The organism is Mycobacterium sp. NGS11 (assembly GCF_059813315.1).
This window is the reverse complement of the sequence record NZ_JCALEJ010000001.1, coordinates 169,450-281,501: the sequence shown is the minus strand read 5'-3', so window position 1 is coordinate 281,501 and position 112,052 is coordinate 169,450. Positions and strand designations below refer to the sequence as shown.

The 112,052-nt window shown below is 65.7% G+C and carries 111 protein-coding genes, 1 tRNA gene and 1 pseudogene (2 of these 113 only partly in view); 49 read left to right on the top strand and 64 right to left on the bottom strand.

The window, feature by feature from the left end:
* Positions 1-251: the end of a TetR family transcriptional regulator gene (locus AC5Y4T_RS01415; protein WP_499951672.1), read on the top strand. It extends 295 nt beyond the left edge of the window; only the last 251 of its 546 coding nucleotides appear in the window; its start codon lies beyond the left edge, outside the window; it ends in the stop codon at positions 249-251.
* 15 nt (positions 252-266) lie between these two features.
* Here AC5Y4T_RS01415 and AC5Y4T_RS01410 read toward each other — a convergent pair whose 3' ends face one another.
* From AC5Y4T_RS01410 to AC5Y4T_RS01385, 6 genes are all read right to left on the bottom strand, one after another.
* On the bottom strand, positions 267-1,808 hold the full coding sequence (locus AC5Y4T_RS01410; RefSeq protein WP_499951670.1) for a flavin-containing monooxygenase: 1,542 nt from the start codon (positions 1,806-1,808) through the stop codon (positions 267-269).
* Between the two features lie 139 nt (positions 1,809-1,947).
* The gene (locus AC5Y4T_RS01405; RefSeq protein WP_499920092.1) at positions 1,948-2,685 is read right to left on the bottom strand and encodes a TetR/AcrR family transcriptional regulator; all 738 of its coding nucleotides are present in this window, start codon (positions 2,683-2,685) and stop codon (positions 1,948-1,950) included.
* Positions 2,686-2,746: 61 nt separating this feature from the next.
* On the bottom strand, positions 2,747-4,912 hold the full coding sequence (nrdE, locus tag AC5Y4T_RS01400) for a class 1b ribonucleoside-diphosphate reductase subunit alpha (RefSeq protein ID WP_499920091.1): 2,166 nt from the start codon (positions 4,910-4,912) through the stop codon (positions 2,747-2,749).
* Positions 4,882-5,328: a class Ib ribonucleoside-diphosphate reductase assembly flavoprotein NrdI gene (gene nrdI / locus AC5Y4T_RS01395; protein ID WP_499951669.1), complete on the bottom strand. Its 447-nt coding sequence runs from the start codon at positions 5,326-5,328 to the stop codon at positions 4,882-4,884. The genes nrdE and nrdI overlap by 31 nt, the downstream gene beginning before the upstream one ends.
* Positions 5,329-5,354: 26 nt before the next feature.
* Positions 5,355-5,594, bottom strand: a complete 240-nt coding sequence (locus tag AC5Y4T_RS01390) for a redoxin NrdH (RefSeq protein ID WP_067124347.1) — start codon at positions 5,592-5,594, stop codon at positions 5,355-5,357.
* Positions 5,595-6,098: 504 nt separating this feature from the next.
* The gene (locus AC5Y4T_RS01385) at positions 6,099-6,653 is read right to left on the bottom strand and encodes an NAD(P)H-dependent oxidoreductase (RefSeq protein WP_499920090.1); all 555 of its coding nucleotides are present in this window, start codon (positions 6,651-6,653) and stop codon (positions 6,099-6,101) included.
* Between the two features lie 91 nt (positions 6,654-6,744).
* On the opposite strand from AC5Y4T_RS01385, the gene AC5Y4T_RS01380 reads away from it, so the two are divergent.
* A complete protein-coding gene (locus AC5Y4T_RS01380) occupies positions 6,745-7,353 on the top strand; it encodes a TetR/AcrR family transcriptional regulator (RefSeq protein WP_499920089.1) in 609 nt (202 codons plus the stop codon).
* Entirely contained in the window at positions 7,350-8,393 is a 1,044-nt protein-coding gene (locus AC5Y4T_RS01375) for a DNA polymerase IV (RefSeq protein WP_499920088.1), read from the top strand. Before AC5Y4T_RS01380 ends, AC5Y4T_RS01375 begins: the two co-directional genes overlap by 4 nt.
* On the opposite strand, the gene AC5Y4T_RS01370 is transcribed toward AC5Y4T_RS01375, so the two are convergent.
* A complete protein-coding gene (locus tag AC5Y4T_RS01370; protein ID WP_499920087.1) occupies positions 8,328-9,260 on the bottom strand; it encodes an SDR family oxidoreductase in 933 nt (310 codons plus the stop codon). The genes AC5Y4T_RS01375 and AC5Y4T_RS01370 overlap by 66 nt on opposite strands.
* A 30-nt stretch (positions 9,261-9,290) precedes the next feature.
* Complete coding sequence (locus AC5Y4T_RS01365) at positions 9,291-9,926, bottom strand: TetR/AcrR family transcriptional regulator (RefSeq protein WP_499920086.1); 636 nt, start codon at positions 9,924-9,926, stop codon at positions 9,291-9,293.
* 112 nt (positions 9,927-10,038) lie between these two features.
* Between AC5Y4T_RS01365 and AC5Y4T_RS01360 the strand changes: the two genes are divergently transcribed.
* Positions 10,039-11,520 carry a cytochrome P450 gene (locus AC5Y4T_RS01360; protein WP_499920085.1) on the top strand — a complete coding sequence of 494 codons (1,482 nt, stop codon included), beginning with the start codon at positions 10,039-10,041 and terminating at the stop codon, positions 11,518-11,520.
* A gap of 106 nt (positions 11,521-11,626) precedes the next feature.
* Here the strand turns inward: AC5Y4T_RS01360 and AC5Y4T_RS01355 are convergent, their stop codons facing one another.
* The 3 genes from AC5Y4T_RS01355 to AC5Y4T_RS01345 all read right to left on the bottom strand — a co-directional run bounded on the left by AC5Y4T_RS01355 (position 11,627) and on the right by AC5Y4T_RS01345 (position 15,431).
* Positions 11,627-12,619 carry an anti-sigma factor RsbA family regulatory protein gene (locus tag AC5Y4T_RS01355; RefSeq protein WP_499920084.1) on the bottom strand — a complete coding sequence of 331 codons (993 nt, stop codon included), beginning with the start codon at positions 12,617-12,619 and terminating at the stop codon, positions 11,627-11,629.
* A gap of 138 nt (positions 12,620-12,757) precedes the next feature.
* Positions 12,758-14,215, bottom strand: a complete 1,458-nt coding sequence (locus AC5Y4T_RS01350; RefSeq protein WP_499920083.1) for a FadR/GntR family transcriptional regulator — start codon at positions 14,213-14,215, stop codon at positions 12,758-12,760.
* A gap of 22 nt (positions 14,216-14,237) precedes the next feature.
* Positions 14,238-15,431: a thiolase family protein gene (locus AC5Y4T_RS01345; protein ID WP_499920082.1), complete on the bottom strand. Its 1,194-nt coding sequence runs from the start codon at positions 15,429-15,431 to the stop codon at positions 14,238-14,240.
* Positions 15,432-15,484: 53 nt separating this feature from the next.
* On the opposite strand from AC5Y4T_RS01345, the gene AC5Y4T_RS01340 reads away from it, so the two are divergent.
* Entirely contained in the window at positions 15,485-15,820 is a 336-nt protein-coding gene (locus AC5Y4T_RS01340) for a Zn-ribbon domain-containing OB-fold protein (RefSeq protein WP_499920081.1), read from the top strand.
* 11 nt (positions 15,821-15,831) lie between these two features.
* On the opposite strand, the gene AC5Y4T_RS01335 is transcribed toward AC5Y4T_RS01340, so the two are convergent.
* Both AC5Y4T_RS01335 and AC5Y4T_RS01330 read right to left on the bottom strand, forming a co-directional pair.
* Positions 15,832-17,997 carry an acyl-CoA dehydrogenase family protein gene (locus AC5Y4T_RS01335; RefSeq protein ID WP_499951667.1) on the bottom strand — a complete coding sequence of 722 codons (2,166 nt, stop codon included), beginning with the start codon at positions 17,995-17,997 and terminating at the stop codon, positions 15,832-15,834.
* Between the two features lie 173 nt (positions 17,998-18,170).
* Entirely contained in the window at positions 18,171-18,938 is a 768-nt protein-coding gene (locus AC5Y4T_RS01330; RefSeq protein ID WP_067354384.1) for an SDR family NAD(P)-dependent oxidoreductase, read from the bottom strand.
* 111 nt (positions 18,939-19,049) lie between these two features.
* Here AC5Y4T_RS01330 and AC5Y4T_RS01325 point away from each other — a divergent pair, with 111 nt between their 5' ends.
* The 5 genes from AC5Y4T_RS01325 to AC5Y4T_RS01305 all read left to right on the top strand — a co-directional run bounded on the left by AC5Y4T_RS01325 (position 19,050) and on the right by AC5Y4T_RS01305 (position 25,735).
* The gene (locus AC5Y4T_RS01325) at positions 19,050-20,591 is read left to right on the top strand and encodes an ATP-dependent DNA ligase (RefSeq protein WP_499920079.1); all 1,542 of its coding nucleotides are present in this window, start codon (positions 19,050-19,052) and stop codon (positions 20,589-20,591) included.
* 53 nt (positions 20,592-20,644) lie between these two features.
* A complete protein-coding gene (locus tag AC5Y4T_RS01320; RefSeq protein WP_499920078.1) occupies positions 20,645-22,924 on the top strand; it encodes a carbon starvation CstA family protein in 2,280 nt (759 codons plus the stop codon).
* 142 nt (positions 22,925-23,066) lie between these two features.
* A complete protein-coding gene (locus AC5Y4T_RS01315; RefSeq protein ID WP_499920077.1) occupies positions 23,067-23,360 on the top strand; it encodes a hypothetical protein in 294 nt (97 codons plus the stop codon).
* A gap of 181 nt (positions 23,361-23,541) precedes the next feature.
* Positions 23,542-25,059, top strand: coding sequence for an Hsp70 family protein (locus AC5Y4T_RS01310; RefSeq protein WP_499920076.1), 1,518 nt, complete (start codon positions 23,542-23,544; stop codon positions 25,057-25,059).
* A 13-nt stretch (positions 25,060-25,072) separates the two neighbouring features.
* Entirely contained in the window at positions 25,073-25,735 is a 663-nt protein-coding gene (locus AC5Y4T_RS01305) for a nitroreductase family protein (protein WP_499920075.1), read from the top strand.
* Positions 25,736-25,745: 10 nt separating this feature from the next.
* On the opposite strand, the gene AC5Y4T_RS01300 is transcribed toward AC5Y4T_RS01305, so the two are convergent.
* Entirely contained in the window at positions 25,746-26,702 is a 957-nt protein-coding gene (locus tag AC5Y4T_RS01300) for an LLM class F420-dependent oxidoreductase (RefSeq protein WP_499920074.1), read from the bottom strand.
* 489 nt (positions 26,703-27,191) lie between these two features.
* Between AC5Y4T_RS01300 and AC5Y4T_RS01295 the strand changes: the two genes are divergently transcribed.
* Positions 27,192-27,974, top strand: coding sequence for an enoyl-CoA hydratase/isomerase family protein (locus AC5Y4T_RS01295; RefSeq protein ID WP_499951664.1), 783 nt, complete (start codon positions 27,192-27,194; stop codon positions 27,972-27,974).
* 101 nt (positions 27,975-28,075) lie between these two features.
* Complete coding sequence (locus AC5Y4T_RS01290; protein ID WP_499920072.1) at positions 28,076-29,371, top strand: acyl-CoA dehydrogenase family protein; 1,296 nt, start codon at positions 28,076-28,078, stop codon at positions 29,369-29,371.
* Positions 29,372-29,385: 14 nt separating this feature from the next.
* On the opposite strand, the gene AC5Y4T_RS01285 is transcribed toward AC5Y4T_RS01290, so the two are convergent.
* On the bottom strand, positions 29,386-30,033 hold the full coding sequence (locus AC5Y4T_RS01285) for an MspA family porin (protein WP_499920225.1): 648 nt from the start codon (positions 30,031-30,033) through the stop codon (positions 29,386-29,388).
* 252 nt (positions 30,034-30,285) lie between these two features.
* On the opposite strand from AC5Y4T_RS01285, the gene AC5Y4T_RS01280 reads away from it, so the two are divergent.
* Positions 30,286-30,495 carry a hypothetical protein gene (locus AC5Y4T_RS01280; protein ID WP_499920071.1) on the top strand — a complete coding sequence of 70 codons (210 nt, stop codon included), beginning with the start codon at positions 30,286-30,288 and terminating at the stop codon, positions 30,493-30,495.
* Positions 30,496-30,508: 13 nt separating this feature from the next.
* Here AC5Y4T_RS01280 and AC5Y4T_RS01275 read toward each other — a convergent pair whose 3' ends face one another.
* From AC5Y4T_RS01275 to AC5Y4T_RS01265, 3 genes are all read right to left on the bottom strand, one after another.
* Positions 30,509-31,468: a phosphotransferase family protein gene (locus tag AC5Y4T_RS01275; RefSeq protein ID WP_499951662.1), complete on the bottom strand. Its 960-nt coding sequence runs from the start codon at positions 31,466-31,468 to the stop codon at positions 30,509-30,511.
* Positions 31,469-32,266: an SDR family NAD(P)-dependent oxidoreductase gene (locus AC5Y4T_RS01270; RefSeq protein ID WP_499920069.1), complete on the bottom strand. Its 798-nt coding sequence runs from the start codon at positions 32,264-32,266 to the stop codon at positions 31,469-31,471.
* Between the two features lie 103 nt (positions 32,267-32,369).
* On the bottom strand, positions 32,370-32,813 hold the full coding sequence (locus AC5Y4T_RS01265; RefSeq protein WP_499920068.1) for a DoxX family protein: 444 nt from the start codon (positions 32,811-32,813) through the stop codon (positions 32,370-32,372).
* 105 nt (positions 32,814-32,918) lie between these two features.
* Here AC5Y4T_RS01265 and AC5Y4T_RS01260 point away from each other — a divergent pair, with 105 nt between their 5' ends.
* The 6 genes from AC5Y4T_RS01260 to AC5Y4T_RS01235 all read left to right on the top strand — a co-directional run bounded on the left by AC5Y4T_RS01260 (position 32,919) and on the right by AC5Y4T_RS01235 (position 41,885).
* Positions 32,919-33,242, top strand: a complete 324-nt coding sequence (locus tag AC5Y4T_RS01260) for a DMT family transporter (RefSeq protein ID WP_499920067.1) — start codon at positions 32,919-32,921, stop codon at positions 33,240-33,242.
* Positions 33,243-33,351: 109 nt separating this feature from the next.
* Entirely contained in the window at positions 33,352-34,776 is a 1,425-nt protein-coding gene (locus AC5Y4T_RS01255) for a hypothetical protein (RefSeq protein ID WP_499920224.1), read from the top strand.
* Positions 34,777-34,899: 123 nt separating this feature from the next.
* Complete coding sequence (locus tag AC5Y4T_RS01250; protein ID WP_499920066.1) at positions 34,900-35,325, top strand: hypothetical protein; 426 nt, start codon at positions 34,900-34,902, stop codon at positions 35,323-35,325.
* 206 nt (positions 35,326-35,531) lie between these two features.
* Complete coding sequence (locus AC5Y4T_RS01245; protein ID WP_499920065.1) at positions 35,532-35,975, top strand: MmpS family transport accessory protein; 444 nt, start codon at positions 35,532-35,534, stop codon at positions 35,973-35,975.
* Positions 35,972-38,800, top strand: a complete 2,829-nt coding sequence (locus AC5Y4T_RS01240; protein WP_499920064.1) for an MMPL/RND family transporter — start codon at positions 35,972-35,974, stop codon at positions 38,798-38,800. Before AC5Y4T_RS01245 ends, AC5Y4T_RS01240 begins: the two co-directional genes overlap by 4 nt.
* A gap of 262 nt (positions 38,801-39,062) precedes the next feature.
* Positions 39,063-41,885: a DUF2232 domain-containing protein gene (locus AC5Y4T_RS01235; RefSeq protein ID WP_499920223.1), complete on the top strand. Its 2,823-nt coding sequence runs from the start codon at positions 39,063-39,065 to the stop codon at positions 41,883-41,885.
* A 12-nt stretch (positions 41,886-41,897) separates the two neighbouring features.
* Here AC5Y4T_RS01235 and eno read toward each other — a convergent pair whose 3' ends face one another.
* Entirely contained in the window at positions 41,898-43,181 is a 1,284-nt protein-coding gene (gene eno / locus AC5Y4T_RS01230) for a phosphopyruvate hydratase (RefSeq protein ID WP_499920063.1), read from the bottom strand.
* A 126-nt stretch (positions 43,182-43,307) separates the two neighbouring features.
* Here eno and AC5Y4T_RS01225 point away from each other — a divergent pair, with 126 nt between their 5' ends.
* Positions 43,308-43,499, top strand: coding sequence for a ferredoxin (locus AC5Y4T_RS01225; RefSeq protein ID WP_499920062.1), 192 nt, complete (start codon positions 43,308-43,310; stop codon positions 43,497-43,499).
* Positions 43,500-43,533: 34 nt separating this feature from the next.
* Here AC5Y4T_RS01225 and AC5Y4T_RS01220 read toward each other — a convergent pair whose 3' ends face one another.
* The 10 genes from AC5Y4T_RS01220 to AC5Y4T_RS01175 all read right to left on the bottom strand — a co-directional run bounded on the left by AC5Y4T_RS01220 (position 43,534) and on the right by AC5Y4T_RS01175 (position 51,831).
* Positions 43,534-44,085: a carboxymuconolactone decarboxylase family protein gene (locus AC5Y4T_RS01220; protein WP_499920061.1), complete on the bottom strand. Its 552-nt coding sequence runs from the start codon at positions 44,083-44,085 to the stop codon at positions 43,534-43,536.
* Between the two features lies 1 nt (position 44,086).
* A complete protein-coding gene (locus tag AC5Y4T_RS01215; protein WP_499920060.1) occupies positions 44,087-44,932 on the bottom strand; it encodes a TauD/TfdA dioxygenase family protein in 846 nt (281 codons plus the stop codon).
* A 14-nt stretch (positions 44,933-44,946) separates the two neighbouring features.
* On the bottom strand, positions 44,947-45,285 hold the full coding sequence (locus AC5Y4T_RS01210) for a hypothetical protein (protein ID WP_499920059.1): 339 nt from the start codon (positions 45,283-45,285) through the stop codon (positions 44,947-44,949).
* Positions 45,282-46,544 carry an aromatic ring-hydroxylating oxygenase subunit alpha gene (locus AC5Y4T_RS01205; protein WP_499920058.1) on the bottom strand — a complete coding sequence of 421 codons (1,263 nt, stop codon included), beginning with the start codon at positions 46,542-46,544 and terminating at the stop codon, positions 45,282-45,284. Before AC5Y4T_RS01205 ends, AC5Y4T_RS01210 begins: the two co-directional genes overlap by 4 nt.
* Positions 46,545-46,557: 13 nt before the next feature.
* A complete protein-coding gene (locus AC5Y4T_RS01200; protein ID WP_499920057.1) occupies positions 46,558-47,301 on the bottom strand; it encodes an SDR family NAD(P)-dependent oxidoreductase in 744 nt (247 codons plus the stop codon).
* A 32-nt stretch (positions 47,302-47,333) separates the two neighbouring features.
* On the bottom strand, positions 47,334-48,428 hold the full coding sequence (locus AC5Y4T_RS01195) for a 2Fe-2S iron-sulfur cluster-binding protein (protein ID WP_499948511.1): 1,095 nt from the start codon (positions 48,426-48,428) through the stop codon (positions 47,334-47,336).
* A gap of 93 nt (positions 48,429-48,521) precedes the next feature.
* A complete protein-coding gene (locus AC5Y4T_RS01190; protein WP_499920055.1) occupies positions 48,522-48,974 on the bottom strand; it encodes a MarR family winged helix-turn-helix transcriptional regulator in 453 nt (150 codons plus the stop codon).
* Positions 48,975-48,986: 12 nt separating this feature from the next.
* Positions 48,987-50,234, bottom strand: coding sequence for a metal-dependent hydrolase family protein (locus tag AC5Y4T_RS01185; protein ID WP_499948512.1), 1,248 nt, complete (start codon positions 50,232-50,234; stop codon positions 48,987-48,989).
* The gene (locus AC5Y4T_RS01180; protein WP_499920053.1) at positions 50,231-50,566 is read right to left on the bottom strand and encodes a hypothetical protein; all 336 of its coding nucleotides are present in this window, start codon (positions 50,564-50,566) and stop codon (positions 50,231-50,233) included. The genes AC5Y4T_RS01185 and AC5Y4T_RS01180 overlap by 4 nt, the downstream gene beginning before the upstream one ends.
* On the bottom strand, positions 50,563-51,831 hold the full coding sequence (locus AC5Y4T_RS01175; protein WP_499951660.1) for an aromatic ring-hydroxylating oxygenase subunit alpha: 1,269 nt from the start codon (positions 51,829-51,831) through the stop codon (positions 50,563-50,565). The genes AC5Y4T_RS01180 and AC5Y4T_RS01175 overlap by 4 nt, the downstream gene beginning before the upstream one ends.
* A 187-nt stretch (positions 51,832-52,018) precedes the next feature.
* Here AC5Y4T_RS01175 and AC5Y4T_RS01170 point away from each other — a divergent pair, with 187 nt between their 5' ends.
* Positions 52,019-53,464 carry an aldehyde dehydrogenase gene (locus tag AC5Y4T_RS01170; protein ID WP_499951657.1) on the top strand — a complete coding sequence of 482 codons (1,446 nt, stop codon included), beginning with the start codon at positions 52,019-52,021 and terminating at the stop codon, positions 53,462-53,464.
* A gap of 4 nt (positions 53,465-53,468) precedes the next feature.
* Here the strand turns inward: AC5Y4T_RS01170 and AC5Y4T_RS01165 are convergent, their stop codons facing one another.
* Entirely contained in the window at positions 53,469-53,663 is a 195-nt protein-coding gene (locus AC5Y4T_RS01165) for a long chain fatty acid-CoA synthetase Faa4p (protein WP_499951982.1), read from the bottom strand.
* Positions 53,664-54,191: 528 nt separating this feature from the next.
* Here AC5Y4T_RS01165 and AC5Y4T_RS01160 point away from each other — a divergent pair.
* Positions 54,192-54,407 carry a hypothetical protein gene (locus AC5Y4T_RS01160; protein ID WP_499920241.1) on the top strand — a complete coding sequence of 72 codons (216 nt, stop codon included), beginning with the start codon at positions 54,192-54,194 and terminating at the stop codon, positions 54,405-54,407.
* Here the strand turns inward: AC5Y4T_RS01160 and AC5Y4T_RS01155 are convergent.
* The 7 genes from AC5Y4T_RS01155 to AC5Y4T_RS01125 all read right to left on the bottom strand — a co-directional run bounded on the left by AC5Y4T_RS01155 (position 54,404) and on the right by AC5Y4T_RS01125 (position 62,311).
* Positions 54,404-56,524, bottom strand: a complete 2,121-nt coding sequence (locus AC5Y4T_RS01155; RefSeq protein WP_499951655.1) for a hypothetical protein — start codon at positions 56,522-56,524, stop codon at positions 54,404-54,406. The two genes, AC5Y4T_RS01160 and AC5Y4T_RS01155, sit on opposite strands and share 4 nt — an antisense overlap.
* Before the next feature lie 160 nt (positions 56,525-56,684).
* Positions 56,685-57,902: an NAD(P)/FAD-dependent oxidoreductase gene (locus AC5Y4T_RS01150; RefSeq protein WP_499951654.1), complete on the bottom strand. Its 1,218-nt coding sequence runs from the start codon at positions 57,900-57,902 to the stop codon at positions 56,685-56,687.
* Positions 57,903-57,906: 4 nt separating this feature from the next.
* Positions 57,907-58,098, bottom strand: coding sequence for a ferredoxin (locus AC5Y4T_RS01145; RefSeq protein WP_067134163.1), 192 nt, complete (start codon positions 58,096-58,098; stop codon positions 57,907-57,909).
* Complete coding sequence (locus tag AC5Y4T_RS01140) at positions 58,095-59,009, bottom strand: metal-dependent hydrolase (RefSeq protein WP_499920048.1); 915 nt, start codon at positions 59,007-59,009, stop codon at positions 58,095-58,097. The genes AC5Y4T_RS01145 and AC5Y4T_RS01140 overlap by 4 nt, the downstream gene beginning before the upstream one ends.
* A 334-nt stretch (positions 59,010-59,343) precedes the next feature.
* Positions 59,344-60,237: an NAD(P)H-binding protein gene (locus AC5Y4T_RS01135; protein WP_499951652.1), complete on the bottom strand. Its 894-nt coding sequence runs from the start codon at positions 60,235-60,237 to the stop codon at positions 59,344-59,346.
* A 117-nt stretch (positions 60,238-60,354) separates the two neighbouring features.
* On the bottom strand, positions 60,355-61,419 hold the full coding sequence (locus tag AC5Y4T_RS01130) for a S1C family serine protease (protein ID WP_499951650.1): 1,065 nt from the start codon (positions 61,417-61,419) through the stop codon (positions 60,355-60,357).
* A gap of 382 nt (positions 61,420-61,801) precedes the next feature.
* Positions 61,802-62,311 (bottom strand): hypothetical protein, encoded by a 510-nt coding sequence (locus AC5Y4T_RS01125; RefSeq protein WP_499951647.1) that lies wholly within the window; start codon positions 62,309-62,311, stop codon positions 61,802-61,804.
* A 459-nt stretch (positions 62,312-62,770) separates the two neighbouring features.
* Here AC5Y4T_RS01125 and AC5Y4T_RS01120 point away from each other — a divergent pair, with 459 nt between their 5' ends.
* Positions 62,771-62,920, top strand: a complete 150-nt coding sequence (locus AC5Y4T_RS01120; protein WP_499951646.1) for a hypothetical protein — start codon at positions 62,771-62,773, stop codon at positions 62,918-62,920.
* Positions 62,921-62,937: 17 nt separating this feature from the next.
* Here the strand turns inward: AC5Y4T_RS01120 and AC5Y4T_RS01115 are convergent, their stop codons facing one another.
* Complete coding sequence (locus tag AC5Y4T_RS01115) at positions 62,938-63,180, bottom strand: hypothetical protein (RefSeq protein WP_499951644.1); 243 nt, start codon at positions 63,178-63,180, stop codon at positions 62,938-62,940.
* A 450-nt stretch (positions 63,181-63,630) separates the two neighbouring features.
* On the opposite strand from AC5Y4T_RS01115, the gene AC5Y4T_RS01110 reads away from it, so the two are divergent.
* Entirely contained in the window at positions 63,631-63,789 is a 159-nt protein-coding gene (locus tag AC5Y4T_RS01110; protein ID WP_499951642.1) for a hypothetical protein, read from the top strand.
* A gap of 549 nt (positions 63,790-64,338) precedes the next feature.
* Here AC5Y4T_RS01110 and AC5Y4T_RS01105 read toward each other — a convergent pair.
* Positions 64,339-65,289, bottom strand: a complete 951-nt coding sequence (locus tag AC5Y4T_RS01105; protein WP_499951640.1) for a helix-turn-helix transcriptional regulator — start codon at positions 65,287-65,289, stop codon at positions 64,339-64,341.
* 175 nt (positions 65,290-65,464) lie between these two features.
* Between AC5Y4T_RS01105 and AC5Y4T_RS01100 the strand changes: the two genes are divergently transcribed.
* Both AC5Y4T_RS01100 and AC5Y4T_RS01095 read left to right on the top strand, forming a co-directional pair.
* Positions 65,465-66,187 carry a GAF and ANTAR domain-containing protein gene (locus tag AC5Y4T_RS01100; protein ID WP_499951637.1) on the top strand — a complete coding sequence of 241 codons (723 nt, stop codon included), beginning with the start codon at positions 65,465-65,467 and terminating at the stop codon, positions 66,185-66,187.
* A gap of 118 nt (positions 66,188-66,305) precedes the next feature.
* Entirely contained in the window at positions 66,306-67,409 is a 1,104-nt protein-coding gene (locus AC5Y4T_RS01095; RefSeq protein WP_499948523.1) for a glutamate--cysteine ligase, read from the top strand.
* A gap of 21 nt (positions 67,410-67,430) precedes the next feature.
* Here the strand turns inward: AC5Y4T_RS01095 and AC5Y4T_RS01090 are convergent, their stop codons facing one another.
* From AC5Y4T_RS01090 to pgm, 6 genes are all read right to left on the bottom strand, one after another.
* Complete coding sequence (locus AC5Y4T_RS01090) at positions 67,431-68,672, bottom strand: MFS transporter (protein WP_499948524.1); 1,242 nt, start codon at positions 68,670-68,672, stop codon at positions 67,431-67,433.
* On the bottom strand, positions 68,669-69,187 hold the full coding sequence (locus AC5Y4T_RS01085; protein ID WP_499948525.1) for a hypothetical protein: 519 nt from the start codon (positions 69,185-69,187) through the stop codon (positions 68,669-68,671). Before AC5Y4T_RS01085 ends, AC5Y4T_RS01090 begins: the two co-directional genes overlap by 4 nt.
* A gap of 1 nt (position 69,188) precedes the next feature.
* Positions 69,189-70,553: a molybdopterin-dependent oxidoreductase gene (locus AC5Y4T_RS01080; RefSeq protein WP_499948526.1), complete on the bottom strand. Its 1,365-nt coding sequence runs from the start codon at positions 70,551-70,553 to the stop codon at positions 69,189-69,191.
* 380 nt (positions 70,554-70,933) lie between these two features.
* Positions 70,934-71,006 (bottom strand) — tRNA-Ala (locus tag AC5Y4T_RS01075).
* Between the two features lie 43 nt (positions 71,007-71,049).
* Positions 71,050-72,270 carry an MFS transporter gene (locus AC5Y4T_RS01070; protein ID WP_499948819.1) on the bottom strand — a complete coding sequence of 407 codons (1,221 nt, stop codon included), beginning with the start codon at positions 72,268-72,270 and terminating at the stop codon, positions 71,050-71,052.
* A 53-nt stretch (positions 72,271-72,323) separates the two neighbouring features.
* Positions 72,324-73,955 carry a phosphoglucomutase (alpha-D-glucose-1,6-bisphosphate-dependent) gene (pgm, locus tag AC5Y4T_RS01065; RefSeq protein ID WP_499951635.1) on the bottom strand — a complete coding sequence of 544 codons (1,632 nt, stop codon included), beginning with the start codon at positions 73,953-73,955 and terminating at the stop codon, positions 72,324-72,326.
* A gap of 101 nt (positions 73,956-74,056) precedes the next feature.
* Between pgm and crcB (AC5Y4T_RS01060) the strand changes: the two genes are divergently transcribed.
* Positions 74,057-74,455 carry a fluoride efflux transporter CrcB gene (gene crcB, locus AC5Y4T_RS01060; RefSeq protein WP_499951634.1) on the top strand — a complete coding sequence of 133 codons (399 nt, stop codon included), beginning with the start codon at positions 74,057-74,059 and terminating at the stop codon, positions 74,453-74,455.
* A complete protein-coding gene (gene crcB, locus AC5Y4T_RS01055) occupies positions 74,452-74,832 on the top strand; it encodes a fluoride efflux transporter CrcB (RefSeq protein ID WP_499951633.1) in 381 nt (126 codons plus the stop codon). Before crcB (AC5Y4T_RS01060) ends, crcB (AC5Y4T_RS01055) begins: the two co-directional genes overlap by 4 nt.
* Before the next feature lie 14 nt (positions 74,833-74,846).
* Here crcB (AC5Y4T_RS01055) and AC5Y4T_RS01050 read toward each other — a convergent pair whose 3' ends face one another.
* The 3 genes from AC5Y4T_RS01050 to AC5Y4T_RS01040 are packed head-to-tail and all read right to left on the bottom strand — an operon-like array spanning position 74,847 to position 76,821.
* Entirely contained in the window at positions 74,847-75,473 is a 627-nt protein-coding gene (locus tag AC5Y4T_RS01050) for a GNAT family N-acetyltransferase (RefSeq protein ID WP_499951630.1), read from the bottom strand.
* Positions 75,474-75,513: 40 nt separating this feature from the next.
* Complete coding sequence (locus tag AC5Y4T_RS01045; RefSeq protein WP_499951627.1) at positions 75,514-75,870, bottom strand: DUF488 domain-containing protein; 357 nt, start codon at positions 75,868-75,870, stop codon at positions 75,514-75,516.
* A gap of 27 nt (positions 75,871-75,897) precedes the next feature.
* Positions 75,898-76,821, bottom strand: a complete 924-nt coding sequence (locus tag AC5Y4T_RS01040) for an HpcH/HpaI aldolase/citrate lyase family protein (RefSeq protein ID WP_499920030.1) — start codon at positions 76,819-76,821, stop codon at positions 75,898-75,900.
* A 314-nt stretch (positions 76,822-77,135) separates the two neighbouring features.
* Here AC5Y4T_RS01040 and AC5Y4T_RS01035 point away from each other — a divergent pair, with 314 nt between their 5' ends.
* The 3 genes from AC5Y4T_RS01035 (at position 77,136) to AC5Y4T_RS01025 (ending at position 79,738) form a co-directional block, all read left to right on the top strand.
* Entirely contained in the window at positions 77,136-77,417 is a 282-nt protein-coding gene (locus AC5Y4T_RS01035) for a WGxxGxxG family protein (protein WP_499920029.1), read from the top strand.
* A 234-nt stretch (positions 77,418-77,651) separates the two neighbouring features.
* Positions 77,652-78,221, top strand: coding sequence for a hemerythrin domain-containing protein (locus tag AC5Y4T_RS01030; protein WP_499951624.1), 570 nt, complete (start codon positions 77,652-77,654; stop codon positions 78,219-78,221).
* Between the two features lie 41 nt (positions 78,222-78,262).
* On the top strand, positions 78,263-79,738 hold the full coding sequence (locus tag AC5Y4T_RS01025) for a protein adenylyltransferase SelO (protein WP_499951620.1): 1,476 nt from the start codon (positions 78,263-78,265) through the stop codon (positions 79,736-79,738).
* Positions 79,739-79,740: 2 nt separating this feature from the next.
* Here the strand turns inward: AC5Y4T_RS01025 and AC5Y4T_RS01020 are convergent, their stop codons facing one another.
* The 4 genes from AC5Y4T_RS01020 to AC5Y4T_RS01005 form a co-directional block, all read right to left on the bottom strand.
* On the bottom strand, positions 79,741-80,568 hold the full coding sequence (locus AC5Y4T_RS01020; RefSeq protein ID WP_499951618.1) for an LLM class F420-dependent oxidoreductase: 828 nt from the start codon (positions 80,566-80,568) through the stop codon (positions 79,741-79,743).
* Between the two features lie 75 nt (positions 80,569-80,643).
* Entirely contained in the window at positions 80,644-81,054 is a 411-nt protein-coding gene (locus tag AC5Y4T_RS01015; RefSeq protein ID WP_499951616.1) for a DUF4267 domain-containing protein, read from the bottom strand.
* Positions 81,055-81,113: 59 nt separating this feature from the next.
* Complete coding sequence (locus AC5Y4T_RS01010; protein WP_499951614.1) at positions 81,114-81,386, bottom strand: hypothetical protein; 273 nt, start codon at positions 81,384-81,386, stop codon at positions 81,114-81,116.
* Positions 81,387-81,397: 11 nt separating this feature from the next.
* Positions 81,398-81,994, bottom strand: a complete 597-nt coding sequence (locus tag AC5Y4T_RS01005; protein ID WP_499920023.1) for a TetR/AcrR family transcriptional regulator — start codon at positions 81,992-81,994, stop codon at positions 81,398-81,400.
* A gap of 98 nt (positions 81,995-82,092) precedes the next feature.
* Between AC5Y4T_RS01005 and AC5Y4T_RS01000 the strand changes: the two genes are divergently transcribed.
* Positions 82,093-83,097: an oxygenase MpaB family protein gene (locus tag AC5Y4T_RS01000; RefSeq protein WP_499951611.1), complete on the top strand. Its 1,005-nt coding sequence runs from the start codon at positions 82,093-82,095 to the stop codon at positions 83,095-83,097.
* 39 nt (positions 83,098-83,136) lie between these two features.
* Here the strand turns inward: AC5Y4T_RS01000 and AC5Y4T_RS00995 are convergent, their stop codons facing one another.
* Positions 83,137-83,538 carry a DUF732 domain-containing protein gene (locus tag AC5Y4T_RS00995; RefSeq protein ID WP_499951610.1) on the bottom strand — a complete coding sequence of 134 codons (402 nt, stop codon included), beginning with the start codon at positions 83,536-83,538 and terminating at the stop codon, positions 83,137-83,139.
* 173 nt (positions 83,539-83,711) lie between these two features.
* On the opposite strand from AC5Y4T_RS00995, the gene AC5Y4T_RS00990 reads away from it, so the two are divergent.
* The 3 genes from AC5Y4T_RS00990 (at position 83,712) to AC5Y4T_RS00980 (ending at position 87,841) form a co-directional block, all read left to right on the top strand.
* On the top strand, positions 83,712-85,169 hold the full coding sequence (locus AC5Y4T_RS00990) for a phospholipase D-like domain-containing protein (RefSeq protein WP_499951609.1): 1,458 nt from the start codon (positions 83,712-83,714) through the stop codon (positions 85,167-85,169).
* A 79-nt stretch (positions 85,170-85,248) separates the two neighbouring features.
* Positions 85,249-86,112 carry a phytanoyl-CoA dioxygenase family protein gene (locus AC5Y4T_RS00985; protein WP_499948540.1) on the top strand — a complete coding sequence of 288 codons (864 nt, stop codon included), beginning with the start codon at positions 85,249-85,251 and terminating at the stop codon, positions 86,110-86,112.
* Positions 86,113-86,278: 166 nt separating this feature from the next.
* Complete coding sequence (locus AC5Y4T_RS00980; protein WP_499951978.1) at positions 86,279-87,841, top strand: LCP family protein; 1,563 nt, start codon at positions 86,279-86,281, stop codon at positions 87,839-87,841.
* Between the two features lie 60 nt (positions 87,842-87,901).
* On the opposite strand, the gene AC5Y4T_RS00975 is transcribed toward AC5Y4T_RS00980, so the two are convergent.
* Entirely contained in the window at positions 87,902-89,422 is a 1,521-nt protein-coding gene (locus AC5Y4T_RS00975; protein ID WP_499951608.1) for a serine hydrolase domain-containing protein, read from the bottom strand.
* 218 nt (positions 89,423-89,640) lie between these two features.
* On the opposite strand from AC5Y4T_RS00975, the gene AC5Y4T_RS00970 reads away from it, so the two are divergent.
* Positions 89,641-90,303 carry a M15 family metallopeptidase gene (locus AC5Y4T_RS00970; RefSeq protein WP_499951975.1) on the top strand — a complete coding sequence of 221 codons (663 nt, stop codon included), beginning with the start codon at positions 89,641-89,643 and terminating at the stop codon, positions 90,301-90,303.
* A 27-nt stretch (positions 90,304-90,330) separates the two neighbouring features.
* Positions 90,331-90,837 (top strand): DUF2505 domain-containing protein, encoded by a 507-nt coding sequence (locus tag AC5Y4T_RS00965; RefSeq protein ID WP_499920018.1) that lies wholly within the window; start codon positions 90,331-90,333, stop codon positions 90,835-90,837.
* Between the two features lie 117 nt (positions 90,838-90,954).
* On the opposite strand, the gene AC5Y4T_RS00960 is transcribed toward AC5Y4T_RS00965, so the two are convergent.
* The 4 genes from AC5Y4T_RS00960 to AC5Y4T_RS00945 all read right to left on the bottom strand — a co-directional run bounded on the left by AC5Y4T_RS00960 (position 90,955) and on the right by AC5Y4T_RS00945 (position 94,051).
* Positions 90,955-91,290 (bottom strand): Imm63 family immunity protein, encoded by a 336-nt coding sequence (locus tag AC5Y4T_RS00960; protein WP_499920217.1) that lies wholly within the window; start codon positions 91,288-91,290, stop codon positions 90,955-90,957.
* Positions 91,291-91,451: 161 nt separating this feature from the next.
* Complete coding sequence (locus tag AC5Y4T_RS00955) at positions 91,452-91,874, bottom strand: hypothetical protein (RefSeq protein WP_499951607.1); 423 nt, start codon at positions 91,872-91,874, stop codon at positions 91,452-91,454.
* Positions 91,871-93,739: a hypothetical protein gene (locus AC5Y4T_RS00950; RefSeq protein ID WP_499951605.1), complete on the bottom strand. Its 1,869-nt coding sequence runs from the start codon at positions 93,737-93,739 to the stop codon at positions 91,871-91,873. Before AC5Y4T_RS00950 ends, AC5Y4T_RS00955 begins: the two co-directional genes overlap by 4 nt.
* Positions 93,740-93,748: 9 nt before the next feature.
* A complete protein-coding gene (locus tag AC5Y4T_RS00945) occupies positions 93,749-94,051 on the bottom strand; it encodes an RNA 2'-phosphotransferase (protein ID WP_499920017.1) in 303 nt (100 codons plus the stop codon).
* A 157-nt stretch (positions 94,052-94,208) separates the two neighbouring features.
* Between AC5Y4T_RS00945 and AC5Y4T_RS00940 the strand changes: the two genes are divergently transcribed.
* Both AC5Y4T_RS00940 and AC5Y4T_RS00935 read left to right on the top strand, forming a co-directional pair.
* The gene (locus tag AC5Y4T_RS00940) at positions 94,209-94,364 is read left to right on the top strand and encodes a hypothetical protein (RefSeq protein WP_499951604.1); all 156 of its coding nucleotides are present in this window, start codon (positions 94,209-94,211) and stop codon (positions 94,362-94,364) included.
* 61 nt (positions 94,365-94,425) lie between these two features.
* Complete coding sequence (locus AC5Y4T_RS00935) at positions 94,426-94,863, top strand: nitroreductase family deazaflavin-dependent oxidoreductase (protein ID WP_499920015.1); 438 nt, start codon at positions 94,426-94,428, stop codon at positions 94,861-94,863.
* A 22-nt stretch (positions 94,864-94,885) separates the two neighbouring features.
* Here AC5Y4T_RS00935 and AC5Y4T_RS00930 read toward each other — a convergent pair whose 3' ends face one another.
* Positions 94,886-96,412 carry an adenylate/guanylate cyclase domain-containing protein gene (locus tag AC5Y4T_RS00930; RefSeq protein WP_499951603.1) on the bottom strand — a complete coding sequence of 509 codons (1,527 nt, stop codon included), beginning with the start codon at positions 96,410-96,412 and terminating at the stop codon, positions 94,886-94,888.
* A gap of 85 nt (positions 96,413-96,497) precedes the next feature.
* Here AC5Y4T_RS00930 and AC5Y4T_RS00925 point away from each other — a divergent pair, with 85 nt between their 5' ends.
* On the top strand, positions 96,498-96,956 hold the full coding sequence (locus AC5Y4T_RS00925; RefSeq protein ID WP_499951602.1) for a GAF domain-containing protein: 459 nt from the start codon (positions 96,498-96,500) through the stop codon (positions 96,954-96,956).
* Between the two features lie 22 nt (positions 96,957-96,978).
* Here the strand turns inward: AC5Y4T_RS00925 and AC5Y4T_RS00920 are convergent, their stop codons facing one another.
* Positions 96,979-98,316 carry an adenylate/guanylate cyclase domain-containing protein gene (locus AC5Y4T_RS00920; RefSeq protein ID WP_499951601.1) on the bottom strand — a complete coding sequence of 446 codons (1,338 nt, stop codon included), beginning with the start codon at positions 98,314-98,316 and terminating at the stop codon, positions 96,979-96,981.
* Between the two features lie 66 nt (positions 98,317-98,382).
* Here AC5Y4T_RS00920 and AC5Y4T_RS00915 point away from each other — a divergent pair, with 66 nt between their 5' ends.
* The 8 genes and pseudogenes from AC5Y4T_RS00915 (at position 98,383) to AC5Y4T_RS00880 (ending at position 105,008) form a co-directional block, all read left to right on the top strand.
* Positions 98,383-99,525, top strand: a complete 1,143-nt coding sequence (locus AC5Y4T_RS00915; protein ID WP_499951600.1) for an acyl-CoA dehydrogenase family protein — start codon at positions 98,383-98,385, stop codon at positions 99,523-99,525.
* Positions 99,522-100,577 carry an acyl-CoA dehydrogenase family protein gene (locus tag AC5Y4T_RS00910; protein WP_499951599.1) on the top strand — a complete coding sequence of 352 codons (1,056 nt, stop codon included), beginning with the start codon at positions 99,522-99,524 and terminating at the stop codon, positions 100,575-100,577. Before AC5Y4T_RS00915 ends, AC5Y4T_RS00910 begins: the two co-directional genes overlap by 4 nt.
* Positions 100,574-101,338, top strand: a complete 765-nt coding sequence (locus AC5Y4T_RS00905; protein WP_499951598.1) for an alpha/beta fold hydrolase — start codon at positions 100,574-100,576, stop codon at positions 101,336-101,338. The genes AC5Y4T_RS00910 and AC5Y4T_RS00905 overlap by 4 nt, the downstream gene beginning before the upstream one ends.
* The gene (locus tag AC5Y4T_RS00900) at positions 101,335-102,090 is read left to right on the top strand and encodes an enoyl-CoA hydratase/isomerase family protein (RefSeq protein ID WP_499951597.1); all 756 of its coding nucleotides are present in this window, start codon (positions 101,335-101,337) and stop codon (positions 102,088-102,090) included. The genes AC5Y4T_RS00905 and AC5Y4T_RS00900 overlap by 4 nt, the downstream gene beginning before the upstream one ends.
* Before the next feature lie 41 nt (positions 102,091-102,131).
* Positions 102,132-102,500, top strand: coding sequence for a VOC family protein (locus AC5Y4T_RS00895; RefSeq protein WP_499948558.1), 369 nt, complete (start codon positions 102,132-102,134; stop codon positions 102,498-102,500).
* A pseudogene (locus AC5Y4T_RS00890) lies at positions 102,428-103,174 on the top strand (BadF/BadG/BcrA/BcrD ATPase family protein); the annotation flags it as partial. The gene AC5Y4T_RS00895 and the pseudogene AC5Y4T_RS00890, both read left to right, overlap by 73 nt.
* 123 nt (positions 103,175-103,297) lie before the next feature.
* Complete coding sequence (locus tag AC5Y4T_RS00885) at positions 103,298-104,197, top strand: N-acetylmuramic acid 6-phosphate etherase (RefSeq protein WP_499951972.1); 900 nt, start codon at positions 103,298-103,300, stop codon at positions 104,195-104,197.
* Positions 104,198-104,432: 235 nt separating this feature from the next.
* Positions 104,433-105,008, top strand: coding sequence for an N-acetylmuramoyl-L-alanine amidase (locus AC5Y4T_RS00880; RefSeq protein ID WP_499920215.1), 576 nt, complete (start codon positions 104,433-104,435; stop codon positions 105,006-105,008).
* A gap of 1 nt (position 105,009) precedes the next feature.
* Here the strand turns inward: AC5Y4T_RS00880 and AC5Y4T_RS00875 are convergent, their stop codons facing one another.
* Entirely contained in the window at positions 105,010-108,165 is a 3,156-nt protein-coding gene (locus tag AC5Y4T_RS00875) for a bifunctional cytochrome P450/NADPH--P450 reductase (RefSeq protein ID WP_499951596.1), read from the bottom strand.
* Between the two features lie 126 nt (positions 108,166-108,291).
* On the opposite strand from AC5Y4T_RS00875, the gene AC5Y4T_RS00870 reads away from it, so the two are divergent.
* The gene (locus AC5Y4T_RS00870; protein ID WP_499951594.1) at positions 108,292-109,317 is read left to right on the top strand and encodes a fused (3R)-hydroxyacyl-ACP dehydratase subunits HadA/HadB; all 1,026 of its coding nucleotides are present in this window, start codon (positions 108,292-108,294) and stop codon (positions 109,315-109,317) included.
* Here the strand turns inward: AC5Y4T_RS00870 and AC5Y4T_RS00865 are convergent.
* The 3 genes from AC5Y4T_RS00865 to AC5Y4T_RS00855 all read right to left on the bottom strand — a co-directional run.
* On the bottom strand, positions 109,310-109,603 hold the full coding sequence (locus AC5Y4T_RS00865; protein ID WP_499951592.1) for a hypothetical protein: 294 nt from the start codon (positions 109,601-109,603) through the stop codon (positions 109,310-109,312). The two genes, AC5Y4T_RS00870 and AC5Y4T_RS00865, sit on opposite strands and share 8 nt — an antisense overlap.
* Positions 109,604-110,095: 492 nt before the next feature.
* Positions 110,096-111,616, bottom strand: coding sequence for a fatty-acid--CoA ligase FadD4 (gene fadD4 / locus AC5Y4T_RS00860; RefSeq protein WP_499951591.1), 1,521 nt, complete (start codon positions 111,614-111,616; stop codon positions 110,096-110,098).
* Positions 111,617-111,627: 11 nt separating this feature from the next.
* On the bottom strand, positions 111,628-112,052 hold the 3' portion of the coding sequence (locus AC5Y4T_RS00855) for a nitroreductase family protein (RefSeq protein ID WP_499951590.1). It continues 229 nt past the right edge of the window; 425 of the gene's 654 nt are visible here — the last part of the coding sequence; its start codon lies beyond the right edge, outside the window — the gene reads right to left on this strand; it ends in the stop codon at positions 111,628-111,630.

Below are 112,052 nucleotides of genomic sequence, written 5' to 3'. Positions count from 1 at the left end.
GCTTGTTCTTCGAGTGCTACGCCCGCGCCGCCCAGGGCGAAAAGCCTTATGCACGAATGATTCCCGGGGCGGTCACGGACTGGCTGGCCGAGGTCGCCGCGGTCGCCGAGGCTCCGGTCGACGCCGCCTTGGCGCGCCTGGGGCTGGCCGTCGTACGCGGCCTGCTACTTGACCTGGTGGCCACCGATGACGACGCCGGTGTAGACGCGGCCGCACGAGTCTTCGCCGAACTCCTTACGCGCCGGCGATGATTCGGGCAACCGCAGTCAGGACGCGGCGGCGGAACTGCCCATGCTCACGCCGTAGAACTGATATTCGTCCGGCTTGACCGAACGCGTCGCCCGCCAGTACTCCCAGGTGTAGCCGCCCCAGAGCACGGTGTTCTTGCCGTGCTCGTCCAGATACCAGCTGCTGCAGCCGCCGCTGTTCCACACCGACGGGCCGAGTCTGCGTTGCAGCTCGTCGTTGAATTTGTCCTGGGCGGCGCGGGTCGGCGCCAGCGCCTGTGCGCCCAGCTTGTCGCAGGTCGCGATCGCGTCTGCGACGTAACGGATTTGGGACTCGATCATGAACACCACCGAGTTGTGCCCCAACCCGGTGTTGGGCCCCAGCAGAAAGAACAGGTTGGGCACGTCGGCGATGGTGATCCCGCGGTGGGCACCGATGCCCTCGCGGTTCCACCGGTCCACCAGGTCCTCGCCGTGCAGGCCCTTGATCTGGACGTAGGTGTAGGAGTCGGTGACGTGGAAGCCGGTGGCATACACGATCACGTCGGCCTGGCGCTGGGTGCCGTCGGCGGTGACGATGCCGTCGGCGGTGATTCGCGCAATGTGGTCGGTGACCAGCTCGGTCTTGGGGTCGGCGACCGCGCCGTAATAGGTGGAGGAGTTCAGGATTCGCTTGCAGCCGATGCGATAGTTCGGTATCAGCTTGCGCCGCAGCTCCTTGTCCTTGACCGCCCGGCGAATGTTGTATTTGCAGTAGGACTCGATGAACTTGAGCAGGTTCGGCCGCTTGGTCATGCCGAAGGCCAAGGCTTCCTGCCCCCAGTAGATCGCGAGCCGAACCAGCGCGCGCAGGCCGGGCACGTTCTCCATGGCCCGGCGCACCGCCGGCGGGATCTCGGGGTTGGAACGCGGGACCACCCACGGCGGAGTCCGTTGGTAGAGCTGAAGTTCGGCGACCTGTCCGACGATCTCCGGCACGATCTGGATCGCGCTGGCGCCGGTTCCGATCACCGCCACGCGCTTGCCGGTCAAGTCGACGCTGTGGTCCCACTCCGCGGAATGGAAGGCGGCGCCGCGAAATTCGTCGCGTCCCTCGATGTCGGGCATGGACGGGATGTGCAGCGCCCCGGCGCCCGAGATGAGGAATTGCGCGACGTACTCGCGGCCGTCGGCGGTGAACACGTGCCAGCGGTTCTCGTCATCGTCCCAGTGCGCGCGATCGACGAGCGAGTTGAACTCGACGTAGCGGCGCAGCCCGTATTTCTCGGTGACCCCTTTGAGGTAGTCCCAGATCTCTGGCTGGAAGGAGAACGGGTTCTTCCAGTCGGGCTTGGGCTCGAACGAGAACGAGTACAGGTGCGACGGGATGTCGCAGGCGCACCCGGGATAGCTGTTGTCTCGCCAGGTGCCGCCGATGTCGTCGGCCTTCTCCAGGATGACGAAGCCCACGCCCTGCTTCTGCAGCGCGATCGCCATCCCGAGGCCGGAGAATCCGGTCCCGATGATGACGGCGCGCGTGTGGACCGGCTTGTGGGCGCTAGCCGCCGGGATTGCCTCGGTTTGTGTTACGACGTCGGTCACGGTCGATCGATCTTTCTATCCAGGCCTGTCGGGTCGGCGTTTCGGCTGCGGCCCGGCTGAGGCAGATACCCAGTACCCAGGGTATCGGTTGGGACGAGTGTTATCGATGGCCGCGACGGTTGTCAACGCCGCGGCGCGCTCAGCTCGCGGCCGGGTTGCCGGCCACCATGTCGTGAATCGGCAGGTCAGGGTTCATGGTGATGCCGAGCGCCTCGGCGGTGCCGACGATCACCCCCATCATGATGGTCGTCAGGTGCGCGACGAACTGCTCACGCGACATCAGCCGCGGGCTTTCGGGCTCCGGGCCCAGCCACCACTCGGTCGCCGACGCGGCACAGCCGAATGCCGCGTGCCCGGCCAGTTCGACCGCCGCGTGGTCGAGCTCCATCTCGCGCAGCTCGTTGTCGAACATGTCGGCCACCGCCAGGGTGATTCCGCGTCCCTCGTTGAGGACCTGCGGGGTAGCGGCCGACCGGCCCTGGATGAACACGCGCAGCACGTTGGGGTGCTTGTCGACCAGGACCACGTACTCCTCGACGCTGCGCCGGATCACCTCGCGCGCCGAGTCGGTTTTCAGGTCGATGGACGGGATGATCGCCGCCCACAGCATGTCGCGCAGCCGCTCCCCGATCGCCTCGAACAGGTCGGACTTGTCGTGGAAGTGGCGGTAGATCTTCGGCTTGGCGGTGCCGGCCTCCTCGGCGATCTCCCGCACGGACAGCTCGGGCCCGAGGCGGTCGATCGCACGGAAGGCCGCGTCGACGATTTCGTTGCGCACTTTCTTGCGGTGCTCGCGCCAGCGTTCGCTGCGCGCGTCGACCTTGGCCCCAGGCTTGACGCTGGGGTGGGGTATGGAAGGTCGGGGCACTCTCACCACGTCAAGCACTTTACCTGGTAGCGGCTTCTGACCTGGGCAGACTGTCCGATCGGCCCGACGATTAGAGCATGCAGGACACGCAGCCCTCGACTTCTGTTCCCTCCAAAGCCATCTGGCGAAGGCGGATGTAGTACAGCGTCTTGATTCCCTTGCGCCAGGCGTAGATCTGCGCCTTGTTCACATCGCGGGTGGTGGCGGTGTCCTTGAAGAACAGCGTCAGCGACAGCCCCTGGTCCACGTGCTGGGTGGCCGCGGCGTAGGTGTCGATGATCTTCTCGTAACCGATCTCGTAGGCGTCCTGGTAGTACTCCAGGTTGTCGTTGGTCAGATACGGCGCCGGGTAGTAGACGCGGCCGATCTTGCCTTCCTTGCGAATCTCGATCTTGCTCGCCACCGGGTGGATCGAACTGGTCGAGTTGTTGATGTAACTGATCGAGCCGGTCGGCGGGACGGCCTGCAGATTCTGGTTGTAGATGCCGTGCTGCTGCACCGACTCCTTCAGCCGTTGCCAATCCTCTTGTGTCGGAATACGGATGCCGGCTTCGGCAAAGATCTCCCGGACCCGCGGCGTGGCCGGCTCCCACACCTGCTCGGTGTACTTGTCGAAGAATTCGCCCGAGGCATACTTGGACTTCTCGAAGCCCCCGAACTTGCTTCCCCGCTCGATCGCGATGCGATTCGACGCGCGCAGCGCATGGTAGAGCACGGTGTAGAAGTAGATATTGGTGAAGTCGACGCCTTCTTCGGACCCGTAGAGGATGCGCTCGCGGGCCAGATAGCCGTGCAGGTTCATCTGGCCGAGCCCGATCGCGTGGGACTCATTGTTGCCCTGCTCGATTGAGGGCACCGACCAGATGTGCGTCTGATCGCTCACCGCCGTCAGCGCGCGGATCGCGACCTCGATGGTCTGCGCGAAGTCCGGCGAGTCCATCGTCTTGGCGATGTTCAGCGACCCAAGGTTGCACGAAATGTCCTTGCCCACTTTGGCGTACGACAAGTCGTCGTTGAACACCGACGGCGTGGACACCTGCAGGATCTCCGAGCACAGGTTGGAATGGGTGATCTTGCCGTCGATCGGGTTCGCCCGGTTCACCGTGTCCTCGTACATGATGTACGGGTAACCGGACTCGAACTGCAGCTCGGCCAGCGTCTGGAAGAACTCGCGGGCCTTGATCTTCGTCTTGCGGATGCGGGCGTCGTCGACCATCTCGTAGTACTTCTCGGTGACCGAGATGTCGGCGAACGGCAGGCCGTAAACCCGCTCGACGTCGTAGGGCGAGAACAGGTACATGTCCTCGTTCTTCTTGGCCAACTCGAAGGTGATGTCGGGTATCACCACGCCCAGGCTCAGCGTCTTGATGCGGATCTTCTCGTCGGCGTTCTCGCGCTTGGTGTCCAGGAACCGATAGATGTCGGGGTGATGCGCGTGCAGGTACACCGCACCCGCGCCCTGCCGGGCGCCGAGCTGGTTGGCGTAGGAGAACGAGTCCTCGAGCAGCTTCATGATCGGGATGACGCCCGACGACTGGTTCTCGATGTTCTTGATCGGGGCGCCGTGCTCGCGAATGTTGCTCAGCAGCAACGCAACTCCGCCGCCACGCTTCGACAGCTGCAGCGCGGAGTTGATGGACCGCCCGATCGACTCCATGTTGTCCTCGATGCGCAGCAGAAAGCAGCTCACCGGCTCGCCGCGCTGCTTTTTGCCCGAGTTCAAAAACGTCGGGGTGGCTGGTTGGAATCGCCCGTCAATGATCTCGTCGACGAGCTTCTCGGCCAGGACGGTGTCACCGGAGGCAAGGGTCAGCGCGACCATGACCACGCGGTCCTCGAAGCGCTCCAGGTAACGCTTCCCGTCGAACGTCTTCAGCGTGTAGGAGGTGTAGTACTTGAACGCGCCCAAAAACGTCGGGAACCGGAACTTCTTGGCGTACGCGCGGTCCAGCAGCGTCTTGACGAAGTTACGGCTGTACTGGTCGAGAACCTCGCGCTCGTAATAGTTCTCCTTGATCAGGTAGTCGAGCTTCTCGTCCTGATTGTGGAAGAACACCGTGTTCTGGTTGACGTGCTGCAGGAAGTACTGATGCGCGGCCTCGCGGTCCTTGTCGAACTGAATCTTGCCGTCCGCGTCGTAGAGATTCAGCATCGCGTTGAGCGCGTGATAGTCCGTTTCCCCCGGCAAGGCGTGGGCTCCGGTGGTTACAGGCTCTGCAGCGACGGTTGGTGACACGTCTGTTCCTTCCAAAAATTGGCTAAGCCCGCGCGGACGGCTTCCACGTCGTCCTGGGTTCCCATGAGTTCGAAGCGGTAGAGGTACGGAACGCCGCACTTGCGCGAGATCACGTTGCCCGCATAGGCGAATTCGGCGCCGAAGTTGTTGTTGCCCGCGGCGATCACGCCGCGGATCAACGACCGGTTGTGCTCATTGTTCAAAAAGGCGATGACCTGCTTGGGGACGTAACCGCCGGCGTTGAGGTCGGGCGTCGCATGCCCGCCGCCGTAGGTCGGCAGGACAAGGACGTAGGGCTGGTCTACCTCGATGCGGCCATGCAGTGGTATCCGCGTGGCGGGGATCCCCAGCCTCTCCACGAAGCGGTGGGTGTTCTCCGACACCGAGGAGAAATAGACCAGGTTGCGCGACTGCACCGCAACCTCCTTACCTGACGTCTTGCCTACGCGCTCAGTTCCGCGGCGGACAGCGCCTTGATGCGGTCGGGGCGGAAACCCGACCAGTGGTCGTTGCCCGCCACCACCACGGGGGCCTGCAGGTATCCCAGAGCCATCACGTAGTCACGCGCCTCGGCGTCCAGCGAGATATCGACCTTCTCGTAGGCGATGCCCTGCTTGTCCAGCGCCTTGTAGGTGGCAGTGCACTGCACGCATGCCGGCTTGGTGTACACGGTGATGCTCATAGAATGCCGCTCCTTTGCGGAAGAGGGGACCCAACGGACTGGCAACTACTTTTGGACTGCGTCTTTGCTAGGTTCAGCGATCCGTCAGGCCCCCTGATTCCCGTCGTGCGGTGGCCGAGGTCGAATGACCTGCGGGCGCCGATTTCGGGGAGTTCACCGAGTCTGGCTGGCTTGGTGGCCCTGGGATCTGCCGGTGCTCGAAACACTACACCTAGTGGGTGACAAGATGTCGAGATACAAGATATTCTGAATAACAATTTTGAAATTCCCTGGTCGTGAGCCCGGTCGTGAACAAATCCGGAACTCGACTCGGCGTGTCGCAGATCACAGATCGCACCGCAGGGAATCATGCGCTCCGGTATATCAGCGAGCACCGACAACACCGCCGGCGGCGGCGGGCCGGCCCAGGGCCAGCAAAGCCGCCAGGCGCGCCTGGCGGCTTTGGCTATTCGGTTGTCCCAACCTCGCTGGTCGCCCGGTGGGCGGGTTGTCGACTTCTGCCAATCAGCCGACCTCGGCGGCGAGCTTGCCCACCACATCACGCACGTTCGCCGACAGCTCGGCGTGCTCGGCCGGCGCCTTGCCCTCCAGCGTCTTGAACGGCACCGACAGTTTGATCGCCTCCACGACCCGCGCGCCCGCGATGCCGAAGGACTTGCGGGTGTCGTCGTGGGCCCACACCCCGCCGTACTGGCCGAACGATCCCCCGATGACCGCCAGCGGCTTGCCCTTCAGCGCGCCGTCGCCGAACGGCCGGGACAGCCAGTCGATCGCGTTCTTGATGACGGCCGGGTAGCTGCCGTTGTACTCCGGGGTCACCACCAGGGCGGCGTCCGCGTCGGCCGCCGCGGCGCGCAGCGCGGCCACCGGGCCCAGCTGCGGCACGTCGACGTTCATCGCATCATCGATCTCCTCGTTATAGAACGGCAGTTCAGCGAGTCCTTCGAAGATCGTGACGGTCACGTCGTCGGCGGCGACCGCCACCGCCAACTCGGCGATCTGGCGGTTGATCGACGCCGCCCGCAGGCTCCCCACTAACGCCAAGATTCTGATTGCCACTGCTGCAGTTTCCCTTCGATCGTTGCGTACATCCTCGCACGAGCTAACCGGACTATAGTCCGTTTTATTCCGGCGGCGTTAAAGTGCAGGAGTGAGCGAGCGGTCGGGCGAGTTACACGTGTTCGCCCCCCAAGCGGTGCACCAGGAAAGGGGCGACGCGGCGCGCAACCGCGCGCTGCTGCTGCAGGCTGCCCGAAACCTGGTCGCCGAGCGCGGCGCCGACGCCGTCACCACCGATGACATCGCGGCGGCCGCCGGAGTGGGCAAAGGCACGCTGTTCCGCCGCTTCGGCAGCCGGGCCGGCCTGATGATGGTGCTGCTGGACGAGGACGAACAAGCCGTTCAGCAAGCGTTCCTCTTCGGCCCGCCCCCGCTGGGACCCGGCGCCCCGCCCGCCGATCGGCTGGTCGCGTTCGGCCGGGAGCGGATCCGGTTCGCGCACGACCACTGCGAACTGCTGTCCGCGGCCAACCGCGACCCGCAAAACCGGCACAACGCACCGGCCACGGTGCTGCGCACGCACGTGCGCGTCCTGCTCAAGGCGGCCGAATCCACCGGCGATCTCGACGCCCAGACCGACGCGCTGCTCGCGCTGCTGGACGTGGACTACGTCGAGCATCAACTGGCCGAGGGCGGTCACACCCTGGCGACACTGGGAGACGCGTGGGAAAGCCTGGCGCGCAAGCTCTGCGGGCGATGAACGCCACGGAACCGGCTTGGGTCCTGCATGTGGACCTCGACCAGTTCCTGGCGTCGGTCGAGTTGCGCCGGCACCCCGAATTGGCCGGTCTGCCAGTCATTGTGGGCGGCAGCGGCGACCCGAACGAACCGCGCAAGGTCGTCACCTGCGCCTCGTATGAGGCGCGCGAGTTCGGTGTGCGGGCGGGCATGCCGTTGCGTGCCGCCGCCCGTCGCTGCCCCGAGGCGACCTTCCTCCCGTCGGACCCAGCCGCCTATGACGCCGCGTCCGATCAGGTGATGGGCGTGCTGCGCGATCTGGGGCATCCGGTCGAAGTCTGGGGTTGGGACGAGGCCTATGTCGCGGTGACCGCGCAGGACCCGAGCGAGGTCGCAGAGCAGATCCGCAGCGTCATCCTTTCCGAAACCGGGCTGTCCTGCTCCGTCGGGATCAGCGACAACAAGCAGCGCGCCAAGGTCGCGACCGGCTTCGCGAAACCGGGCGGCATCTTTGTGCTCACCGACGCGAACTGGATGTCCCTGATGGCCGAACGTCCGGTCGACGCGCTCTGGAGCGTGGGCCCCAAGACGGCGAAAAAGCTTGCGGATCTTGATATTACGACGGTGTGGCAGCTGGCCCACTGCGATGCGGAGCTGCTGACGGCCACCTTCGGCCCGCGCACCGGGCTGTGGCTGCTGCTGTTGGCCAAGGGCGGCGGCGACAGCCAGGTCAGCGCCGAGCCGTGGGTGCCGCGCTCGCGCAGCCACGCGGTGACCTTTCCGCGCGATCTCACCGATCGGTCCGAGATGGCCGCGGCCGTAACGGATTTGGCCGAGCGGGCGCTGACGGACGTCCTCGCGGCGGACCGAGTCGTGATCCGGGTGGCGGTCACCGTGCGCACGGCAACGTTCTACACGCGCACCAAGATTCGCAAGCTCGATGCGCCCAGCACCGATCGTGACGTCATCGTGGCCGCGGCCCTTCGCGTGCTCGACCTATTCGAGCTCGACCGGCCGGTCCGCCTGCTCGGGGTGCGCCTCGAGCTGGTGATGCCGCGCTAAGGGCGCCGGGCCGGGCCGCAACGCACGGGTGAAGATCACGTTCACCTGGCGCATCGCCACGCTATAGGGCCACCACGCAAGCCTTTTGAAGGCATACAGGGCGCGGATGTCGGCCGACGTGTAGATCAGGTATCGGTTCTTGGCCACCCCGGCCAGGATCTTGTCGGCGGCCTTTTCCGGCGATACGGCGTGGCCGGCGAACCGCTTCACCCACCGGTCGACGTTGGGGTCTTCCCGGTCCACCCCGGCGATTTCCACGGTGCCCACCAGCGGGGTGTTCACCGCGCCCGGCACCACGACCGAGACCCCGATGCGATGGCGGGCCAAGTCGAAGCGCAGCACCTCCGACAGGCCACGCAACCCGTACTTGCTGGCGCTGTAGGCGGCATGCCACGGCAGGGCCACCAGCCCGGCCGCCGAGGACACGTTGACCAGATGCCCGCCGCGCTTGGCCGCCACCATCGGCGGCACGAACGTCTCGATGACGTGGATCGGACCCATCAAATTGATGGCGATCATCTTGCGCCACTGCTCATGGGTCAGCCGGTCGACGGTTCCCCACGCGGATACGCCGGCGATGTTGAGAACGACGTCCATGCTGGGATGCGCGGCGTGGATATCGGCGGCGAACGCGGCCACCTGGTCATAGTTGGCGATGTCGAGCGCCCGATGCTTGGGAACCTCGGCGCCCAGCGCCCGCGCGTCGGCCACGGTTTGTTCGAGGCCGTCGCTATCGCGGTCAGTCAGGTAGAGCTCGGCGCCCTGCGCGGCCAGCCGCAACGCCGTGGCGCGGCCGATGCCGCTCGCCGCTCCGGTGACAAGGCACCGCTTTCCCGCGAAAGACCGCCCGATTCCCCTCTGCGCCATGGCCGTGACGATACCGGCGGTAACAGCGCCCTAGGGACGGCCCGCCCACAGCGCGTGCAGCCAAAGCTGCTCGAGGAGGCGCACCCGTCGGTCACGATCGCTGTCGCGCCCGGTCAGAATCGGGTCGCCGGTCAGCATCAGCGCGGTCGTGCCGGCCAGCGTGCGGATCAGCGTCGGCAGGTCGTCACTGATCGGATTGGCCGTCCCGGCCTTCATCTCGGCCTCGACAATTCCGACGATCTGGCCCAGCACCACCTCGAACTGCTGATCGAGCAGGTCGCGAATCTCGACGTCGGTGTTGCGGGCCTCATTGCACGCCGTCACCACCGGGTCGTTGTGCGCGTAGACGGCCGCGGCGCTGCCGACCATTCGCTTGGCGAACTGCTCGGGTGACTCGCCGGCCTGCCGGGGGGCGAAGTACTCGGTGAGTTCCTCGAGTTCTTCGGCGGCCTCGGCCATGAGCTGTGCCAGCACCGCGTACTTGGAGTCGAAGTAGAAGTAGAAGCCGGATCGCGCCACGCCGGCCCGCAGGCTGATGGTGCTGACCGACAGCTCCGCAAATGGCTTTTCCTGCAGCAATTCACGCACCGCCTGCACTATCGCCTGGCGTTGCTTGTCGCCACGCCGTCGTGCGCCCGGCTCGGGAGTGGCGGGTTCGCTGGTCACTCCCTGACCTTGCACCACGCCACGGAAAATGCAAACTTGACAGCCGTCAAGTTTTTCAGCGAAGGTATGAATCAGTGACGGCCGTCACCGGGAGGGCACGCAAAGGAGCGTTATGACCGCCACCATCAGCACCCCGCAGTACCTGCTGGATCAGGCGCGGCGCCGGTTCACGCCGTCCATCAACAACTTTCCCGGCATGGGGATCGTCGAGCGCAGGCTGTTGAACACCGATTTCCCAGAGCGCAAACTCGCCGAGCCGCCACCGGGCAGTGGGCTCAAAGCGGTCATCGGCGACGCGGGCCTGCCGGTCATCGGGCACATCATCGAGATGCTGCGCGGCGGCCCCGACTACCTGCTGCACATGTACCAGACCAAGGGTCCGGTGATCTTCGGGGACTCGCCCGTCCTGCCGGGCGTCGCCGCCCTGGGACCGGACGCCGCCCAGGTCATCTACTCGAATCGCAACAAGGACTATTCCCAGCAGGGATGGGTGCCGGTAATCGGGCCGTTCTTCAACCGCGGCCTGATGCTGCTGGACTTCGAAGAGCACATGTTCCACCGGCGGATCATGCAGGAGGCCTTCATCCGGTCCCGCCTGGTCAGCTATGTCGAACAGATGGACCAGGTGGTCTCGCAAACGGTCGCCAATGACTGGGTGACCAATGACGCGCGGTTCCTGCTCTACCCGGCCATGAAGGAATTGACACTCGACATCGCCTCGATGGTGTTCATGGGCCACGAGCCGGGCACCGACCACGAATTGGTGACCAAGGTCAACAAGGCGTTCGCGGTCACCACGCGCGCGGGCAACGCGATCATCCGCACTTCCGTGCCGCCGTTCACGTGGTGGCGCGGCCTCAAGGCGCGCGAGCTGCTAGAGAACTACTTCCGCGAGCGGGTCAAGGAGCAGCGCGCGAATCCCGGTACGGATCTGTTGTCGGTGTTGTGCCAGACCGAAGACGAGGACGGCAACAAGTTCTCCGACGACGACATCGTCAACCACATGATCTTTTTGATGATGGCCGCGCACGACACGTCCACCTCGACGGTGACAACGATGGCCTACCACCTGGCCCTTCACCCGGAGTGGCAGCAGCGCTGCCGCGAGGAATCGGATCGGCTGGGCGACGGGCCGCTCGACATCGATTCGCTGGAGAAGCTCGAGACGCTGGATCTGGTGATGAACGAGTCGATCCGCATCGTGACGCCGGTGCAGTGGGCCATGCGCCAGACGGTGCGCGATACCGATCTGCTGGGTTACTTCATCCCGAAGGGCACCAACGTGATCGCCTACCCCGGCATGAACCACAGGTTGCCCGAATTGTGGACCGAACCACTAAAATTCGACCCCGAGCGATTCACCGAGCCGCGCAACGAGCACAAGCGGCACCGCTATGCGTTCACGCCGTTCGGTGGCGGCGCGCACAAGTGCATCGGGATGACGTTCGGGCAGTTGGAGATCAAGACGATCTTGCACCGCCTGCTGCGCAGGTATCGGCTGGAGCCGCCGCGCCCGGGTTACAAGTGCGAGTGGGACTACGGCGGCATGCCCGTGCCGAAAGACGGCATGCCGATCGTGTTGCGCCCGCTATAGAACTTGCGCGACCGCAGCGAGCCGCCGTGGCCGCGGCAAGGGCCGAGTCTCATGTGCGCTACCACCGTCGCTAGCGCACATGAAACTCACCTATCGCGACGGCCCCTTACCCGGCCGGGCCCGGTGCGGGCTCGAACCGTAGATACGCCTGAATCGTCGTACCGGCCCTGGTGGTGTGGGTTCGCACCAAGTCCGAGATGGCGTTGACCAGATACAGGCCGCGACTCGCGGGACCGCACGGGCCGGGGTCCAGACGACCCACGATCGGGTCGTCGAATCGTCCGGTGTCGCGTGCCTCGCAGACCAGATGTCCGTCGTCTTGCCAGAAGGCCAGCCGGCAGGCGCCCCCGGTGTACATCAGGCTGTTGGTGGCCAGCTCCGTGGCGACCAGCTGTAGATCCTCGATGCTCTCCTGACTCAACCCCATCCAGCCCGCGTAGTCGACGGCGAAGGATCGCGCGGGGCGAAGGTCGGCCGACTTGCGGACCATGTATGTGACGGCCCCGGGACCGGCGGCCAGCGGCTGGTTGCAGCGTTCCAGGACGTCGGCGGGAGCGTAGTCCGAGTTGTGCTGCAGCGTTCCGTGTTCCCACAGCAGCGGATGTGTCGCGCGCGCATCCGACAGCACGCCGTCGCCGAGCCGGCCCGCGTCGTAGAGGCACAGGCACGACGCGGGGTAGCCGTCCATGGCCTCGTTGACGAGTGCGTCGTGCTCGATGCAGGCGACGAACTCCTCGTCGGTGCGGCCCGGCCACGCGAGCTGGCTGACGATCCGGACTCGCTGATCCGGGTGCTCGTCGATGAACGCACCCTGCATCGCCATGAATCGGCAGGGATTGCGGGCCACCTCGGTGATATCAACCATGCGCACGTCCGCGGGTGGATCATCACGGGGGTACAACCCGTCGTGCAGCAGCGCCAGAGTCTCGGGAGGGGCGGCAAGCAGCACCGCCTCGTCCAGCGCCAAACCATCGCCGACGAAACGGCTTGCCAAGTCCAAAAACTCCTGCTGAGAGTGATAAATCGACGCGGAATGGACGAAACCGTATTGCCTGGTTTCGTTAGCCGCCTTCACTTCAGCGCTCTCGCTTTCGATCACTTGCGCCAACCCCCTGTTGGGCAGGCTGACGCCTCCCTCTGTTCCAGTACCCAAGACGGGCCTTCGCTATACCGCGCAACGGGTCCCATTTAGGTTTGCGGCACTGGTGGGCCACGTCGTCGGCTCGCGATCGCACTGTCACAGCCACCACGAGGCGGCCGCGTCGAGATGACGGCGGAGGCGGTAACAGGCGACGCTCTCGTCGGCGGCCTCGACCGCCTCGACGATCCGCAGGTGGGCGTGGTGCACGGCCAGCACGTCCGACCAGGTCGGCAGCGCCTGCCCGGTGCTGGACCAGTGCCGGCGAAACAGCTCGACGATGATCCGCAGGAACAGATCCAGCAGCGCGTTGCCGGCCAGTTGCGCCAGACCGACGTGGAAGTTGAACTCCTCCGCGATCGCCTGCCGCACGTCGTCGGCCGTTGGTTGGGAGTTCTCCGCAAGCCCGGAACGATGGGTGCCCAAAAACGCCGCCACCTCCGACTCGGCCAACCGTTTGACGACCTTGGTCACGTTGTCGATCTCGATGGCGTCGCGGACGCATCGCAGGTCTTCGCGGCTCGGCCCGCGGTACTGCAGGTACAAGGCGATCGTGTCGATGCTGGCCTGCGCCGCGGGTCGGGCGATGACCAGGCCGCCACCGGGGCCGCGGCGCATGTGGGCTATCGAGTGGTATTCGAGCAGCCGCACCGCCTCGCGAAGCACCGCGCGGCTCACCCGGTAGCGCTCGAGCAGGGCCGTCTCGGTACCGAAGACCGCACCCACGTGCCAGCCGCTGGCGGCGATGTCGTCACCGATGGTGGCGGCCAGCATCTCGGCCAGTTTGCCGCCGGGCGACTCGGAATCGAGCCGGCGGCGCCTTTCTCGCCCACGGTTTTCGTCCCCCGCATGATGATGCTGCAGCCAGCCGGTGACCGCTTCGACGTGTCGCTCCGACAGCGTCTTGGCGCGGGCGGCATCGCCGGCCGTGACGGCGGCGACGATCGCGGAGTGGTGCGCGTGCAGATGGTCGACCGCCTCTAATGCCTCGGTCTCCGAATCCGTTCGCGACGCCAGGGCATAGCGGGTGGTGAGCCGCATCAAGACGTCGATAAACAGTTGCAGCACCGGGTTTTTGGATTGCTCGGCCAGCGCGATGTGGAACTCGTCGCGTGGCGCCGGTAGGCCGGGCTTCCACTGCTCCTCGGCGTGCAGCACCGCACGCAGCCGCGCGATGCCGGCCTCATCGATGCGCTCGGCGGCGAGCGAGGCCGCCAGCGGCTCGAGGACCAGTCGCGCGTTGAGCAAGTCGCCCAGCGTCGTGCCCAGGTATTCGAGATAGATGACGACGGCGCGGGTGGCGGGCCCCGCATCGGGCTCGCAGACGTACAACCCCCCGTTGGGGCCGCGGCGCATCCGCGCGACCTGATGATGTTCGACGAGCCGCACGGCCTCCCGCAGCACCGAACGGCTCACCCCGAAGCGCTGCTGCAGATCTTGTTCGGAGCCCAGTGATTCGCCCACCGCCCAGCCGCGGCGAACGATATCGGCTTCGATGTCGCGGGCGAGGATCGAAGCGAGCTTGTTCGCCTGGCCGGTCCTTGGCTCCTGAGTCATTAGAGCTCGATCGCGCTCTCGGTCAGCAGGTCAGCAGCATGCACCCCGCGACGGGACCACCGCCGACGGAGACGACGCCCACCTCGGGGCGACGCGACACCTGCCGCTCCCCCGCGTCGCCGCGCAGCTGCAGACACCCTTCGTGCAGCGCCCAGTAGCCGTGCATGCGCCCCGCCGATAGCTGGCCGCCGTAGGTGTTCAACGGCATCTGCCCGTCGCGGGCGATCCGCGTCCCGCCCTCGACGAACGGGCCGCCCTCGCCGTCGCCGCACACTCCGAGCGCTTCCAGCCACGCCAGGGTGAGATAGGTGAAACCGTCGTACAACTCGGCGACTTGGAGGTCGGCGGGCTTCAACGCCGTGCGCGACCACATCTGCGCCGCCGCATCCGACATCGCCATCTTCGGGTAGTCCGCACGGTGAAACCAGCCGCCCGCTCCGTCGGACCCGCCGATCGCCTCGACCTGCACCGCGCGGTGCGGACAGTCGGCGGCGCGCTCCGCGTGCGAGACCACCACCGCGATCGATCCGTCGATCGGGACGTCGCAGTCGAGCAGCCCAAGTGGCGTGGACACCAACCGCGCGCCCAAGTAGTCGACCATCGTCATCGGATCCCGGTACACCGCAAGGGGATTCAGCGCAGCGTTGCGCCTGCCGTTGAGCGCGATCCAGCCCAGCTGCTCCTTGGTGGTCCCGTACAGCTCCATGTGGCGACGGCAGTTGAGCGCCAGCCAGTTGGCGGCCGAATAGGCATGCGCCGCAACCAGATCGTTGACATCGTCCATCGCACCGACAGCCGGCTTCGGCTCACCCTCGGGTGTCTCGAACATCCGAGCCAGCGGCGGCGCCGGCGCGTTCTCGTCCTGCTTGACGGGAACCGTGCCGCCGAGCATCTGGATCGTCCGGTACACCACCACGTGGCGGGCGCGTCGTTCGGCGACCGCGCGGCAGGCCGACATCACCGGCGAAAGCAGGCCGCCGGTGCCGAAGCCCGATCCGCAGTCCGCGGCATCGATGCGCAGCTGGGCGTTGACGTCCGCAGCGGGCGTGTCACCCAGGGTGGCGATGCCGTCGATGTCGGTCGGGGTCAGCCCGGCGTCCTCGATGGCGGCGCGCACCGCCTCCATGGTCAGGTCCAGGCCCGGGATGCCGGTGCGGCGGCCGATTCGTGAGATCCCGATGCCGGACAAGATCGCGTCTTTTTCGAAATGTGTCATGCACACCGCCCGTCAGACCAAGCATCGAATTAATTGAGTGTACTGTATTCGTCGTGTCGGACGGGCCGCTGCTCATCGAGTACTGCGACCGCTGCGCGCGCTGGGTGCATCCGGCCAGCGGCCAATGCCGCGAGTGCGGAGGCACGCTGGAGGCCCGGGAAGTCTCCGGGCGGGGCACCGTGTTCACCTACACGGTCAACCATCACCCGTACAACCCGGAGATTTCCACCCCGTACGTCATTGCCATCGTCGAGCTCGCCGAACAGAGCGGCCTGCGGGTCGCCGCCAATATCGTTGACTGCGAACCGGATTCGGTGAGCTGCGGGATGCCCGTCGCGCTCCGGCCGGAACGCGGCAGCGGCGGCGCGGCGCAGTTCGCGCCGGCCTGATTCGGCGCGGGCTAGTTGATCAACGGGTCACGCGGCATGCCGAGGATCCGCTCGGCGATCTGATTGCGCGTCACTTCCGACGTGCCGCCGGCGATCGCCATGCCGCGGGCCCCCATCATCAGCCGGCCTGCCAGGGCGCCGGGACCGTCGGTGAGCGCGACGTCCGGACCCAGCAGCGCCGCCATGATCGCGGCGCCCTCCACCATGTGTTCGGCCAGCTTCAGCTTGGTGACGTTGCCCTCCGGGCCGGGCCCCGCGCCCTCGACGCTGCGCGCGGCGCGGCGCAGATTCAGCAACCGCAGCGCGGTTTCCTCGGCCAGATACGAGCCGACTCGAATTCGCCCGCCCGCCAACCGATCCGGGCGCTGCTCGGTGAGCTGCACGAGTTGGCCGGCCAGCCCCTCGTAAAACGATCCGCTGCCGCCGATGCTGACCCGCTCGTTGCCCAGCGTCGCGCGCGCGACGGTCCAGCCCGAGTTGGGCGTGCCGACGACGTCCTCGTCGGGAACGAACAGGTCGTTGAAGAAGACCTCGTTGAAGTCCGAGCCGCCGGTCATCTGTCGCAGCGGGCGCACCTCCACCTCGGGCGCCTTCATGTCGACGATCACCGTGGTGATGCCGGCGTGCTTCGGGGCGTCGGGGTCGGTGCGCACCGTGGCGAGACCGCGCGCGCAGTAGTGCGCCCCGCTGGTCCACACCTTCTGGCCGTTGATCTTCCAGCCGCCGTCGACCCGGGTGGCGCGCGTCTTGATGGAGGCGGCGTCGGAGCCGGCGTCCGGCTCGGAGAAAAGCTGGCACCAAATCTCGTCCTTGCGCAGCGCCTTCTCCACGAATCGTTCGATCTGCCAAGGGGTTCCGTGCTGGATCAGGGTCAGGATCACCCAGCCGGTGATCCCATAGTCGGGCCGCTTGATGCCGGCCGCACGGAATTCCTCCTCGATCACGAGTTGCGCGACGGCGTCGGCCGCGCGTCCCCACGGCTTGGGCCAGTGCGGCATCACGTAGCCGGTCTCGATCAGCTTGTCGCGCTGGGCTTTTTTGTCCAGGGCGGCGATCTCGGTGGCGTCGGCGCGGATGGCGGTGCGCAGTTCTTCGGCTTCGGGCGGCAGGTCGAGGCTGTTCTCGCGGGCGACGCCGGCGGCGGTGCGCTCGAAAACGTCGGCGGCCGGCGCGTCACCGCCGAACAGCGCCGCGCTCACCACCGCCCGGCGCAGGTGCAGGTGCGCGTCGTGCTCCCAGGTGAAGCCGATGCCGCCGTGCACCTGGACGTTGAGTTCGGCATTGCGGACATAGGCCGGGAAGGCCAGCGCCGCCGCCACCGCGGCGATGAGCCGGAACTGTTCCTCGTCCTCGGTCGCAGCGCGGGCGGCGTCCCAGACCGCCGCGATCCCGGACTCCGCGCCCACCAACATGTTCGCGCAGTGATGCTTGACCGCCTGGAAAGTGGCGATGGTGCGCCCGAATTGCTGGCGCACCTTGGCGTAGTCGACGGCGGCATCGACGCAGTCCGACGCCCCGCCCACGGCCTCGGCGGCCAGCAACGTGCGGGCCCGGGCCAACGCCGATTGGCGCGCGCCCGGCAGGACGTCGTCGTCGGAGACGCGCACGTTGTGCAGGCGGACGCGTCCAGATCGGCGCGTCGGATCGAAGTTCTCCGGCACCTCGACCGAGACACCCTCACAGCCACGCTCGAGCACCAGCACGTCGTCACCCGCGGCGATCAGCAGCAGCTCGGCCAGCCCGGCGCCCAGGACGATTCCCGCCTCCCCGTCGGCCGTGCCGTCATTGACCTGCACCTGGCCGTCCAGCCCGACGCCCGCGACGACGGTCCCGTCGATCAGGCCGGGTAGCAGCCGCGACTTCTGTTCGGCGGTACCGTCTTTGGCGATCACCGCGGACGCGATGACGGTGGGCACGAAGGGCCCGGGCGCCACCGCGCGACCGAGTTCTTCGATCACCACCACGAGTTCGGGCAGCCCGAATCCTGAGCCGCCGTATTCCTCGTCGACGTGCAGGCCGAGCCAACCCAGCTCGACCAGGCTCGGCCAGAACCCGGGCCGTGGCTCGTCGGAGGCGTCGAGCAGCGATCGCGCCGCCCAGCGCGCCTTCTGGGAGGTCAAGAACCCGCGGGCTACTTCGGCGAGTTCACGATGGTCGTCGGTTATTGCGATACCCATGAGGGCCCTCCTCGCGCCGCATGCCAGCCGGGTTCGATTGTCCGCTCCCCTCGGACCGCCGCGCGATCCGCATCGTCGGAGCTGAAGCTGGGTGGCCTGCCCCGCTCCGAGGGGAAGCGGGGCGGCTGGCTAAAGAGTGTACTTAATGCGGGGAGGGCCCCAATCGGGGGCGCCTACTTGGGCGCGAACCGCTGCCCGGCGTCCAGGCGCAGGCATTGGCCATTGAGCATCGGGTTGTCCACGATGGCGGCGACCAGCTTCGCGTACTCCTCGGGACGGCCGAGGCGCTTGGGGAAGGCCGCGTCCTTGGTCAGCTGCGTGGCGAACTCGTCGGGAATGCCCTGGGTCAACCCGGTGGCGAACAGGCTCGGGGCGATTCCCAGCACGCGGATGCCCACCGAGCCCAGGTCGCGGGCCATCGTCAGGCACATCCCGGCGATGCCCGCCTTTGCGGCGGTGTAGGCGACCTGGCCGATCTGGCCCTCGAAGGCAGCAATCGAGGCGGTGTTGATGATGACGCCGCGCTCCCCGGTGTCCGGGTCTTCGGGCTCGTTCTTGGCCATGTGCGCGGCGGCCAGCCGGCTGATGTTGAAGGTGGCGATCAGGTTCAGGTCGATCACGGACTGGAAGGACTCGAGGTCGTGCGGCCCCGACTTGGTCAGCGTCCGCTTGGCGATACCGCCACCCGCGGTGGTGATCACGACGTGCAGCCCGCCAAGCTTGTCGACAGCGGCCTGCAGCGTCTCTTCGGTGCCGGTGAAGTCGGTGACGTCAACCGGGTAGAAGGTACCCCCGACGCCCTCGGCGACGGTCTTACCGTCGGAGCCCTCGCGGTCGAGGATGGCGACATCCGCACCGCGTTCGTGCAGCAGCTCGGCGCTGGCACGGCCCATTCCCGATGCGCCGCCGATGACGACGACCTTCTTCCCACTGATCTCCATCCGGGCGTCTCCTTCGTGGTTGTCAGAATCCCTGCGATCTGTAACGTTACGTAGGCACGCTAGCGTGTCCGCTCCTCAGGCCTGTCACCGAGCCATGCCAAGCTGGCGACCGTGCTCCTTCTCGACGTGGCAACGACGTCTGACGACGTCGGGAAGACGTCGTCGCGGCTGACCAAAGTCGCCCACATCGCCGGCCTGCTAACGCGTGCGGCACCCGACGCCGCGGCGGTCGCCATCGTGGTGTCGTGGCTTTCCGGTGAGTTGCGGCAGCGCCAGATCGGCGTGGGGTGGGCGGCGCTGCGCTCGCGCCCGCCGGCAGCCTCGGACGCCTCGCTGACCGTCTCCGGCGTCGACGCCACCTTCTCCGACATCGGCGCGGTGTCCGGCAAGGGCGCGCAGGCACGCCGCGCCGCGCTGGTGAGCGGCCTGTTCGCCGCAGCCACCGACATCGAACAGACCTTTCTGTTGCGGCTGCTCGGCGGCGAACTACGCCAGGGCGCACTGGCCGGGATCATGGCCGACGCGGTGGCGAAGGCCGCCGGCATCCCGGCGGCCGCGGTCCAGCGCGCCGCGATGCTGGGCGGGGACCTGCCGGCGGTGGCGGCGGCAACCCTGTCCGGTCCGTTGTCCGGCTCGGCCTCGGCGCTGGACGCGTTCACCCTGCGGGTCGGCCGGCCGGTTGACCCGATGCTGGCGCAGACCGCGACGAGCGTGGCCGATGCGATCGAACGCCACGGCGGGCAAACGATTTTCGAAGCCAAGCTGGACGGCGCGCGGGTGCAGATCCACCGCGCCGGTGACGAGGTCACCGTCTACACGCGAAGCCTCGACGACGTCACCGCGCGGCTGCCCGAAGTGGTGGAGGCGACGCTGGCGCTGCCGGTGGACGACCTCATCGCCGACGGCGAGGCCATCGCGCTGCGGCCCGACAACCGGCCGCACCGCTTCCAGGTCACCGCCTCACGATTCGGCCGCTCCGTCGACATCGCCGCAGCCGTTGCGGCACAACGGCTTTCGGTGTTCTTCTTCGACATCCTGCACCGCGACGGCGTCGACCTGCTCGACGCGCCGACCGCCGAGAGGCTGGCCGCGCTGGACGCATTGGTGCCGCCGGCGCAGCGGGTCGATCGGCTGCTCACGAGCGACCCCGCGGAGGCGGGCGCGTTCCTGGACGCGACGCTGGCCGCCGGCCACGAGGGCGTGATGACCAAGGCGCCCGGCGCGCCGTACCAGGCGGGCCGGCGGGGAGCGGGCTGGCTGAAGGTCAAGCCCGTGCACACCCTGGATCTGGTGGTGCTCGCGGTGGAGTGGGGGTCGGGGCGCCGCCGTGGCAAGCTCTCCAATATCCACCTGGGCGCGCGCGACCCGGCAAGCGGCGAATTCATCATGGTGGGAAAGACTTTCAAGGGCATGACCGACGCCATGCTGGACTGGCAGACCGCACGGTTCAGCGAACTCGCCATCGGCGAAACGGACGGTTACGTCGTCCGAGTGCGGCCCGAGCAGGTGGTCGAAATCGCGCTGGACGGCGTGCAGAAGTCGTCGCGCTACCCCGGGGGGCTGGCGCTGCGGTTCGCCCGCGTGGTGCGCTATCGCGACGACAAGAGCCCCGCCGACGCCGACACCATCGACGCCGTGCGCGCGCTGTACTGAACCGGGCATTGGCCAACAGGCGCAGTCGCTTCGGCGCGCGTAGGGTTTCCGCCGTGGCAGTCAGAGAGCACCGCGACGACGTCAGCTACATCCATACCGACGAAGGCCTGCCACCCGTGGCCATCATCGACCGCTCCCCTATCACCGCGCGACACAAGATCGTGTTCGGCGTCATCGCGGTGCTCGGCGCCGTCGCCTGGGCGATCATCGCGTTGGCTCGGGGCGAGACGGTCAACGCGGTGTGGATCGTCGTCGCGGCGATCTGTACGTACATCGTCGGGTACCGGTTCTATGCGCGGTTGATCGAGATGAAGATCGTCCGCCCGCGCGACGACTACGCCACGCCTGCCGAGTTTCTCGAGGACGGCACCGATTTCGTGCCGACCGACCGGCGGGTGCTGTTCGGCCATCATTTCGCCGCCATCGCCGGGGCCGGTCCGCTCGTCGGTCCGGTGCTGGCCATGCAGATGGGCTATCTACCGGGCAGCATCTGGGTCGTCATCGGCGCAGTATTCGGCGGCTGCGTGCAGGACTACCTGGTGTTGTGGATCTCCACCCGGCGGCGTGGCCGTTCCCTTGGCGAGATGGTCCGCGACGAGCTGGGCGCCGCGGGCGGGGCCGCCGCCCTCGTCGGGGTCCTCGTCATCATGGTCATCCTGATCGGGGTGCTGGCGCTGATCGTGGTGCGGGCGCTGGCCCAGAGCCCGTGGGGTGTCTTCTCGATAGCCATGACCATCCCCATCGCCCTGTTCATGGGTTGCTACCTGCGGTTCCTGCGTCCCGGGCGTGTTTCGGAAGTATCGGTGATCGGCTTCGCGCTGCTACTGCTCGCGGTGGTGTCCGGCCATTGGGTCGCCGAAACACCTTGGGGCGCAGCCTGGTTCACACTTTCTCCGGTCACGCTGTGCTGGTGCCTCATCGGCTACGGTTTCGCCGCGTCCGTGCTGCCGGTCTGGCTTTTGTTGGCGCCGCGTGACTACCTGTCGACGTTCATGAAGGTCGGCGCCATCGGGCTGCTCGCCGTCGGGGTCTGCATCGCCCGGCCGGAGATGCAGGCATCCGCGATCTCACAGTTCGCCACCAGGGGCAACGGCCCGGTGTTCGCCGGCTCGCTGTTCCCGTTCTTGTTCATCACCATCGCGTGCGGCGCGCTGTCCGGCTTTCACGCGCTGATCTCGTCGGGGACGACGCCCAAGCTGCTGGAGAAGGAAAGCCAGATGCGAATGATCGGCTACGGCGGCATGATCACCGAGTCGTTCGTCGCGGTCATGGCGCTGATTACGGCGGCGATCATCAACCAGCATCTGTACTTCACCATCAACGCGCCGGCGGCGCAGACCGGTGGCACCGCGGCCGGCGCCGCGCATTACGTCAATGGACTCGGATTGCCGGGCGCCCCGACCGACGCGGACCAGATCAGCCAGGCCGCCAGCAGCGTCGGCGAGAAGTCGATCGTGTCGCGCACCGGTGGAGCACCGACGCTGGCCTGGGGGATGGCCGACGTGCTGCAGCGTGTCTTCGGCGGCGCGGGCCTCAAGTCGTTCTGGTACCACTTCGCGATCATGTTCGAGGCGCTGTTCATCCTGACCACCCTCGACGCGGGCACCCGGGTCAACCGCTTCATGCTCTCCGACGCGCTGGGCAACCTGCGCGGCCCGCTGGCCAAGCTGCGAAACCCCAGTTGGCGCCCCGGCGTTTGGGGTTGCAGCCTGGCCGTGGTGGCCGCGTGGGGCGGCATCCTGCTGATGGGCGTGAGCGACCCGCTCGGCGGCATCAACACGCTGTTTCCGCTGTTCGGTATCGCCAACCAGCTGCTTGCCGGGATCTCACTGACCGTCATCACCGTGGTGGTCATCAAGAAGGGCCAGTTGAAGTGGGCGTGGATTCCGGGGATTCCCCTGCTCTGGGATCTTGCGGTCACGCTGACCGCGTCGTGGCAGAAGATCTTCTCCGCGGATCCGGCCGTCGGCTATTGGACGCAGCACTCGACGTACCTGGCGGCCAAGCAAGCGGGCAGGACGGCCTTCGGTTCGGCCAAAGACGCGCATCAGCTCGACGAGGTCATCAGGAACACCTTCATCCAGGGCACGCTGTCGATTCTGTTCGCGGCGACCGTCGTCATCGTGGTGATCTCCGGGATCGTGGTCGCGCTCGGGGCGATTCGCGGACCGGCCAGCAAGTTGGGCCGGCCCCTGACCGAGGACGACCCGGTGCCGTCGAAGCGGTTCGCGCCCGCGGGCCTGATTCCCACGGCCGCGGAGCGAGGGGTGCAGCGGCAATGGGCCCAGCCGACGACGTCGGCTCCCGGGGTCGTCGGCGCTCAAAAGCGATGACGTTCCCCGAAGTGCGGTAGCCGCCGCGCACAAATAGGTAGTCGACTACGCGTGCGTACTGGTGATCGCCGACCCTACGTTGAGTCCATCACCGGCCGACCTACCTGGCCAACGGGACCGCGACACGAAGAAGGTGGACGAAATGCTGGTCACGTCAACGGGACTCCGGACCGCACCCGATATCCAGCCCATACCGCAACCGTCGTCGGCGACGCCCGCCGTCGAGGCGGCACCCGCACCGGTCCTGATCAGTACCCAGCAGGTGCTCTTCGACACCGCCGTCGTCCAGCGAACGCGCCGCTCCCCGCTCCGCAGCCGGATCGCCGCCGGGCTGCGGCAGATGGTCGCTGATGCGAATCGGCCGCGGCAGCCCTACCTGAGGCATTACGTCTACCTCGAGAACGCCCGCATGGCACGCGAAATGGAGAGGCTGTGAACGTACTCATCAGCGTCGCCTGCGTCGGATTGATGATGGTGCTCGCAGTGGGGACCTACAACCTGCAGTGGTGGCTCGAGCGCAACGACTACGAGCGCCACTTCGAGGACTGACCGAACGCGAGGGCACGCCACGCGAAGAGGTCGTGCCGAAAGACGCGACGCGGTCCTAAACTTGCGCGATGAGAGTCGGTATCGACTTTGGCACCACGCACACCGTCGTCGCGGCCGTCGACCGAGGCAACTATCCCGTCGTGTCCTTCGAGGGCATGGATGCGTGGCCGTCGCTCATCGCCGCCAATGCCGCCGGGGACTTGCGGTTCGGCGCGGAGGCCGCCGCCGTGCGCCACGATTCGAATTGGTCGGTGCTGCGCTCGTTCAAACGATTACTCAACGACGCCGGACCCCAAACCGAGGTCACCCTGGCGGGCCGTGCTTATCGCCTGGCCGACCTCCTCACCGGCTTCCTGGCCCAACTGAAGGCCGATCTGCGGCGGCACTCGAACGTGGCCCTGGCCCCGGGCGAACCCATCGAAGCCGCGATCAGCGTGCCGGCCAACGCGTCGAGCGCCCAGCGCCTGCTCACTCTGGATGCCTATGTCGCGGCCGGTTTTCACGTCGTCGCGCTGCTCAACGAGCCGTCCGCCGCCAGCCTCGAATACGCCCACCGCTACCGGTCCACCATCACCGCCAAACGCGAGTACGTCCTCATCTACGACTTGGGCGGCGGCACGTTCGACGCGTCACTGCTGAAAATGACCGGGCACGCGAACGAGGTCGTCATCAGCGAAGGGATCCAGCGCCTCGGGGGCGACGATTTCGACGAGGCGATCGTCGAGCTGCTGCTCGCCGGCGCCAACCTGCCCGGCCTCGACACCGCCCAGCGCGACCTGCTCGCCGAGGAGTGCGCCACCCGCAAGGAGGCGGTCGGGCCGCAGACGCGCCGTTTCCTGGTCGACCTGTCCCCGGTCGATCGGCCGCCATTCTCCTGCCCCATCGACGACGTCTACTCGGTGTGCGCGCCGCTGGTCGACCAGACGATGCGGCTGCTCACTCGGGTCCTGCACGATCCGGCGCGGGGCCGCAACGACCTGGACTGGTCGGAGGTGGCGGGCATCTACGTCGTCGGCGGGGCCGGGGGCTTTCCGCTGGTGTCTCGGATGCTGCGCAGCACCTTCGGCGAGAAGCGGGTGAAACGCTCGCCGCACCCCTTCGCCGCCACGGCCATCGGACTCGCCGTCTTTCTGGACAAGGAATCCAATTTTGCTCTCTCCGAACGCTTCTCGAGGAATTTCGGAGTTTTCCGCGAGGCCGAGGCCGGCGCCGGGGTCGTCTTCGACCCGATCGTGTGCAAGGACGTTTCGCTTCCGGCCGACGGGCAATCCCCGCTGGTGGTGAAACGCAAATATCGAGCGGCACACAACATCGGGCACTTCCGGTTCGTGGAGTGCAGCCGCCTGGTCAACGGGCGGCCCGACGGCGACGTCACGCCGTATGACCCGGTGCTTTTCCCCTTCGACCCCGCACTGCACGACCGCGACGACCTGGGGCGTCAGCCGGTCGGCAGGTGGGTCGACGGGCCCGACGTCGAGGAGCGCTACGTCATCGCCCCCAACGGTGCGGTAGAAGTGACCTTGACGACGCAGCCGGCCGGGTTCGAACGCACGTTCCGGCTGGAGCGGTGCGCGTCCGCGAGTTGACGAGCATTCCGCCATGCAGCTATACGACGTGATGCGAACGACTTTCGCGGCACGGGAGTTCACCGACGATCCGTTGCCCGACGACGTGCTGGCGCGCATTTTCGACAACGCCCGGTTCGCTCCCAGCGGCGGCAACCGCCAGGGCGCACACGTCACCGTGGTGCGCGACGAAACGGTCCGCCGCGAGCTGGCCGAACTCGGCAAGCCCGCCGCTCGGCGCTACTTCGCCCAGTTGCAGGCGGGTGAAAACCCTTGGAATTCGGTTCATCCCAGCGGGGTTCCGCAAGACGTCATCGACGCGACCGAAATCCCCGACACGTTCGTCGCGCCGATCGCCAAAGCACCTGTGGTTCTGGTCGTTTCGGTGGACCTGACCGTCGTCGCCGCCATCGATCAAGACCTCGACCGCGTCGGCATAGCTGGCGGGGCATCGGTCTACCCGTTGATCTGGAACGTCTTGCTCGCCGCGCGCGTGGGCTACGGCGGCACCATCACCACGATGGCCATCGCGGCCGAAGAACACGTCCGCCGACTGCTGGGCATTCCCGACACGCACGCGGTGACCGCGGTGGTGCCGCTCGGCAGACCGGCGCGGCAGCTGACCAAACTGCGCCGAAAGCCGGTCGTCGAGTTCATCACTCGTGATCGGTTCGATGGTCCGGCTTTCGACGGCTGAGGCCTGAACCCTAGCCGCGCACCTGGGGCAACACGTCACGCTGCCATGCGGCGAAGAACCCGTCCATGTCGGGGCCGATCTGCTGAACGTAGATCTCGTCGACGTCGGCGTCGATGTACTCGCGCACCTGGGCGATGTGCTTGTCGGGGTCCGGGCCACAGGCCACGCTCTCGCCGACCGTCTCCGGCGGCACCAGCGACTGCAGAGCGGCGAAATCCTTGGGCCGCGGCAGGATTTGCGAGGTCTGTCCGGGCAGCCCCTCGTTAGCCCACAACCGGTGCGCGGTCTTCAGCGCGGCGTCGGCATCTTGGTCCCAGCAGACTTTGGTACCGCCCTGCACCGGCTTGTCGCCGCCGCCGGATTCGCGGAATTGCTTGACCAGGTCGCCGTCGGGCATGGCGATGCTGTATCCGTCGCCGATGCGGGCGGCCAGCTCGACGGCCTGCGGGCCGAACGCGGAGACGTAGATCGGCACCGGCTGTTCCGGCCGGGTGTATACCTGCGCCTCCTGCACCTCGTAGTGCTTGCCGTGGTGGCTCACCTCGCCGCCCTTGTGCAGCTTGCGAATGACGTCGATCGCCTCCTCCAGCATCTCGAGGCGCACACCGGCGGACGGCCAGGGATCGCCCAGGATGTGTTCGTTGAGGGCCTCGCCGCTGCCCACCCCGAGCACGAAGCGTCCGTCGAGTTGCACGGCCGCGGTGGCCGACGCCTGCGCGATGATCGCCGGATGGATGCGGATGGTCGGGCACGTGACGGCGGTGCTCACCGGCAGCGACGTCGCCTCCGACAACGCACCGATCACCCCCCACACGAACGGGCTCTGGCCCTGCTCGTCGTTCCACGGGTGATAGTGGTCCGAGATCCACAACGCGTCGAATCCGGCGTCCTCCGCGCGCTTGGCCTGGTCGATGAGTTCTTTCGGGCCGAATTGCTCGCAGGTGAGAAAGTATCCGATCTTGGTCATGGCGCCCGGCTACCCGCTGCGCGCCCGGTTATGCGTCAGGAAGACGCATAGGCCCCGCTGCGCGCCGAAGGCCGGAGCCGACCGAGGCGATGCACGTCCCGTTGTGGCGCCGATTAGTTTGCAAGCCAACGCTTCTCCACGTCAGCGGGCGCGGCTTCCATCAGGCCCTTCGGGTGCGCCGCGGAAGGACAGTGTGAAGTGCCCGCCTTTGAGCGACAACTCCGATGGTCCGCGTCGTTGTCGCTCGAAGGCGGGCAAACGCCCCACCCGCGAGAACAGCTTCGCCGATTCGGAGAAGGTAGTTCTCCGCACTCGAGAGACAGATTACGATCGCAGGTGACCTGTGCCGGTGTGACGCCCGGAGCAAGTCCGCCAACCACAACGATCGGAGTCCATCATCGACGCCTGGATTCTCGAAGGCGTCCGCACCACGCGCGGGCGCGACCGCCCCGGGGGCGGGATGGGCACGGCAACGATCACCGAGCGGGTGTGACCGTGCCCGAAACCGTGAATCTCGAGCGGCCCCGCGACGGGGTCGTCATTCTGCGGCTCAACCGCCCGCAGCGGCTCAATGCCATCAACGAGACCATGCAGACCGAATTGCATGATGCGCTCAACGATCTGGCCGCCGATCACGCGGCGCGCGCCGTCGTGCTGACGGGCGCCGGGCGCGGGTTCTGCGCGGGCATCGACATGCGGGACTTCGGGCCCTCGATGTTGGACGCGAGCGCGCCCGCACTGGACCGGATGCGCTTTCAGGAAAAGATGGCCGCCCTCGCCGAGGCGGTGCGGGCATTGCCGCAGCCCGTCATCGCGGCCGTCAACGGCCCCTGCGTAGGGGCCGGGCTCGCGCTGTGCCTGGCCGCCGACATCCGAATCTGCTCGGCGGCAGCTTCTTTCGGCAATGCCGCAATCCTGCTCGGGCTCTCGGGCGCCGAGATGGGCATGAGTTACCACCTGCCCCGCATCGTCGGCACCAGCGTTGCCGCCGACTGGATGCTCACCGGCCGCACCGTGTCCGCCATCGAGGCGGACCGGCGCGGTCTAATCAGCGAGGTCATCGAGCCGGATGCTCTGTCCGATCGCGCGGTGGAATTGGCGTCGCTGATCGCGAGCCACGCCCCGCTGGGTGCGCAACTGACCAAGCGCGCCCTACAAGTCAACACCGACGCCACGAGCCTGGCGTCGGCCATAGAACTGGAAAACCGCAATCAGGTGATTTCCCACGCGACCGACGAGGCGGCCGAGCGCCGCAAGAAGTGGTCTTCATGACCGGTCCCGCCGCCCGGGACGCCGACGCCATCACCGCGCTCGAGGACTCCGGCCTGGTGGCCCACAGCAACTCAGAGTGACCAACCAAGAGAGGACGACGCATGTCGTGGGACTTCTCCACCGAACCGGAGTGGGCAGCACAACTGCAGTGGGTCGAAACCTTCGTGCGCGAAGAGTGCGAGCCGATCGACTTGATTGTCAAGGAATCTCACGACCTCGGCGACCCGGTGCGTCAGGCGCTGATCCCGCCGCTGCAGCAGATCGTGAAAAAGCGTGGCCTGTGGGCGACCCACCTGGGCCCGCACTTGGGCGGGCCGGGCTTCGGACAGGTAAAGCTGGCGCTGCTCAACGAGATCCTGGGTCGCTCGGAATGCGCGCCGATCGTATTCGGCTCGCAGGCTCCCGATTCCGGCAATAGCGAAATCCTGGCGCACTACGGCACACCCGAGCTCAAGGAGCGCTACTTGGAGCCGCTGTTGGACAACCGCATCATTTCGTGTTTCTCGATGACCGAGCCACAGGGCGGGGCCGATCCGAAAGTGTTTCGCACCACCGCGGTACAAGACGGCGATCATTGGATCATCAACGGGGAGAAGTGGTTTTCATCGTTCGCCTCGATGGCGTCGTTCATCATCGTGATGGCGATGACCGATCCCGACGCCCCACCCTACGAGCGGTACTCGATGTTCGTCGTCCCCGGCGACACCCCCGGCATCAACGTGCTGCGAGACGTCGGGCTGGGTTATCAGCCGACCGGCGGTGGGCGTGAGGGTTATGTACGTTACGAAAACGTCCGCGTGCCGGCCGATCACATGTTGGGCCCGCGGGGCGGGGCCTTCGTCGTCGCGCAGACCCGCTTGGGCGGAGGGCGGATTCACCACGCGATGCGCACCGTAGGCCTGGTCCGCCGGATCTACGACATGATCTGCGAGCGTGCGGTGTCGCGTTACACCCAGGGTGAGCCGCTGGCCAACAAGCAACTCGTGCAGGAGATGGTCGCGGACTCGTGGATGGAGCTCGAGGCGTTCCGGCTGCTGACCCTTCAAACAGCTTGGAAGATCGACCAATTCAACGACTACAAGGCCGTTCGCGCCGACATCTCGGCGGTGAAGGCGATGATGCAGAAGGTCCTGCACGACGTGTCGTCTCGCGCGCTTCAGGTGCACGGGTCGTTGGGCACCACCCACGAGATGCCGTTCGTGCAGTATCTGGTGGAGTCGTTCGTGCTCGGACTGGCCGATGGTCCGACCGAAGTGCACAAGGTCACGCTGGCGCGGTTGCTGCTGAAAGATCGTGAGCCCGCACCGGACCTGTTTCCCTCGCAGCATCTGCTGCGGTTGCGCGCGGCCGCGGAGGCCAAGTTCGCCGACAAGCTGGCCGGCATCCCCCGCCCCTGAGCGCGAACAACCGATCAGACGGCTTTGGTGACACCGACGTAGGACAGCACCACGTCGGACAGGTCGGTCGTACGGGTCAGCACCGCATAGGAGCGGATGAACGACTGGCCCACGCACCCGTCGATCTTGACGTGAAAGTTGCTGATCATCACCCACGGATCTGCACCCTTGAACTGCTTCTTGACCACCGGCACCACGATGACCAAACCGGGCTTGAGTCCCACGCTCATCACACCGTTGATGGGCGTCGAGACGAATGGGAGCAGCGGCGGCAGCGTGCCGGTCGCGTCGAAGGTGGGGCTGACGCCGGGGATGATGCCGGCGCCGCCCTCCATGATCACGCCGTTGGAGGTACTCATGTCGATTCCGCAGCCGATCTGGTATCCCACTTCCAGGACGCCGTGGGGCTCCTCGGGCCCTCTGAGCGAGCCGACGAAAATGCCGCTGGACATGTATTCGCGGGACGAGATGGCGGTGGTCAGCGGTGCCACCGGAACCTGCATCTCGTCCTTTGCGCCCACTCCCAGAGTCCAGCCGTCAGGGGTGTTGAGGATCGCGGGAGGATTCGAAGGCACCGCCCCTTCGGCCGGTGGCGCCGCATCGGGAGGGGCGGCGCCCGACTGGGGTTCAGAGCCGGCCGAAGGCGCCGCGATCACGGACATGGCGAGGCACACGGCAATCGCGGCGGCACGACGGACGACAATGGCTACCGGCCTCACGGGCGAAACCGTACGCAGGGTCGAGTCAGCCGCGTGAAATTTGCTGGCTTGCAATCCGAACTTGTTGTTCGTTCGTGACTTTGCCGCGATGTAGAATCGGCATCAGCGTTTCGACAATCTCCAGTATCCGGACGGATTACGGAGAGCAGGGCAATGACATCTCACAGGTGCGCTCGCGTACTGGTCGCGGGTTCGATGGTCATCTCGGCTTTGACCTGCGGCGCGGGCACAGCGCTCGCAGACCCTGACGCCGGTCAGCAGCCCGACCTTCCCTCGATCGACGAATGGCCGATACAGTTTCCGACCACCTTGACCAACCCGGTCGACGATGATGAAAACGGTTTGCCGAGCGACTGGAACAAGGTGGGAATGATTTGCGAAAATCTATCAGCCCACTGCGGCTGATCAGCTGTCCCTGCTAAGCCAGCGTGATCCTGGCGCGGTCCAGCAGTCGCGGCAAAACCGCTGCCATGGCTTCCCATTCGGCTCGCGGCGCGGCGCGTCGCCGATTGTGTTTGACGATCAGCGACCACGTCGCCGCCGATTTGAAGCACGCCAGCGCCGTGAACCACGCCAATTCGCCGACCTCGCAACCCATCTCAGACCGGTAGAGCTCGATGAGCTCGGCGATGGGCGGCGCGATGCCGTCAGCCGGGTCGACCCGCCGGTAGGTGTCCGGGTCGCAGTTGATCAGGAACCATCCGGCGTCGATGCGGGGATCGCCTATCGACCAGATCTCCCAGTCGATGACCGCGTTGACGTGCGATCCTGCCGCGAGCAGGTTGCCCAGCCGAAAGTCGCCGTGCACCACGCGGGGCGTCATCGCGCTCGGTGCGCAATCCAGCAGCTCGTCGCGCACGTTCGGCCAATCGGGCACCAGCGCCGGGTCGACGGTCCGCAGCGTGTCGGACCAACGCTGGACTTCGGCGACCGGATCGACCACCGGTTCGTCGCCCAGTCCGAGCTCCGTCGGCGCGAGTCTGTGCAACGCGGCCATGGCGCGGCAGGCATTCCGATACCGATCGCCGAGAGCGGGCACTGGCGCGCAATCGTCGAACAGCGGTTCCACGCACTCGCCTTCGACGTGCGTCATCACGTAGAGCGGTGGCGTGCCGGGCGGATCCCCCGTGTCCTCCCACAGCACCGTCGGCACCGGAACATCGCTCGCTGCAAGCGCTTTGATGATGCGGGCCTGGCGCAGCACGTCGCGATGCCCAACGGGTTCGACACCCGGCGGGGCGACTTTGATCACCACACGTTGGCCGGAGCTGGTGCCCGCGAAGGTGAGACTGGAGGCTCCCCCGGACAGCGGAGCGACGTCGACGACGCCGGCACCGTCGAGTCGCCGACGCAGCTCGGCCGCATCGAGCTCGGCCATTCAGCCCGCCGGCGCGGACCAGCCGACCTCGGCGAGGAAGGGCTGGGTGTGTGCGATGCGACCGGTCAGGGTCTTCGGATCACCCGTGCATAGCCGGAACGCCGTTTCGGTGATCAGCCCGATGTCCTCGGTGCCGGTCTTGGCCAGATCCAGCGTGCCGGCGCCGGGTGTGGCCACGGGGTTGGACGGGGCGGCGGCGTTGACTGCGATTCCGTCGTCATACAGTTCGGCCGCAAGGCTTTTCGTCAATCGGTTGAGCGCGGCCTTGGCCGTGCCGTAGATGCCGAAGCCGGCGGTCCGGTCGAACTCCGAAAACGGCGGCCCTGGCGGCAGGTCGCCGCCCACCGAGGTCAGGTTCAAGATCCAGCCGCGCCCGCGCTCGCGCATCGGGGGTATCGCCAGCTGGCACAGATGCAGCGGCCCGAGCACGTGCATCTCCATCATCAGCCGGGCGCGCCGCTCGGGAAACCCGTCGAGAGGCCGCAGGAACGTCACCGCGGCGTTGTTGACCAGGATGTCGGGTGCGCCCACGCCGTTGACCACCTCGGCGAAAAGCCGTTCCCGGTCTTGCGCTTGGGAAAGATCCGCTTGAACCGCAATGGCTTTCCCGCCCGCCGCGACAATCTCGTCGCGTGTTTGGCTCAGCGACCCCTGGTACTTCGGATCGGGGTCCATCGTGCGGGCGGTCAACGCCACCGTCGCTCCGCGTTCGGCCAGGCGCGCGGCGATTGCCCTGCCCAAGCCCCGGCTGCTGCCGGTGACCAGGGCCACCAGCCCGTCGCAGCGTTGCGCGCTCATGATCCGCCTCTCCGAACCCGTCCGTCGATCTGAAAACGGCTTCTCCGTATCAGAGAATGCCATTATCGCCGGTTGAGCGAAAGTCTGGGCTCGACGCGTTTCGTCAGCGCCGAAGCCGCGACCGGCCCGCCTTCCGGCGTAGTGCATCCAGGGAGTAGGCGCCGCCCCCGGCGAAGACGAGCAGGAAAAATCCGAAGCAGAACAGGATGGCCAGCGCTCCGCCGTTGCCTGCGGGCGGATCGGCGACGGGCCACAGCGCCTCGGGTTGATGACTCGAGAAGTAAGCGACCGCCATCTCCCCGGAGGCGACGAACGCGGCGGCGCGAGTGAATAACCCGCCGGCGATGAGCAGGCCCGCGACGATTTCGATCAGCCCGGCATACCAGCCGGGCCAGGATCCAACTTCGACGACAACGGGCGATGGGACGGGCCAGTCGAAGAGGCTCCTCGACCCGTACGCGGCGAAGAGCAAACCGTAGACGCACCGAAACAGGCTCAGTACGGCCGGGGAGTAGTGGGCCAGTCTTTGGTCGAGGTTCGTCGTCACGCTGGCAAGGTTACGGTTGCCACCCAGGCGATCGGCGGAGACGACGCCATTCGACGCACCGTCGGGGTAAATACGTACGTGTGCCCAGGCAGGCAAGGAGGCGTTGTGACCTATCTGTTTCTCCTCGGCGCGATATTCGCCGAGGTAATAGCGACCAGCCTGCTCAAGGGCACCGAAGGCTTCACCCGCTTGTGGCCGACCGTGGTGTGCCTGATCGGTTATGCCGTCTCGTTCGCGCTGCTGGCGGTGTCGATTTCGCGCGGTATGCAGACCGACGTCGCCTACGCGTTGTGGTCGGCCATCGGTACCGCCCTCATCGTGTTGATCGCCGTATTGTTTCTCGGCTCCTCGATATCGCTGTCCAAGATCGTCGGGGTCGGCTTGATCATCGCCGGCGTGGTCACGCTGAACCTCGCCGGTGCGCACTGACCGCGTCCTGCGAGAGCCGTCCGAAACGGACTAGGGTGGGCGCGCACGCAACGACGGCAGGAGAGATGTGAACCTACGCTTCCGCGAACTCGCCCTGGCTCCGGTGATCATGGTGCTGGCGCTGCTGCTCGCCCCGTCGGCGTCCGCCGACACCTACACGGACCAGCTGGTGAGCAGGTTCGACAGCGAGACGCACGTGGTGGTCGACCCGGGGGCCCGGCCGCCGCTGCAGAATCCCGACAAGCTGAACCAGCAGATCCTCACCAGCTCGTGGACGTGGAGCTCGGACCCTCCGGTCTGGGTGGCGGTGGTGTCCCCCGCCCAGAGCGGCGTGACCACGCCCGACGCCGTTCACGCCGCCATGCTGAGCCGCAACCCCAGGTTCAGCGGCGTCATCCTGGTCATCGACTCCCGCGGCTACCACGTGCGCGCCTACAACGTGCCCAAGGCCATTGCCGACAACGTTGATCAATTCATGAATCAGTCGGCGAAAGATCACCACAACGACCCGTACGGCGCCACGAGTGCCTTCGTCGGCAAGCTGGCGAGCGCCAACGCGGTGTCCCGCGGACCGGTGACCACCTCTCCCGTCGCTCACCAAAAGCACGACGACTGGACCTGGCTGAAGGCGACGCTGGTCATTTCGGGCATCGCGCTGGCCATGGCCGGCTTGCTCTGGTTCGGCGTGCGCCGAAATCGTAAGCACCGCAAGGACAATGAGGCGCGCGAGGAGATCAAGCAGGAGCTGATCGTGGCCACGTCGAATGTCAGCGATCTCGACAACGCCGTGCTAACCGATAGCGGCGCGGATGTCAGCGCCGAGTCGCTGAAAGCCAACTCCAGCTTGTACGACGCCCGAAACGCTTATGAGAAAGGCGATTACGGGGCCGCACGGGCGCATCTGCGGGTGGTGGAGTCCACGGTCGCGAAGGCCAACCGGAAGCTGGACCCGCGGCGCACGCCCGACGTCGCCGCCGTGAATTCGGTGCCGGCCGCCGATCGTAAGCAGGCCACGGTGCGCACCACGAACCCCGACACCGGTGAGTCGGTGACGATCAACAACAACAACTACAGCACCGCAGCGCAGCCCGGTTACCCGTACTACTACGGCGGTGGCTACCACAATGGGATGTTCTTTTACCCGGGCTATTACCCGTACGCGTTCTGGGGCCCGGGCTGGACGTGGGCGCTGACCGACGTGCTGCTGATGGACGCGCTCCTGGACGACCATTGGGGCGGCAGTTACGAGCGCGGCTTCGAGGCCGGCCGCGATTCCGCCTTCACCGATGCCAATAGCTATGGCTATGACGATGGCCAGGCAGCCGGTTATGACAGCCCGTCGGCGGACGTGGGGTTCACCGGCGGCGACGCCGCATTCTCCGGCGGCGGCGACGTCGGCTTTGGCGGCGGGTGGGACTCCGGCGGCGGCTGGGACTCCGGCAGCTCCGATTTCGGCGGCGGCTCCGATTTCGGCGGCGGATCGGACTTCGGCGGGGGGTCCGATTCGGGCGGTGGCGGCGACTTCGGATTTTGATCGCCCGGGATGTGATCATCAGCCGGGACTTTCGGAGAAAGCGCTCACGTACGGGGTCGCAACGACTGGGGTAGCGTTCTTCGCGAGCCTTCGGTAATCCCACGGCGAAGCAAGGATCGCAGCATGAGTTCGTCTTTATATGGTCTGCTGACCGCACTAACCCTTGTCCTGGCGCTGTCGTTGGCGGCCGTCGCCGCCGTGTACGTAAATCGCCTGGAGCGCCGCACGGCTGCTCCCGTCGGTGAAGACATCGGGAGCGCCAAAGCGGTCCTGCACAAAGTGCGGAAAGGCGAACCGATGTCACGGCAGGAGTTGAACTACGCGAAGCAACTCGTTGCCGATCGTGGCTCCTTACTGACCCTTTGCATCCCGGGCGCCTTGTTCATGCTGGGCTGTTTTTATGTCTTCGGCAGTCTCTACCACTTGCATGGAGCGACTCCCTCCGAGCGGACCTTCCTCGGGGTGATCCCGATGTTGACCTCGACGAACCTCGCCATTCAAATCCGCCGCCACGCAGGGTTGAAGCGGCGGCTGAACAAAGTGTCCTGACCGAAGACAAGGCCAGGCATCCCGTGCGCTCACGGGCCGCCGGATGGGCCGGCGCGCCTTACCGGCCGGGTCCGGGTTGCGGTGTTTCTGGTCTTGCACAATGATGTGTCAATTGGGCACATGACCGTCTACTATTTGGCGGGCACCAGGGCGAGAGCGGGGGGGCACGAACACGATGTCCGTACCGGGTCGCGAGAGATGATCCGATGAGCCCTCGTTCAGTCGGGCGGACAGTGCTTTCGCGTATCTGGATGCCGTTGGTCGCGGTGGTCGCGGTGGGTGTGGGCCTGCTGTGCATGTACAAGGTGCATCAGTTCTCCGAACCGGAGCCGGTCATCACCGTCAACGGTCCGCAGGCACCCGAAGAGTTCAACCTCAAACGGATCACCTATGAGGTGTTCGGTTCCGCCGGGCGAGGCGGGAAGCTCGTCTACGTCGACATCGATGGCCATCCGCACGAGGTCGATATCACGTCTTTGCCCTGGTCCCACACGGAGACCACCACGCTTACGGTGGCATCCGGCAGCATTTCGGTGCACGTTCATGGCGGTCAAGTGGGTTGCCGGATGCTGGTCGACGGCGTTGTCCGCGACGAGCAATCCGGTGACCATCAGGACGCCGACGTCCAGTGCAGGGTGAAGTCGGCATGACCGAGCACCGCCTCGACGAGCCCCGGGTCAAACGTCCCTTCATCCCCAGGATGGTCCGCGCACTGGCGATACCGATCATCTTCTTCTGGGGGCTTCTCGCGGTCACCACGAATACCTTTATGCCCCAAGTGGAACGGGTCGCAGAAGAGCTCGCCGGGCCGATGGTCCCGCACTACGCACCCTCGCAGCGGGCGCTGCTGCACATCGGCGAGAAGTTCCACGAGTCCAACTCGACCAACCTGACCATGGTGGTGTTCGAGGCGAACCGCCAACTGGGCGACCAGGACCACCGGTACTACGACGATTTGATGCGCCGCCTCGAGCGCGACACCAAACACGTGCAATACGTGATGGATCTGTGGGGCAAGCCATTCACCGCGGCCGGGGCGCAAAGCGTCGATGGCAAGTGCACCTACGTGCTCTTGCGTCTCGCCGGCGACATCGGCCAGATTCAAGCCAACCAGTCCGTCGACGCCGTCCGCGACATCATCAAGAAAGACACGCCGCCGCCCGGGCTCAAGGTCTACGTCAGCGGTGCGGCTCCGCTGGCCTCCGACACACTCGCCATCGCCAATGCCAGCCTGAACAACGTCACGATCGTCACGATCATCCTCATCGTCGTGATGCTGCTGTTGGTGTACCGCACGCCCGCCACGCTGTTGGTGCCCCTGCTCGGAGTCCTCATCGAGATGCTCGTCGCGAAGGGCATCGTCTCGACCCTGGGGCACTACGGGTACATCGAACTCTCGTCGTTCGCGGTGAACATCGTCATCGCGTTGACCCTCGGTGCGGGAACGGATTACGGCATCTTCCTGATGGGCCGATACCACGAGGCCCGACAGGCCGGCGAAAGCCGGGAGGACAGCTTCTACATCGCATACAAGGGTGTCGCGCCCATCATCATCGGGTCCGGCCTCACCATCGCCGGCGCGTGTTACTGCTTGACGTTCGCGCGCCTCAACTACTTCCACACCATGGGGCCGGCCGTCGCGATCACCATGCTGTTCACCATCGCGGCGGCGATGACGCTGGGTCCGGCGGTCTTGACCGTCGGCAGCCTGTTCGGGATGTTCGACCCGAGAACCAGCGCCAAAGGGTATCTCTATCGGCGCATCGGGGCGAGCGTCGTGCGCTGGCCGGTGCCGATCCTGGTGGCCAGTTCCGCCGTCGTCATGCTCGGCGCGATCTTCGTGCCGAGCTACCGGCAGAACTACGACGACCGGCAATACCAGCCGGCCAGTGCCCCAGCGAATCTCGGCTTTCAGGCCGCCGATCGGCACTTCCCCAAGAGCAAGCTGTTTTCCGAGATGCTGATGATCGAGACCGACCACGACATGCGCAACTCGGCCGACTTCATCTCGCTCGATCGCGTCGCCAGGGCTTTGATCCGCCTGCATGGGGTGGCGATGGTGCAAGGCATGACGCGGCCGTTGGGCCGGGCGCTCGAGCACGCCAGCATTCCCTACCTGTTCACCACGCAAGGCAGCGGCAATGGTCAACAACTCCCGTTCAACAGGGAGCAGAATTCGAACACCGACGCGCAGGCGGAGATCCAGGCGCACTCTGTTGCCGTCTTGCGCAAGGAGATCGGCTTCTTCCAGAAGGTGTCCGACGAACTGCACCAGACGGTGCTCACCGTCGAGGACCTGGAAAGGGTCAGCAACGAAATCAACGAGGAGATCGCGAACGTCGACGATTTCTTCCGCCCGATCAAAAGCTATTTCTATTGGGAGAAGCACTGTTTCGACATTCCGATCTGCTGGTCGTTCAGATCGTTGTTCGACGGGCTCGACCAGATCGACCACCTGGCCGAGGACATCAAGTACGCCAGGATCTCCCTCGTGGAGGTCGATAAGGCCTTCCCGCAGATCATCGCCCAGCTGAAAGCCACCGCCGACGACACGGAAGCCCTTCAGTCGAAGTTGGTCAACAGCTACGGCTCGGCGGATCTACAGTCCATTCAAACCGAGCAGACCTACGACGATTCGATCAACGTCGGCAACGACTTCGACAAGTCCCGCAGCGACGACTTCTTCTATATCCCGCACGAAGCCTTCGACAACGAGGACCTCAAGGCGGGCATGAAGCTGATGATGTCGCCGGACGGCAAGGCCGCCCGCTTCATCGTCACGCACGAGGGCGACGCCATGGGCCCCGAAGGCGTCGAGCACGTCGAACAGTTCCCCGACGCGATCAAGACGATCCTGAAGGAGACGTCGCTGGCCGGCGCCCGGGTCTATATCGGCGGTTCGGGGTCCAACGACAAGGACATCAAGCAATACGCGATGTCGGATCTGCTGATCGCGGCGATCGCGGCCTTTGTGCTGATCTTCTTGATCATGCTGTTCATCACGCGAAGTCTGGTGGCGGCGTTGGTGATTCCGGGCACCGTGGCCTTCTCCTACGCCGGGGCGTTCGGCCTGTCCATCCTGTTCTGGCAGCACCTCATCGGTCTGCACCTGCACTGGCTCGTCCTACCGCTGACGTTCATCATCCTGGTGGCCGTCGGATCGGACTACAACCTGTTGTTGATCAATCGGGTCAAGGAGGAGCTGCACGGCGGGATCCACACCGGTCTCATCCGCGCGCTCGGCAGCACCGGCGGTGTGGTGACGTCGGCCGGTTTGGTGTTCGCCTTCACCATGCTGGCCATGCTCACCAGCGATCTGAGAACGATCGGGCAGGTGGGTTCGACGGTGTGCATCGGCTTGTTGCTCGACACCCTGATCGTGCGCTCGTTTGTCGTGCCGTCCATCCTGCGGATCCTGGGGCCGTGGTTCTGGTGGCCGACGCTGGTGCGCGCCCGTCCGCTGCCGCAGCCGTGACCGGCCGACGAATCGTTGACCGGGCCGAACGCATCTCGTTGATGTGCTGACATGTCGACGAAACGCGTGCGACGACCCGCGCCGTCTCGCCGCCGTCGCCGCCGTCGCCGCCGTCGCCGCCCAGATTCCCGCCGACAAGGGCTACCTGAAGATCTGATGAGAGAACCTCGGGCGCGCTGGCGGCGACGGGCATAATCGTGTCGTGAAGGGGTCCGGCACTGCGCTGCCGAAAAAGCGTGCCGGATCGCTGCTACCCAGTGAAATGGCGCAGGCGTCGGTGATGGGTGCGCTGTGTGCGGCGATCGCCATCATCGCGGTCATCCTTCCGCACGCGGGTTGGCTGGGTCTGCTGGGCACCGTGCCGATTGGGCTACTTGCCTATCGGTATCGGATCCGGGTCCCGATCACCGCGGCGATCGCCGCTGGTGTGATCTGCTTTTTGGTGGTCGGCTTCAGCGGCGTCTTGACGGTCGCGCTCTGCGCCTACGTCGGCGGACTGGCCGGGATGGTGACACGCCGCACCCGCGGCACGCCCACCGTGATCGCCGTGTCATTTGTCGCCGGAGTCGTCCTCGGCGGGGCCGGCGTCATCGCGTTGACCGTCCTGGCGCGGCTTCGGCAACTGGTGTTCGACACGATCGCGGCCACCGTAAACGGAGTCGCGGCGGTGATTGCCCGCGTGCCGCACCTGCAGGCTGGTGCGCAGGAGCTCAAACGGTTGCTCGCCGAAGCGCTGAATTATTGGCAGTGGCTGGTCCTCGGATACGCGGTGGTCGCGATCATCGGCGCCTCGGTCATCGGCTGGTGGACGCTGTCGCGGGTGCTGCAGCGGCTAGGCAGCATTCCCGATGTGCACAAACTGGACGCACCACTTCGCTGCGGGCCGATCGCGCCGGTCCCGGTGCGGCTGGACGAGGTTCGCTTCCGCTACTCGCATGCCGATCACGACGCGCTGCGTGCGGTGAGCTTTGACGTGCAGGCGGGCGAATACGTCGCGGTCACCGGAACGAACGGCTCCGGGAAAACTACGCTGGCACTGATCCTGGCCGGCCGCGAACCGACCTCGGGCACGGTCGAACGTCCGGGGGCGGTCGGACTTGGCGAACTCGGCGGCACCGCGGTCGTCATGCAGCACTCGGAAAGCCAAGTGCTGGGCACGCGGGTCGCCGACGATGTGGTCTGGGGACTGCCCCCCGGCAAGACCACTGACGTTGGCCGGTTACTGCATGAAGTCGGGCTTGACGGCATGGCCGAGCGCGACACCGGCGGGTTGTCCGGCGGTGAACTGCAGCGCCTCGCCGTGGCCGCGGCGCTGGCGCGGGAGCCGGCACTGCTCATCGCCGACGAGGTCACCGCGATGGTCGACCAGCACGGCCGGGATGCGCTGCTCGGCGTGCTGTCCGGGCTCAACGAGCGTTATCGAACGACCCTGGTGTACATCACCCATTACACCAACGAGGCCGATGCCGCCCACCGCACGATCAATCTCAGCGCTTCGCTGGATAACACCGCCATGGTCGAGACCGCGGCCGCGCCCACGCCGACGCTCGCCGCGGGCCACCAATCCAGCGCGCCCATGCTGGTACTCGCCGGTGTTGGTCACGAATACGCCAGTGACACCCCCTGGGCGAAGACCGCTTTGCGCGGTATCAGCTTCGCGGTGCATGAGGGCGACGGGCTCCTTATCCACGGCGGCAACGGCTCCGGTAAGTCGACGTTGGCGTGGATCATGGCCGGACTGACGGCGCCGACCAGCGGTACCTGTCTGCTCGACGGACGCCCGATTTCTGAGCAGGTCGGTGCGGTCGCGCTGAAATTCCAGGCGGCCCGGTTGCAATTGATGCGTCCCCGCGTCGCCCTGGAAGTAGCTTCGGCGGCGGGCTTTTCGCCCGACGATCACGATCGAGTGGTCGCGGCGCTTGCCGTCGTCGGGCTGGATGCCGCGGTGGCGAAGCGGCGCATCGATCAGCTCAGTGGCGGCCAGATGCGCCGCGTGGTCCTGGCCGGATTGCTGGCGCGGTCTCCGCGCATCTTGATCCTCGACGAGCCGCTGGCGGGGCTAGATGCCGCCAGCCAACGCGGTCTGCTGCGGCTGCTCGCGGATCGTCGTCGTGACACCGGTCTGACCGTGGTGGTCATTTCGCACGACTTCGCCGGACTGGAGGAGTTGTGCCCGCGCACCCTGCACCTGCGGGACGGTTCGCTAACGGCGGAGGCGACGGCCGCCCGGGACGAAACGGTGGCGACAGACGCTCCGGCCAAGCAGAGGCCCGCTCGTCGGCGCCCCGTTGTGCTGCTGCGGCCGGTGCCGGGCAGCTCACCCATCCACGAGCTGTGGGCTGGAACGAAATTGCTTGTCGTCTTTGGCATTTCGCTGCTATTGACATTCTTTCCCGGCTGGGTGGCGATCGGGCTCAGCGCCGCGTTGGCGGCCGCGGGAGTACGGCTCGCGCGTGTTCCCCGCGGCGCGCTGCCGTCGGTGCCGCGATTGCTGTGGATCCTGCTGGCCATCGCCGGTTTCGCTGCGGCGTTGGCCGGAGGCAAACCCGTGATCCAGGCGGGAACGGTCTCGCTGGGTCTCGGTGGCCTGTTGGATTTTTTGCGCGTCACCTCGCTGTCGCTCGTATTACTCGGCCTGGGCGCGCTGGTGTCGTGGACCACTAATGTCGCCGAAATTGCGCCCGCGGTAGCCACTTTGGGTCGCTTCCTGCGACCGTTGCGAATCCCCGTCGATGACTGGTCGGTTGCCTTGGCGCTGGCCCTGCGCACCTTCCCAATGCTGATCGACGAATTCCGGGTGCTGCACGCCGCTCGCCGACTGCGGCCGCATATCACACCTCGCACCCGTTGGGCCCGTCTGCGGCGCACGGCGGCGGAGGTTATCGACCTGGTCGTCGCGATCGTCACCGTCACGCTGCGCCGCGCCGACGAGATGGGTGATGCGATCACGGCCCGTGGCGGCACCGGCCAGATCTCCGCGGCCCCCTCGCGACCGAAACCGGCGGACTGGCTGGCGCTTTCGATCGCCTTGGCAGTGTGTGGGACCGCCGTGACGGCCGAGCTCGCGTTGTTCGCCGGCCGCTGACTCGAAACGGGCTCAGAACCGCGCCAATGCGGGCACGTCCGCCAACGCACAATCCGGGATGCCTTCGGCCGCTCGCAGCAAAAAGTTGAGCTTCGCGATGCGCTCGCCAGACCGCGGTGCGCCATTCTTCTGAAACGGCGCCCCCAGGCCCACCGCCAGGTCCATCACCACATCGTCGATGACGCCGCCCGAGCGGCCCGAAGGGATGGCCAAAACGCCATTGCGCCTAGCGTATTCGAAGCAATCCAGGGCCTCGGCGATCGTTCCGACCTGGTTGGGTTTCAGAACGAACCCACCGACTGCGGACATCTCGACGGCGCGCCGCAAGCGGGCGCGGTTGGTGACGATCAGGTCGTCTCCGAGGATGATCGAGCGGTGCACCGTCTGGACCGCTTTGGCGAATCCGGCCCAGTCATCCCCGTCCAGCAGGTCTTCGATGAACAGCATCGGGAAGTCCTGCGACAGCGCCCGGGCATAGTCGATCAACGCCTCCGCGGTCACCCGCTCGCCATTGAATGCGTATGTCGCAGAATCCCTGTCGTACACCTCGCTCGACGCGCAGTCCAGGGCGAACGCCATGATGTCGGCGCAGCCGGCGCGCTCGACGGCTTCGGCCAACACTTCCAGAACGACGTGCGGGTCGCTGGACGGCGCGACGTATCCGTACGACGACGCCAGCATCGGTGCGCGGCCCAGGCGCTCGGTGAGCACCTCGCCGAGCGTCTCGAACAAGCCCACGCCTTTCTCCACCGCGGATTCGATCGAGTCCGCGCGATAGGGCACGACGAGAAACTCGCTGAAGGTCTGGCGGACATCGCCGTACTGACCGCCATTGATCATGTTGAAGCTGGGTATCGGCACGGTGGCCGGCGGTTCGAGCCCGAGCAGCGCGCCGATATAGGTGTACGTGGGTGTGCCGGCCGCGGCGGCGGCCGCCCGCAGCAGTGCGATCGACGTGGAGTAGATCGCGTTGCCGCCGAGCCGGTGCTTGTCCGCCGTGCCGTCGAGGTCGATCATGACCCGGTCCAGGGAGCGGGGGTCGTCGAGTTTCGCGCCGATCAGGGCGGGGGCGATCTCGTCGGTCACCGCGGCGATGGCGCGGTGCACGCCCAGCCCGTTGTAGTGGGTGCGATCCCCGTCCCGCAGGACGAACGCCTCGTGTGAACCCACCGAACTGCCCGTCGGTGACGCGCCGCGACCGACAACGCCGGTGTCCGTGGTGATCTCGACCTCGAGCAGGGGCCGGGCTTTGCAGTCCAGCAGTTGGCGGGCGATGACGGATGCGATCTTCACCATCGACCTCCCGGACCCAGGATCTCAGCGTAAGACGGCAGCACTGAGAGGTCACTGAGAAGCGGCGTACTAGAATTTATACAGGACTCATTTGTGAAAACCTCGTGCGAGAGATCAAAGGAGATCTTCATGCGGCCGGTGGTGAACCTTGATCGGTGTGAAGGCAATGCCTACTGCGTGAACATCGCGCCGAATGTTTTTCGGCTCGACGATGACGACTACGCGGTGGTCACCGCGGACCCGGTGCCCGCCGACCAAGAGGCGCTGGTGGAGAAGGCCATCGCCGAGTGCCCGCGCGCCGCCTTGTCCCGCGAGGACTAGCGCCTGACGACGGCACCACTGACCGACCGCGGGATCATCCGTGCTCTTCTCGGATGCCGAACGTGTTGACGGCCAGAGCAAGCAACAGGTATCCGCCGATGGTGAACGTCAAATCCATGCACTGCTGCTGGGTAAACAACTCGCCCAGCAGATCCCAAGTCCCTTGGCTGATGGTGTTGTCCGCGGTGAGATCGTCGACGGCGCGGATCACCGCCTGGTCGGTGTGGTCGGCGCAGCTGCCGGACCGAATGCCCTCGATCTCGGGTTCGGTCAGGCCCGCGCGCAGAGCGATCGGGATGTGGTGCGACCACAGGTAGCCGCAATTGCTGCGGTGCACCACGCGCAGCAACGCGACTTCGCGCACCCGGGGCGACAGGGTCGAGCGGGTGAGCAGGTAGGCATTGAACGGCAGGTAGGCCGCTGTCAGGTCGGGGTGGCGGACCATGGTCGACAAAACATTGCCCGCGCCAACGGGATTCGCCCGCTCGGCCGGGATCAGCGACGCCAGCGCGGCGCGGGCTCGCTCGTCCCACTCGTCGGCGGGTAGCGGTGTCAGGCGCAGCGGATGCTCGTCGGCCGCGGCCATGCTATTGGATCGGTTCGTCGCCGAGCACGGTGGTGCGCAGCATTTCTCGACGGGACTCCGGGTCGTACGGGGCGGCGCGGTGCAGCACCCCGCGGTTGTCCCAGATGACGGTGTCGCCGATCGACCAGCTGTGGCTGTAGACCTTGTCCGGCACCGTGGCCCGCTCGAGGAGTTCGTCCAGCAGGGCGCGTCCCTCATCGAGATCCATATCGACGACGTAGTCCGCGGAGGCGCCCAGCACCAGCGACTTTCGGCCGCTGCGATGCGTCCACACCAACGGGTGTTCGTGGGTGCGACGGGATCGCCAGCGCTGCACCTGTTCCGGCGACGGGTCGGGGTAGACGCGACGCTGGGAAGCCTCCAGCGAGTGCACCACACGCAGGGCGCCGAACCGCTCCTTCTCCGCGTCGCTCAGGGCGTCGTAGGCTGCGTACGAGTTGGCGAATTCGGTTTCACCACCCCATTCGGCGACCTGTACCGCCGACAGCACGGTGGCCTTCTGCGGGCATTCGTCGCCCAACGGGGTGCAGCCGTCGATGTGCCAGTCGAAGGTGGCCTTCAGGTAGGCGGCCGAGGCGTTCTTGGACTTGTCCAGCGTGATCGGGTAGATGCCGGCCACCGGATGGTGGCCGTCGGAGGAGTGGTCGATTTCGCCGAGGCGGCGGCAGAAGCGGACCTGTGCCTCCGGGTCGAGTTGCAGGCCGCGAAAGACCAGAACCCCGTTGTCTTCCAACGCATCCAGCACCGCTTCACCTACCGAGTCGTCTCTTGCCAGGGCGGCCGGCTGCAGGCCGGCGACCTCGGCACCGACCGACTCGGTGAGTTTGGTGATGGTGAGCAGACCCATGGTCGGTCCTTTCGTCAGGGCACCGGTCCGCCAGTGCGGATCATGACGGCGTCGGCGGCATCGACCGGGGCGGGTTGATGCATGATCTCCACCGCCATGGCGACCATGATCAGCGAATAGATCATGTGCAGCAGGTTCAGCGCGTCGTCGGGCACATTGTCGAGGGGAAACTTGTCGCAGTAGTCGATCGCCTCTTCCAGGCGCGGGAAGAACGCGTCGTAGAATTCCCGCAGCTGGGGCATCGACGCGTTGACCCGGGCGTTCCAGCGCTCGGTTTCGGTTGCCAAACACCATGTTTGGGCGTATTCCTCCAGCTCGGCGAATGCGCTGGGCAACATGGTCTGCATGGTCACACTCCCACCGAATCCTGTTCGCGGCGATAGGCTTCGACCCAGTCGACGGCGACCTTGTGCAGATGGCGCACCAGGATCTCCTGGTCGTTGAGGGGAAACTCGTCGACGATGCCGTATTCCAGTGCCGCCTGCGTCCCGCCGAGCATCCCGGCGTCTTGCAACGCGAACTCCTTCAACACCACCGAGGCGACTTCGTGCTCGATACGCTCCCGCACGGTGCGCGCCGGATGGAAGTAGGTGTAGGCCTCGAACCGGTGCGTGTTGTGTGAGGTGGGCCAGTACCGGTACAGCAGATACCAGCCGCCATAGATCAGGATCTCGATGTTCGGGAAGATCTGGAAATTGCTGATGCCCCACGGCTCGATCCGCCCGGGATTGAGCCCAGGTGGCAGTTCGCCGATGTCGGGCGTGCGCCACGGTCCCACCAGCCCGCTGCGGGTGGCCCGCTCGATCGGGTACATGTATTCGGGCGGCAGTAGCCAGCGGCGCCGCCCGGCCGTGGAGACCAACCGGTGCGGGCCGTCGAGTTGGAAATGGCCGCAAGTGAATCCGGCGTTGGGATCACGCACCTCGGCGGGCACCTGCTGGGAGTGCAGCGAGGGCACGTGGTAATACTCCTGGAAGGCGTCGGCGAAGATCTTCCAGTTGCTGTTGTTGTGGGCCACCCACTCGTAGCGTTCGGTCAGCTTGCCGAAGGGATAGTCGTCGAGGCCGGTGATCATCGGACCGAGGAACTCACGCAGGCCCTGGCGTGGTTCGGGGTCGAAGTTGATGAAGACAAAGCCGTTCCACACGTCACAGTGCACCGGCCGCAACCCGTACTGCGCGGGATCGAGGTCGAAGAACTCCGATTCCTGCTGGACGAATTTCAACGCGCCCTGCAGGTCGTAGCGCCAGCCGTGGTATTTGCAGGTGAACTGCCGGCATGTCCCGCGGGTCTCCTCGCCAGGAAAGTCGTTCCACACCAGTTTGTTTCCGCGGTGGCGGCACACGTTGTAGAAGGCGCGGATGCGCTCGTCCTTGCCTTTGACCAGGATCACCGAGACGCCGGCGACCTCGATCTCCTTGGTGAGGTAGCTGCCGACACGCGGCAGCTCCTCCACCCGTGCGACGTTGAGCCACGCGCGTTTGAAGATCGCTTCGCGCTCGAGTTCGTAGAACTCCCGGGACGTCGAGTCCTTGAAAGACACCGGGCCGGTTCCCAATTCGGGATAGTGCTCGGTCCAGGAGCCCTCCGGGGGCCTGCCTGCTCTGGTCATCGGATCCTCGCTATCACATCACCGCTCCACCGTTGACGCCTAGAACCTGGCCGGTGATGTACCGGGCTTCTTCCGAACATAAAAACCCCACGGCCGCGGCAATGTCGGCCCCGGTGCCGAGGTAGCCCAACGGGATATTGCTGGCGATCTGCTCATTGGACGGCAGGTACCCGGCGGCCTGGCCCCGGTGCTGCATCGGGGTCTCGATGCCCGAGGGCGGAATGTTGTTCACCGTGATCCCGTGCGGCGCATACTCTCGGGCCAGTGACTTGGTCAACGTGATCACCGCGCCCTTGGACGCCGCGTAATGGGCGGCGAACGGGGAGCCGCGCTGGGCGCTCGAGGACGAGATCATCACGATCCTCCCCCAATTCGCCTCCATCATGTCCGGCAGCGCGAGCTGGCAGCAATGAAAGGTGCCGGTCAGGTTGACGTCGATGATTCGAGACCAGTTCTCGGCGGTGATCTCCAGGAAGGGTGAAAAGTCGAACATGCCTGCGCTGGTCACCAAAACCGTCACCGCGCCCAGCTCGCTGCGCACCTTCGCGAAGGCCTGCTCTACCGTGGACCGATCTGTGACGTCGGCGCCGGCCCCGAGCGCGGTCACGCCAGCGGCCCGCAGGTCGTCGGTGACGCGTTGCGCGGCATCCTCGTTGACGTCGAGCACCGCGACTTTCATTCCGCGCCGGCCCAATTCATGACAGGTTGCCTCGCCCATACCCGAGGCGCCGCCGGTCACCACCGCGACCCTCGTCATCGACGCCGCTCCACCATCGACCGCCTTCTCGCTCACTCGTAGACCACCCGCACCGTGGGACTGGTGGGCAGGGCCTGACACGTCAACACCCAGCCCTCCTCGACTTCATCCGGCTCGAGCGCGTCGTTGTTGATCATCCGGGCGCTGCCGTGCGTCAGGCGGGCCATACATGTTCCGCACGAGCCGATCTCACACGAGGACGGCGCCCGCAGTCCGGCCATCCGGGCCGTCTGCAGCAGCGTGTTACCCGCATGGTACGGCGCGGTCGTCGTCGAGCCGTCCAGCACGATGGTGACCTCGTCGGTCACCACCTCGGTGTCCGGCGGCGCCGCCGCGGCTACGTCGTCGACGTCGAAATGCTCGATGTGCAGGCGATCGGCCGGCACGCCCGCAGCCGATAAGGCGTTTCGCACGATATCCATGAATTCGTTTGGCCCGCAGATGTACACGTCGGCGTCTCCGGCGTCCGCGACGAACGCCTCGATGTCCGCCTGGGTGACGAAACCCCTGTTGTCGTCGAGATGATGGTGCAGCACGAAGCGATCGGCGTGCCGCGCGCTGAGCGACGCCAACGCCTCGTCGAAGATCACCGATTCACGGTTCCGGTTGGCATAGAAAAGTCGCGTGGCCCGCTCGCCGGACGTCAGCGCCGTACGCACGAGCGAAAACACCGGCGTGATGCCGCTTCCGCCGGCAAAGGCGATCAGCTCTCGATCGCTCTCGCGCAACACGAAGCGGCCCTGCGGTGGCAGGGCGGGCAGCTCGTCACCGGGCGTGGCCGTGTCGTTGAGCCAGTTCGACACCACGCCGTCGCGGTCGCGTTTGACGGTGATCTGCAGATCCTCGCCCAGAGCGGGTGACGACGACATCGAGTAACACCGTCGGTGCTCGCGGCCGTCGACGGTGACCAGCAGCGTCAGAAACTGTCCGGCTTGGTAGCCGAACCGCTTCGCGCTGCTCTGCGGAACGTCGAGAACGATCGACACGGCGTCGCGCGTCTCGGAAACCACGCGCTTGATCCGCAGTGGCACAAAGCCATCCGGCAGCGCGGCGACGTCGACGCCGCCCGATCCGGCCTCGTTCACCGCGGCCGGACCGACGTTCGCGGCCGCCCGAATTTCACCCATCCCGGCCACAGTATCAACTACTTGCGATTAGTCTCAAGTACTAGAGATTGGCGGCGTCCGTCGATGGCCGCGCTCGCGCCGTCCGGGGCGGGGTCAGCCGTCGACGTGGTCGTTGAACAGTTCATGACCGGTGCCCTTTTCGACGACGCGGCCCAGCAACTCGCGGAGGGTCCGCTGCTCTTGCTCGGTCAACACCCCGAACACCTCCTGGTGTGCGGCGATCGCGTCATTCACCACCGTTTCGGCGACCTTGCGCCCCTCCCCGGTCAAATAGGCCCGCAGGATGCGTGCGTGCTGGGGGTCTTGCTTTCGTTCCACCAGACCACGACGTTCCAGGGCGGTGAGTGCGAGCTGGACGCCTTGCGGGCTGATCAGCAGACGCCGCGCCAATTCGGCGCCGGATAGGCCTGGCTCGTTGGCCAATTGGCGCAGCACGCCGATCTGGGCGGTGCTCACACCGTGTTCGCGCATCGCCTCGTTGATGGTGGTCAGCGAATAGTAGAAGGCCTGCTTGAGCAGCCACAGGATGTTGTCGGTGAGTTCCATTTCCCGCCTCCGTTACGCCGCGGGGCTTTTGTAGATCTGCCCGTTTTTCATCACGAAGCGGACGTCGAGCGTGGCGGCGATGTCGTCGAAAGGGTCTCCGGGAACGGCGATGATGTCGGCCAGGTAGCCCGGCGCCAGCCTGCCCAACTCGTCATCCGCCTCGATCAGCTCGGCAGCCACCACGGTGGCCGCTCGGATCGCTTGCGCGGGAGTCATGCCACGTTCGACCAGCGCGCCGAGCTCCTTGGCGTTTTGGCCATGCGGGATGGCGGGTGCATCGGTGCCGCATGCGATTCGCACGCCCGCATCGATTGCCTTGGGCAACATCGACTTTGCGCGGGGGAACACCTCGAGCGCCTTCTTGCGCAGCTCCGGCGCGATGCGGTCGATGGCCATCGCGTCGGTCAGATACGTGGTCGACACCAGGAACGTGCCGTGGTCGGCCATCATTTGGATGGTCTCGTCGGTCGCCAGGAAGCCGTGTTCGATGCAGTCGATCCCGGCGCGAATGCACGCTTGGATGGCGCTGTCCCCGACGGCGTGCGCGGCCACCCGGACTCCAGCCCGATGGGCCTCGTCGGCGATCGCCGTGAACTCGGCGTCGGAGTACTGCTGGGCCCCCGGTGCGGTGCTGTGTGACATCACCCCACCCGAAGCCGAGACCTTGATCAGCTTGGCGCCGTGCCGGATCTGGTAACGCACGCAGGCGATCACGTCGGGCACGCCGTTGGCGATGCCTTCGGCCACCGACAGCGGCATGATCCCGGGAGCCAGCCGCTGGAACACCGTCGGGTCCAAATGCCCGCCGTACGGGGTGACCGCATGGCCGGCGGGATAGATGCGCGGCCCGACGTGCCAGCCCTGGTCGATGGCGCGCTGCAGCGCCACGTCGAGCAGATAGCCCCCGGTCTTGACCATCAGCCCCAGATTGCGCACCGTGGTGAAACCTGCCTCCAGGGTGGTGCGTGCGTTGACCGCGCCACGCAGCGTGCGATACGCGGGGTCGTCCTGCACGCCATGCATGGGCGCCGGCAGCCCCTCCGGACCGCCGGGGCCGCCGATGAGCAGGTTGAGCTCCATGTCCATCAGTCCCGGGAGCAGGGTCACGTCGCCGAGGTCGATGACGGTCGCCGAATCCGGAAGCGGCTCTTGCGGATTGATCGCGGTGATGCGCTCACCGTCGATCACCACTTGCGCCGGCGTGTGAATCTGGCCGGTCACCACGTCACCCCACCGCGCCGCGCGCAGCACCGTGGTCATGGAACGGGCTCCGACACGCAGTCCAGCGTCGACGCACCCGAATCGGGGACGCGGGGCTGCTTCCAGCATTCCACCGGGAACGACACCATGATCATGGAATACAGCAGGTGCATCAGATTCTGGACATCGTCGGGCAGGTCGTCGAGAGAAAACTTGTCGCAGAACGTCAGGGCCTCTTCGGCCCGGGCGGTGATCGCGTCGTAAAAGGCCTTCATCTGCGTCATGGAGCTGGCCAGCCTCTTGGCGTAGCGTTCGGGTTCGCTGGGCAGGCACCAGTCGGAGAACGGTTCGAGGTCGGCGAATTCGGGGGGCAGCATCGGCATCGCGTTCACACTCCTGCCGTAGAGGTCCGGCGATAGTCGTCGATCCAGGCCGCGGTCTCCTTGTGCAGATGACGGATCAGGACCTCCTGGTCGCACAGCAAGAACTCGTCGATCACTTGGGATTCGAGCATCGTCTGCGTCGCCTCCAGGGTGTTGGCGTCCTGCAACCCGTATTCCTTGAACGACACCGCCGCCAGTTCCTGGGCCACCCGCTCGCGCGGGGTGCGCGGCGCGGGGAAGTACAGCGTGCCCTCGAACAGGTGGCTGTTGTAGGACGTCGGCCAGTAGTGGTAGGTCAAATACCAACCCTGGCCCCAGAACAGGATGACGAAGTTGGGGAACAGCTGGAACGAATCCAGGCCCCACGGATCGCATTTCGCGGGGTTGAGCCCGGCGGGCATCGGCCCCAGATCCGGCTTGTCCCAGGGGCCGAAGAGCCCGCTCTGGCAGATGTCCTCCGTCGGCTTGCGCATCTCGTCGGCCATCTCCCAAGCCCGCACGCCGGAGGTGCTGACCAGGCGGTGCGGCCCGTCCAGCCGGTAGTGCGGGGCTTCAAATCCCGCCTCGGCGGCCGCCTTTGAGTACGCGGTCGGCGACTGGTTCGCATGCAACACGGGCGCGTGATAGAACTCCTGGAACGCGTCCATGTACAGCTTCCAGTTCGCCTTGACTTCCGAGCGGTAGTACCACCGCGACGTCATCTTGTCGAAGGGGTACCCCTCCAGCCCGGTGATCATGGGCCCCAAGAACTCTCGCAACGATTGCTCGGGCTTCTTGGCGAAGTTGACGAAGATGAAGCCTTCCCACACGTCGCAGTGCACCGGTACCAGGCCGTAGCGACTCTTGTCGAGGTCGAAGAACTCCTCCTCCTGCTGCACGAAGGTGAGGTTGCCGTCCAGGTCGTAGCGCCAGGCGTGGTATTTGCAGGTGAACTGCCGGCACACGCCGCGCGTTTCTTCCTGCGGCATGTCGTTCCACACCAGCTTGTTGCCGCGGTGGCGGCACACGTTGTGGTAGGCGTTGATGCCACCAGATGTGGTGCGCACCAGAATGATCGACGTGTTGACGACCTTCAGCTCGCGGGTCAAATAGCTGCCCTTGCGCGGAAGCTGTTCGACGCGACCGACATTGAGCCAGGCGCGCTTGAAGATGGCTTGGCGTTCCAGCTCATAGATCTCCGGGCTGATGGAGTCCTGGTAAGACACCGGATCGGTGCCCAACTCGGGGTAATGCTCGGTCCAGCTGCCCTCTGGCGGTTTGGGGAATCGAGCCATGATCGCTCCTTTAGCAGTCCACTCTCACCGGACCTTCGCCGCGCAGCCTCTCGCCACAGTCGCTGTCTGCGCGAAACGACCACCTGCGCACCGGTTTCACCGATCCCCTAAGAGCTCCGTCACGGCCGACGGTATATCCTCGACCCCATCAATAGCAAGTAGTTGATATTGGCCTCGGGAGGCACGGATGGACCACAACCTCGGAGTGCGAACCGCCGCTGGCGATCGGGTGCGGCAGCGGACCGGCGTCGTGCGGGTCATCTCACCGCATACCGAGGAACCCATCGCCGAGGTCGACGCGGCCGGGCCCGACGACGTCGACGCGGCGGTCGCCGCCGCGCACGCGGCGTCGCCGCGCTGGGCCCGCAGCGAGCCGTCGGAACGGATCGCGGCCATCCGGCGCCTGGCCGACATCTACGACCGGCGCCGCCCCGAGATGGCCAACACCATCAGCGCCGAGATCGGGGCACCGATCAGCTTCGCCCAGCGCGCCCAGGTTGGCCTGCCCGCGTTCATGATCCGCGCGTTCTGCGACTTGGCCGAGAGACATCCGTGGCAGGAGAGCAGGCCCGGGTTCTTCGGCACCGACGTGCTGGTCCGCAAAGAACCCGTCGGCGTCGTCGCGGCGGTCGTGCCCTGGAACATGCCCCAGTTCCTCATCGTCACCAAGCTGGTGCCCGCACTGTTGGCCGGCTGCACCGTCGTGCTCAAGCCCGCACCCGAAAGCCCCTTGGACGCGCTGCTTTTAGGCGAGATGCTCGACGAGGCCGGTCTGGCACCCGGCGTGGTCAGCGTGCTACCCGGTGATGCGGCGCTCGGCGCATACCTCGTTGCCCACCGCGGAGTGGCCAAGGTGTCCTTCACCGGCTCCACCACGGCGGGCCGCGCAGTCGCCGCGGCCTGCGCCACCAACCTCACCAAGGTCAGCCTCGAGCTCGGCGGCAAGTCCGCGGCGCTGGTTCTCGACGACGCGGCGCCGGACAAGGTCGCCGCCGGGGTGCGATCGGCCAGCCTGTCCAACAGCGGGCAGATCTGCAACGCTCTGACGCGCGTCCTGGTCCCCCGAGCGCGTCATGACGAATACGTCGACGCGCTCGCCGCCGAGATGAGCGGCCTTCGCGTCGGCGACCCCAGCGACCGCGAGACCCAGCTCGGTCCGTTGGTCTCGCGTCGCCAGCAACAGCGCGTGCGCGACTACATCACCATCGGCCAGCAGGAGGGGGCGCGCTTGATCGTCGGCGGCGCCGACATGCCCGACGGACTCGACCGCGGCTGGTACGTCCAACCCACCCTGTTCGCGTCCGCCGACAACGCCATGCGGATCGCCCGCGAGGAGATCTTCGGCCCCGTCATCACGGTCATCCCCTACCGCGACGAGGACCAGGCAGTCCAGATCGCCAACGATTCCGACTACGGGTTGGCCGGCTCGGTCTGGAGCAATGACACCGACCGGGCGATGGCACTGGCCGCGCGGATACAGACCGGCACCGTCGGCATCAACCAGGGCTACACGATGGATCCGTTCGCGCCGTTCGGCGGCGTCAAAGCCAGCGGATACGGCCGGGAACTCGGGCCCGAAGGGCTCGACGGCTACCTCGACACGAAATCGATCGCGGTCGCGCCTGGCGGCTAGGTATCTACCCGGTTTCGCTCGCGACGTACACGGCCACGTACCCGATGGGGATGCCGGTCCATGTTGCGATGCATTCGCGTGCCGCCGGCTCCACGGCGGTCCGGCTGCTGGCGCGGGTGGCCCTGCCGATCTCGGGAATCCGGATCATCCATCCGTCCGCGTCGCGGGCGATGTCGATATCGAAGCACTGACCGACCATCGGACACTTCACGCGGTGAGCGGCCCGCTGTCGGCGGGTGCTGCGCAGCGATTGGCGGCGCAGCAGAGTGGGCTGAACAGACATGTCTGCTTTCGGTGAGTCGCGGACGAACCGCGGGCAAGATTAATCCGCATCAAGGCGAAAACCTAATCGGCGATCTCGGCCGGATAACGGCGAACCGTCGGTCAGTGCGGAACGCCCTTCGCTACGCCGCGGCGGCATCCGACCGACTCGTCGCGCCGGACCCCCCGAGGAGGAGCTGCGCAGCTCAATTGTGTTCGCCTCGAATCGATTTCGCGCAAGTGGCGGACGACATCGAGGACGCGATCGGCTGGCCCATTGATGCCACCGTCCGGGACCGAGCGCGCGTAGTTGACGCTGCGAGTGACCGTTATGAAAGGTTGTCCGAAACTTCTGGCCGCGCCATGCCTAGGGAGTTCGGACGCAAGATCTGCCACCCGGCGCAGGTTTGTGATCTGGACCACATCTAGCGATATGATGTTGTGCAGATCACAGTAGGGAGATTTCATGGTCGACGTGGATCGCTCTAAGAAGGCCGTTATCACCCCTCGGGCCGGCGCGGCCGTCAATTCACACCGTGTGCTCGTCGCCGTCCTGACCGTCACCGTCCTCATCTGCGCGATCGTGGGTGCGATCGCGGCCGCGGCTATGGGACAAACCACCGCCGCGCTTCTCATCGCGCTGGTGGGCGGTGGGTGGTTCTCGGCCGCCGTGCTCTGCTAGCCGCGAGGGCAGTGCGGAAGCCGGTGCAGTGCGTCGGGATCGCTCTGCACCCGCAGCCGGCGCCGTCCGCCCTCTGCGGTGTCCACGCCGATAGGTAACTCGTCGCCGCGCTCGCTGGCCGGATCGACGAAAAGCTGCAGTTCGTCGGAGTCGACGAACAACACCGCATCATCGTGCGAGAGCGTCCATGGGTGGCCATCGGTGGGCCATCGGCCGCCGACGACCCGAATGGCGTCGCCGTCCCCAGCCTCGTCTTCCTCCTCATCGGCCATCACGCAATCGACCCATAATTTCGCCGGTACCGGACGGAAATACACCGCGAGGCGCTGGCGGTTGAGGTCCAGGCCGATCGGCATACCGATGGGCGGCAGCGACGTGCCCTCGGGCTGGTCGTTCAGCGACTTCTTGACCTGACGAGAACCGACGCCGGTGCCGAACCAGTCGATGGTCAGCACGGTGGTGATGTACTGGGCGATCGCCAGGGTCAACAATCCGCCCGCACCGGCGGCCCCAACGCCGGCGGCCCCCGCCACCCAGGTCACCGGCAGCGCAAGCAAACCGACAACAGCCGCGGCGCCCGCGGCAGTGGCCACCTTTCCGGCCGTTGTCAGGCTGAAGTCCGCATTCACGTCCGGCTCGGAGTTCTGCGCCGGCCGCACCCCCACGGTTCGCGGCAGCCGGTCGAATCGCTCGCTGACCCTTTTGACTTCCGCTTCGTATTCCTCCGTGCTGAGGTGACCGGCGCGCTTCTTCTGTCCGGCCAGACTCAGCGTCTGCTCGAGAAGCTCGATGGTGTCGACGTCGGGTCCCAGCAGCTCTTTGCCCTTCGGGTCGCGCGGGATGTCGCCAAGGCCCATCTCGTACACCACCTTGAAGGTGGCCTTGAAGTCGTAGAGTTTGGTGTCGGCGCTCACCGTGCCGTCAACCACCAACCGGCCGTCCTCGGTTCGCGGCACGATGTCGGCGCCGAGGGCGTCGAGGCTGCGGTCTTGACCGCCGATGCTGATCGTCTTCGGGCCCGCCAGCGCGCACGCCGCATCGGGGTCGAAGTCGCCCTCGTCGAGATCGAAACTGTTCATCACGGTGTCCCGGACCTGCCGCAGAATGCTCCACCCAGTGACGGCCAAAGCCGCCCTCTCATAAGGGTTTTCGGCGAGGACCGACCCGGGTAGTTCCTCCCCGGGCGGCAATTCGCGCAGTGTCTGCAGCTGCACGACCATCGATTCCTCGGCACCCTCGCCGACCTCGAACCGCTGCACGACGGCGTCGAGTTCCTTGATCGTGCTGTCGTCTTGGGCCTCGGGATCGACGTCCACCGGTGACGGCAGCAGCGCCTGAATCCCGTTGTCCCCCATCGCCTCCAGTTGCGGGCCGACCGCGTCGGCGATTTGGGCGGCTAGCGAGTCGAGCACCCTGGTTCTGGCTTCGTCATCCGAGAGACCGGGGTGCTGGAGTTTCTCGAGGTTCACCATCAGCTCCCCGGCGATGCTGTGGGTTATCCAATACGCCTCGGCGTGGTCGAGTTCCCAGCTGATGCGCGGGTCTTGTCCGTGGAAGACCGTGACCCCGTCCGCACGCCGCTCGACGTGCGGACCGAACAGCAACCCGACGTACTGGTCCGGCGATGGGGCGGCCACCAGGACGGGAGCGTCCTGAGAGGTGAAGTTGAGGGCGATCGTCTGCTTGCCCGGCTCTGTTTGGTGCGGTTCGAGTTGGTCGTGAATTGTCAACCGCCCGAACAGCGGAATCTCGTTGTACGCAATCTCGCGCGACTCTCCGGAACGCGGACCGTCCGGGATCGTGATCGTCGCCGGGGGTAGGGATACCAACGGGATGCAGGTGACCGAATCGATGACGATCTTCGAATCGAAAATCACCAGGTCAATTGCGAAGTGCCGCAGCGGGTCGCGGAGTTCGCCGTCGGCTGCTTCCTGCCACAGTCGCTGACGAGAGTCGCGGACGAACCAGACGCGATCCAGGGTGAGGTCAAGGGTGGCCGTCGCGGAGTAGCCCGTGCCGTCGACGGACTGCGTGTACTTGTCACCGCTGAACATCTCGGCCGTCTGATCCTGCACGCGCTCGCGGTGAATTTCGATGATCGTGTCGGGGCGATGCATGTCATAACTCCGTCCCTGGGCGTACGCGCGACGCCGTCGTCGCGTATGCGGTCATGTCGGCCCGATCAGTGGACTCCGGTCGGCTTGTGGATCCTGTACCCAAAAAGGGATGTCTCGAGTCGCCCCAGGCGCACTGAGTAGTCGCGGTGGTTCGCCTTTGTCAGTCCGGTCGGCGCGGCGGAAATTCGGCGCGCTTCTCGATGGCCTCCCGGTAGGCATGCACCCGGCCCGCGATCGTCCCGAGCACCGCGATGGTGCGACCGCCCCGGCCGTAAGCGCCGACGAACTGCCAGCCCTCCGGATTGCCTTCGATGATCTCGACAGCGTCGTAATCGGTTGGCACGCCCAGCATTTGCAGCTTGATGTCATATTGGTCGGACCAGAAGTACGGCACCGCGGCGAAGGGTTGGGCGTGCTCGGGCCCGGCCAGCAGCGTGCGCGCCGCGGCCTGACCCTGGCGGGCCGCGTCATCCCAGTGTTCAGTACGCAGATGGCGCTCGTACAGCGGGTGCCACCAGCGCGCCACATCCCCGGCGGCGACGACATTGCCGTCGCCGGTGTTGCCCTCGGCGGCGCCAGTTGCGTCGCAGACCACCCCGTCGTCCAAACGCAGACCCGAGCCGTCAAGCCAGGCGGTGGCGGGCGTGACGCCGAGCCCGACGATGACGACATCGGCTGGGACCTGCGAGCCGTCGGTGAGTCGAACCGCTTCGACCCGCCCGTTGCCGGCGAATCCGTCGACACCCACGCCGACGCGCAGGTCGACACCATGTTCGCGATGCAACTTCGCCCAGCAAGGCGCCAGTTCCGCGCCTAACGCCTGAACGAGCGGTCCGGGGGCCTTCTCGACAAGCACCACGTCCAGATCGAGCGATCGGCAGGTCGCGGCGACCTCGCTGCCGATAAACCCGCCCCCAACCACCACAACCCGGGGCCGCGAGCCGAGTCGTTCCCGAATGCGCAGACAATCCTCGACCGTCCGCAACAGCAGCACCCCGTCGGGGGCGTTGCCGCCCGGCCATTCGCGCGGCTCGGCGCCGCTGGCGACGACGAGCCCGTCGAAATCCACCGACAGGTCCCTGCCCTCGTCGCGGACCCGGACGGTATGTGCGGACATGTCGAGGCCGACCGCGGTGGCCCCTCTGAGCACCCGCGCGTCCATGTCGAACTGTGGCGCCATGTCGACGCCCGCCCGGTGCACCTGACCGCTGAGGAGCTTCTTCGACAACGGTGGGCGATGGTAGGGCGCCTGCCGTTCGGCTCCAACGATGGTGAGGGCGCCGTCGTAGCCGTCCTGTCGCAGCGCCTCTGCCGCACGCATTCCTGCCACGCCTGCGCCCACGACGACGATCTGGCGTAACTGTCGAGTTGCGGGCATCGCGTCAGTCCTCCTCCACCACGATCGCCCGGGTCGGGCAGGACACCTCGGCAGCCTTCAACGGTCCGCGCAACTCTCGCGGCGGCTGCTCTTGCAGCAGGTGTAGCCCGTCCTCTCGCACGTCAAATACCTCGTGGCACAAGCTCATACACACGCCATTGCCGTCGCAGGTATCGAGGTCCACCGAAACTTTCATCGAACCGCGGCCTTTCCTTCCAACTGCGCCCGTTCACGGGCGGCCTTCGCCGCCGGCGAATCCTTGATGTATTCGACCGCCATCTCTGTGACGGCTTCGGGGCCCGGGTGATGATGGGGCCGCATATACCTGGCCGGTTGCGTCACCATCAGCTGCCAGGGACCGGGCAACTTGTACTCGCGCGCCGCACGCAGCCAATCCCGCCAGCGCCACTTCTGGTCGATGGTCGGGTCGTGGGCCATCAGATATTTCGCTCCGGCAATCCACCACCCGTAAAACAGCGGCGTCGTCATCAACATCGAGAAGGCCCTGATGAAGTAGTTGCCGCACACGTGCTGATAGACGTCGAACACCAGTGAGCGGTGTTCGACCTCCTCGGCCCCGTGCCAGCGCAGCAGGTCCAGCATCATCGGGTCGGTGCCGGCGTAATCCAGACCGCGGTTCTGCAGCACCCATTGGCCCAGCATCGCGGTGTAGTGTTCCAGCGCCGCCACGTCGGCCAGACGCCGATACAACCACCACCGCTTCATCGCCGGCGGAAACCACTTCGGCGGGTCACCCAGCGCCACCGACAGCATTTTCCGCAGCCGCGAGGTGTACGGCTTGGTGTCGATTCCCTGTTCGGCCAGATGGTCGAGCACCACCTGGTGCGCCCAGGCATGCCAGGACTCCTGCTGGATGAACGGTTTGATCGCCGCCTCCAGCTCCGGGTCATCAACCAGCGATGACGCCTCCAGAACGGCCTTGATGAAGTGCCGCTCGCCTTCGGGCAGCAGCAGGTGCAAGACGTTCATCATGTGTGTCGAGAACGGGTCGTCGGGCACCCAGTGCAGCGGTGTCTCGGACCAATCGAATCGGACCATCCGGCGATAGCGCGGGTGTCCGTCGTGGTGAAGTTGGACCTCCGGCATCAAAAACTCCTCCCGCCGACCGGCCGGTAGCCGGTTGAACCTTGGTTCCTTGACAGAAACGGGGATCCGCGTCCGAGTCGGACTCCAAGGGCGCCATTTCATTGCGAACAACCGTTCACTGAACGGCGTACCCGCGCGAGGGCATGCTTATGCATACCGGCGGTACCAGGATGCTTGTCATGTTGCGCTGGAAGCTGAACAAACCCCTTGGCGCGGCGTTCTACGTCTCGTTCTGCCCGCCGTGTCCGTCGCGCTGGTGTGACGTTCGGCGACCAGCGTCACCCTGCCGTGACGCTGGGCGGGCAGAAGCCGCTGGCTACTTCTCAGCGCGGCCCTAGGTCCATGCGCGTTGTTGCCACCGCCAGGCGCTATCGCGCAGGAAATGCTCGAGAGTGCGGGGTGGCCGGCCCAGCAGCCGCTGAACGTCGTCGGTGATCGGCTGGTTCTGCCCGAGCCGGGTCAGCGTGTAAACGGCCGACATGAACGCGATGGTGTCCCAGCCGACCCCACGACGGCGCAGCCGCGCGGCGAAGCGCACCAGTCCCGGGTGGGTGTAGGTCACCGGATATCCCAGAACCGTGGTCAACGCGGCGGCAACCTCGGTCATGTTCAGTGCGGTCGGCCCGGTGAGGTAGGTCGCGTTGCGGTGCGCGGCCGGGTGGGTGAGTGCCTGCGCTGCGACGTCCGCGGCGTCACGCGCGTCGAGGAAGGTGGTACGGCCGTGGCCGGCGGGGATGAACAACTCACCGCGTTCGACGATGTCGGTGCCATGCGTGGAGATGGACCGGTGCAGGTTCTGCATGAAAAAGCTGCACCGCAGCAGCGTCCAGCTCATCGACGACGCCTTCAGCGCCGCTTCGACCTTGTAGTGCGGGATGAACGCGGCGCGGTCGGCGCCAAACACCGACACGTACACCACATGTCGACAACCGGCGGCCCCGGCAGCTTCGACAAACGGGATCATCGCCTCGCGGGCGACGCGGTTACTCGGCAACGGAAACAGCAGAAAAGGCGTGTCGATATCGCGGAGCGTTTCCGCCAACCTCGACCGGTCGAAAAAGTCGAACCGGCACACCTGCGCAGCCCCACCCACCCAGTCGCGCAGGTTATCGGAGTGGCGGACGGCGACGCGCCACGAACTACAGGTCGGCTTCGTGCGCAGCGTTTCCACGAGCTCGTGACCCACATTGCCGGATGGGCGGGTGATCAACAGCACGGTTCGAGTCAACCATCCACCGTCTGGCCGATTCACGGCTTCGCGAAAAGCGCTGAGACACACCACTTGCCAAGGGCGAAGAGCTTCGCGAGACGCGACACTTCCCGCAGGGCGCGCGCCTTCGGGTCCTCAGCCGGGCGGGCCATCGGCCAAAGTCACGCTCACACTGCGGTTTCCGCTAGAGTTATGCACCCCCAGGAGGGTCATATCATCGGGGTGTCGCTGATCGAGCAGATTCGTTAGGGCGGTGGCGGAGTTGACGGCGGTGCCGTCTACCGAGGTGATGACATCGCCCGGCCGGATGCCTGCGCCTTCCGCCGGACCCGGAGAAACAACTCCGCGCACCACGGCTCCTGCGTCTCGACTTGCGTCGTTGACGCCCACACCCAGGAACGCACTAGGGCCGATGTGCACAGTGGGGGAAGCGACGCCGGAACGGATCTGCCCGGCAATGGACATGGCCTGGTTGATAGGGATGGCGAACCCCTCCGCTCGGCCCAGTTTGAAGTTGTCGGACCCAGCGGTGGTAACGCCGATGACTTGGTTATCAGCGTTGACAGTAGGTCCGCCTGAATCACCGGGACGAATCGCGGCATCGACTTGAATCAACCCGCTGAGCATCTCACTGCTACCCGTCAACGAGTCCGCTGCCGACACATTCTGGTTCACTGCGACCACCCGGCCGGCCACTGCGCTCGGGGTCCCACCCACTCCGCCTGCATTGCCCAGCGAAACGATCGGTTGGCCCGCGGCCACGCGATCCGAATCACCGATGTCGGCAACCGGCAACCCGGCGGCACCATCAAGCTGCACGACTGCAATGTCCTGGGTGCGGTCGTAGCCGATGACCGTCGCCGGGTAGCTCTGACCATTGCCGATGTCCCTGGCGCTGATATCGGTCGCTCCGGCTATCACATGGTTATTGGTCAGCACGATCCCGTTGGGGTCAATGACGATGCCCGTTCCCGCCCCGGCAGCGTTTTGGAATCCCAACTTTGTGTCGATGTCGACTATTTGGGGGCCCACGCGAGAGACGGTCGCCAGCGGGTCGGCCAGATCCGCGGGCGCCTGCCCCACAATGGTTCTCGATGGTGATGCGTGCGCCGGCACCGACCCCACTAACAGTCCTGTCAGGGTAAACAGGCTCAAGATGCAGCCTGACCGCCACCACGCGCGGCGATTTGAACGATTCATTTCCTTTTACCCTCTCGACGGCCGACCGCATAGGCCAGACAGATTTGTCACGCGTGCCGACCGCGACGCCGCTCCGACCGGCCGTCGAACCGCACCATTGCAGACGATTGTCTTGCGGTCGAACACGAGCAGGAATAGCCAGCGGCTGGCGAAATAAACGACCCTTTGCCCTCTTGAAGGGGCCGTTCGGCCCACATGCCCGGGACGAGACGCGCTGACCTCAGCCGTCGCCGCAATTGCTTGTGCGCTTACCTGGCCAGAAGGGGTCGGTGAGATCCTAGATAGCGCAACGGCTTAACTCATGCAGTGAAATGGATGAAATCCGGGACGACCGCGACTCGGTCGGCATCGGGCGCCGTCCGACCCACCATCATGTGGGGCTTCACACGCGGGCTACGAACTCGGATGTGTAGTACTCAAGTGGATTCTGAGAATTCGGGTTGGGCCGAGTTACGTTGACCCACACACCGGTCGCACCCGAGCGGATAGCTGTCTGCAAAGTCAGCGTCGCCTGGCCGCTTGCATCGAGGTGCAAAACCGACGACGCGGTTCCGGGATCTCCGGCACCGCACGTGGCGAATGAAGGTCGCGGTACCTCGATCAACGTGACCTCATACTGGCTTCCCGGCTGATCGGTGTTGACCAAACTCACCTCGGCGACGACCGTAGCGCCGGCGGCACGGATGCGCGTTGATCCGCGAGCATAACCTGTCCGCGGGGTTTGAGGCGTCACCGAGCTCTGGCTGAAGTCACACCGCCGAAGTACCGAATGCAAAGGAACCTCCGTGCTGGCGCCCGGCTCAGCGGCGGTTATCGCAGCAGGAACCGTCAGAGGCAACAGCATTGATGCGGCCAGAACCACAACAGCTTTGACGCGCGTGATCGAATTCATCGTCCCGCCACCTTCACCGTTCGTCCACAATCGAAGGATCTAGGGATTGCCCGCCATCCCTAGTTCAAACACGCATATCGAGCCCGGCTTACCTCCTCCTAATTCCTTTGCCGTCTTATCCGACTAACACGCGATCACACGCGACGCCTAAAGCGAAGACCCCAGCGTTTGACTGACGCCGACATCTGGTTCTGTCAGGTGAAGTCCGGTACCGGTAAACGAGTCTGCCAACGAAAGCTTGCGCTTCGCTTACTGGACTTGTTCCAGCGTCTTGGCCAAGTGCTGCCCGTCAAAATTCTCGCCGAAATAGGTGAAGCAGTAGGCACCGTCGAAGACGGCAACGACCCGACCGCAGCCCGCGCCGAAAACTTGTGGTGGGCGGCAGGTTTGGTTCCTATCCCGAGGGGAAGCTCCTTGACCTGGCCAAGAAGCGTGAAGGCGCCGCGAAGGAGTTGTCCCATGACCCTGCTCGATGACCGACCCGCCGTGGTAGCTCCGGCGAAGTGCACTCCACCGGAGTTCGGATCGGCGGTACCAATCAAAAACTGGGCGTCAGCCCCCAATCCTGTGCTGATCGAGGAGGACATCGAACGGCTTGCCCGTGTCTAGGCCAACAAGCAGCAGATCTACCGGAGCAACTCCTGTTGCTCGCCGAGCAGAGGCATGTTGCTGGAGGTCTCGGGATCTCCCACCACCACCGGTGGCATTGTGTTCGCCGCGATCGCTTGGCTTTTGCTGTTCGCCGCGATCGCCTGGCCGTTCCTGCTTGCGGTTTCGGCAATATAGCCTTCGCCCTTGTCTAATCCGATCGCGATTGGGCTGGCATCCGCAACGGGGTGCAAATCGGCCTGCGAGACGTGATCTGCCACTGCCCTCCGCCGTGGGTTGCGGCTCCCCTGGCCGAAACCCCCGCTAGCCGGCCGGATTCGGGTTCTCCGGTGGCGCACTGCGGTATCGATTGCCCGGCCTGTGTGGCCCCATAGCCGTCCGTCGTCGTGACGACGGTCATTCATACGATCGTCAAGCCAACGCCGGGGCTACCGCCGCCGGAACTTCGCTCGAAGAAGTCGAGCGCTACCCGCATAGCGGCGTCTCCATGGGAGATGTAGCTCGCCGCTCGCCGCATGCCTTCCGCATCTTGGGTTTGGGTAGCTCGGACGCAGTAGGGAAGACCGATTTCGTAACTGTCAACGGCGTCGTGCAACGTACTGTTCAACATAGGCTCCGGGCTCGGAAGCTGTTGACGCACTTCGGCAACCGCACTGCTGGCCGAGCGGCACGCTGCGCCCGTCATGGCGATGTCGTGTCGAGCCGCAGCGGTGGCGATGTTGTTCCGCGCGGCGACCAACTCATTTATTGACGAAGCGGATTTATTCAGCCATGTAGGCAACGACAAGGGCCTCGATGACGCCGCCCCGCTCGATGATGGCATCGCAGCGCTGTCCGCTGAATCCGAGCGTCTAGCAGATGAGTGGTGATGAGCCCATGCCGACAGAACAACGATCACAATCAACAGCGCGCCCCAACTCGCCAGCGTGAATCGCTGCTCGTACTGGTACCTATTGATCTTGTTGCGCGGTCTGGTGACGTCGTTGAGTGAAGATTCCAGGCCGACGCGGTAAAGGCTGGATCTGGCCATGACTGAGTCCCTTGATCTGGCGACTCGCAGGCAACGCGGGTCTGCGGTATTCGCGTCCGATACTCTCGCCGATCTGCGCCACTACCCTTTGCACCCCGCAGCCTGCGACCGGGAGGCCAAAGACCTGACCAATGCGGACGGGTCCACAATCGGCCGAAATAGGCGGTGCATGTGGCTTAGCAACCGAAGGATCTAAGACCTCGGACCGTGCGTACCCGCCCATCCGGCAACTAATCGAGTAGGTTGCCCACTGTGTCGCGGGAAAGGGCAAGCCGGATTGGCCCGCCGACATCGCACACAAATGTCGAGACGTGGTCGACTTTGCGCACCAGGCGATCTCTGAGCGAGGTCGGCAACAGCGATCAGTATCCGTGCTGAGTCTGCATCCCTAGCTGCGCAGCGTGAGATGGGGGCTTTGGCCGTAGCACTGGCGATAGTAGACCGCGAACCGCCCAAGATGCGCAAAGCCCCAGCGCCGGGCCACTTCTCCGATTGTGGTCGTCAGGTGGTTGCCGGCAACGAGGTCGCAATGAGCATTGTGCAGGCGGACCCGGCGCAAGTACTCCGTTGGGGTGCAGTCGCGATGCTTGCGGAACATATATTGCAGCGCCCGAGGTGTCACATAAACAGCCCGCGCGATCTCGGCGGCCGAGATATCACGGTGGGCGTTGTCATCGATGAAAGCGATGGCGCGACGAAGCAATAGCGGGGTGCTGTCATGCCGATCTTCGATCGTGGGTTCGAGCAGTGCACTGTTGGGCAGCGCTGCCAACACGCTAGCGGCCAGGTGCTGTCCGGCGGTCCCCACCACCAGTGGTGAATCACGCACCTCCGCATCGGCGAACACCAGCTGGTGAAGGTAGCCCATCACGGCGCTGAGTTGCCGTCCTGCGGACTTCGTGGCCGGCCTTTGCCCCAGTAATCGCACTGGCCCGCGGTGACCAGTCGGCGCTGCTGCCGCGACTCGATCCAGCAACGCAGGATCGAACATAAGCAAGTCATACGATGCCTCACGAAGCTGACCCGAGAACGGAAGCTCCGGTGGAGAAAACAGCGTCACATCCCCCGGCGCGAATACTTCACCGGGCCGTCCGTGAGTGTTCTCGACGATGCTTCCCGACCGTATGCGGCACAGACAAACCCGCTCCAGCGGGTCGGCTTCGAACGCCAAGGTGTAGTCGACCTCGAGCGTGTCGGCATTGATGTTGCCCAGCCACCTCCGGACCACGTGTGCAGAGGACCGCTCACCGTCGCCACTTATGCGCAACCGGGTGTAGACGCGATTTAGGAAATCCTCGGTGACGTCCAAATTGTCGCTGGCGAATTCCACATCCTCCACGTCGGCCCTCCTTCAACCCTTGCGCCGCGTGGAAGACCCAATATACCGGCGCGCAGTGCGCTGCCCCACAATCAGTCGTACCCGCCATTATCCGAAAGACGAAGAGAGCGGCACTCAAAGCGAAAGCTATTCTCGCGGCTCGACCGGCGTGACGAAATGCCGTTAACGTCGGGTCGTGCCCGTCCAAGAGGGCCACGTCCCCGGTTGTAACGGCGGTGCTTACCAGCGCATCGCCGCTCTTGCGCGAAGCTTGCAAGACACCAGCCACGGCGCTGCCGGCTCCGCTATGCAACGGATAGTCGACTATGCCACCAGCGAAATCGAGGGGGCGCAATATGCCGGCGTCACGCTTACGACCGTGGACGCCGGCGTACAAACCCCTGCAACGACTCACCCGTATCCCGCCATCCTGGACGCTCTTCAACAACGCCACCGTCAAGGACCCTGCCTGGAAGCCGCCTGGCATCAACACACCGTCCGCGTCGACGACCTCTCCACCGACCGGCGCTGGCCAAATTATGCCCGTGATGCCCTCAGGGTGACGCCGATCCGCTCTGTGCTGTCCTTCCGGTTGTTCACCAGCGAGCGCACGATGGGGGCACTGAACTTTTATGCCGAGCGGCCCCACGCATTCAACAGCACGACAGAAGAAATCGGCTACGTCTTGGCCACTCACGCCGCGCTGGCGTGGCAGGCGGCGCGGCGAGAAGACCAATTCCAAAGCGCGTTGGCCAGCAGGGACGTAATCGGGCAGGCAAAAGGAATTCTCATGGCGCGCTTCAATATTAGTGCCCTACAGGCATTTGAGTTGCTCAAGCGCCTCTCCCAAGAGCGGAACACCAAGCTAGCCGATATAGCCCATCGACTCACCCATCTCCGCGATTTCGATTGCCTCTGATTTGGTCGCGGCCCAATGAACTGCGGACCTTGACGATGCTGTCGCCACTACATCACGGAGGAACCGGATCCGGCCCGACGGCATCGATTATCCAATCGGCTAGCGGGTATCCGCCGGCGTGAAGTTCGCCTGCTCGCCCCGCCCGACCGTCGGTGTCGAATGGGAGTTCGCACTGGTGGACAGCCAGACGCGTGACCTGACCAACCAAGCCGCTGCGGTTATCGCTGAAATTGGCGAAAACCCCAGGGTGCATACGGAATTGCTGCGCAACACGATCGAAGTGGTCACCGGTGTGTGTGACAACGCGGCGGAGGTGGTCGATGATCTCCGCGGGACGTTAGGGTCGGCTCGACGCATCGTGCGAGAGCGCGGGATGGAGCTCTTCTGCGCGGGCACCCACCCGTTCGCTCAGTGGTCGTCGCAGGTGCTGACGGACGGGCCGCGCTACGCCGAGTTGATCAATCGCACTCAATGGTGGGGCCGGCAGATGTTGATCTGGGGCGTACACGTACATGTGGGTATCGCTTCGGCGGACAAGGTGATGCCGATCATGACTTCGCTGCTGAACTATTACCCGCATCTGTTGGCGCTGTCGGCGTCGTCACCGTGGTGGGCGGGCGAAGACACCGGTTACGCGAGCAACCGGGCGATGCTATTCCAACAACTGCCCACTGCTGGTTTACCCTTCCATTTCCAGACATGGCCTCAGTTCGAAGCGTTCTTCCATGACCAGCACAAGACCGGAATCGTCGATAACGTCGATGAAATCCGTTGGGACATACGCCCTTCCCCGCGGAACGGAACGGTCGAAATACGCATCTGCGACGGAGTGTCCAACCTGCGGGAGCTTCAGGCGCTGACCGCGCTAACCCATTGTCTGGTAGTCGATCTGGACAGGCGGCTAGATGCCGGTGAAAAGTTGCCGACCATGCCGCCCTGGCACGTTCAGGAAAACAAATGGCGCGCAGCACGTTACGGCCTGGATGCGGTTATCATTCTGGATGCCGACAGCAATGAGCGGTTGGTGACCGAGGATCTGGACGACGTGCTGAGCCGGCTGGAGCCGGTGGCGAAAAAGCTGCATTGCGTCGACGAGTTGGCATCGGTGTGCGGTATCTATCACCCAGGCGCGTCATACCGACGGCAGCGTGACACGGCTAAGCAACATGGGGGAAGCCTCACCGCAGTTGTCGACGCTCTCATTGCGGAAATGGATATATAGTCGCCTCCTGGACGCACGACTTCACAACGCATCTCCCTGCGGTGTCCCGTCATTGGCGGATTCTGTACCGATCGGCGCGTAACCGTTTTGTTGGCGCCGAAGCGGCACCAGCGGCAACGCCAGCAAGGGAAACAGACCACAAACCGCCCAGGCCAACGGATAACCAGCAGCCATGATCAACTCGGCGAATACCGGAGGTGCCGCCGCTACCACCAGACGCTCGAACGTATTCTGCTTGCCCAGCGCCCACCCACTCCAGAAAGGTCCGGCGATCTCGGGAATCGTCGTGAACGGCAGACCATTATCGCCCGTTATCGCCGATGCGGCGACCATGACTGCCACCGCGATTCCCCAACCCAGCTGATCGGTGAGCGCCAGCACCAACATGACCACCGAGGTGACGATGGCGATCGGTCGGAGCGGACGCATCCGCGAGCCAATGTGATCCGCCCACCTACCCGCCGCGATGCGCGCCAAGGCGCCGACCAGTTGCGAGAATCCGACCATCGCGCCGGCCCAAGCCAACGACAATCCGTGCTCGCTCGTGAACCAAACGAGCATGAAGGTCAGAACCACCGGCTGGGGCACCATCAGCAGGGCCGAGGCTATGTGGATGCGCCACAACCGCGTCTTTCGGTAAAGGTCACCCACTTCCCGCACGTTGACTTTTTCCCGTTGCGGGCGCGGTGGATCGGTTACCCCGATGAGGCTCGCGACCGCTGCCACAGCGCACAGGCAGGCAGGGAACAACAGCGCCGCCGATAGATTGCGTTTTGCGAGCTCCGGTATGACCAAGGCCGCCAGAGCAATGCCGAAAGGCTGTGCGGTCTGGCGGATGCCCATCACCAGGGCACGCTGGTGCGCGGCAAACCAGCCGGTCACCAGCCGACCGCTGGCTGTGATGCAGCTGGCGGCCGACATTCCGCCGAGAACCAGAAACGCCCCCATCGCCATCATCGAGTGCATCGACGCCGCGGCCAGACCCGCCGTCGCCGTCAACCCCAGACCCAAGGTCAGGGTTATCCGTTCACCGATGCGGTCCAGCAGGTAGCCCCAGGCGATCAGGGTCAACATCATCCCGAAGCTTGGCATCGAAGCGAGGAGGGCCGCCTCGGACAGGCTGGTGCCGCGATGGGCCAGGGTGGGGATCAAGAACGCGACGCCGTTGATGAACACGTTGGCCGAAAGCGACGCGAACTGCGAGACGCCAAGCATTGACCAGCGCCTGGCGGTGCTGACGTCCGGTGTCAGTTGGGTCGTCAAAGCGGCATCCCCTCGGTAGGTGCAACGGCGCGTCGGTGGGCCGAAATGATTCGTACGCCATAGATGACGGCGCTGGCGCCGAACATGATTGCGGTGAGCATGAGCCACCGTCCGAGGAAGGGCTCCTGTGTCAGTCCGGTGTCCTCAAAATATTTCTCGGCGCCCTGCTTGATGATGTCCGGCGAAAAGATGAGCAGAATCAGCCCCGATCCCAGGGCAGGAACCCGTAGATGGTTGCGGGCCGACACCCGTGGCTTACTGCGCCGGTTGGCCGGCGGGCTGAGGAGCCGATCGGCTAGCGCGTAGATCGGGAACAGCACCAGATCGTGGAAGACGATCGCCGCAGCGAACCACAAGGTCATCGATTTCCACCAGGTGCCTTCCGGCTTCCATAAGGTGAACGGCCCGGCCGTGAAGATCAGATAGCCCAGTAACGCGAAACCTGACACCATGGTCAGCAGGTGCACTGGAGTCGACCCGTAAACGTCGCGGAAATACGTTGCTGCCTTTGCCATCTCAGTTCCCCCTGAAGTCGATGGACGTCACCCATTTGGTGTTGTGCACGCCGGGCAAAGCGGGAATTATGATCCGCGCCGGGTAACCGTGGTCGAGCGACAAGTCCGCGCCGTTGACCCGCAGCGCCAGCATCGCATCGGGATGGCCGACCTGGTTCGCCTGCAACGTGGCGCGGTTGAAGTAACCCTTGCGCCCCAATGAGGAAACCAACGTCGCGCGCGGGGCCGACACACCGGCCAATGCCGCCAGGTCGGCCAGACGTACTCCGCTCCACGTTTGAACCGTGGACCAACCCTGCACGCAGGCGATCGGTAGTCGCGCACTGTGCTGAGCCATAGCGATCAGCTCGTCGCGCCGCAGCACCAGCGGTGCCGGTCCACCGCGTAAGGTCAGCCGCCAGTTTTCACCCGTTGCCGTCGGATCAATGCCTACCCCCTTCGCCGTTTTGTTGATCCGGAAGTCATTGGGCCCCTTGCCGGTTGTGTCGCCTGTGGGAAGCATCAGCGGCAGGTGCCGCGCCAGGCCGCCGATGGTCTGTCCCGCGCTGATCAAAGCTGTCAACGCCGCGGCGCCACCGACCACCCCGAGCACGCCACGGCGACTCATCGTCGGCGGCCCGGGTTCAGCCGCCACCAGTCCATCGGGATCTGGGCGCTGAGGCAAGGTATCGGCGCGATTGGTGCGCAACACGTTTCGCAGCGGCATCGACCGCAGACCGGCGATCATGCGCGGGGTCTTGAGGGTGATGTGCATCAGAAAACCGGCGATGAAGACCCAGGCGCCGTAGTAGTGCGCGGGGAAGAAACTGAAGCCGAAGATGTAGTCGTATTGGATGTAGAGCACACCGGTGGCCATCTCGAACAGAATTCCGCCGACCAGCAACGCGATGGATAGCCGTTCGAGCACCTGGGCGATCGACCGGCTCGGCGGCCACGCGAACAGGCGCGGGATCACCGACCAGAGCTTGGCCAACACCACCGGAATGAGTACCAGGCCCAGCCCGACATGCAGGCCCTGGCTCAGTCGATACAGCCACACGGGTCGAGTGGGCCAGTCGAACGTCGGCAGCTTGAGCCACCCCACATGCACCGGCAGGGCCTGCCCGAACTGCGGTCCATACGCGATGTAAGACAACAGCCCGGTCAAAATCACGATCGGCAGCCCGATCAGCAGAACCAAACCGAACACCGAAGTCAGCCACGGTCCACGTAGCGGACTGCGCCAGCGATGCAGCCGGTCGACGCCCGGCGCGGGATGCCGATCGAGCCAGCGCCAGACCCGAGCGGGAAACCCGTAACCACCGGAGTTACCCGGCGGCTGCGAAGCGATGCTCCACCCAGAGCCTTGACGGTAAGAATCACCCATGAGCACCATTTACGTCGGCGCCGGGCCGATGCGAAGTGTCGCCGCGGGCGACAACGCCTGCGAACACCGGATCCCGCGGCCGCTGCAAAGCGTTATCCGGCGCAAACGGAATTCGATCACCAACCCGAGCCACGGTCTCTGTCATTCGCCGTCAGATACCCGAGCGGGCACGACTTACACCACGTCATCGGTGGGTTAAGCGAGGGACTGCTGCTGCCGGCCTCGTTCTGCACCACGCTGCAGGACCGCGTTGATTCCCCGCTGCGGCACCGGGAAGACCAGCCGCGCCATCCTCACCGCCGAGGGAGCCAACACCTTTTCTCGATGAGTTACAGGCGCTGACACGATCACCGTGAAGCCTTGACCAGCATTTTTCTCGGTGGAGCTAAGGGGACTCGAACCCCTGACCCCCACACTGCCAGTGTGGTGCGCTACCAGCTGCGCCATAGCCCCGAGAAGTCGTGCCCATCGAAGCTACACCACCGTTAACCGTCCATCAAAGCTGCTGCTCAGGCAGGTTCGCCGTGTGCGGAGACGGCAACGGATCCGGTTCGGAATCGGGCACCGCCCGGGTTTCCGGCGCCGCCACCCAGCCGACGGCGGCGATCAACAGGACTACCCCGCTGATGGTGAAGCCCCAGCCGTAACTCAGCCGCTCGGCGACCCAGCCGAGCGTCATCGAGCCGACAATGGCGCCCAGGTCGGACATCATCTGCACCGCCGCCACCGGGCTGCCCGCGCGGGCCTCACTGCCGAGAATGTCGGCGACCGCCGCCTGCATCGGCGACATGTAGATTCCCGTCACCGCACCAACCACAATCGCAGCGGCCAGAAACGCCGGCAGCGACGACGCGGCGCCCAGGAAAACGGTCGCCACGCCGGACAATGTGAGGCCCACGATCATCAACGTGCGCCGCCCCATCCGGTCAGATAGGTAGCCGCTGGGGATCATCGCTATCGCGTTGCCTCCGGCGAACGCCGCAAGCGCAATGCCGATGATGCCGACGCCGCGGCCCATGACGTCGGTGATGAACAAGGGGACCAGGGCGACGCGGAGGCCGAACGCCGACCAGCCGGTCGCGAAGTTGGCCCCCAGCGACGACCAGTAGGCGCGAAACCTCAGCGCCTCTCGCATCGTCACCGTGGATCGCGTCGGCGGCCCCGGCGCGGCCAGGGTCGAATTCCGCAGGCTGTAGAACAGCACCGCCGCCACGCCCAGCAGCGCGACGCCGTACACGATGAACGGAGCGGTCAGGCCCCACCCGGCCGCCAGGGCGCCGACCGCCGGCCCACCCACCGCGCCCACCATGAACGACGTGATGAACAGGCCCGCGACCCGTCCGCGCGCGTCGGGCGGGCTGATATGGATCATCAGTCCCAGCGCCGAAACGTAGAACATCGTCGACCCGACGCCGCTGATCATGCGGAAAACCAGCAGTTGCCAGTAGGCCTGGGAAAACGCACACGCGGCGGTGGAGACCGCGACGATCAGCATGCCGCCGATGTAGATCCGCCGCTCCCCCAGGCGCTGGACCAGCTGGCCGCTGATCGGCGCAAAACACAGCCGGCTCAACGAAAAGACGGTGACCAAAAAAGTCACCGCCTTGATGCTGACCCCGAAACTGCGGGCGAACGACGGCAGCGCCGGCGAAATCACCCCGTAGCCCAGCGCGACCATGATGTTTGCCCAGCTCAGGATCCAGACTTCGCGCGGCAGGCGGGGAGAACGGAACGCACGCCCCTCCGAGCGGGCAAGCCGGAGGGAAATAGTCACCCAATGACTTTATTAACTACCTCGCGCGCGGTTTCCTGCACCTCCGCTAGATGCTCAGGCCCGTTGAAGGATTCCGCGTAGATCTTGTACACGTCCTCGGTGCCCGACGGGCGCGCGGCGAACCACGCATTGGCCGTCGTCACCTTCAATCCACCGAGCGGCGCGCCGTTGCCCGGCGCCGCGGTCAGCTTCGCCGTGATCGGCTCCCCCGCCAGTTCCGTCGCCGTCACCTGATCGGCGGACAGCTTCGACAGCCGGGCCTTCTGCTCTCGATCGGCTGGTGCGTCGACTCGCGCATAGAACGGTGTGCCGTACTCGGCGGTCAGCCGCTGATAGCGCTGGGACGGACTCACTCCGGTGACCGCCAGAATCTCGGAAGCCAGCAGTGCCAGGATGATGCCGTCCTTGTCGGTGGTCCACACCGAGCCGTCCCGGCGCAAGAACGACGCCCCGGCCGACTCCTCACCACCGAGGCCGATGGTTCCGCCGATCAGGCCGTCGACGAACCACTTGAATCCGACCGGCACCTCGATCAGCTTGCGGCCGATGCCGGCGACCACCCGGTCGATCATGGACGAACTGACGGCGGTCTTGCCGACGGCGATGCCGCCCGGCCACGACGGCCGCTGGGTGTAGAGGTATTCGATGGCCACCGCGAGGTAGTGGTTCGGGTTGAGCAGCCCCGCGTCGGGGGTGACGATGCCGTGGCGGTCGGAGTCGGCGTCGTTGCCGGTGGCGATCTGGTAGTGGTCTCGGTTGGCGATGAGCCCCGCCATCGCGTCCGGCGAGCTGCAATCCATGCGGATCTTGCCGTCGTGGTCGAGTGTCATGAACCGCCACGTCGCATCGACCAGCGGGTTCACCACGGTGAGATCCAGACGATGCCGCTGCGCGATCTCGCCCCAATAGTCCACGCTGGCCCCGCCCAGCGGGTCGGCGCCGATGCGCACCCCGGCCGTGCGGATGGCATCGATGTCGACGACGTTGGGCAGGTCGTCGACGTAGTTGCCCAGGTAGTCGTGCCGCCGCACGGCCTGCAGCGCGCGGGCCAGCGGAATGCGTTTGACCCCCGCCCCCTCGCGCAGAATCTCGTTGGCGCGCTTGGCAATTGCGTTGGTTGCGTCGGTGTCGGCCGGGCCGCCGTTGGGCGGGTTGTACTTGAAGCCGCCGTCGGCGGGCGGGTTGTGCGACGGCGTCACGACGATTCCGTCGGCCAGCGCCTCGGTGCGGCCGCGGTTGTAGGACAGGATGGCGTGGCTGACCGCGGGTGTCGGCGTGTACCGGTCGCGGGAGTCGACCATGGCGACGACGTCGTTGGCGGCCAGCACCTCCAGCGCCGACACCCAGGCCGGCTCGGACAGGCCGTGCGTGTCCCGGCCGATGAACAACGGGCCCGTCGTGCCGTGCGCGGCGCGGTACTCCACGATGGCCTGGGTGATCGCCAGGATGTGAGCCTCGTTGAACGCGCCGTCCAGTGCTGACCCGCGGTGCCCCGACGTGCCGAAGCCGACCTGCTGTGCGACGTCGCCGGGGTCGGGCCGTATCGAGTAATACGCCGTCACCAAATGAGGTAGATCGACGAGGTCTTCGGGCTGGGCCGGCTGGCCGGCGCGTGGATTGGCCACCATGGGTACCAATTCTGCCCGTGTCCGCGTCCACCCGGGCTGCGCCGGTCTGGACTTCGGCCATACGCTGCGTAGCGCACCGGCAAACGAAGGGAATCCACCCAGTGGCTCAACGGGATTATCGCGAACTGGCCGCGGTGTTTGTCGGTGGGGCGTTGGGCTCCCTGGCCCGGGCCGCGCTGAGCACGCTGGTCGGCGGTGACCCGGCGAGCTGGCCATGGCCCACGTTCACGGTCAACATCGTCGGGGCGTTTCTGGTGGGTTATTTCACCACCCGGCTACTGGAGCGGTTGCCGACATCGAGCTATCGGCGGCCGCTGCTGGGCACCGGGTTGTGCGGTGGTTTAACGACTTTCTCGACAATGCAGGTCGAGACCCTGAAGATGATCGAACACGACTACTGGGGGCTGGCCATCGGCTACACGGTCACCAGCATCGTGTTGGGCCTGCTGGCCGCACACCTTGCCACCAAGTTGGTGCGTCGGGTCCGGGTGCGCCGGTGACCGCCACGACGACGACGGCTCTGGTCTGGGCCGGCGTCGCGCTCATCGGTGGCATCGGGTCGGTGTTGCGTTTCGTCATCGACCGGACCGTGGCGCGGCGAGTATCACGGCCTTTTCCGTTCGGCACGCTTGCCGTGAACATCAGTGGCGCAGCGCTTTTGGGTTTCCTCGGCGGCATGGCGCTGAACAAGGAGGCGGCCCTGCTGGCCGGCACCGCCTTCGTCGGCGCCTACACCACGTTTTCCACCTGGATGCTCGAGACACAGCGGCTCGGGGAGGAACGCCGGCTGCGGGCCGCGCTGGCCAACATCGTGGTCAGCGTCCTGCTCGGTGAAGCGGCGGCGTTCATCGGACAGCAGATCGCACAGCACCTTTGATCGGGTCCGGGCTATCAGGCGTCGCGTCGACGCGGAATATCGTCGGGAGTTCGGGGCAGCACATACAGCGCCATTCGCCGATTCGACATGTCATGCTCGCCGAGAAACGCACAGCCGCCCCGTTCACAGAACTTGCGCGCCAACGCATTGCGATGATCGGGATCGAACATGATGCGGCGACACCGCGGATCGAGGGTGAAGATGCTGGTCACCAGATGCGGCAACAGGTAACTGACGTGCCCGCGTTCGATGTGATCCAAATCGGCAACCGCGACATGCAATCCCAGATCATTGGGCTCATGCTCGTAGCGACGAGCGATGGAATCCTTTGCCGCTCTATATAATTCGATGTATGCACGGTCTACCCCGTCCAGGGTGGCGATGAGCGGGCGAGAGAAGGCGCCCTCCAATTGCGCTTGGAGGTACCGATGCCACCGCTCCACCGGCCAGTCGGACTCCCATGCCTCGACCAGATGCGGCCGATTCATCCACTCCGAGACCATCTCGGCGTCAGCGTCCGGGTCGGCAACGCGCAGGCCGTACGGCTCGGGCAGTTGCGGAATGGGCGGCGGGGGGACGCTGCGGATCGCCTCGGGAAGGTCGATCAGTTCCCGCGGAAGAATGGGTTCGGCATCAGTCATGTCAACCGGCGAGCCTACGACGCTGTCGGTCTAAGCCCGTTCACCGGGGTTCGAGCAGCTTGGCCAGGACCGCGGCCTGGCTGATGTCCAGCTCACGGGTCGCGGTCACCAGCGTCACGGCTTTCCGCTTGGCGAGCTCATGGAGGTCGTCCAGCGCGCCGCTTTCGCGCAGTTCGGTCTTGTAGCGTGCCGCGAATTCGTCGAACCGATCCGGATCGTGGTGATACCACTCGCGGAGGTCCTTCGACGGCGCGACGTCCTTGCACCAGATACCCACCCGTGGGTCGTCTTTGCGCACCCCGCGGGGCCAGACCCGGTCGACCAGGACGCGCTGGCCCTCGCCGGGGTCGACCTCGTCATAGACCCGCGCCACCCGGACCCGCCTCTTGGCGCTCACCCGCCCAGGGTAGCGGCGTCCGTCGGCTCAGTAGTGGTAGGTGTCCGAGGGTGCGGGCGAGTGATCACGCTCTTCCTCGTCGATGTCCAATGCCTCGATGCCGTACGCGCGGGCCAGCTCCAGGATCTTGGTGGCCCGCGCGATACGGGGCAGATCGGAGCCGTTGCGGATCTCTCCCCCGTCGCGCTCGAACTCGGCGAAAAACTCCTTCGCCCAGGATATTTCGTCGTGCGAGGGCGACAATCCCTCGTTCACGACGGCGCATTGATCCGGGGTCAGGCAGATCTTGCCCGTCATCCCGAACTCTACGGAAACGGCGGTGGCCTCGATCAGCTTCAAAGCGTTCGAGCCGATGGTGGGCCCGTCGATGGCGCTGGGCAGGCTGGCCGCCTTGGCGGCGATCGTGAAACGGGAGCGGGCGTATGCGAGCGTGCCGGGGTCTTCTCCGAAACCGGTGTCGCGGCGGAAGTCGCCGATGCCGAAGGCGAGCCGGAAGGTGCCCTTCGTCGCGGCGATCTCGGTGATGCGCTCCAGGCCCCGGGCGGTTTCGACCAGAGCGACGATCGGCACATCGGGCAGCCGCTTCGCGGTCTCGGTCACGTGATCGACCGATTCGACCATCGCCAGCATCACCCCGCCCACCGGGGTGGCGGCCAGGGCGGCGAGGTCGTCCGCCCACCATGGGGTGCCGAAGCCGTTGATGCGGACCCAGTCGGTATTGCCGGCGTTCAACCAACGCACCACGTTGTCGCGGGCGGCGTGCTTGTCTTTGGGCGCGACGGCATCCTCGATGTCGAGGACGACGATGTCGGCGCGCGATTGCGCCGCGGACTGGAACCGGTCGTCGTGTGCACCATTCACCAATAGCCAACTTCGGGCCAGAACAGGGTCGATGCGGAAGCCGACGACATCATCGGACTCTGGCGCGCTGTTGTTGACCTGCTCGTACATGTCAGCTGATCTGTCGCCTTCTCGTGCTTGCGGTCTTGGGCTCCTTTACCGTAGCCCGACCGCGAAAGAACTCATGCCGGACGGTCGTCTCACCTTCGTTTTGCCACAAGAACCACCGGAGACGTGATAGCCAGCAAACGAAACCGTCATCGCCGGCGAGTTTCCCCGCGGTGGGCAGGGGTAACACACACTTCGCCACGTTACGGCCATCGGTCGTGCGTCGGATCCTGCGGAGGCTAGAGCAACCTGGTCCCGAAATGCGTCTCGATCGCCCGTCTCTGGGACCGACCGAGAAAGACCCACGAGGAGTAGATATGCGTAAGGCCATAGCAGTCGTTTCAGCCACCGGGGCACTGTTGTTCGGTGGAGCGGGTGTCGCAAACGCCGCCAACCCGAGTGCACCCGCGCCGTCGTCCACCACAACGACTCTGGCGGACAACAACAACACCAGCAATGACCAAAAGAGCGACAACAACGGGCTGTGGGGCCTCGTCGGCCTGTTGGGCCTGGGCGGACTCGCCGGACTGATGCGCCGGAAGGACCACGTCGCCGGCACCGGCGCCGGACCGGCCGCCACCCGGGGCCGCGGCGTCTAGCCTCATCCCCTAACCCTCGGGTCCCCGTCAGCCGCGCCGCGGCTGACGGGGATCGCTGGGTCCCGGTTACAAAACGCATTGCGCCGCAAGGAATTTTGATCATTGAGTTGGCGCAACGAGCCTCGCGCCCAGCGCAGCGTCCGTTTGACCACTTGTGCAGCGGGTATGCCTCGTTCAAGCCGTACACAGCCCAGCGTGCGCCCCCCATTCCCCCCATTACAGGAGGTACCGGCGATGGCCGAGATGATTATCGAATCACCCGACGAAGTCGTCGCGTTCCTGAAAGCGCAGCACAACCTCATCGAGGACATGTTCGACCAGGTGCTGCACGCTACGGATCCCAAGGCGCGCGAGCAGCCGTTCGCGACGTTGCGCCAGCTGCTGGCCGTGCACGAGACGGCCGAGGAGATGGTGGTGCATCCGCGCGTGCGGCGGGAGGACGATGATGCCGGCGACGCCATCGTCGACGCCCGCCTTGAAGAGGAGCATGAGGCCAAGGAACTGCTATCGGCGATCGAGAAGCTCGACGTCACCTCGGACGAGTTCATCGCGGAGCTCACCAAACTGCGCAGCGCCGTCCTCGAGCACGCCCGGCATGAGGAGGACGAAGAGTTCCCGGTGTTGAAGCGCAAGGTGGACACCGACGACCTGAAGCGGATGGGGGCAGCGGTACGCGCCGCTGAGGCGATCGCTCCGACGCGCCCGCATCCGGGCGTGGAATCGGCGAAACTGAACTTCGCGCTCGGGCCGTTCGCGTCCATGCTTGATCGCGCCCGCGATCTCATCGGCAAAGCCCTCGGATAGCGCACCCGGCGCGCCCCCCGGGTTTCCGTAGGCTCGGTGAGATGAGCGTTGCCCCGGATACCACCGTTGCTCTCCAGAACCGGTTCTTCCGCGAACTGCCGGAGATGGCGGTCCGTTGGCAGGCGGAGACCTTCCCCGAATTGCAGCTGCTCGCGCTCAACGCGCCGCTGGCCGACAAGCTAGGGCTTGACACCGGCTGGCTGCGCGGCCCCGACGGGCTGCGCTTCTTGGTCGGTAACTCGGTACCCAACGGCGCCACCCCGGTGGCCCAGGCCTACGCCGGCCACCAGTTCGGCGGCTTCGTTCCGAGGTTGGGCGATGGGCGTGCCCTGCTGCTGGGCGAGCTGGTCGACGGCGACGGGCGACTGCGCGACATACACCTCAAGGGTTCCGGCGCCACGCCCTTCGCCCGCGGCGGCGACGGCCTGGCCGCGGTGGGCCCGATGCTGCGCGAATACCTGGTCAGCGAGGCGATGCACGCCCTGGGCGTGCCGACGACGCGGTCGTTGGCCGTGGTGGGGACCGGGCGTCCGGTCCATCGCGAAGAAACACTGCCGGGTGCGGTGCTCACCCGCGTGGCCAGCAGTCATCTGCGGGTGGGTAGCTTCCAGTTCGCCGCGTCCACCGGCAACGAGGACTTGCTGCGCCGCCTCGCCGACCACGCGATCACCCGCCACCACCCCGCCGCCGCCGAGGCGGACAACCCGTATCTCGCCTTGTTCGAATCGGTGGTGGCCGTCCAGGCCTCGCTGATCGCCCAATGGATGCTGATCGGATTCGTCCACGGCGTGATGAACACCGACAACACCACGATCTCGGGCGAAACGATCGATTACGGACCTTGCGCGTTCATGGACGCCTACGACCCCGACACGGTCTTCAGTTCCATCGACTTCTGGGGACGCTACGCCTATGGAAATCAACCGGTAGTCGTTGGATGGAACCTCGCCCGCTTCGCCGAGACTCTGCTTCCGTTGCTCTCGGAGCACACCGAGGAGGCAATCGCGCTCGCGGAGCAGTCGTTCGGCGTCTTCCAGACCCGCTACGACGCCGTGTGGAGCGCCGGGATGCGCGCCAAACTCGGCTTGTCCGCCCAGGTCGACGACGAATTCGCCACGGTGCTGGTCGAGGAGTTGCTCGCGCTGCTCAAGCAGAACCACATCGACTACACCTCGTTCTTCCGCCGGCTCAGCGACGCGGCGCGAGGGGATGCCAAACCCGATGCCGAACCCGTCCGCGGATTGTTCGCGGACCTGGCCGGCTTCGACGCGTGGCTGACGCGTTGGCGGGCGTTGGGTCCCGACGCCGACACGATGGATCGCACCAACCCGATTTACATTCCGCGCAACCATCTTGTCGAGGAGGCCCTGTCCGCCGCGACGGCCGGCGAGCTCGACCCGCTGCAACAGCTGCTCGCCGCGGTCACCGACCCCTATGCGGAACGGCCGGGCCTCGAGCGCTACGCGGAGCCCGCCCCCGAGGACTTCGGCAAGTATCAGACCTTCTGCGGCACTTGACCTTACGACAGCTTGGCGAGCTCGGCCTGCAACCCATCGAGGCGCTGTAGTGTCTGATCGCGAGGCTCGGTCGGCAGGTCCACCAACAGGTGATCCACACCCAGGTCGCGATAGGCCTCGAGTTCTTTCGCCGCCGGCTTGCCGCCGTGGAAGTGGATCACCGGCACGTCCTTGCCGGCCACGTCTCGCAATTGCTCGAGCGGAGAAGCCAACTCCTCTGCCGATCCCGTCATCGACAGCCAGCCCGCGTTCAGCCGCGCGATGCGCTTGAAGCCCGCCGGTCCGCCGCCGAGGTAGAGCGGTGGGTGGGGCTTCTGGACCGGCTTGGGCCAACTGTAGATCGGGTCGAAGTTGACGAATTCGCCGTGATATTCCGCCTTTTCGTGGCACCAGATCTCGATCATCGCGTCGAGCCGCTCGTCGACGACTCGTCCGCGGACCGAGGGATTCACGCCGTGGTTGGCGATCTCCTCACGCAGCCAGCCGATGCCCACGCCGAATCGAAAACGCCCCTGCGACACCAGATCCAGCGACGCCACCTCTTTGGCCGTGTGGATCGGGTCGCGCTGGGGCACCAGGGCGATGCCGGTGCCCAGGACGAGCCGCTCGGTGGCGACCGCGGCGGCGGTCAGCGCCACGAACGGATCCAGCGTGCGGTAGTACTTCGGCGGGATCGGGCCGCCGCTCGGATACGGGGTCTTCGCGTCGACGGGGATGTGTGAGTGCTCGGCGAGAAAGAGCGATTCAAAACCGCGCTGCTCAAGCGCCTCGCCCAACTCCACGGGACCAATGCCGTCGTCGGTAACAAATGTCAGCACACCGAAACCCATGATGCTCAGTCAACAGCATCACCGCCCGCCTGTCAGCGCGGGCTTGTCCCGGCGGCTCGCTCGAAATGACTCAGCTCACGGCGCGGTTTCTTCGGTCACCGCCCGGGTTGCCCGGCGCTTGGCCGGACGCACCGCGCCCCAGAGGCCGGTGGCGACACCGACCGCGGCGCCGCCCAAGCCGATGATCTGCTGCGAGGGCTTCAGCTGGCTGTGCACGCTCAGCCCGCCGACCAGGTCGGCCACGTCGGCACCCGCGGAGGCCAGGAACCAGCCGCGCGTGTTGTTACCGCGCAGCGCCGCCGACGCGAGCAGGACACCGATCAGCGCGTCGCGATAGCCCATCGACCGCAACAGCAGCTGCGCCGTGGGCGTCGGCTCGTCCGGGTCCCCCCACAGTCTGTTCGCCCGCAGCGGGTCGACGAGGAAGGAAACGCCAGAGGCAAGTCGGATGGTGCCCGCAAGAAGGCCGAACCGGTCGATGGACATGGTCTTCAGAGCCTAGGAGCAAATCGTGCGATCGTGCGCGTATTCCATTCGCAAGTCGCTCACGGCGCCGGGCAGGAATCGGCGATCTGCAGCGACGCCGGCCACAGCACAGTCGCCGCCCCAAAGGCCATGGCGTCGGCGCCGGTGGGCGCCACCGCTTCTATCCGCGCCTGAATTCGCTGGATCTGCTCGGGGTGAAAAGCGGTCCACGCGAACCCAATACACAGGTATGGGATCAACAACCATAATCCCAGCTCGACCAGCCCGCCGACGCTGATCTTGTGCCCGAGGATGCGCCGGATCGGGTCCATCGCGTGTTCGATTCCGCCCATGACCGCACTTCCTACCGCAGCACCAGTTTCAGCGCGTAGTCGACGACAGCATCGAGGTCCGTACCCAAATGCCCGGCGAGCCACTGCTGCGCGAGCTCGGCCATGGCGCCCGTGTACAGGGCCGCGGCGACCTCTGCGGCCACCGGATCGGAGTCGGGGTTGAGGCGCCAGCCCTCGGTCAGCACGCCCTCGCGCAGCATGTCCTGCGTGGCGCGGCGCCGGACGGCCAGCACCGGGTTGGTGCGCGCGTCGGTGAACAGCACCCGGCCGCGGCGCGGATCGGCCGAGGAGAAGCCGAGCACCGCCGCGATGCCGGCCCGGGTCCGGGCGCCCAGCGAATCCCCCGCCTGCCCGACGGCGGCCTCGATCACTTCGCCGAGCTGATCGCTCACCCGGTCGTAGACGGCCCCGAGCAGATCGTCGGTGTCGCTGAAACTCTCGTAGAAATACCGCGTGTTCAGCCCACATTCCCGGCACACCGAACGCACCGAGAGGGCCGCCTCGCCGCCGCTGCCGAACAGTCGATAGGCGGCCTCCACCAGCAGCGCACGTCGTTCGGCGCGGCGGTCCTTGAGCGGTATACCGGCCCACCGGGTGGGACTCGACATTCCTACAGGGTAAGTCGACCAGGCGCGTGTCTTGTCACACCTGTGGCCAAAACCTTATTCTGGTTACAGTCGTGGCCAGATTTCGTAGGGAGTGTGTCGTGTTTCTGCCACACCAGATCGTCGGGCAGATGATCAACAAACGGTTGGACGACAACATGCGGCGGTACTTCTTCCGCGGCATGGAGTTCGCCGCGCCCGTGGGCGATCCGGGTTGGTTCGGTCCCGACAGCGCCGTGTGGCGGGTGCACTCGCACTTGCCGGCGCTGATCTTCGGGCTGCAATGTGCCGCCTTCATGGAGACCCTGGACCCGTCGATCTACTGGATGGGCATGCACCACTCCCGCCTGATCAAACGGGACAGCGACGGAAACCCGATATCGCGGGTGCCCCACATCGATCCCGAAGGTGCCGCGACACGCCTCGGTCACTCGGTGGCGTTCTTCATCGGCACGGCATACGGGTCCACGGAAACGGCTGAGCGCCTGGCGAAATCCGTGCGCGCGATGCACCACACCATCAAGGGCACCCGCCCCGACGGCGCACGCTACGACGCCGACGATCCCGAGTGGCTGCGGTGGAATTACGCGACGGTGGTCTGGGGCCTGGCCACCGTGCACGAGCTATATCACCCAATGCCGTTGCGCAGCAAGCAGCTTGACCGGTATTACGGTGAGTTCGTCCGGGTCGGGCATGCGTTGGGAGGCGTCGACCTGCCGACCACGAAGGCCGAGACGCTCGAGTGCCTGGAGTCCTACTTGCCGAAATTGGCTGTCACCTATGGCAAAGCGATGGGCACCGGCCCCAACGTTTCGATGCCGCAGGCTGCGGTCGATTGGGCCATCCGCGACACCATGCCGAAATGGGCCAAGCAGATGCTGCAGCACCGCGATTGCAACATCATCGAACGTACCGCTCGTCGCACCGCGGTGTGGTCGATCATCAACGGGATCCACGCGGCATCCGGGCCCGCCCCGGAATTTCAGCAGGCCCAAGCGAGAGTCAAGGGGGGAACAACGGTCCCCCACACCCTGCCGAGCTACGTACTCGGCAGCGATGAGGTCCGCAGCCGCTCGGAGGTGGAGCGCAGCTTCCAGTCGGTGTAGTCCGCACGAAAGCCGTTGCGTACAACCAGGTATCGACCGCTACGCTGCGCCGGGTGTGATGATGGGAATATCGATGATCGGCGGCGTCTGCGGAGTCGTTGCCGGCGGCGGCGCCTGAGTGACTTGTTGTCCCAGGTGCTGGGGGCAGTAGGCGCTCGCCGCGATCATCGTGAATTGAGCGGCGCCGTCCACCGTGAACCCCGGATTACTCGACGACACGCTTTTGATGACCTCGACCTGCGGGCTGCCCTCGTCCATCAGTTGGCAGGCCCTTTTACCCACCCCGACGGCCGCAGCCGGATCCTGATAGGTGATGCCCGCTTTGTTCAGCGCGGTGAGGAAGCTCGCATCGGCTCCCGAAGCGCCGACCGGATCGGCGTACGCCGGCGCGGCCGCGCCGGCGAGCACGGCGCAGCCCGCAAGCGCTACCAGCATTCGCATCGCTTCATCTTCGTATAGATCGGTGGCCGTGTCCTGCCGGCCCCCCACCGTGTGCATGAACGGGGAAGTCGAGCCGCCGGGTGGCGATCCTGACGAATGCTGGCACCCGCCCTGGATGTGGTACACAGTGGCTATGTCCGCGCTGTCCCGTCAACACCGTTGAGAGCGCCGACGTGGACGACGATCGACTTCTGACATCCGGCCAGACCTGCTGGCGCACGGCACGGGCCGACCAATTCGCCCCCATCATCGACGCCGCCGACTACTTCAAACACGTCAAGGCGGCGATGCTGCGCGCTCGCCATCGAATCATGCTGATCGGCTGGGACTTCGACTCCCGGGTGACATTCGAGCGCGGCGCGAAGACACTTCCCGGGCCGAACCAGCTGGGCGCGTTCCTCTACTGGATGCTGTGGAAGCGGCCGAATCTGGATGTCTACCTGCTGAAGTCCAATCTTCGGCTGCTGCCGGCGTTCGACGGCATTTGGTTTGGCCTCACCCCGGTATCGCTGCTGAACCAGATCAGCAGCAGGCGAATGCATCTCGCCATCGACGGCGCCCACCCGATCGGTTCGGTGCATCATCAGAAGATCGTGGTCGTCGATGACGCGGTCGCGTTCTGCGGCGGCATCGATCTGACACTCGAACGATGGGACACCCGCGCACACGCGCATCGCAACCACCACCGCCGGACGGTAGGGCGCGGTTACGGTCCGCGCCACGACGTCGGCCTGGCCGTCGACGGCGCGGCGGCGCGGGCCCTGGCTGAGCAGGCCATGACCAGGTGGCAGACCGCGACCAAACAATCGCTGTCGCCTGTCCAGGCCAAGCACAGCGCGTGGCCCAGCAAACTGGAACCGAGCCTGCGCAACGTCGACGTCGGAATCGCCCGCACCGTGCCGGAGCTCGAGGATTCCGCCGAGGTCAGGGAGGTGGAGGCGCTCAACTTGGCCGCCATCGCGGCGGCACGGGACACCTTGTATGTGGAAAACCAATACCTGGCGTCCCGCACGATCGCCGAAGCGCTGGCTGCGCGGCTGCGCGAAGACCGGGGTCCGGAGATCGTCATGGTGCTGGCTCGCAGAGGCAACAATCCTCTCGAGCGGGGAACCATGGACAGCGCACGCCACCGCCTCATCCAACTGCTGTGGGAGGCCGATGAGCATGGCCGGTTGGGCGTGTTTTGGCCGGTGACCGACGGCGGAGCGCCGATATACGTCCATTCGAAGGTGCTGGTGGTCGACGACCGGCTGTTGCGCATCGGCTCCTCGAATTTCAACAACCGCTCGATGGGGTTCGACAGCGAATGTGACGTCGCGATCGAGGCGCCGCCGGCCGATTCCGAACACGACGAGCTGCGCCGCGAAATCGCTTCCGTGCGAAACGAATTGCTGGCCGAACACCTGGGGGTTTCGGTAGGCGAACTGGCAGAGGCGATCGGTGAACACCGGTCGGTGTTGAAGGCCATCGAGGCGCTTCGGGGACACGGCAAGACGTTGCGGCCTTTTACCGAGCGCACCATCGCCAACGAGGCGGGCCCGCTGGCCGAGAACGACCTGATGGACCCCGACCATGTGCCCCGGTCGCTGACCCGCAGCGTGCAACGGTTCATCACCGGCCTTCGGGGTTGACCGGTCGGCGATTCGGGTGTGGGTCAAGTCCAAATCGGCCTAGTGTGGGCAGAAGTGCCAGTGACAAGGACGAGCACCGATGAGCATCGACGACGAATCAGTCACCACGCTGGAGGACCTGCGGGGCGATCTGGCGCAGCGCTACAAGCGGACGCCGACCGGTGGAAGTTCGGTAGACAGCGCGATCGTCGAGGCCGACATGTCCGCGCTGGATCGCGACGGCTACGTCATCTGGGAGAACCTGCTAAGCCCCGAGCAGTGTTCGCAGATCCGCGAGGTCGTGCGCCCTTGGCTGGGGCACACCGGACGAAACTCCTTCGAGGGCCTGCGCACTCAGCGCATTTACAGCGTGCTGAGTAGGACCAGGGCGTGCGATCGGCTGGTCGACGATGCGCGGGTGCTGGCGGTGCTCGATCGGCTGCTGATGCCCAACTACCTGCTTTCGGCGTTGCAGGCCATCAACATTCGCCCCGGCGAGGCCGCACAGCTGGCGCATCACGACGACGGCTTCTACCCGATTCCGCGTCCTCGGGCCCCGCTCGCGGCCGCGACGATCTGGGCGATCGACGACTTCACCGCCGACAACGGCGCCACCGTCTTGTACCCGGGCAGCCACCGCTGGGGAAAGCGCCGGCCGGGTCCCGACGATCAGGCCCTCCCGGTCGTCATGCCCGCCGGGTCGTGCGTCTTGTTCGTGGGCACGCTGTGGCACGGTGGAGGCGCCAACACCACAGATCGCGAGCGCCTTGCCGTCACCGCTCAGTACTGCCAACCGTGGCTGCGGCCGATGGAGGCCTACACCCTGTCGATATCGCGCGACATCGCCCGAGCGGTCTCCGATGACATTCGCCGGATGCTGGGCTATAGCATTCACCCACCGTTCGTCGGCAACGTCGACGGCCTGCATCCGTTGCGGCTGTTGGAAGTCGAGGCGCAGTCCTAGCGCCCGTTCGATCGGGAGGCAGGGCGCTTGCACGTTTCCCGGTTTGACGGGCCCCTACCTGGCTATTCTCAGTTCTGTCATGACGCGTCGAGCGGGCCCGCCCGACGAACAAGAATCGGATTCGCCGACGGCCGGGCTCGGGAATCGTTTGCACCGCAACCACCGGATGGTGGCCGGTGCCAAAATGCTGGCCGCGCTGACATCGCTGGTGCTGGTGGCCGCCATCGGCATCGCCTGGCACGCCTACCGCAGCGCCTCGGCGGGCATCACCAAATCCGAGGCATTGGCCGGTGAACCCGAGTCGACCGGAAACGACCAGAACATCCTGATCATGGGCCTGGATAGCCGGCGCGACCAGCACGGACAGCCGCTGCCAGCCGACATCTATGACGCGCTGCACGCGGGCGATGCGGATTCCGCCGACGGCGATTCCGACGCGCTCATCGTGGTGCACCTGCCCGCCGGCGGCGGTCCGGCCACGGCGATCTCAATTCCCCGCGACGACTACGTCGAGCTGGCCGGATGCCCGACCTCAGATTGCCGCGGCAAGATCAAGGAGGCCTACAGCTTCGCCTACCAGCGCGTGATGGCCGGCCACGGCTCCGCCGGCTCACAACCGAGCCCGACCCCGGTTCAAGGGCAAGACTCCACCACTAGAGAACAGACGGCGCGGGAGGCGGGCCGCAAAGCCGAAATCAGCACCGTCAAGAGTCTTTTGCAAATCCCGATCGATCACTTCGTCGAAGTCACCCTGGCCGGGTTCTTCCAGATCGCACGCGTGGTCGAACCGATCACGGTGTGCCTCAACGCCGATACCTCGGACCGCTACTATTCCGGCGCGGACTTCCACCGAGGTATGCAACAGATCAGCGCAACTCAAGCGTTGGCCTTCGTTCGGCAACGCCGCGACCCCAACGACGCGGCATTCACCGACCTTGACCGCAGCCGGCGTCAGCAGGCCTTCATCGTCTCGGTGGTCAGCGCGATGCGCCGCGGCGGGACGCTGTCGGATCCCACCAAACTGCATGCCCTGCTAGAGGTCGCGAAGCAGAACGTTGCCGTCGACGCTAATTTCGACTTCGACGATTTCGTTCGTAACGCGCTGGAGTTCCCCAACAGGCCAGTCGCGCTGTACACGCTGCCGGTCACCGGGTTCGGCGAAATCTCGAACGGCGCCTACGTGAATTTCATTGACATACCCACCATCCGCTCCATCGTGCACAACCTGGTGGGCACCGATTCGTCGACTACCTCCTCGACCAGCAGCCCCTCCGCAGCAGCGCAACCGGACAGCGGTACGCAGAGCACTGCCGGCAGCGTCGCGCTCGACGTGGTCAACGCCTCGGGCCGGCAAGGCGAGGCCGCAAGCCTCCAAACGCTCTTGGCGACTGGAAGATTCACTGGCGGCAAGGTCAGCAGCGCCGACTCCACCAGCGAAACGAGCAGCATCGCTTACGGGCCCGGCGCGAAGACAGCGGCCACCGAACTCGCCGACCAGTACGACATCACCGCGACCGCATCAGACAGCGTCGCCGGCAACACGGTGCAGCTCACCGTCGGGACCGATTTCTCCCGATTCGACCACCACCGCGATTACCCGTCGGGATCGCCGACCATAACCGCGACGGCGCCCGTCACCACGGTGCCGGCGACGGGCGCCGGCACGCAAGAACCTGCCGTCACCAACCTGTCGCGCATGACCGCCGACGGCATTCCCTGCGTGAAATGACAAGAGGCCAAGGTGTTTTCCGCCGGGCATGCCTCGATGTCGCGGCGGACGGCGCGGTGTTTAGAGGTGCAGGGCCTGCGCCGCCGCCGTGGCCACGGCACCCCTGAGATTTGAGATCGGCGGGCTGCCCCGCAAGTGAATGGAGTTCGAGAGCAGGATGACGTAGGTATTCGAGCCTGGGTCCATCCACAGCGTGGTTCCGGTAAACCCGGTATTGCCAAAGCTGCCGACGGGAAACACCTTCCCGCGCGGCCTGGAGTAGGCCGTGTCGATGTCCCAGCCAAAACCGAACAGGCTTTGCCCTTCGATCGCCGGATAGTGGGCTGCGTGAGCTCCTTGGGCGGCACGGTTTGCCGCCTCAACTTGTCCGGCGGTGTGACCGGGTTGCTGAGGGGTAGTCATCAGCTCGAGAGTTTCTGTCCGCAAAGGAAACTCACTCGGACGGCCGGCCAGCCGATCGAGCAGCGCCTGCGCAAAAATACTGACGTCGTGCGCCGTCGAGAACAGGCCGGCATTGCCGGCTACTCCCCCCATCCGGCGCGCCGTCGGGTCATGCACGGTACCCCGAAGCAGCGCATAGAAATCCGGATTTCTGCTCGGGTCGTCTCTGCTTTCCTCGTCACGCGCCGTTGGCGCGATACGCGTCAGGAGGCTGGTGTTCCATGTCCCCGCGGGGCAATTCATCGGCTCACCTCCCGGCGGCGCGGCGGCCCAGGCAACCGCTGCCCCTCGCACCACGTGTGGGCCACACGCTTTGGCCGCAGGAAGGTAGCGGGTATCTTGCAGCCCGAGCGGTGCAACCACATTGCGTTGCACGTACGTGTCTTCGGCCTCGCCGGTGGTCTTTTCGAGCAGCGCGCCGAGCAGGATGTAATTGATGTCGGAGTATCGGAAAAGCTCGCCCGGACCCGACTGCAGTGGCGCCGTGAGCGCGCGACGAATGCCTTCCGCTTTGTCGGGTCCGCCCAGCCCCCACGGGTCTTGCAGGCTGACGTCGATCCCTTCGCCGGAGAAGTTGGTCAGCAACATGCGAACCGTGACCTTGGCTCGCCGTGGATCGTTCGTTGTGTTGAAGTCGGGCAGATATTTCTGCACCGGATCGTCGAACGCGACCTTGCCCTGTTCGTAGAGCTGCATGATGGCGACCGCCGTCGCGAGGCACTTCGTCAACGACGCCATGTCGAAGATCGTGTCCTCGGTCATCGGCTCTGCGGGTGCGGGCGATCCATCCAGCCCCGGTTCGTCGGCCAGTTTTCGCGACCCGTACGCCTGGTGGAAGACGACATGGCCGCCGTGCCCGACCACCACTACCCCACCCGGCAGCCCGCCTGCCGCGATCGCGTCGTTCATCAGCTCGGAGACGGGTGCGAAGTCAGGCGCGGGCCCCGCAGCCGGGGGCTCCGCCGGCACAGGCCCCGGCGCGGACGTCAAAGCGGGCTGCTGCGAGCGGTCGGCCTCGGGTGCGTGTGCCGTAAACGCCCAGGGCGACGCCGCGATCAGGCCGAGCAGCACAATTGCGACCACGACCGTCTTGCGCGGCGAGGTCGGCCAAAATTTCCACCTGCCACTGATCACAGGCATACGGCAAGAGTAAATCGACGGCATGACGGCATCCAGCACTCCTTCGGTTTCCGCGCAAAGCGGCTGTCGCGCAGCAGGTTAGAGCGGTGTGCAGTACCGTTGGCCCGGGATGTGTCGCGACGCCCGGTCGCGGCGATCCAGTCGGTCTGGGAGCGAGCGGTGAGGACTCATCCCCTTTGACGTCCGGCAGGCAATCAGTTGCCGTGCTGGCGGGCACGATGGCGGCCATCGTGACCTTGACGCAATGCACCGGCGTGCCGAAGCCCCCCGCGTCCAGGCCGTCGTCCGCCGCGACGTCGGCGGCCGGCACGTCGCCGCCCGCTGCCGCTAGCAACATTCGGCCGGTCACCGCCGCGGAGCTCGGGGCGAGCTGGCGGCCGGACTGCCCGGTAGACCCCGCGCAGCTACGACGCGTCGAGGTCGACCACATCGGTTTCGACGGACGGGCGCACCACGGCGAACTGATCGTGCATCAGGACTTGGCGCCGGAGGTCATTACCGTCTTCGCTCAGCTCTACCGACTCGGATTTCCCATCGAGAAGATGCGTACCGTCGACCACTACCCGTCCGCGAACGATGAGCTCTCCATGCAAGACGACAACACGTCGGCGTTCAACTGCCGGGGCATCCCCGGAAGCGATCACTGGTCTCAACACGCCTATGGCCGGGCTATTGACCTCAATCCGCGTCTCAACCCCTGCGTCTATGCCACCGGCACCTTCCAGCCGCAAAACGCCGGGCGTTACCTGGACCGCAGCCGGCGAGACCCAGGACTCCTGCACGACGGGGACGCCGCCGTGCGCGTCTTCACGGACCGCGGGTGGCGGTGGGGCGGTCACTGGGCGGCCCCGATCGATTATCAGCATTTCGAGCGGCCCTGAACCGGAACTCTGCAAGGATGCATGGATATGTCGCGCTCATTCGACGTCTCGACCGAGTCACCCGCCAGTGTCGAACAGATCCATGCCGCGTTCGGTCGCGAGGACTATTGGCGGGCCCGCATCGCCGATGCCACCAACATCACGCTCGACTCGCTGGTGGTTGATGCCGACGGCACGGTGACAGCCCAAATTAGCCAGCATTTCGGCCGTCAACTGTTACCCGGCCTGGTGTCCAAGCTCATCAAAGGCGACCTGAAAATCGTGCACACCGAGACATGGCGACCGCAAGCCGACCGGCGCGTGCGCGGGGAGGTCAGCGTCTTGGCGTCCGGCGGATTGGGGTCTGGTCACGTGGAGAGCTGGCTGGCACCGACGGACGACGGCGGCTGCCAAATGCGCTCTGCCCTGCGCGTGGAGGTGAAAATCCCTCTGCTCGGCGGCAAACTCGAGAAATCCATCGGGTCCGACTTGGCCAACGGCATCCCCGAGCTGGTGCGCTTCACCACCACGTGGATTACCGAGAACGACGTGTAAGTCCCGGTTGCGTCGGCTGCAGTTGGAACATTCGCTGCGATGTGGCGGCGAAACGGCTGGGGACGGTGCTGAATCGCCCGCATTCCGGCCTGCGCCTACGCGCTACGCAAGTCACTGTCATAGCGCTTCGCCAATGTCGGGGAGTAAGGCGATGTCCTCGGGTTGGCCATTGCGACGAAATAGTGCCGCTGTCTCTCGAACATTCCTCTTAGCCCAATCAACATTGAAGTGACTTAGCACCTGATATTCATATTTGAAGCGCTCTGCTCTATCTCCCACTCGTTTGGCGGCTTGGCCGGTAACCACCCCTCCGACGTACCAGTAAAGAAGGTCATCAAGTGTGCCGACCCGGTCGAAACCGAGTTTTCCGCGCTCGTAGAAAGTGAAGTGATACGCGTCATCGTCGACCACATAGATATTCAGTCCGTCGTTTGTTCGAAGCCCGACGGGCATAGTACGAACTCCGAGCGTTTCCGATAGCCGATCGACTTCAGCCTGAAGTTCCGCTGCCTTATCGGCCAAGGCGCGGTCCTGATCGCATTTGCATGCGCCGGTTCACTGGAGTCTAACCAGGGGTGCAATACCGTGCAAATTCTTCATTAGCTGGTTTTCCATTAGCCCGGCCCGCCCATTTCACGGACACCGTCATGTGCAACGGGGAAATACTTCTTGATGCGTTCGCGGACCGCCTCGAGCGATTGGTCTATGGTTGGGAACGCGATTGCCGGATTATCCCTCATGACTTCATCCAAGGACACTCCCCGTCGGATGGCGAATCTGGGAAGATATTGCCATTTTTCTGACCGATCATAAAGACCAAGAATGTTATCGGCGTCGAGCGGCGCAATCATGCAATTTATCTCGCCTTCACGCGGTGCATCGTATATCTGGATCTTGCAATCGTCTGAACGGAAAAAGACAACGTAAGCCTTCCGTCCGTGTTCAACAGTGTCACCGAACTCGTCCAGTTCGAATCCGAGCTGAATCAGCAGAGGCTCAACAATGGACCGCACTCCCGCTAAGAATTCTTTTGTCATCTCCGCCCGCCCGCCACATGTACCCAAGAGTTGCCAACCTGCTGATAACCGTATTCCTCTGCGTTGCTCTTCAAGTAAGCTATTTCCTTGGCGGAGAAGGTGTCCGGCCTCAGAGCTAAGACCTCTTCGACAGTGTTGAACCCCTGCGGCAAATTGTATTCGATGCGGGCAATGCCAGCTTCCATATGGCCGCGGAGGAATTGTTCATTGACCTGCCAAGCCAGGCCCTGCGCTTCCGCATGACCAAGGCTCCGCGTTAGAGCAGCCCAAGCTGGGTCACCCGTATCGAAGTAAATTCCGCCGTGCCCTCTGGCGTCACCAATGTAACCACCTTCCTGGCCATCAAATCTGCCCAGAACTACTCGGTCCGAGTGGTCACCAACGTAGTGAGTGGACATGTCAGCCAGTTGTCGACTGAGGCTCGGTGTGGGGCCGCCATGCCCGAACGCGCCATTCAGATCTGTGGCCGCCTGCTCTGCCCACGGGTTGTAACCGAAGGGGTGATCGAACCCGATCGGCGAATGCGGTGAAACTACGGGACCGGTGTCGAGCACACCAGGGCCGATGTCGCCAAGTCCCGCTTCAACGGCCGCTCCCTCGCCACCGAAAATCAGCCCAGGCAGAGCGAATGCGCCGTCGGCGGCCTTGCCGCCGAGATAATAGGCCGGGCTCGGTGAGTCAAGGGCGTTCTTGACTTCTCCGATCGCCGCGACAGCCGGGTTCGGCGCCGTCTCGATCGTGTTCTTGAGCATCTGCTCCCATGATTTGAGGACGCTTGGAGCCCCGGGTCCTCCTTGTCCGACAAGGTTTTTGATCGCCTGGTCGGTAGCAAACCATCGGTCACTGAATCCTTCACCGAATCCGGGCGGTGGCGGGCGCTGCGGCTCGGGAGGAACGTAATTGGGCATACCGTTATCGAGCCACTGCTGAGTACGCCCAACCACGTCATTCAAACGCGCCTCGATCTGATCTGGCGGCACACCGTCGCGGATCATGGTTTGGCGTGCCATCGCCTTGAAGCTCTCCACGTCAGCGGGTTTCAGCGCAGGCGGCGGTGTGCCAGGAACCACCGGTCCTTGCACCCCGCCCAAGAGGTCGGCCAGGCTTCCGGGTGTGAGCTGATCACCTTGACCACTTACCGCCTGCTTGCCGGTGGGAAGCGAGGGGCCTTGCAGCATGGGGGGATTGCCACCGGCGCCGCCAGCCGGAGCCGGCGCGTGTGAGGGTGGGCCATCACCGGACGCGGGATCTGCGGCGCCCGCCGGAAAAAGCATGTCTTGCAACGACCGCGGCTGACCCTCGGCGGCAGGCTTCGGCGCGCTTTGGGGCGCCGGGCGACCTGCAGGCAAAGACCCGTTGGCACTCAACGGGCCTTCCCCGACGGCACTGCGGATGGCGGTGGCAAGCTCGTGGTCGGCGCTGTCCGCATGCACCTTCAACGCAATCAGCTTGTCCTGCAACACCTGTTGCTGGGCAGCGAAGTCCAGGGAGTCACGGCCGACCCACGTGTCGCCCACGTCGATTCGCCAGTCCGGCGTTATGGTCCAGCCGTTCGCATCAGTGACCCGCTGAATGTCATCGAGCTCGCGCTTGCACGCACTAACGTCGTCCTCGGCGCGCGATACCGCCGCGGCTACCTGCTTGGACTCCTGACCGTCCGCCTCGATGTCGCGGCGAGCCTTGCCCAAATCGGTGCGAAACGCTTCCCCGGCCTGCCCTTGCCAGCCGATGAGAACGTTGTGGACCTGCTGGAGGTTGTCCCCCAACTGCTGCAAGGTATTTGCGCGCCCATCGGCCGTCTCGAATACCTTGTGAATCGCGTCGAGATCCCAACGCTTGACATCAGATGGGGTCAACTGCCCCACTCGAAACCCCTACTCCTGCACCGATGTAAAGGCTCGTTGCGATTGACGCTCGTTGGTGAGATACCAGAGCATCGCCTCGGCCACGTGGGACCCAAGCGCGTCCACCCGCTCATTGTGCTGGTCGTGGCGGACCTCCCACCGTGCCGTCAACTCACCCAATGCGAGCTCCGAAGATCCGATCCAGCCCGGCGCGGCCTCGGCCAGCCGATCCTCATGGGCGATGAAGTCCAGAGCAGCATCACCAATCGCGTTGAACATGTGGTTACTGCCGAGGTGCAGTGCGACCGGATCGACCTTGAAGCTATCGGCCACGAACCATCCCTTCCGCTCGTCGGCATCGTGTTCCGAATGATAATTCGTCGCGGGCGCTCGCGCCCTTCACCTCCTTTGACCACGTCGTGCGCTGGCTGTCGAGACCATCGCCCGGGCAAAGGGCTGAAGTTCGCCCGAGATAAGAGACAATCACCTCATGCCCCGTGAACCCCACGAGCCGCCGGCCGCGCCGCGACCGAAGCGGGTGCATGTCACGCCCGAGGACGTGGAAAGGTTCGGCGACGAGGAGCAGGTGCGCGAGGCGTCAGACGAGCGCCGGCTACTTGACGAGCGACCGCCGCATCACCACTAGCCCGAAGGGCCTCGCGGAAGGGACTGGCGAAGGCCGCCGCCGCTGAGTGAGACTGGTAGCCATGAGTTTGGTGGAAACGGTCTTTTCGCAGGTGTTACGGGTACACGACACGGTCTATCAGAAGACGAACGGCTGGATCGGCCACCGCACACTGTGGATACCGAGTCTGCTACTGCATACCGTCGGGGCGAAAACCGGCAAACAACGCACGACGTCGCTGTCCTACGCCCGTGACGGTGACAACTACCTGGTCGTCGCGTCCAAGGGCGGTGCGCCCCAGGCTCCCGGCTGGTATCACAACTTGAAAGCCAATCCCGACGTCGAGATCAACGTCGGCCCAAGGCGTTTCGCCGTCACAGCGCGACCGGTGCTGTCCGGCGATCCCGACTATCAGCGGCTGTGGCAGATCGTCAACAAGAACAATCAAAACCGCTACAACGAATACCAGAAGAAGACGTCGCGACCCATCCCCGTCGTGGTTCTGGCCCCGAGAGGGTAGGACAGCACGGGAGCCGCGCGAGTCAGGTCACCGTGGTTGCCGCTAAACCGAGAGTGAAGACCTGCACCTCGGCCGACTTTCCCTTCAACGCGTGCGCTCCCCGATTCAGGAGTCCAGGCGGCCGAGATGTCAGCGCTTCCACGCACGAACCGGTGAGAAGGATGGCGTCGCCGGTGATCTTGGTGAGTTGCTCGACGCGGGCGGCGACGTTGACTGCGTCGCCGATCAGGGTGAACTCGAGCTTGCTTCCGCCACCGATGGTGCCGGCGATCACCTTGCCGGTATTGACGCCGATGCCGATGCGAAGCTCATCGCCGAATCGCTGGGCCACGAGTCGCTGGATCAGCACCGCCGCGGTAACCGCGGCATCGGCATGATTGGCGAGATCGTTGGGGGCGCCGAACACCGCCAGAGCGCCATCGCCGAGGAACTTGTTGACATGCCCACCGGCGTCGACGACGGCTGGCACGACGATTTCAAACAGCGCGTTGAGCCGCGTGACGGTGTCCTCGGCGGAGTTCGCCTCGGCGAACGGGGTGAAGTCACGGATGTCGACGAACATCACAGTCACCTCGCGCCGCTCTCCGGTGAAGACGTCGTCGCCCTGCTGTAGCAGCCGCGCGGCGAGCACCGGGTCGACGTAGGTGCCGAACGCGCCCTGAAGCCGTTGCCGCTCAGCCAGACCCGTCTGCATGCGATTGAACGACGCGGCCAGGGCGCCCAGGTCGTCGTCCTGGACGACCGGCAAGCGTTGACCATAGTCCCCTGCCGCAACGCGTTCGGCGCCTTTGGCGAGGTCGCGAATGGGTTGCAGGGAGTGTGAAAACCCGATACCGACCGTGACCGGCACCGCGAAGACCAGTGTCAACGCACAGCCGATCGCGGCGGACAGGATCGGTGCATCGCTGACCGGGGCAAGCACCGTCGCGCACATAGCCCCCGCAACGGCGTAGGCAAACGCCGCTGCAAGCATGGACACGTTAGACCGCGTGGCAAAACTCGGGCGCGAGCGCGGCAGCGAGTCCCCAATTCCCGTCCCGTCGGCAAGGGCGATCCTGACCGGACGCTGCATCGCCTCCAGGATGCTGTGAAAAGCGATCAGCTGCACCGCTATTCCGATGACGGCGCCGCGGATCCCGTATTGCACCAACCGGGTCCACGACGCTCCAGCGATGGCGCCGACGACGACCGACAACGCGGCGGCCCATACGCCGGTAGCCCAGACCGTCAGGGCGGACGATTTGCGGCTGTAGCGGTAGGTCTCCTCGAGTGCGGCCGCTCGATCGATCTCGCGACCGGCTGCCCACTGCCCCACGTAGCGGATCCATTGGCGACCAGGAGAGACCATGATGCACACGAGTAACAGCACCGCGACAACGGTGACGGCGGCCGCGTCTACATATCGCCCTTGCTTCTCCGCAGCGACGATCGGCAACGATACGAACACGGCGTAGACGGGAAGCGAAACGAGATACGCTGCCGCGCATAACGCCCACCAGTAATACCGCGCCCCGTATCGATCCCACGCCCACTGCCAGATGCGATCCATGTCGGGAGATTAAAACGTCGCCGATCGCGATGTGCGGGAAAGGGCCGCGTCGGTCCGGCTGCAGCGCCCAGGCACGATGTCTCTTATGGTCGCCGTCTACCGCGCGCCGATGCGATCGCGCAATGATGCCGTCGAGCCGCAAGCCACCATCGATCGCGCGCGCCGGCTCGGCGTGTGCGGGTTTGGCCAACTTGTGGTCAGGTCGGCCGAACAGGAGCGGCTGGCCCGTCGGGTCGCCCGATTCGCCGAGCTCGACGAAGGTTCGTTCGTGTGGACCCGCGACACCAGCGGGTGGTTCTGGCTGGGCCGCATCTCCGGGCCCTACGTCTACGACGCCGACGAGACCGCTGCGGCGGTGGATCTGGTGCACATACGACCCTGCGAGTGGCTGTCCACGCCGATCCTGGAACACGACGTGCCGGACGCCGTCGTCGCCACATTCGGTCGGGGCGGACGGAACCTCCAGGAAATCCACCACCCCTCGATCGGGATTGACACACAGGCGATTTGGGATTCCCGGACGGATCAGTCCGCGGAGAACTGAGCGCGTGGATTACCCCTAGCCGTCAACCTTCGACGGCGAACAGCGCCCACTCACCCGCCACACCCTTGAGGGCGTGCGCGCCGCGAGCGGTGAAGCCAAGACCCGACCCGGCGACCAGATCGACGACAATGCGCGAGACGAGCACCTCGCCCGCCCCGGCCGCCGCTGCCACGCGCGCGGCGATGTGGACGGCGATGCCGCTGATGTCGTCGTCGCGCAACTCCACCTCGCCCGTGTGTACACCCGCCCGCATCTCGAGGCCCAGGCTGCGCAGCACGTCGCGGATCGCCGCGGCACACCGGATCGCCCGGGCGGGCCCGTCGAACCGGGCGAGGAAGCCGTCGCCAGTCGTGTTGACCTCGCGACCCTGAAAACGTGCGAGCTGGCGCCGTACCTGGGCATCGTGCCTGCTGAGCAGCTCCTTCCATCGCTGGTCGCCGAGCTCGACCGCTCGCTTCGTGGAGTCGACGATGTCGGTGAACAACACCGTGGCCAGGACCCGCTCGACCGCAGGCTGCGGCCGGACGCCGGTGAGGAACTCCTCTATCTCGTCGAGCAGGGCATCGGCGTCGCCCGTAAAGAAGAGGTGGTCGGCGCCGTGGAGCTCGACGAACTTGGCCCCGCGAATGCGGTCGGCGAGATAGCGGCCCATCTCAAGTTTCACCATCCGGTCGTCGCGCCGGTGGAGCACGAGCGTCGGCGCCTGAATGGTGGGCAGCACGTCGCGGATGTCCAGTTGCGGATAGAGCGCGAAGATGTTGCGGACCATTCCGGGGCTGGCGGCCACGCGTTGCAGCCGCGCCCACCACCGCCGGAAATCGGCGTCGTTCCGCCGGCTGGGAGCCCATGCACCCAATCCGACGCCCTCACCCCAGCCCTTGGCACTCACCTCGACCAACGACGACAGCTGCTCCTCGGTGACGCCGAGCGGGTAGTCAGTTCCTTCGAGCAGGCGAGAGAACGTGCCATAGAGGGCAAGCGCATTCACGCGATCGGGATGGCCTGCCGCGGTCAGCATCGCCATCGTGCCGCCCTCCGAAACGCCCACCAGGTCGGCGCGTTCACAGCCGGCCGCGTCCATGACGGCGCGCAGATCGTCGACGGACTCTTCCAATGTCGGCGCGTGCATGACCGGATCCGACAGGCCAGTGCCCCGCTTGTCGAAGGTGACGACGCGACGAAAAGACGCGAGGCGCGAATAGAAGTGGACGACCGACGGCTCCTCACACATGATGTCGAGGTGCGAGATGAAGCCGGGCGCGACGACGAGGTCGGGTCCCTGTCCGGTGACCGAGTACGCGATGTTCAGGCCACCACTCTTGGCATAGTGGATGTCCGGCGCGCTGCCCGCGACGTTCATGGTCGAACCTTACGCCTGCCTGGCGGCACCTTCCCTCGCTTCACGGAGGGTGGTTAGCCTCCACGTATGGTCACGTCGCCCGCCGCGCTCACCGCCGCAGAACTGAAATTGCGGGAACAGGTTCGGGCATTTTTGGCCGAGAAGCTGCCCTGGGGGACGTTCGAGCCTGGACTTGGCATGAGCGCCGAGGTGAATCCGCGGTTCTCCGCCGCATTGGGCGAGCGTGGCTGGATCGGCATGGCGGTCCCGGCGCGCTATGGCGGCCACGACGCCACCGCCGTCGACCGCTTCGTCGTCGTCGAAGAACTGCTGCGCTGGGGCGCGCCCGTCGGGCATCACTGGGTGGCCGACCGACAGATCGCCCAGGTGCTCCTTCGTTACGGCACCGAGGAACAGAAACGGTGGCTGTTACCGCGAATCTGCCGCGGCGAGTTGTGTTTCTGTATCGGCATGAGCGAGCCCGATGCCGGCAGCGACCTCGCGTCGGTCCGCACGAAGGGCGTGCGCGACAGTGATGGCTGGCGGGTTTCGGGCGTGAAGGTGTGGACAAGCAACGCGATGCGCGCCGACTTCATGATCGCGCTGTGCCGCACCGGCGACGGCGAACGGCATGCGGGGCTCAGCCGATTCCTGATCGATATGCGAAGCCCCGGCGTGACGGTCAAGCCGATCCCCTTCCTGAATGGCAGCACCGACCACTTCGCCGAAGTACTCCTGGACGGGGTGCTGGTTTCCGATGAGATGGTGATCGGCGAAATCGGACAGGGCTGGGCACAGAACGCCGACGAGTTGGCCTTTGAGCGCAGTGGCCCCGACCGCTGGATCTCGACCTTCCTGGTCGTTCAGGAGTTCGTCCGCGAACACCCGGACCTCGCAGCCAGTCGCGAAGGGAGCCGGCTGATCGGCGAGCTCGCGGCCCAATACTGGGTGTTACGCCGACTCTCGCTGACGGTGGCCCGCGCGATCGATGCCGGCGACACCCCCGCGGCCGAGGCGGCGCTCATCAAGGAGATGGGCACCCGGTTCGAACAAGACGTCGTGCGCGCGCTGCGGGAGTTGTTGGACCGCGAGCTCGTGTGCGGGCTGGAGCCGGAACCGTCATTGTTCGAGCGATTGTTGCGTCGCGCCGCGCTCGACGCGCCGTCATTCACCATCCGGGGCGGCACCACCGAGGTGCTGCGCTCCGTCGCCTTCAAAGGGCTGTCATGAGCGACAACGAGCTGTATAGCGCCGCCGACAAGCTGCTTGCCGCACACAGCCGTTGGGAGTACGTCGGCGACGCCGACGCCACCGGCTGGGCGCCACAGCTATGGAACACATTGCGGCAGAACGGGTTCAGTGATGTCCCGGTTCCAGAGGAGCTGGGCGGAGCCGGGGGAAGCGTTGCCGACGCGATCCAACTGTTGCGCGCCGCGGGAGCGCACGCGGCACCAGTGCCCCTGGCCGAAGCCGGGCTGGTCGGCGGTTGGCTATTGGCGTCTGCGGGTCTCGCGCTCCCCGAGGGTGTTCGGACGGTACTGCCACCCGCCGCGACGCTAAGCCTCGACGGTGGCCGCCTGTTCGGTACGGCGCCGGCGGTCGCATGGGCCCACCGCGCCGAGCATCTCATCGGACTCGTCGACGGCGTCGTGGTGCTCGCGCCCGGACCGGCGGCCTCATCAGGCGGACCGGCCGTCAGCCGCGGCGTCAACCTCGCCGAAGAGCCGCGTGACACAGTGATTTTCGAAGGTGTCCGGGTAACCGCGCGCGCCGACGCACCAGACGGGGTCAATGACCAATCGCTCTGGGAGCGCAGCGCCCTGGGCCGTGCGGCGCTGATGGCCGGCGCGATAAGTGCCGTCGCCGCAATGACACTGCGCTACAGCGGCGAACGTGAGCAATTCGGCCGCCCCATCGGTCGGTTCCAAGCCGTTCAAGCCCATCTGGTGACCATTCACCAGCAGGCCGCGGTGGTCGCGTCAGCCCTCGACGGTGCGGTCGAAGCGGTCGAACTCGGCCGGGGCGGATTCGAGATCGCTTGCGCCAAAATGCTTGCCGACCGGGCCGCTCAATTGGTGACGGCGGCCGCCCACCAGACGCACGGCGCTATCGGCATGACGAAGGAGTATCCGTTGCACTATCTGACCCGTCGGCTCTGGGCATGGCGAGACGAAGCCGGAGGGCATCACCGCTGGGCCGACCGACTCGGCGCGGCCCTGGTCGCCGGTGGCCCCGACGCCCTGTACCCAGCCATCCAGTCAGGCTCGGAGGTGGTGTCGTGAACCGGCTGCAGCGCCCGGACGGGGTGACACTGGCCTATCAGGTGCACAACCCGGACGCGCGGGGCGTGCCGCTCTTGCTCACCCACGGTTTCGGCGCCACCGCGGGCATGTGGAATCCGAACATCGATGCCTTGAGCGTCGACCGACCGGTGATCGTCTGGGACCAGCGCGGTCATGGCAGCAGCGACGCGCCCGAGGACATCACGCGCTACACCGAGCAGATCAGCGTCGCCGACATGGCGGCCGTTCTCGATGCCGCGGGTGCCGATCGCGCCGTACTCGGCGGAATGTCCTTGGGCGGCTACCTATCCCTGGCTTTCCACCTCGTCCACCCGCAGCGGGTGGCCGCGCTGGTGCTGGTCGACACGGGGCCGGGTTATCGCAACGACGAAGCGCGCGACAAGTGGAACGCGTGGGTGGAGCGCCGCGCTCGAGAACTCGAGCGCGGTGAAGAGCGCGCCGACGCGTCGGCGGAAGTCGCACAGGCGTTGCATGCGCATCCCGAGGGCCTGCCGCTCGCTGCCCGCGGCGTGATGGCCCAAAAGGACGCCCGCGTGATCACGTCGCTCGAGCGCATCACGGTGCCCACGTTGGTGGTCGTCGGCGCCCAAGACACCGACTTCCTGGCCCCGGCCGACTACATGCACCGCAAGATCGCCAATTCCCGCAAGCTGGTCATCGACAACGCGGGGCATGCGGCGAACATGGACCAGCCCGAGGCGTTCAACGCCGCGGTGTGCGACCTGTTGGAACAGCTATGACTGATGTCACCGTCGAATCCGTCGGGCACGTGGCCATGGTGGAGATCCATCGGCCCCCGAACAACTACTTCGACACCGCCTTGATCACGGGCATCGCCGACGCCTACGAGCGACTGGACGACGATGTCGAATGCCGGGCGATTGTGTTGTGCGCGGAGGGAAAACACTTCTGTGCGGGCGCCGATTTCTCCCAGCCGGCCGAGAATCGCTCGTCACCGGGTGAGCTCTACGCGCAGGCCATCCGGTTGTTCCGCGCCCGCAAGCCGGTTGTCGCGGCGGTGCAGGGCGCCGCGATCGGCGGTGGGCTCGGGCTTGCTCTCAGCGCAGACTTCCGAGTGGCCGCACCCTCCTCGAAATTCGCGGCCAACTTCAGCCGGCTTGGTTTTCATCCCGGTTTCGGTATCACCGCCACGTTGCCTCGTGTCGTCGGCCAGCAAAAGGCGCTGGAGTGGATGCTCACCGGTGAGCGTTTCGGAGGTGAAATCGGTTATGCGGCGGGGCTATTCGACGAGCTGGCCGCCGACGGCGACGTTCGGCCGGCGGCGATTCGGTTCGCCGAGCGGATCGCCGCTTCGGCTCCCCTGGCGCTCACGAGCATCCGTGCGACGATGCGCGCCGGACTCGCCGTGGCCGTCGCAGCCGCCACCGCCCACGAACTCGAGGAACAAACGCGACTCCAGTCGACCGCGGATTTCCGCGAGGGCGTGACGGCGGCGGCCCAGCGCCGCACCCCGACATTTACCGGTCGCTGAACTTCCTCGGGCTCACGGCGAAAACCGATACGGTGCATTGCATGCGTCGTGTGGACTACGTCATTCACTATGTCGAATCGCTCAGCCGCTCGGTGGCGTTCTACCGCGACGTCCTCGGGCTTCGGGTGCGCATCGAGGGCGACGGCTACGTCGAGTTCGACATGGAGAATACGAAGTTCTCGCTTTTCGAACGCTCGAAGCTGCCCGAGCTCATCGGTCGCGAGGGCGGCAACGCGCCCTGCGGTGAGATCGGCTTCTTGATCGATGACGTCGATGCGGAAGCAGAACGGCTGAGCGGGCTCGGCGTCGAGATCCTCACGGGACCAGTGGATCGACCATGGCGGGAACGCACGCTGCACATCGCCGATCCGGACGGCAACATCATCGAATTCGCACAGAAGCTGCGATGATCCTCGCCATCGACCTCGGCAAGACGTCCTGTCGGGCAGCGGCAGGCGGCCGGAGGGTCGAGGGTGCGGGCGCGCCGGGGCTCGCGATGCCCGGTGGCGTGCGCGGCGCGGAGGCGGCGATTGTGGCCGTCGCGCGAGATTTCGGCTCCGTCGATGAGGTGGTCGTGGGCGCCGCAGGGGCGCTGGCGGCACCCGATGCGGCGCGCGCACTGGGCGACGCGCTGCTGAAATCGTTTAGGGCGCAGTGCGTTGCGGTGACGAGTGACGCGGTGATTGCGCATGCGGGCGCACTGAATGGCGAGCCGGGCGTCGTGCTGATCGCGGGCACCGGCGTCGTGGCGCTCGCCATCGATGCGGACGGCGCGCTGCGCACCGCCGACGGCTGGGGTCCGTGGCTGGGTGACGAGGGTGGTGGCACGTGGATCGGCGCCGCCGGGCTGCGCGCGGCGCTGCGGGGCCACGACGGCCGCGGGCCATCCACCGTTCTGCTCGACGCCGCCCGCGCCCGCTTCGGCGCGCCGGAGACCTGGCCCGCGCAGCTCACCGACGCCGCTGCCCTCGCGTCCTTCGCGCCCGACGTCCTCGCCGCGAAAGGCGACGCCGCGGCGCTGCCGATCATCGGCGCCGCGGCCAAGGCACTCGCCGCAACCGCCCGCGCGGCCGGGGATGGCCCGGTGGCGATGGTCGGCGGACTGGCGGGGGTCGAGGCGCTGCGCGAGCGACTCGACCTCATCCGTGCCGCCGGCGATGCGCTCGATGGCGCGCTGCGGCTGGGACCGATCCATGAGCCGCATGTCATTCGGATCCAGACCGCCGGTGCGACGCACGGCCTCGACGCGCTCGCCACCGAGGCCGTGCGGCCGGGCCTGGACGACCTCGACGCGCGGCCGATCGCGGAGGTCGTCGCGCTGCTTGTCGCCGCCGAAGGCGAGGCGCACGGCGCGGTTGCGGCGGCTGTACCGCGGATCGCGGCGGCGGCCGAGGCGATTGCCGCGCGGCTCGAACGCGGTGGCCGCCTGATCTACGCCGGCGCGGGGACGCCCGGTCGGCTCGGCGTGCTCGACGCGGCCGAGTGCGGGCCGACGTTCGGCACCGACCTGGTACGCGGTGTGATCGCCGGCGGGCCAACGGCTTTGACCGAGGCGATCGAGGGCGCGGAGGATGCGTTCGACCCCACCGATCTCACGGATCTCACCGCTGTCGACGCGCTCGTCGGGATTACGGCGTCGGGCCGCACACCGTACGTGCTCGGAGCGCTTGAGCACGCGCGCGCGGCGGGTGCTTTGACGGTCGCGCTAGTCAACAACCCGAGAAGCGAGGCGTCTGCCGATGTGGTGATCGAGCTGCTGACCGGGCCCGAGGTGCTCGCCGGGTCCACGCGGCTCACCGCGGGGACGGCGCAGAAGGTCGTGCTCAATGCGCTCTCGACGAGCGTGATGATCGCGCTCGGCAAGGCCTATGGAGCCCGAATGGTCGACGTGCGCGCGACCAATGCGAAGGTGCGCCGCCGAGCGGTGCGGATCGTCCGCGATGCGGCCGGCGTCGACGAGCGGACCGCTACCGCCGCGCTCGCCGGCGCGGGCGGTCACGCCAAGACCGCGATCGTCGCCCTGCTCGCGGGCGTCGACGCGACCGAGGCCGCCGCCAAGCTCGACCGGGCGCGCGGACGCGTGCGCCACGCGCTGGGTGGGACATGAATCAAGACGTCCCGCGGGCCGGCGTCACGCCCGTATGGTGAGGATCGTGTGTGAGCCAGCGTGCGGCCGGCCAGCGCCCGTCAGCCGTCGTCAGCTGCTAATGCTGGCCGGTAGCGCCGGGGCGGCGTCCCTCGTCGGCGGCTGCACGAATGCGGTGTCGGAAACCGGTGCAACGCCACCTCCTCCCCCGGCCCCCACGATCAACGCAAGCCTGACCGCTACGACTTCGACGCTGTTGCTATGCCGGGACGCCTGGGGCGCCCGACCGGCCCGCTCCGGAGGCAAGCGCCACACCATCACCCGAATGACCCTTCACCACGAGGCCGTCGTCCTCGGCGACAACCGCAACGCCCCAAGCCATCTCCGCCAGGACCAGCGATACCACCAGGACCAGCACGGGTGGATCGACATCGCCTATCACGTCGGCGTCGACCGTAACGGCAACATCTACGAACTGCGGAGCACCGAGATCGCGGGCGATACCGCGACCGACTACGACACCACGGGCCATTTCCTGGTGCTCTGCGAAGGAGACTTCGATCAAGAGGCCGTGCCGGAGGCCCAGCTCCAGGGCGCAGCTCGCGCATTCGCATGGGCCGCCCAGACTTTTCACGTTTCGACCACCACGCTGGCGGGCCATCGAGACCTGGCCCAAACTTCTTGCCCTGGTCGAAACCTGTACGCCCACCTTTCCTCGGGCGACCTCAAGCGCCGCGTCGACGACCTTCTCGGCGCGGGCGGGGTGGACCTCCAGCGCTTCTGCGGGCCCGACGCGGCCGCACGGGTCGCGTCGATCGAGGCCGGCAACTGACCTACCCTGCCCACACATCCTCGACGTAGTGGTCGGATTCGATAAGTCCGTTCAACCAGGCGCGGGCCTCATCGTCGGTGGCCCCCGTCCGTTGCCGATAGATGTCGAGGAAGGAACCGCGCACCCCAGGCGCCATCCGCGCGCCGTCGCCGCACACGTAGACGTGGGTGTCCTTGGCCGGGTCGCTCAACAGGTCCCACACCTCGTCGGCGTCCGCGGCGATCCGGTCCTGCACGTAGCGGACCCCGTTCTGCGGCGCGCGGGAGAACGCCGGGCGCATCCGCACGATACCGATGGCTTCGGCCTGTTCGAACCGGTCTCGAAAGATGTAATCGACTTCTGGGTCACGCACCCCGAAGAAGCAGAGCGCCGGCTCCACCGGCGCACCTGCGCCCCGCGCGGCCAGCCGGTCACCGAGAAAACCGAGGAACGGAGCGACGCCCGTACCGGCGCTGACCAGAATCACGTTCTTCGCCGGATCGGCACCGGCCCGAAACGCCTGGCGAGCCGGGTCCACCCGCGCCCGGATCACCTGTCCGGGTTGGATTGTCGCGAGGTAGTTGGACGCGACACCTTTGAATAGACCGTGACCCGAACGGGCCGGCGCATCGAGCACACTGACGACCAGTCCCACCGTGCGCGGTGACAGCATCGACGACGATGCGATCGAATAGTGTCTGGGCACCATGGGATCCAGCAGCTCAAGCAGCTCGGCACCGGTGAGAACGCACGCCGGGTACTCGTCGAGGCACTCCAGCACGCTCAGCGAACAGCCATCCGGGGCCTCGGCCAGTCCAGTGAGCCGCTGGCGCTCCGCGGGACTGTTGTTGGCCGCGGCGAGTCTACGTAATTGACTGCTGGTCACCGGTTTCCGCAATTCGACGAAGTGCGTGAGCAGTTCGCGTGCGCTGACCTCTCGGTCGAGCGCGATGAGGCGCCGAGAGCTGCGCCGAGGATTGATCGCTAGCCGCAGTCCAGGGTCGATGCCGAGCTGTGTCAAAACCGCGTCGACCACCTCGGGTGGGTTGTCGGCCATCACCGTTAGGTGGTCGCCCGTTTGGTAGTCGACGCCGGCCGGAAGCTCAACGCGGACATTGGTTTTGGCTTGGCCCAGCTCGGGGCTGACCAGTTGGGTGTTCTCGACGACGGTCATCGGGATCACCGACGACCGTGCGTCCAGCGCCGCCGTCACCGGCCCGACGATCCGGCGCAACTCGTAAAGTGGTTCGGCCGCATCCGTGACCGGTGCGGCGTCGGGGTCGCCGAAGCGTTCGGCCAACGATGACCACAGCGCCGCCGCGAACTCCTCGATCGTGCCGACCATGTCCCCCGAGGTGTCGGCCGCCGCCCGCGGCACCAGTTGGTTGGCATTCAGCTCGCCGAGGCGCTCGTCGATGCGCTGCGGGACCGCCTGGTAGGTGTCCGCCCAATTATGGTCACCCACACCGAGAACCGCGACATTGGGTGCCGGATTCAGCGTGGTACTCGCGTCGAGCAGCCAGGTGAGGAAGGCGCGCGCGTCATCGGTCGGCTGCCCGTTGTAGGAGGACGCGATGATCACGACTGCCTCGGCTTCGGGAAAGCCACCAACGGCATCGTCGAGAGGGGCCACTGTCGCCGTGCAGCCTAAAGCCGTGGCGTCGTCGGCGAATTGGCGAGCCAGCGCACGGCAGGTACCGAGGTTGGAACCGTAAAGGACCGCCAGCCGGATGCCGGCCATCATCGCCGTTGCAAGACTTTGCGATTCGCCGTGTGCGCCATCCGGCTGGGCGTCGAGCGTGTGGGTATTGCGGTCCTGCGGCGTGCGCCGCAGCAGGTCGAGCCGGAACCCCACCGGCCGGCGACTGGTGGGAGTTTCCCATTGCGGCACATAGTGATAGGTATCGATGAGGCGATAGCGATGTATGAGCCGGGCCACCGCCATGGCCGCCTCATGCAGTGCGAACTGCCGGCCGATGCATGATCTTGCACCGGATCCGAAGGGTTTGAACAACGCAGCCGGCCGAGCCGCCGAGCGTTCGGGAGCGAAGCGGCTGGGGTCGAAGAGTTCGACATTGTCACCCCAGCCGGGCTGGCGGTGCAATGCGCCGGTGAGCACCGTGACAGCCTCGCCGCGCTTGATGGGATACTTGCCACCGATCACAGTGTCTTCCAGAGCCATTCGATCGAAATGCAATACGGGTGGCGAAAGACGCAGGGTTTCCTCGATGACCTGCCGCAGATAGGTCAGCTTGCCGATGTCGTCGTAGCTGGGCAAGTAGCCGTCTTCTGCTCCGAACACGGTGTCCACCTCGGCCTGCACCCGGTGCAGCACCGTCGGATCGCTGACGATGTTGTACAGCGTGTTGGGCATCAGTTCCGATGTGGTGAGCTGCCCCGCGATCAGGAAGGTCATGATCTGATTGCGGATGTTCTCCGTTTCCAGTACGGGTTTGCCGTTCGCATCCTGCTGCAGCATCAACGCCAACAGGTCGTCACACTCACGGTCACCGGACTGGTGCTCGGCTATCAGTCCGTCGATGAACGAGTGCAAGGTGGCCAATTCTTTCTTGAACACCGGCGTCGGAGTGTCAGATGTCAACTCCCCCAGCGCCGTTGTGAAGCTCTGTGGGATCGGAGCCAGGCCGGGGCAGTCGAAAGATTCGAAGCGCGAACCGAACCCGGCGAGCGCCACGGTGTCCATGGCCAACTTCTGCAAGTCGGCCGACACATCCACCGGCCCGACCCCTGCGCGGGCGTCCCACCGGTCGATCATTGTGCAGTTGATGTCCAGCATCGCCGCGTGGTAGGCGCGCAGGCCCGCGTAACTGAAACCGGGTAACAGAACATCGTGAGCGCGCTGCCAGTTCGGTTCGCCGTGGTAGGCGGTGAACAGGCCGTCACCGGCCAACGGCCTGACTCGGGCAAGGGTTGCCGTCAGGTTCTTGGCGAACCGGCTTTCGTCGCAAAGCTCGGTGACGAGCTCCAGCGAACACGCGTAGAGCTTCCTGAAGCCGCCGTTGAAGTCGGCGTAGAACAGCGGCCCGTGCAATTCGCCGAGTAGATCCACGGCCAGCGCGCGCGGTCGGCCGACCAACTGATCCGGTCCGGGCAAGGGACCCTCGGCCGAGGGGATGCCGGGAAGATCCGGCGGGGACGACGCACGGAACTCGGTCATGCGGGCAGCATAGGTTTCGACACGGCGGTGTCGTCGGGAATCCGCGGACGTCATCCTCGGCGCGACGCGCGTTACTGTGCTCTGGTCGGCCTCACCGAACGGGCCGATAGAAAAGTTGGGCAATTGATGACCACAGCAGAAGCGTCGGCGCTCGAATCGCGGGTCGGCCACTACTACAAGATGGACGGCACCTACCTGGTCGGCCGCGAGAAGTTACGCGAGTACGCCCGCGCGGTGCAGGACTATCACCCCGCGCATTGGGACGTCGACGCCGCCGCTGAGCTGGGCTATCCGGACCTGGTGGCGCCGCTGACGTTCACGTCGACGCCGGGCATGACCTGCAATCGCCGCATGTTCGAACAGGTTGTCGTCGGCTACGACACCTACATGCAAACCGAAGAGTTGTTCGAGCAGCACCGCCCGATCGTGGCCGGCGACGAACTGCATATCGACGTCGAACTGACCTCGGTGCGCAGGATCGCCGGTCGGGACCTGATCACCGTGACCAACACTTTCACCGACGCCGCCGGCGAGCGGGTGCACACCCTGCACACCACCGTCGTCGGAGTCACCGCCGAGGATGTCGATCCGGCGATCAAGTTGGCGGTGCCGAACATCATGATGCATGACGTGGACCTGACGGCGGTCGGTGATGCCGATGACGCGTATGAGAAGACGGTGCGCCCCGAGGGCGGAATCCGGATCGCCGAGCACGGCAGTCGCACGCCCGGGACGCCGTCCTTCGATGGCGTGCAGGTTGGCGACGAGCTACCGGTGCATCACACCCGACTGTCTCGCGGCGACCTGGTGAACTATGCCGGCGTGGCGGGCGACGCCAACCCGATCCATTGGGACGAGGAGATCGCCAAGCTGGCCGGCCTGCCCGACGTGATCGCCCACGGAATGCTCACCATGGGGCTGGGTGCCGGATTCGCCTCCACATGGACAGGCGACCCCGGTGCCGTCACCCGTTACGCGGTACGACTCTCGGCGCCCGCGATCGTGTCGGCCAAAGGAGGCTGCGATATCGAGTTCAGCGGCAAGGTCAAGTCGCTGGACCCGGCGACACGCACCGGAGTCGTCCTGGTCGGGGCGAAGTCCGGTGGCCGAAAGATCTTCGGTTTGGCGACGTTGAACGTCCGCTTCAGCTGATGCGCCTTGGTTGCGTCAAGACCCGTCGCCGCAAAGAAAGTCCTCCTCGAAGGACAAACCTCCAGCGGTTCACCCCGAATTGTTCGAGGCCGGCGGGCTCGCAGGACTCGTTGAGGTCGCGGGACTCGTCGGAGTCGTCGGGGTCGTCGGAGTGGTCCTCGAACTCGGTGGGGTCGTCGGAGTCCTCGAACTCGGTGGGGTCGTCGGACCCGTAGGACTCGTCGGAGTCGTGGGGGCCGTCGGAGTCGTGGGCGTAGTGCTCGCAAGGCCTGGACCTTCGCCGCACCAGTCCGCCACATCTTTCGGGTACTGCTCGAGCGGTGGAGGACAACGCTGCCCGGGTGGGAAGTTGGCGCCCGCGTTGAGCAGATCGCAGGGCACGTAGACCTGCTTGCCCTTGGGGGTGTTGGTCAGACACTTCGTCGGCGGCTCGCTATGGGCCTCGACGGGAATGATGGCCGCCGCCATCACCGCGCAGAGCGCCCAAGCAAGACGGCGATAGGTCATGAGAGCTCCTCATCTAGCTGCGAAAGTCCATCGTGAGGGTTCACTGGCGATAATCCAAGCAAACGAAATTCTGCCTCCGCGACCAGAGCCCGATCCGATGCATGTTTTCGTGGGTGCGGTCGGGCGTGCCCACCGTGACATCGCCGCCGCGATGGGACGTGACGCAGATACGCCCACATACCGGGTTATCGCTTCGGCCAGCCAATACTCGGTGAAGCTGCCCAGAACCGCAACCGCCTCGATACCCGCCGAGGTCAACGTCGCGCTGACGTCAACGCCGCGAGTACTTCTTGATCAGGTCCTGTTTGTACAACTTGCCGGCATCGCTGCGCGGCAATCGCGGTTCGAAGAACAGCGATCGCGGGCACTTGTAACTCGCCAGTCGATTTCGCAGCCACCCGGTCAACTCGTCGGCGAGCTGTGGCGTAGCCCGCGCCGGATCGACTAGCTGAACAACAGCAGTGACCGACTGCCCCATCACCTCGTCCGGTACGCCGAACACTGCGGCGTCGACCACCAGCGGATGACACACCAAGGCATTCTCGGTTTCCTGCGGGTAGATGTTGACGCCTCCCGAGATGATCATGTGATGACGACGGTCAGTGAGATAGAGGTAGCCGTCGTCGTCCAGGTAGCCAACGTCGCCCACGGTCACCCAGCCCGTGGAGTTGCGTGCCGCCGCGGTCTTCTCCGCATCATTGAGGTACTCGAACGGATAGCCGCCGTCATAGTAGATGTCGCCGACCTGCCCCGCTGCCAACTCTTTGCCGTCCTCGCCGAGGATGTGCGGGACTCCCAGCATTGGCCTGCCAACCGAACCAGGGTGGCGCAACCAGTCTTCGGCGCGGATGAATGAGATACCCGCTCCTTCCGAGGAGCCGTAGTACTCATCGACGATTGGACCCCACCAATCGATCATCTGCCGCTTGATCTCGGGCGGACACGGCGCGGCGGCATGAACCACACGCTGAAGGGTCGACAGGTCGAACCGCATTCGCGTCGCCTTGGGCAGCCGGAGCATCCTGACGAACATCGTCGGGACGAATTGCGCATGGGTGACGCCGTACCGCTCGATGCAGTCCAGCGCGCCCTCGGCATCGAATGCTTCCATCATGACAGTGGTTGCGCCAACGGCCTGGGCAGCCATTGTCCACATCGCCGGTGCGGTGTGATACGTCGGCGCCGGACTCATGTAGACGGATTCGCTTGTCACACCGAGTGCTTCGAAGACGGGCGTCGACAGTCGCGTCCCAACAGAGCTGGCGGCCTTCAATGGGCGGCGGATCCCCTTTGGAAGTCCAGCGCTTCCGGCCGAGTACTGGAGAAGCTGCCCGTCGCATTCGGCCGCAACGGGTGTCGCTGGCATCGCAGCCACGCAGTCCGGGTAGCGTCGCCACCCTTCGAGTTCACCGTCGGCGACAAGCGCCACCGATGGCAATCCGCCCGGGCGTGATTGCGGCAGCTGTCGGCACACAGCCCGCATCGCCACTGACGAAATGATCGCCTTCGCTCCGCTGTCATTCACAATGTGGGAGATTTCGGCCGCGCTCAGGTGTGTATTGATCAAGGTGTAGTACAGACCGCTTCTTCTCGCGGCCCACATCACCGCATGAATGTGCTCGTTGTTCTCCATCACGGCGGCGACCGTGTCCCCCGTAACGAGACCTTGTCGGCGCAAATAATGGGCCAGGCGATTCGCGCTGGCCTCGAGCTGGCCGAAACTCACCGTCACCCCAGAAGGATGAAGTATCACAGCGGGTTTCGTGTAAGTGGCGTAGTCGCAGAGGCCCATGCGTGTGTCACTTACCCGGTCTGCCAGGGCGAGTCCCAGCGATCGATCGTCGCCACCTCGGATAGCGGCTTGCGGCGCACGGGGTGGTGCCGGCCGCGCGGCCAGCCCACCGTCAGCAGGGTCGCGATCTTCCAGTCGTCAGGAATTCCGACCATCGACCGCAGCTCGTCCTCGCAGGACCCGTGCCACAGGGTGATCGCCGCGCCGAGTCCTTGCGCGCGCGCGGCCAGGAGGAAGTTCTGGACCGCGGGAAAGATCGAACCGCCCTGCTGTAGTTCGGTGGTTCCTCGTTGCGGCTGAACGCAGAACAGCACCAGCACAGGCACTGCGCCACCAACTCTCATGTGTTCCGCCATGGTTCGCAGTACGCGCGATTTCGGGTCGTCAGCGTCGTTGTCGGGCAGCGAGATCGAGTAGAACTCGGTCATCACGTCCC

Excerpts from the sequence above, each read along its gene's own strand:
- AC5Y4T_RS00920 (WP_499951601.1), bottom strand. The coding sequence starts at position 98,316 with ATGAACGTCGCGGGCAGCGCGCCGGACATCCACTATGCCAAGAGTGGT.
- AC5Y4T_RS01030 (WP_499951624.1), top strand. The coding sequence starts at position 77,652 with ATGGCCGAGATGATTATCGAATCACCCGACGAAGTCGTCGCGTTCCTG.
- AC5Y4T_RS01285 (WP_499920225.1), bottom strand. The coding sequence starts at position 30,033 with ATGTCCGTGATCGCGGCGCCTTCGGCCGGCTCTGAACCCCAGTCGGGC.
- AC5Y4T_RS00970 (WP_499951975.1), top strand. The coding sequence starts at position 89,641 with ATGGCGGCCATCGTGACCTTGACGCAATGCACCGGCGTGCCGAAGCCC.
- AC5Y4T_RS01200 (WP_499920057.1), bottom strand. The coding sequence starts at position 47,301 with ATGACGAGGGTCGCGGTGGTGACCGGCGGCGCCTCGGGTATGGGCGAG.
- AC5Y4T_RS01140 (WP_499920048.1), bottom strand. The coding sequence starts at position 59,009 with ATGCCGGAGGTCCAACTTCACCACGACGGACACCCGCGCTATCGCCGG.
- AC5Y4T_RS01330 (WP_067354384.1), bottom strand. The coding sequence starts at position 18,938 with ATGGAGATCAGTGGGAAGAAGGTCGTCGTCATCGGCGGCGCATCGGGA.
- AC5Y4T_RS01160 (WP_499920241.1), top strand. The coding sequence starts at position 54,192 with ATGGTCGACGTGGATCGCTCTAAGAAGGCCGTTATCACCCCTCGGGCC.
- AC5Y4T_RS01215 (WP_499920060.1), bottom strand. The coding sequence starts at position 44,932 with ATGGGTCTGCTCACCATCACCAAACTCACCGAGTCGGTCGGTGCCGAG.
- AC5Y4T_RS01120 (WP_499951646.1), top strand. The coding sequence starts at position 62,771 with ATGACCCTGCTCGATGACCGACCCGCCGTGGTAGCTCCGGCGAAGTGC.
- AC5Y4T_RS01170 (WP_499951657.1), top strand. The coding sequence starts at position 52,019 with ATGGACCACAACCTCGGAGTGCGAACCGCCGCTGGCGATCGGGTGCGG.
- AC5Y4T_RS00925 (WP_499951602.1), top strand. The coding sequence starts at position 96,498 with ATGGTCGCCGTCTACCGCGCGCCGATGCGATCGCGCAATGATGCCGTC.
- AC5Y4T_RS00940 (WP_499951604.1), top strand. The coding sequence starts at position 94,209 with ATGCCCCGTGAACCCCACGAGCCGCCGGCCGCGCCGCGACCGAAGCGG.
- AC5Y4T_RS01275 (WP_499951662.1), bottom strand. The coding sequence starts at position 31,468 with ATGGCCGAGCTCGATGCGGCCGAGCTGCGTCGGCGACTCGACGGTGCC.
- AC5Y4T_RS01370 (WP_499920087.1), bottom strand. The coding sequence starts at position 9,260 with ATGGCGCAGAGGGGAATCGGGCGGTCTTTCGCGGGAAAGCGGTGCCTT.
- AC5Y4T_RS00975 (WP_499951608.1), bottom strand. The coding sequence starts at position 89,422 with ATGCCTGTGATCAGTGGCAGGTGGAAATTTTGGCCGACCTCGCCGCGC.
- AC5Y4T_RS01175 (WP_499951660.1), bottom strand. The coding sequence starts at position 51,831 with ATGGCTCGATTCCCCAAACCGCCAGAGGGCAGCTGGACCGAGCATTAC.
- AC5Y4T_RS01150 (WP_499951654.1), bottom strand. The coding sequence starts at position 57,902 with ATGCCCGCAACTCGACAGTTACGCCAGATCGTCGTCGTGGGCGCAGGC.
- AC5Y4T_RS01300 (WP_499920074.1), bottom strand. The coding sequence starts at position 26,702 with ATGACCAAGATCGGATACTTTCTCACCTGCGAGCAATTCGGCCCGAAA.
- AC5Y4T_RS01225 (WP_499920062.1), top strand. The coding sequence starts at position 43,308 with ATGCGGCCGGTGGTGAACCTTGATCGGTGTGAAGGCAATGCCTACTGC.
- AC5Y4T_RS01220 (WP_499920061.1), bottom strand. The coding sequence starts at position 44,085 with ATGGCCGCGGCCGACGAGCATCCGCTGCGCCTGACACCGCTACCCGCC.
- AC5Y4T_RS00935 (WP_499920015.1), top strand. The coding sequence starts at position 94,426 with ATGAGTTTGGTGGAAACGGTCTTTTCGCAGGTGTTACGGGTACACGAC.
- AC5Y4T_RS01290 (WP_499920072.1), top strand. The coding sequence starts at position 28,076 with ATGTCGTGGGACTTCTCCACCGAACCGGAGTGGGCAGCACAACTGCAG.
- AC5Y4T_RS01195 (WP_499948511.1), bottom strand. The coding sequence starts at position 48,428 with ATGGGTGAAATTCGGGCGGCCGCGAACGTCGGTCCGGCCGCGGTGAAC.
- AC5Y4T_RS01015 (WP_499951616.1), bottom strand. The coding sequence starts at position 81,054 with ATGTCCATCGACCGGTTCGGCCTTCTTGCGGGCACCATCCGACTTGCC.
- AC5Y4T_RS01360 (WP_499920085.1), top strand. The coding sequence starts at position 10,039 with ATGACCGCCACCATCAGCACCCCGCAGTACCTGCTGGATCAGGCGCGG.
- AC5Y4T_RS01010 (WP_499951614.1), bottom strand. The coding sequence starts at position 81,386 with ATGGGCGGAATCGAACACGCGATGGACCCGATCCGGCGCATCCTCGGG.
- AC5Y4T_RS01020 (WP_499951618.1), bottom strand. The coding sequence starts at position 80,568 with ATGGGTTTCGGTGTGCTGACATTTGTTACCGACGACGGCATTGGTCCC.
- eno (WP_499920063.1), bottom strand. The coding sequence starts at position 43,181 with ATGGTGAAGATCGCATCCGTCATCGCCCGCCAACTGCTGGACTGCAAA.
- AC5Y4T_RS00960 (WP_499920217.1), bottom strand. The coding sequence starts at position 91,290 with ATGCCCGTCGGGCTTCGAACAAACGACGGACTGAATATCTATGTGGTC.
- AC5Y4T_RS00875 (WP_499951596.1), bottom strand. The coding sequence starts at position 108,165 with ATGACCGAGTTCCGTGCGTCGTCCCCGCCGGATCTTCCCGGCATCCCC.
- AC5Y4T_RS01185 (WP_499948512.1), bottom strand. The coding sequence starts at position 50,234 with ATGACCACGGTGCTGCGCGCGGCGCGGTGGGGTGACGTGGTGACCGGC.
- AC5Y4T_RS01205 (WP_499920058.1), bottom strand. The coding sequence starts at position 46,544 with ATGACCAGAGCAGGCAGGCCCCCGGAGGGCTCCTGGACCGAGCACTAT.
- AC5Y4T_RS01335 (WP_499951667.1), bottom strand. The coding sequence starts at position 17,997 with ATGGGTATCGCAATAACCGACGACCATCGTGAACTCGCCGAAGTAGCC.
- AC5Y4T_RS01250 (WP_499920066.1), top strand. The coding sequence starts at position 34,900 with ATGAGTTCGTCTTTATATGGTCTGCTGACCGCACTAACCCTTGTCCTG.
- AC5Y4T_RS01040 (WP_499920030.1), bottom strand. The coding sequence starts at position 76,821 with ATGTACGAGCAGGTCAACAACAGCGCGCCAGAGTCCGATGATGTCGTC.
- pgm (WP_499951635.1), bottom strand. The coding sequence starts at position 73,955 with ATGGTGGCCAATCCACGCGCCGGCCAGCCGGCCCAGCCCGAAGACCTC.
- AC5Y4T_RS00995 (WP_499951610.1), bottom strand. The coding sequence starts at position 83,538 with ATGCGAATGCTGGTAGCGCTTGCGGGCTGCGCCGTGCTCGCCGGCGCG.
- AC5Y4T_RS01315 (WP_499920077.1), top strand. The coding sequence starts at position 23,067 with ATGCTGGTCACGTCAACGGGACTCCGGACCGCACCCGATATCCAGCCC.
- AC5Y4T_RS01035 (WP_499920029.1), top strand. The coding sequence starts at position 77,136 with ATGCGTAAGGCCATAGCAGTCGTTTCAGCCACCGGGGCACTGTTGTTC.
- AC5Y4T_RS01280 (WP_499920071.1), top strand. The coding sequence starts at position 30,286 with ATGGTCATCTCGGCTTTGACCTGCGGCGCGGGCACAGCGCTCGCAGAC.
- AC5Y4T_RS01245 (WP_499920065.1), top strand. The coding sequence starts at position 35,532 with ATGAGCCCTCGTTCAGTCGGGCGGACAGTGCTTTCGCGTATCTGGATG.
- AC5Y4T_RS01145 (WP_067134163.1), bottom strand. The coding sequence starts at position 58,098 with ATGAAAGTTTCGGTGGACCTCGATACCTGCGACGGCAATGGCGTGTGT.
- AC5Y4T_RS01310 (WP_499920076.1), top strand. The coding sequence starts at position 23,542 with ATGAGAGTCGGTATCGACTTTGGCACCACGCACACCGTCGTCGCGGCC.
- AC5Y4T_RS01390 (WP_067124347.1), bottom strand. The coding sequence starts at position 5,594 with ATGAGCATCACCGTGTACACCAAGCCGGCATGCGTGCAGTGCACTGCC.
- AC5Y4T_RS00895 (WP_499948558.1), top strand. The coding sequence starts at position 102,132 with ATGCGTCGTGTGGACTACGTCATTCACTATGTCGAATCGCTCAGCCGC.
- AC5Y4T_RS00955 (WP_499951607.1), bottom strand. The coding sequence starts at position 91,874 with ATGACAAAAGAATTCTTAGCGGGAGTGCGGTCCATTGTTGAGCCTCTG.
- AC5Y4T_RS01155 (WP_499951655.1), bottom strand. The coding sequence starts at position 56,524 with ATGCATCGCCCCGACACGATCATCGAAATTCACCGCGAGCGCGTGCAG.
- AC5Y4T_RS01240 (WP_499920064.1), top strand. The coding sequence starts at position 35,972 with ATGACCGAGCACCGCCTCGACGAGCCCCGGGTCAAACGTCCCTTCATC.
- AC5Y4T_RS01025 (WP_499951620.1), top strand. The coding sequence starts at position 78,263 with ATGAGCGTTGCCCCGGATACCACCGTTGCTCTCCAGAACCGGTTCTTC.
- AC5Y4T_RS01270 (WP_499920069.1), bottom strand. The coding sequence starts at position 32,266 with ATGAGCGCGCAACGCTGCGACGGGCTGGTGGCCCTGGTCACCGGCAGC.
- AC5Y4T_RS01125 (WP_499951647.1), bottom strand. The coding sequence starts at position 62,311 with ATGAATTCGATCACGCGCGTCAAAGCTGTTGTGGTTCTGGCCGCATCA.
- AC5Y4T_RS01130 (WP_499951650.1), bottom strand. The coding sequence starts at position 61,419 with ATGAATCGTTCAAATCGCCGCGCGTGGTGGCGGTCAGGCTGCATCTTG.
- AC5Y4T_RS01165 (WP_499951982.1), bottom strand. The coding sequence starts at position 53,663 with ATGGTCGGTCAGTGCTTCGATATCGACATCGCCCGCGACGCGGACGGA.
- AC5Y4T_RS00985 (WP_499948540.1), top strand. The coding sequence starts at position 85,249 with ATGAGCATCGACGACGAATCAGTCACCACGCTGGAGGACCTGCGGGGC.
- AC5Y4T_RS01375 (WP_499920088.1), top strand. The coding sequence starts at position 7,350 with ATGAACGCCACGGAACCGGCTTGGGTCCTGCATGTGGACCTCGACCAG.
- AC5Y4T_RS00930 (WP_499951603.1), bottom strand. The coding sequence starts at position 96,412 with ATGGATCGCATCTGGCAGTGGGCGTGGGATCGATACGGGGCGCGGTAT.
- AC5Y4T_RS01345 (WP_499920082.1), bottom strand. The coding sequence starts at position 15,431 with ATGACACATTTCGAAAAAGACGCGATCTTGTCCGGCATCGGGATCTCA.
- AC5Y4T_RS01235 (WP_499920223.1), top strand. The coding sequence starts at position 39,063 with ATGGCGCAGGCGTCGGTGATGGGTGCGCTGTGTGCGGCGATCGCCATC.
- AC5Y4T_RS01305 (WP_499920075.1), top strand. The coding sequence starts at position 25,073 with ATGCAGCTATACGACGTGATGCGAACGACTTTCGCGGCACGGGAGTTC.
- AC5Y4T_RS01190 (WP_499920055.1), bottom strand. The coding sequence starts at position 48,974 with ATGGAACTCACCGACAACATCCTGTGGCTGCTCAAGCAGGCCTTCTAC.
- AC5Y4T_RS01350 (WP_499920083.1), bottom strand. The coding sequence starts at position 14,215 with ATGACTCAGGAGCCAAGGACCGGCCAGGCGAACAAGCTCGCTTCGATC.
- AC5Y4T_RS00870 (WP_499951594.1), top strand. The coding sequence starts at position 108,292 with ATGACCACAGCAGAAGCGTCGGCGCTCGAATCGCGGGTCGGCCACTAC.
- AC5Y4T_RS01080 (WP_499948526.1), bottom strand. The coding sequence starts at position 70,553 with ATGGGTGATTCTTACCGTCAAGGCTCTGGGTGGAGCATCGCTTCGCAG.
- AC5Y4T_RS00900 (WP_499951597.1), top strand. The coding sequence starts at position 101,335 with ATGACTGATGTCACCGTCGAATCCGTCGGGCACGTGGCCATGGTGGAG.
- AC5Y4T_RS00915 (WP_499951600.1), top strand. The coding sequence starts at position 98,383 with ATGGTCACGTCGCCCGCCGCGCTCACCGCCGCAGAACTGAAATTGCGG.
- AC5Y4T_RS01050 (WP_499951630.1), bottom strand. The coding sequence starts at position 75,473 with ATGACTGATGCCGAACCCATTCTTCCGCGGGAACTGATCGACCTTCCC.
- fadD4 (WP_499951591.1), bottom strand. The coding sequence starts at position 111,616 with ATGGGCCTCTGCGACTACGCCACTTACACGAAACCCGCTGTGATACTT.
- AC5Y4T_RS01085 (WP_499948525.1), bottom strand. The coding sequence starts at position 69,187 with ATGGCAAAGGCAGCAACGTATTTCCGCGACGTTTACGGGTCGACTCCA.
- AC5Y4T_RS01005 (WP_499920023.1), bottom strand. The coding sequence starts at position 81,994 with ATGTCGAGTCCCACCCGGTGGGCCGGTATACCGCTCAAGGACCGCCGC.
- AC5Y4T_RS00910 (WP_499951599.1), top strand. The coding sequence starts at position 99,522 with ATGAGCGACAACGAGCTGTATAGCGCCGCCGACAAGCTGCTTGCCGCA.
- AC5Y4T_RS01255 (WP_499920224.1), top strand. The coding sequence starts at position 33,352 with ATGGTGCTGGCGCTGCTGCTCGCCCCGTCGGCGTCCGCCGACACCTAC.
- AC5Y4T_RS00965 (WP_499920018.1), top strand. The coding sequence starts at position 90,331 with ATGTCGCGCTCATTCGACGTCTCGACCGAGTCACCCGCCAGTGTCGAA.
- AC5Y4T_RS00980 (WP_499951978.1), top strand. The coding sequence starts at position 86,279 with ATGGTGGCCGGTGCCAAAATGCTGGCCGCGCTGACATCGCTGGTGCTG.